The organism is Mesorhizobium sp. M0898, from assembly GCF_040319695.1.
Classification (GTDB): Bacteria; Pseudomonadota; Alphaproteobacteria; order Rhizobiales; family Rhizobiaceae; genus Mesorhizobium.
In genome coordinates this window covers 56,476-158,134 of sequence record NZ_JAMYOE010000010.1, presented here as the reverse complement: position 1 = coordinate 158,134, position 101,659 = coordinate 56,476, and the positions used below count along the sequence as shown (strand labels likewise).

At 62.5% G+C, this 101,659-nt stretch carries 92 protein-coding genes and 2 pseudogenes (1 of these 94 cut by a window edge); 70 read left to right on the top strand and 24 right to left on the bottom strand.

Annotated elements, in window-relative coordinates; translation table 11 throughout:
• Window positions 1-205: 205 nt before the first annotated feature.
• Window positions 206-1,321, bottom strand: a complete 1,116-nt coding sequence (locus tag NKH90_RS14400) for a hypothetical protein (RefSeq protein ID WP_352819893.1) — start codon at window positions 1,319-1,321, stop codon at window positions 206-208.
• Window positions 1,322-1,830: 509 nt separating this feature from the next.
• On the opposite strand from NKH90_RS14400, the gene NKH90_RS14395 reads away from it, so the two are divergent.
• From NKH90_RS14395 to NKH90_RS14335, 13 genes are all read left to right on the top strand, one after another.
• Window positions 1,831-2,958 (top strand): transporter substrate-binding protein, encoded by a 1,128-nt coding sequence (locus NKH90_RS14395; RefSeq protein ID WP_352819892.1) that lies wholly within the window; start codon window positions 1,831-1,833, stop codon window positions 2,956-2,958.
• Window positions 2,955-3,557 (top strand): ANTAR domain-containing response regulator, encoded by a 603-nt coding sequence (locus tag NKH90_RS14390; protein WP_352819891.1) that lies wholly within the window; start codon window positions 2,955-2,957, stop codon window positions 3,555-3,557. The genes NKH90_RS14395 and NKH90_RS14390 overlap by 4 nt, the downstream gene beginning before the upstream one ends.
• A gap of 19 nt (window positions 3,558-3,576) precedes the next feature.
• Window positions 3,577-4,443 carry an ABC transporter permease gene (locus tag NKH90_RS14385; RefSeq protein ID WP_198023515.1) on the top strand — a complete coding sequence of 289 codons (867 nt, stop codon included), beginning with the start codon at window positions 3,577-3,579 and terminating at the stop codon, window positions 4,441-4,443.
• On the top strand, window positions 4,440-5,360 hold the full coding sequence (locus tag NKH90_RS14380) for an ABC transporter permease (RefSeq protein WP_352502518.1): 921 nt from the start codon (window positions 4,440-4,442) through the stop codon (window positions 5,358-5,360). The genes NKH90_RS14385 and NKH90_RS14380 overlap by 4 nt, the downstream gene beginning before the upstream one ends.
• A gap of 33 nt (window positions 5,361-5,393) precedes the next feature.
• Window positions 5,394-7,037, top strand: a complete 1,644-nt coding sequence (locus NKH90_RS14375) for an ABC transporter substrate-binding protein (RefSeq protein WP_352819890.1) — start codon at window positions 5,394-5,396, stop codon at window positions 7,035-7,037.
• Entirely contained in the window at window positions 7,027-7,971 is a 945-nt protein-coding gene (locus tag NKH90_RS14370; protein ID WP_352819889.1) for an acetamidase/formamidase family protein, read from the top strand. Before NKH90_RS14375 ends, NKH90_RS14370 begins: the two co-directional genes overlap by 11 nt.
• Before the next feature lie 11 nt (window positions 7,972-7,982).
• Window positions 7,983-9,764, top strand: a complete 1,782-nt coding sequence (locus NKH90_RS14365; RefSeq protein ID WP_502898841.1) for an ABC transporter ATP-binding protein — start codon at window positions 7,983-7,985, stop codon at window positions 9,762-9,764.
• A 204-nt stretch (window positions 9,765-9,968) separates the two neighbouring features.
• Entirely contained in the window at window positions 9,969-10,853 is an 885-nt protein-coding gene (locus tag NKH90_RS14360; protein WP_352819887.1) for a dihydrodipicolinate synthase family protein, read from the top strand.
• A 39-nt stretch (window positions 10,854-10,892) separates the two neighbouring features.
• Window positions 10,893-11,552 (top strand): GntR family transcriptional regulator, encoded by a 660-nt coding sequence (locus NKH90_RS14355; RefSeq protein WP_023674176.1) that lies wholly within the window; start codon window positions 10,893-10,895, stop codon window positions 11,550-11,552.
• Between the two features lie 61 nt (window positions 11,553-11,613).
• Window positions 11,614-12,951, top strand: coding sequence for an extracellular solute-binding protein (locus tag NKH90_RS14350; protein WP_023674177.1), 1,338 nt, complete (start codon window positions 11,614-11,616; stop codon window positions 12,949-12,951).
• Window positions 12,952-12,986: 35 nt separating this feature from the next.
• Window positions 12,987-13,889 (top strand): carbohydrate ABC transporter permease, encoded by a 903-nt coding sequence (locus NKH90_RS14345; RefSeq protein ID WP_245274609.1) that lies wholly within the window; start codon window positions 12,987-12,989, stop codon window positions 13,887-13,889.
• The gene (locus tag NKH90_RS14340; RefSeq protein ID WP_023674179.1) at window positions 13,890-14,711 is read left to right on the top strand and encodes a carbohydrate ABC transporter permease; all 822 of its coding nucleotides are present in this window, start codon (window positions 13,890-13,892) and stop codon (window positions 14,709-14,711) included. It abuts the gene before it with no gap.
• 39 nt (window positions 14,712-14,750) lie between these two features.
• Window positions 14,751-15,809, top strand: a complete 1,059-nt coding sequence (locus NKH90_RS14335; RefSeq protein ID WP_352819886.1) for an ABC transporter ATP-binding protein — start codon at window positions 14,751-14,753, stop codon at window positions 15,807-15,809.
• Window positions 15,810-15,858: 49 nt separating this feature from the next.
• Here the strand turns inward: NKH90_RS14335 and NKH90_RS14330 are convergent, their stop codons facing one another.
• Window positions 15,859-16,215 carry a hypothetical protein gene (locus tag NKH90_RS14330; RefSeq protein ID WP_352771653.1) on the bottom strand — a complete coding sequence of 119 codons (357 nt, stop codon included), beginning with the start codon at window positions 16,213-16,215 and terminating at the stop codon, window positions 15,859-15,861.
• A 418-nt stretch (window positions 16,216-16,633) separates the two neighbouring features.
• Here NKH90_RS14330 and NKH90_RS14325 point away from each other — a divergent pair, with 418 nt between their 5' ends.
• The 10 genes and pseudogenes from NKH90_RS14325 to NKH90_RS14280 all read left to right on the top strand — a co-directional run bounded on the left by NKH90_RS14325 (window position 16,634) and on the right by NKH90_RS14280 (window position 30,567).
• Complete coding sequence (locus tag NKH90_RS14325) at window positions 16,634-17,728, top strand: HlyD family secretion protein (RefSeq protein WP_352819885.1); 1,095 nt, start codon at window positions 16,634-16,636, stop codon at window positions 17,726-17,728.
• A 74-nt stretch (window positions 17,729-17,802) separates the two neighbouring features.
• A complete protein-coding gene (locus tag NKH90_RS14320; protein WP_352819884.1) occupies window positions 17,803-19,305 on the top strand; it encodes an MFS transporter in 1,503 nt (500 codons plus the stop codon).
• Between the two features lie 403 nt (window positions 19,306-19,708).
• Window positions 19,709-22,837: a PAS domain-containing protein gene (locus NKH90_RS14315; protein WP_352819883.1), complete on the top strand. Its 3,129-nt coding sequence runs from the start codon at window positions 19,709-19,711 to the stop codon at window positions 22,835-22,837.
• A 346-nt stretch (window positions 22,838-23,183) separates the two neighbouring features.
• Window positions 23,184-26,048: a sensor histidine kinase gene (locus NKH90_RS14310; RefSeq protein WP_502898840.1), complete on the top strand. Its 2,865-nt coding sequence runs from the start codon at window positions 23,184-23,186 to the stop codon at window positions 26,046-26,048.
• Window positions 26,045-26,686 carry a response regulator transcription factor gene (locus NKH90_RS14305; RefSeq protein ID WP_352470618.1) on the top strand — a complete coding sequence of 214 codons (642 nt, stop codon included), beginning with the start codon at window positions 26,045-26,047 and terminating at the stop codon, window positions 26,684-26,686. Before NKH90_RS14310 ends, NKH90_RS14305 begins: the two co-directional genes overlap by 4 nt.
• Before the next feature lie 2 nt (window positions 26,687-26,688).
• Window positions 26,689-27,078, top strand: a complete 390-nt coding sequence (locus tag NKH90_RS14300) for a response regulator (protein WP_352470617.1) — start codon at window positions 26,689-26,691, stop codon at window positions 27,076-27,078.
• A complete protein-coding gene (locus tag NKH90_RS14295) occupies window positions 27,068-27,751 on the top strand; it encodes a response regulator transcription factor (protein ID WP_031211078.1) in 684 nt (227 codons plus the stop codon). Before NKH90_RS14300 ends, NKH90_RS14295 begins: the two co-directional genes overlap by 11 nt.
• 557 nt (window positions 27,752-28,308) lie before the next feature.
• Entirely contained in the window at window positions 28,309-29,292 is a 984-nt protein-coding gene (locus tag NKH90_RS14290; protein WP_502898839.1) for an alpha/beta fold hydrolase, read from the top strand.
• 49 nt (window positions 29,293-29,341) lie between these two features.
• Window positions 29,342-29,680 carry a hypothetical protein gene (locus tag NKH90_RS14285; protein ID WP_352819881.1) on the top strand — a complete coding sequence of 113 codons (339 nt, stop codon included), beginning with the start codon at window positions 29,342-29,344 and terminating at the stop codon, window positions 29,678-29,680.
• Window positions 29,681-29,818: 138 nt separating this feature from the next.
• Window positions 29,819-30,567 (top strand): annotated as a pseudogene (locus NKH90_RS14280) (SDR family NAD(P)-dependent oxidoreductase).
• 266 nt (window positions 30,568-30,833) lie between these two features.
• Here the strand turns inward: NKH90_RS14280 and NKH90_RS14275 are convergent.
• Window positions 30,834-31,061: a DUF680 domain-containing protein gene (locus tag NKH90_RS14275; RefSeq protein WP_352612459.1), complete on the bottom strand. Its 228-nt coding sequence runs from the start codon at window positions 31,059-31,061 to the stop codon at window positions 30,834-30,836.
• Window positions 31,062-31,432: 371 nt separating this feature from the next.
• On the opposite strand from NKH90_RS14275, the gene NKH90_RS14270 reads away from it, so the two are divergent.
• From NKH90_RS14270 to NKH90_RS14230, 9 genes are all read left to right on the top strand, one after another.
• Window positions 31,433-32,224 (top strand): alpha/beta fold hydrolase, encoded by a 792-nt coding sequence (locus tag NKH90_RS14270; protein WP_352819880.1) that lies wholly within the window; start codon window positions 31,433-31,435, stop codon window positions 32,222-32,224.
• A gap of 66 nt (window positions 32,225-32,290) precedes the next feature.
• Window positions 32,291-33,049, top strand: a complete 759-nt coding sequence (locus NKH90_RS14265) for an SDR family oxidoreductase (protein ID WP_352768650.1) — start codon at window positions 32,291-32,293, stop codon at window positions 33,047-33,049.
• Window positions 33,050-33,095: 46 nt separating this feature from the next.
• The gene (locus NKH90_RS14260; protein WP_352449836.1) at window positions 33,096-33,497 is read left to right on the top strand and encodes a cupin domain-containing protein; all 402 of its coding nucleotides are present in this window, start codon (window positions 33,096-33,098) and stop codon (window positions 33,495-33,497) included.
• Between the two features lie 252 nt (window positions 33,498-33,749).
• On the top strand, window positions 33,750-34,196 hold the full coding sequence (locus NKH90_RS14255; protein WP_352612463.1) for a hypothetical protein: 447 nt from the start codon (window positions 33,750-33,752) through the stop codon (window positions 34,194-34,196).
• A gap of 266 nt (window positions 34,197-34,462) precedes the next feature.
• Window positions 34,463-34,984, top strand: a complete 522-nt coding sequence (locus tag NKH90_RS14250) for a carboxymuconolactone decarboxylase family protein (protein WP_352449835.1) — start codon at window positions 34,463-34,465, stop codon at window positions 34,982-34,984.
• 137 nt (window positions 34,985-35,121) lie between these two features.
• Window positions 35,122-35,559: a CBS domain-containing protein gene (locus tag NKH90_RS14245; RefSeq protein WP_352455793.1), complete on the top strand. Its 438-nt coding sequence runs from the start codon at window positions 35,122-35,124 to the stop codon at window positions 35,557-35,559.
• Window positions 35,560-35,787: 228 nt separating this feature from the next.
• Complete coding sequence (locus tag NKH90_RS14240; protein ID WP_352819879.1) at window positions 35,788-36,186, top strand: sensor histidine kinase; 399 nt, start codon at window positions 35,788-35,790, stop codon at window positions 36,184-36,186.
• Between the two features lie 53 nt (window positions 36,187-36,239).
• Window positions 36,240-36,521, top strand: coding sequence for a GNAT family N-acetyltransferase (locus tag NKH90_RS14235; protein WP_352819878.1), 282 nt, complete (start codon window positions 36,240-36,242; stop codon window positions 36,519-36,521).
• Window positions 36,522-36,563: 42 nt separating this feature from the next.
• On the top strand, window positions 36,564-36,995 hold the full coding sequence (locus NKH90_RS14230; RefSeq protein ID WP_352592508.1) for a DUF1810 domain-containing protein: 432 nt from the start codon (window positions 36,564-36,566) through the stop codon (window positions 36,993-36,995).
• Between the two features lie 67 nt (window positions 36,996-37,062).
• Here the strand turns inward: NKH90_RS14230 and NKH90_RS14225 are convergent.
• The 4 genes and pseudogenes from NKH90_RS14225 to petA form a co-directional block, all read right to left on the bottom strand.
• Window positions 37,063-37,789: pseudogene (locus NKH90_RS14225) on the bottom strand (pirin family protein).
• A 26-nt stretch (window positions 37,790-37,815) separates the two neighbouring features.
• A complete protein-coding gene (locus tag NKH90_RS14220) occupies window positions 37,816-39,333 on the bottom strand; it encodes a mechanosensitive ion channel family protein (protein WP_352819877.1) in 1,518 nt (505 codons plus the stop codon).
• Window positions 39,334-39,356: 23 nt separating this feature from the next.
• Window positions 39,357-40,652 carry a cytochrome b gene (locus tag NKH90_RS14215; protein WP_352819876.1) on the bottom strand — a complete coding sequence of 432 codons (1,296 nt, stop codon included), beginning with the start codon at window positions 40,650-40,652 and terminating at the stop codon, window positions 39,357-39,359.
• A gap of 16 nt (window positions 40,653-40,668) precedes the next feature.
• Window positions 40,669-41,178 carry a ubiquinol-cytochrome c reductase iron-sulfur subunit gene (petA, locus tag NKH90_RS14210; RefSeq protein ID WP_023674218.1) on the bottom strand — a complete coding sequence of 170 codons (510 nt, stop codon included), beginning with the start codon at window positions 41,176-41,178 and terminating at the stop codon, window positions 40,669-40,671.
• Window positions 41,179-41,608: 430 nt separating this feature from the next.
• Here petA and NKH90_RS14205 point away from each other — a divergent pair, with 430 nt between their 5' ends.
• Both NKH90_RS14205 and NKH90_RS14200 read left to right on the top strand, forming a co-directional pair.
• Window positions 41,609-42,193: a glutathione binding-like protein gene (locus NKH90_RS14205; protein ID WP_352502539.1), complete on the top strand. Its 585-nt coding sequence runs from the start codon at window positions 41,609-41,611 to the stop codon at window positions 42,191-42,193.
• A gap of 347 nt (window positions 42,194-42,540) precedes the next feature.
• Window positions 42,541-43,596 (top strand): alpha/beta fold hydrolase, encoded by a 1,056-nt coding sequence (locus tag NKH90_RS14200; RefSeq protein WP_352819875.1) that lies wholly within the window; start codon window positions 42,541-42,543, stop codon window positions 43,594-43,596.
• Window positions 43,597-43,632: 36 nt separating this feature from the next.
• Here the strand turns inward: NKH90_RS14200 and guaD are convergent, their stop codons facing one another.
• The 8 genes from guaD to add form a co-directional block, all read right to left on the bottom strand.
• Entirely contained in the window at window positions 43,633-45,000 is a 1,368-nt protein-coding gene (gene guaD / locus NKH90_RS14195; RefSeq protein WP_352819874.1) for a guanine deaminase, read from the bottom strand.
• A gap of 100 nt (window positions 45,001-45,100) precedes the next feature.
• On the bottom strand, window positions 45,101-45,964 hold the full coding sequence (locus tag NKH90_RS14190; protein WP_352470599.1) for an aromatic ring-hydroxylating dioxygenase subunit alpha: 864 nt from the start codon (window positions 45,962-45,964) through the stop codon (window positions 45,101-45,103).
• 23 nt (window positions 45,965-45,987) lie between these two features.
• The gene (locus tag NKH90_RS14185) at window positions 45,988-47,388 is read right to left on the bottom strand and encodes an 8-oxoguanine deaminase (RefSeq protein ID WP_352819873.1); all 1,401 of its coding nucleotides are present in this window, start codon (window positions 47,386-47,388) and stop codon (window positions 45,988-45,990) included.
• A gap of 7 nt (window positions 47,389-47,395) precedes the next feature.
• Window positions 47,396-48,331, bottom strand: coding sequence for an ABC transporter permease (locus NKH90_RS14180; RefSeq protein WP_023674225.1), 936 nt, complete (start codon window positions 48,329-48,331; stop codon window positions 47,396-47,398).
• A gap of 10 nt (window positions 48,332-48,341) precedes the next feature.
• Window positions 48,342-49,394, bottom strand: coding sequence for an ABC transporter permease (locus tag NKH90_RS14175; RefSeq protein ID WP_502896425.1), 1,053 nt, complete (start codon window positions 49,392-49,394; stop codon window positions 48,342-48,344).
• 2 nt (window positions 49,395-49,396) lie between these two features.
• Window positions 49,397-51,001: an ABC transporter ATP-binding protein gene (locus NKH90_RS14170; protein ID WP_352819896.1), complete on the bottom strand. Its 1,605-nt coding sequence runs from the start codon at window positions 50,999-51,001 to the stop codon at window positions 49,397-49,399.
• Between the two features lie 115 nt (window positions 51,002-51,116).
• Window positions 51,117-52,238, bottom strand: a complete 1,122-nt coding sequence (locus NKH90_RS14165; RefSeq protein WP_352540084.1) for a BMP family ABC transporter substrate-binding protein — start codon at window positions 52,236-52,238, stop codon at window positions 51,117-51,119.
• 27 nt (window positions 52,239-52,265) lie between these two features.
• Window positions 52,266-53,306, bottom strand: a complete 1,041-nt coding sequence (gene add / locus NKH90_RS14160; protein ID WP_352684648.1) for an adenosine deaminase — start codon at window positions 53,304-53,306, stop codon at window positions 52,266-52,268.
• 224 nt (window positions 53,307-53,530) lie between these two features.
• Between add and NKH90_RS14155 the strand changes: the two genes are divergently transcribed.
• From NKH90_RS14155 to NKH90_RS14055, 21 genes are all read left to right on the top strand, one after another.
• A complete protein-coding gene (locus NKH90_RS14155; RefSeq protein WP_352819872.1) occupies window positions 53,531-53,833 on the top strand; it encodes a hypothetical protein in 303 nt (100 codons plus the stop codon).
• A gap of 23 nt (window positions 53,834-53,856) precedes the next feature.
• Window positions 53,857-54,552 carry a Rieske 2Fe-2S domain-containing protein gene (locus NKH90_RS14150; protein ID WP_352819871.1) on the top strand — a complete coding sequence of 232 codons (696 nt, stop codon included), beginning with the start codon at window positions 53,857-53,859 and terminating at the stop codon, window positions 54,550-54,552.
• Window positions 54,549-55,184, top strand: coding sequence for a glutathione S-transferase family protein (locus NKH90_RS14145; RefSeq protein WP_352819870.1), 636 nt, complete (start codon window positions 54,549-54,551; stop codon window positions 55,182-55,184). The genes NKH90_RS14150 and NKH90_RS14145 overlap by 4 nt, the downstream gene beginning before the upstream one ends.
• Window positions 55,185-55,215: 31 nt before the next feature.
• Window positions 55,216-57,018 (top strand): adenine deaminase, encoded by a 1,803-nt coding sequence (locus NKH90_RS14140; RefSeq protein WP_352819869.1) that lies wholly within the window; start codon window positions 55,216-55,218, stop codon window positions 57,016-57,018.
• The gene (locus NKH90_RS14135) at window positions 57,019-57,939 is read left to right on the top strand and encodes a LysR family transcriptional regulator (RefSeq protein ID WP_352768626.1); all 921 of its coding nucleotides are present in this window, start codon (window positions 57,019-57,021) and stop codon (window positions 57,937-57,939) included.
• A gap of 90 nt (window positions 57,940-58,029) precedes the next feature.
• A complete protein-coding gene (locus tag NKH90_RS14130; protein WP_352470589.1) occupies window positions 58,030-58,530 on the top strand; it encodes a thiamine pyrophosphate-binding protein in 501 nt (166 codons plus the stop codon).
• The gene (locus NKH90_RS14125) at window positions 58,527-59,135 is read left to right on the top strand and encodes a thiamine pyrophosphate-dependent enzyme (protein ID WP_352768624.1); all 609 of its coding nucleotides are present in this window, start codon (window positions 58,527-58,529) and stop codon (window positions 59,133-59,135) included. Before NKH90_RS14130 ends, NKH90_RS14125 begins: the two co-directional genes overlap by 4 nt.
• A 7-nt stretch (window positions 59,136-59,142) precedes the next feature.
• Window positions 59,143-60,711 (top strand): GMC family oxidoreductase, encoded by a 1,569-nt coding sequence (locus NKH90_RS14120; protein WP_352819868.1) that lies wholly within the window; start codon window positions 59,143-59,145, stop codon window positions 60,709-60,711.
• Window positions 60,712-60,750: 39 nt separating this feature from the next.
• Window positions 60,751-62,124: an amidohydrolase family protein gene (locus tag NKH90_RS14115; RefSeq protein ID WP_352819867.1), complete on the top strand. Its 1,374-nt coding sequence runs from the start codon at window positions 60,751-60,753 to the stop codon at window positions 62,122-62,124.
• A gap of 14 nt (window positions 62,125-62,138) precedes the next feature.
• Complete coding sequence (locus tag NKH90_RS14110) at window positions 62,139-63,005, top strand: aromatic ring-hydroxylating dioxygenase subunit alpha (protein WP_352819895.1); 867 nt, start codon at window positions 62,139-62,141, stop codon at window positions 63,003-63,005.
• Window positions 63,002-66,151, top strand: coding sequence for a molybdopterin cofactor-binding domain-containing protein (locus tag NKH90_RS14105; RefSeq protein WP_352819866.1), 3,150 nt, complete (start codon window positions 63,002-63,004; stop codon window positions 66,149-66,151). Before NKH90_RS14110 ends, NKH90_RS14105 begins: the two co-directional genes overlap by 4 nt.
• Window positions 66,148-66,636, top strand: coding sequence for a (2Fe-2S)-binding protein (locus tag NKH90_RS14100; RefSeq protein ID WP_352612510.1), 489 nt, complete (start codon window positions 66,148-66,150; stop codon window positions 66,634-66,636). Before NKH90_RS14105 ends, NKH90_RS14100 begins: the two co-directional genes overlap by 4 nt.
• Window positions 66,633-68,138 carry an aldehyde dehydrogenase family protein gene (locus tag NKH90_RS14095; RefSeq protein ID WP_352768616.1) on the top strand — a complete coding sequence of 502 codons (1,506 nt, stop codon included), beginning with the start codon at window positions 66,633-66,635 and terminating at the stop codon, window positions 68,136-68,138. Before NKH90_RS14100 ends, NKH90_RS14095 begins: the two co-directional genes overlap by 4 nt.
• A gap of 103 nt (window positions 68,139-68,241) precedes the next feature.
• Window positions 68,242-69,519, top strand: coding sequence for a galactonate dehydratase (gene dgoD, locus NKH90_RS14090; RefSeq protein ID WP_352819865.1), 1,278 nt, complete (start codon window positions 68,242-68,244; stop codon window positions 69,517-69,519).
• Between the two features lie 5 nt (window positions 69,520-69,524).
• The gene (locus tag NKH90_RS14085; RefSeq protein WP_352819863.1) at window positions 69,525-70,301 is read left to right on the top strand and encodes an SDR family oxidoreductase; all 777 of its coding nucleotides are present in this window, start codon (window positions 69,525-69,527) and stop codon (window positions 70,299-70,301) included.
• 30 nt (window positions 70,302-70,331) lie between these two features.
• Window positions 70,332-71,315, top strand: coding sequence for a substrate-binding domain-containing protein (locus NKH90_RS14080; protein ID WP_352470579.1), 984 nt, complete (start codon window positions 70,332-70,334; stop codon window positions 71,313-71,315).
• Between the two features lie 96 nt (window positions 71,316-71,411).
• Window positions 71,412-72,932 (top strand): sugar ABC transporter ATP-binding protein, encoded by a 1,521-nt coding sequence (locus tag NKH90_RS14075; protein ID WP_352819860.1) that lies wholly within the window; start codon window positions 71,412-71,414, stop codon window positions 72,930-72,932.
• A 53-nt stretch (window positions 72,933-72,985) separates the two neighbouring features.
• Window positions 72,986-73,930 (top strand): ABC transporter permease, encoded by a 945-nt coding sequence (locus tag NKH90_RS14070; RefSeq protein WP_352540082.1) that lies wholly within the window; start codon window positions 72,986-72,988, stop codon window positions 73,928-73,930.
• 2 nt (window positions 73,931-73,932) lie between these two features.
• Window positions 73,933-74,733, top strand: coding sequence for a FadR/GntR family transcriptional regulator (locus NKH90_RS14065; protein WP_352470576.1), 801 nt, complete (start codon window positions 73,933-73,935; stop codon window positions 74,731-74,733).
• A 5-nt stretch (window positions 74,734-74,738) separates the two neighbouring features.
• Entirely contained in the window at window positions 74,739-75,614 is an 876-nt protein-coding gene (locus NKH90_RS14060) for an aldose 1-epimerase (RefSeq protein WP_352819858.1), read from the top strand.
• A 203-nt stretch (window positions 75,615-75,817) separates the two neighbouring features.
• Window positions 75,818-76,282 (top strand): cupin domain-containing protein, encoded by a 465-nt coding sequence (locus NKH90_RS14055; RefSeq protein WP_352819856.1) that lies wholly within the window; start codon window positions 75,818-75,820, stop codon window positions 76,280-76,282.
• A gap of 65 nt (window positions 76,283-76,347) precedes the next feature.
• Here NKH90_RS14055 and NKH90_RS14050 read toward each other — a convergent pair whose 3' ends face one another.
• The 6 genes from NKH90_RS14050 to NKH90_RS14025 all read right to left on the bottom strand — a co-directional run bounded on the left by NKH90_RS14050 (window position 76,348) and on the right by NKH90_RS14025 (window position 83,770).
• Window positions 76,348-76,851, bottom strand: a complete 504-nt coding sequence (locus NKH90_RS14050) for a sarcosine oxidase subunit gamma (protein WP_352819854.1) — start codon at window positions 76,849-76,851, stop codon at window positions 76,348-76,350.
• Complete coding sequence (locus NKH90_RS14045) at window positions 76,844-79,798, bottom strand: sarcosine oxidase subunit alpha family protein (RefSeq protein ID WP_352819852.1); 2,955 nt, start codon at window positions 79,796-79,798, stop codon at window positions 76,844-76,846. The genes NKH90_RS14050 and NKH90_RS14045 overlap by 8 nt, the downstream gene beginning before the upstream one ends.
• Window positions 79,795-80,076 (bottom strand): sarcosine oxidase subunit delta, encoded by a 282-nt coding sequence (locus NKH90_RS14040; RefSeq protein ID WP_352819850.1) that lies wholly within the window; start codon window positions 80,074-80,076, stop codon window positions 79,795-79,797. The genes NKH90_RS14045 and NKH90_RS14040 overlap by 4 nt, the downstream gene beginning before the upstream one ends.
• Before the next feature lie 13 nt (window positions 80,077-80,089).
• On the bottom strand, window positions 80,090-81,346 hold the full coding sequence (locus NKH90_RS14035; protein WP_352819848.1) for a sarcosine oxidase subunit beta family protein: 1,257 nt from the start codon (window positions 81,344-81,346) through the stop codon (window positions 80,090-80,092).
• 10 nt (window positions 81,347-81,356) lie between these two features.
• The gene (locus NKH90_RS14030; protein WP_352819846.1) at window positions 81,357-82,505 is read right to left on the bottom strand and encodes a M24 family metallopeptidase; all 1,149 of its coding nucleotides are present in this window, start codon (window positions 82,503-82,505) and stop codon (window positions 81,357-81,359) included.
• 74 nt (window positions 82,506-82,579) lie between these two features.
• The gene (locus NKH90_RS14025) at window positions 82,580-83,770 is read right to left on the bottom strand and encodes a M24 family metallopeptidase (RefSeq protein ID WP_352819844.1); all 1,191 of its coding nucleotides are present in this window, start codon (window positions 83,768-83,770) and stop codon (window positions 82,580-82,582) included.
• A 242-nt stretch (window positions 83,771-84,012) separates the two neighbouring features.
• Here NKH90_RS14025 and ehuB point away from each other — a divergent pair, with 242 nt between their 5' ends.
• The 5 genes from ehuB to NKH90_RS14000 are packed head-to-tail and all read left to right on the top strand — an operon-like array spanning window position 84,013 to window position 87,825.
• Entirely contained in the window at window positions 84,013-84,882 is an 870-nt protein-coding gene (ehuB, locus tag NKH90_RS14020) for an ectoine/hydroxyectoine ABC transporter substrate-binding protein EhuB (protein WP_352470567.1), read from the top strand.
• A 54-nt stretch (window positions 84,883-84,936) separates the two neighbouring features.
• Window positions 84,937-85,665: an ectoine/hydroxyectoine ABC transporter permease subunit EhuC gene (ehuC, locus tag NKH90_RS14015; protein ID WP_352819842.1), complete on the top strand. Its 729-nt coding sequence runs from the start codon at window positions 84,937-84,939 to the stop codon at window positions 85,663-85,665.
• On the top strand, window positions 85,662-86,321 hold the full coding sequence (gene ehuD / locus NKH90_RS14010) for an ectoine/hydroxyectoine ABC transporter permease subunit EhuD (protein ID WP_023674259.1): 660 nt from the start codon (window positions 85,662-85,664) through the stop codon (window positions 86,319-86,321). The genes ehuC and ehuD overlap by 4 nt, the downstream gene beginning before the upstream one ends.
• Complete coding sequence (gene ehuA, locus NKH90_RS14005; protein WP_023717024.1) at window positions 86,318-87,097, top strand: ectoine/hydroxyectoine ABC transporter ATP-binding protein EhuA; 780 nt, start codon at window positions 86,318-86,320, stop codon at window positions 87,095-87,097. The genes ehuD and ehuA overlap by 4 nt, the downstream gene beginning before the upstream one ends.
• Window positions 87,094-87,825 (top strand): GntR family transcriptional regulator, encoded by a 732-nt coding sequence (locus NKH90_RS14000; protein ID WP_352819840.1) that lies wholly within the window; start codon window positions 87,094-87,096, stop codon window positions 87,823-87,825. Before ehuA ends, NKH90_RS14000 begins: the two co-directional genes overlap by 4 nt.
• 147 nt (window positions 87,826-87,972) lie before the next feature.
• Here the strand turns inward: NKH90_RS14000 and NKH90_RS13995 are convergent, their stop codons facing one another.
• Window positions 87,973-88,404, bottom strand: a complete 432-nt coding sequence (locus tag NKH90_RS13995; RefSeq protein WP_352470564.1) for a VOC family protein — start codon at window positions 88,402-88,404, stop codon at window positions 87,973-87,975.
• Window positions 88,405-89,549: 1,145 nt separating this feature from the next.
• On the opposite strand from NKH90_RS13995, the gene NKH90_RS13990 reads away from it, so the two are divergent.
• Both NKH90_RS13990 and NKH90_RS13985 read left to right on the top strand, forming a co-directional pair.
• The gene (locus NKH90_RS13990) at window positions 89,550-89,915 is read left to right on the top strand and encodes a VOC family protein (RefSeq protein WP_352470699.1); all 366 of its coding nucleotides are present in this window, start codon (window positions 89,550-89,552) and stop codon (window positions 89,913-89,915) included.
• Window positions 89,912-90,277 carry a DoxX family protein gene (locus tag NKH90_RS13985; protein WP_352819838.1) on the top strand — a complete coding sequence of 122 codons (366 nt, stop codon included), beginning with the start codon at window positions 89,912-89,914 and terminating at the stop codon, window positions 90,275-90,277. Before NKH90_RS13990 ends, NKH90_RS13985 begins: the two co-directional genes overlap by 4 nt.
• A 379-nt stretch (window positions 90,278-90,656) precedes the next feature.
• Here NKH90_RS13985 and NKH90_RS13980 read toward each other — a convergent pair whose 3' ends face one another.
• Both NKH90_RS13980 and NKH90_RS13975 read right to left on the bottom strand, forming a co-directional pair.
• The gene (locus NKH90_RS13980; protein ID WP_352684671.1) at window positions 90,657-91,049 is read right to left on the bottom strand and encodes a GFA family protein; all 393 of its coding nucleotides are present in this window, start codon (window positions 91,047-91,049) and stop codon (window positions 90,657-90,659) included.
• Window positions 91,050-91,216: 167 nt separating this feature from the next.
• Window positions 91,217-92,065, bottom strand: a complete 849-nt coding sequence (locus tag NKH90_RS13975) for a beta-keto acid cleavage family enzyme (RefSeq protein WP_352819836.1) — start codon at window positions 92,063-92,065, stop codon at window positions 91,217-91,219.
• Window positions 92,066-92,161: 96 nt separating this feature from the next.
• Between NKH90_RS13975 and NKH90_RS13970 the strand changes: the two genes are divergently transcribed.
• The 8 genes from NKH90_RS13970 to NKH90_RS13935 form a co-directional block, all read left to right on the top strand.
• On the top strand, window positions 92,162-93,067 hold the full coding sequence (locus NKH90_RS13970; RefSeq protein WP_352819834.1) for a MurR/RpiR family transcriptional regulator: 906 nt from the start codon (window positions 92,162-92,164) through the stop codon (window positions 93,065-93,067).
• The gene (locus NKH90_RS13965) at window positions 93,064-94,395 is read left to right on the top strand and encodes an aspartate aminotransferase family protein (protein WP_352819832.1); all 1,332 of its coding nucleotides are present in this window, start codon (window positions 93,064-93,066) and stop codon (window positions 94,393-94,395) included. Before NKH90_RS13970 ends, NKH90_RS13965 begins: the two co-directional genes overlap by 4 nt.
• Window positions 94,396-94,489: 94 nt before the next feature.
• Window positions 94,490-95,443, top strand: coding sequence for a TAXI family TRAP transporter solute-binding subunit (locus NKH90_RS13960; protein WP_352819894.1), 954 nt, complete (start codon window positions 94,490-94,492; stop codon window positions 95,441-95,443).
• A gap of 56 nt (window positions 95,444-95,499) precedes the next feature.
• Window positions 95,500-98,100, top strand: coding sequence for a TRAP transporter permease (locus tag NKH90_RS13955; protein ID WP_352819830.1), 2,601 nt, complete (start codon window positions 95,500-95,502; stop codon window positions 98,098-98,100).
• A gap of 88 nt (window positions 98,101-98,188) precedes the next feature.
• Window positions 98,189-99,094, top strand: a complete 906-nt coding sequence (locus tag NKH90_RS13950) for a DMT family transporter (protein WP_352819828.1) — start codon at window positions 98,189-98,191, stop codon at window positions 99,092-99,094.
• Window positions 99,095-99,241: 147 nt separating this feature from the next.
• Window positions 99,242-99,961 (top strand): FadR/GntR family transcriptional regulator, encoded by a 720-nt coding sequence (locus NKH90_RS13945; RefSeq protein WP_352819826.1) that lies wholly within the window; start codon window positions 99,242-99,244, stop codon window positions 99,959-99,961.
• 51 nt (window positions 99,962-100,012) lie between these two features.
• Window positions 100,013-100,987 carry a sialic acid TRAP transporter substrate-binding protein SiaP gene (locus tag NKH90_RS13940; protein ID WP_502893778.1) on the top strand — a complete coding sequence of 325 codons (975 nt, stop codon included), beginning with the start codon at window positions 100,013-100,015 and terminating at the stop codon, window positions 100,985-100,987.
• Between the two features lie 144 nt (window positions 100,988-101,131).
• Window positions 101,132-101,659 carry the 5' portion of a TRAP transporter small permease gene (locus tag NKH90_RS13935; protein ID WP_352455843.1) on the top strand. Its footprint extends 45 nt past the window's final position, so the window shows 528 of its 573 coding nt (coding positions 1-528); the start codon lies at window positions 101,132-101,134; its stop codon lies beyond the right edge, outside the window.

Below are 101,659 nucleotides of genomic sequence, written 5' to 3'. Positions count from 1 at the left end.
GCAAGCTCGAAAGCGCTTGACCTCAACATGCCGAATAGAGAAGTGCTTCAGGACTGCTGCAACCCGGACTTTTTCAACACTATCGGTCGAACTCGGTCGTTCAGAGTGATTGGGTTTTGACCCAAGCATTCTGCAGCCAAGTGGAAACGCGCCTAAAATAAATAGTTAGAGCGGGATGCCCGCTTCAACTTGAACGCATCCCGCTCTAGCTGAAGCGGCTCCCGATAAGCCGGCTCCACTGCTCGCCCGCAAGGCCGTTCAGGAAGACTTGCGAGTTCTTCATCGCGTCCAAAAGCTCTGGATCGCGTGAATGTACCACCGTTGAGGCAACGGTCAGGAAAGCAATGCGTCGTCCAAGCATCGCCTCCAGAAGTGCAGGTTGAATACGTCCGCGCAGGCCGCTGACGCCGCGCGCGGCGGCGTGATCGATCAGGCAGTCAATCACCGGGCCCGCCTGGCCGGGGAGGGCGAAGATCTGCAGCACGCGACCAATTTCATACTTCCGTGCGTAGTAGGCGAAAGCGCCGACATTGGTGCCGACTGGCGACGTCACACAAACGTAGACAAGCTCCCCCAGATCCGGCTTTTGTGCCGCATCGGTCAGGATGTGGTCGAGTTGATCTTCCGTCCAGTCAGGCCGCAGGGCGAATTGAGCGGTAAACGGTTCGATGAGCCTGGCAAATGCATGGCTGTCGATTTCGGATGTACGAAATGCTCCGTGGCCTGCCCCGTCCACCGCCACACCCGACCAACGTCGTTCGCTGGACGTCATCCTTCTGCAGTAAAATCGGTCGACTGCACGCGCCAGCGGATTGAGCATTCCCGCAAGCGCCATGCGATTGGCGGAAAGGCTGAGCATGAAGGCCGCGGGGCGCATCACACGGACCCAGTCAAGGCTGTATTGCGGCAGGACCACGCCGCGCAGCCGGGTCCACAATTTCACGGAAATATCGTTGGCCGTCTCGCTGAAGGAGATGTCCTGCGGACCATCCAGGTAAGCTTTCAGCAAGCGGGCGCCGGCCAGCGGGTCGTGCTCATGGTCCTCGACCATGAGCGAGCTACAGATGGCCGCGCGTAGTTGCCGGCCGTTGAACGTCATCGGCAGGACGTGGACGCCGACAAATCCGGAGACGCGACCGGCGTCGTTGACATGGACAAGCGACCGGAGGTTGTCTGCGCAACCGGGCGCATCCAGATAAAACCGCTGCATGTATTCCACGAGAGAGGCCGGCGCTTCGGTCCTCTCCTTCAACAGCACGCGCTGAAACATGTTCGCAACTGCCGGGAGGTCGGCGCCTTGCAAGGCGCGAATGACGCTCAAGCCCGGCTCCCGCCACCAAAGTCCCATCCACCGAGCTTCCGGGCCAAGGCGACGCGAGGCACGAGAACATCGGGCGCGCGTTCCAACTCGACGCCCTTCAAGCCGTGCAACCTCGGCCAGTTGGCATCGCCCCGGTGACCGAACGGAGTGCTGAATTGCTGCGGCAAGGTGGAACCCTTTGCTTGACCGACGAAAAACCGGCGTCATTGCTGCTAGCAGATTCAGGTAAACCGATATTAAAGTCGTTGCTTTGAATGGTAGCGAACCGGGTTTGTCCGGCCCCATACCTGGACATCAGCAATTTTGGTTCCTGGCGGACTCTACACGACCAGCGGCATGAGTTGCGTGCTGCGCGCCGAACCAAAGTTTCGCGTGGCGGCTCTTGACTGGGAGCGCGGGCGTAATACGGTGAGGACAAATACCGGCTCCGACCGCCGGGCGGCAAGAATGCCTCGTATGCCTCGCCCTGCGGCGGTGGCTGCGGGGCATTGTCATTTTTGAGGCATTGCTTGAAACGACATATCGACATCGGCATTCTCTATTCGCGGTCCGGCAACTACCGGCTGGTGTCCGAATCCTGCCGTGCGGGTGCGATGAACGCCATCGCCGACGTCAACGCCGATCTCGCTATCCCATTCGAATTCATCCCGATCGAGCGCGACCCGCAGGGCAACATCGATCGCTATGCAAGCGGCTGCGCGGACATTCTCGCCAACAGCGGCGCGCGTCACATCATCGGCTGCGTCACCTCGTGGAGCCGCAAGGAGGTCATTCCAATCCTGGAAAGGGCAGGCGGCACGCTGTGGTACGCCTGCCCGTACGAGGGCTTCGAAGCCAACGAGCATGTCGTCTACACACACGCCTGCCCCAATCAGCATCTCGTACCGCTGCTCGCCTATGTCGTGCCTCGTTTCGGCGCCGATGGCTTCCTGCTCGGTTCCAACTACATCTGGGGCTGGGAGACCAACCGCGTGGCGCGCGACCTGATTGCGGACGCTGGCGGCAAGGTGCTGGGCGAACGCTATCTGCCGCTCGGCGAGGTCGATGTTGCGCGGCTGATCGCGGAGATACAGGCGACGAGACCTGATTTCATTCTGAACAATCTCATCGGCCCTTCTTCTTATGCCTTCATCGCTGCCTATGCGGAGCTTGGCCGGCGCGACCCGCATTTCAGGCCGGAGCGTTGCCCGATCCTGTCCTGCAATCTCACGGAATGCGAATTGCCGGCGCTCAACGGGGCAGGCGATGGCCACCTTTCCGTTGGGCCCTATTTTCACGACATCTCGGGGGCGGATCGCGGTGCGGTTCCAGTGCCTTCCGTCATGCCGGCCTCATCCTTCGAGGCGGCGGCTTATGCCTCGGTGCGCATGCTCGCCGAGATCCTCACCCTTAACCCCGGTGCACAATGGACGGACCTTCCCAAGGTCTTTTTCGAAACATCATTTCGAACGCCGCTGGGCGACATCGCCATCGACCAGCAAACCCAGCATGCTACCTTGCCGGTGCTAATCGGACGTATCGATGGAACATCGTTCAAAACGGTCACACTGACGAAGGGCGTGGCACCCGATCCCTACCTTTCCCGCTATGACCGGACGGAGACGTTCGGGCGGCCACGCCTGCGGGTGGTGTCGTGAGCAAGATGGCGCGTATCCCGAACCTTGGAGGCGCCAGGGCTTTTGTCCTGCATCGTCCACATCCGACCGTGCAGGCGATCACAAGGCAATTGTCGGCCATCGGCCTTGAGGCGATTGGCTTCTGGCCGGAACTGCCGGCCGAAGCCTTGGCGGCGGACTTCGTCTTCTTCGACGTCGATCTCGGCTTTGACGAGCAATTTCCGTGGAAGCCGGGCGAGGCGCCGATGCCGCTGATAGCACTGATCGGCTCCGAGGCGCCGGGGCGCGTCGAATGGGCATTGTCGCACAAGGCCGATGCGCAGTTGCTGAAACCGGTCGGCAATGCCGGCGTCTATAGCGCACTTTTAATCGCAAGGCAGAGTTTCGAGGCGCGCAAGCTTCTGGCCAGCGAGATTGCCTCGCTTCTTCAGCGGGTCGCGGAGCGCCAGACCATCGTACGCGCGGTAGAGGTCTTGTCGAAGGGCGCCGAGGACGGCCGTGCCTATGCGCAGCTGCGCTCGCTGGCGATGAGCTGGCAAATCAGTGTCGAGGAAGCCGCGCGCAGGATCGTGGCGATGACACAAGAAGAAGGCGACGATGACCAATCCGATCGCGCCTGAGCTTTCGGCCGCCGGGCGTATGCCAGCCAAGCCTCGCGCCGGCGTCTGGCGACGTCTGCTAAAACGGCCTCTCGCTTTGCTCGGCCTCGGGATTATTGCCGTTGTCTTGGCCGGCGCCATTCTTGCACCGTGGCTGACAGGCTACGATCCAAACGAGCAGATGTTCGACGGGCTCACGCTTGAAGGCGCGCCACTGCCGCCGGGAGCCCAGTTCTGGCTGGGCACCGACCTGCTTGGCCGCGACCTGCTGACCCGTCTCCTATTCGGCGCGCGCACGTCGCTGATCATCGGCATCGTCGCCAATGGCGTGGCGCTTCTGATCGGCACGCTGGTCGGCATCACCGCCGGCTATTTCCGCGGCTGGATCGGCAGCGCGCTTATGCGCTTCACCGATTTGATGATGGCTTTCCCGGCGCTGCTGCTCGCCATCTGCCTGGCGGCGGTGCTCCAGCCGAGCCTGTGGATCGTAGCCATGGTGATCGCATTGGTGAACTGGGTGCAGACCGCCCGCGTCATCTACACCGAGACGAGTTCGCTCTCCGAGCGCGAGTTCATCGATGCCGAGCGCACCATCGGCGCAAGCGCTCCACGTATCCTGTTCCGCCATATCCTGCCACATCTTTTGCCGACGATCATCGTCTGGGGCACGCTCGGTATTTCGACCACGGTGCTGCTCGAAGCGACGCTCAGCTATCTCGGCATCGGCGTGCAACCGCCGACCGCGTCCTGGGGCAACATCATCTTCGAGAACCAGACCTATTTCCAGGCCGCGCCCTGGCTGGTCTTCTTTCCCGGTGCGGCGATCCTGGCACTGGCGCTGGCCTTCAACCTGGTCGGTGACGCACTGCGCGACATCCTCGATCCGACGCAAAGGGGGCGGGCATGATCGCGTATCTCGGCCGCCGCGTTGTCCAGTCGGTGCTCATCTTGCTCGGCGTCTCCCTGATCACCTTTGCGCTACTCTACCTGCTGCCCGCCGATCCCGTCCGCCAGATCGCCGGCCGCAGCGCCACGCCCGAGACGGTCGAAAACATCCGCCGGCAGCTCGGCCTCGACCAGCCCTTCGTCGTCCAGTATTGGCACTATCTGACCAGCCTTCTCAGCGGCGATCTGGGGCGCTCCTACATTCAGCGCTCGGAGGTCACGGAGCTTATCGTCTCGCGGCTGCCGGCAAGCCTGCTGCTGATGGTCGGCGCCATTGCCTGCGAAGTCGTGATCGGGCTGACGATGGGCCTCATCGCCGCCGTCAAGCGTGGCACCGCCACCGACCAGTCGCTGATGGTCGCCTCCTTCGTTGGCGTCTCGGCGCCGCAATTCGTCGTCGGCCTGCTGCTGCTTTATGTGTTCGCGGTGCGGCTCGGCTGGTTCCCGATCGGCGGTTACGGCACCTGGCGTCATCTGGTGCTGCCGTCGCTGACCATGGGAATTCTCGGCGCCGGCTGGTACGCCCGCATGATGCGCTCGTCGATGATCGACGTGCTGCGCCAGGACTACGTGCGTACCGCGCGTGCCAAGGGTCTTGCACGCAGCGCCATTATCCTCCGGCACGCGCTGCCCAACGCCATCCTGCCGGTCATCGCCATGATCGGCATCGATATCGGCATCTTCATGGGCGGCATCGTGGTTGTCGAAAGCGTGTTCGGCTGGCCAGGCATCGGCCAGCTAGCCTGGCAGGCCATTCAGCGCATCGATATTCCGATCATCATGGGGGTCACCCTGGTTTCGGCATTTGCCATCGTGCTCGGCAATCTCCTGGCCGACACTGTCGCACCGTTCATCGATCCACGCATCAAGCTCAGATGAAAAACCAAGAAAACCAGAGAAAGGGAACATGACATGAGAAAATATCTGATATCGACCGTGGCGGCATCGGCGCTTGCGCTGGTGCTTGGGATGACAAGCGTACGCGCCGAAGACGCCGTCGATCCGAATGCCAAGCAGGGCGGCGCGATCACCATCACCTACAAGGACGACGTCGCCACGCTCGATCCGGCCATCGGCTATGACTGGCAGAACTGGTCGATGATCAAGAGCCTGTTCGACGGGCTGATGGACTACGAGCCGGGCACCACCAACCTGCGGCCCGACCTTGCCGAGAGCTACGAGATTGCGCCCGACGGCAAGACCTTCACCTTCAAGCTGCGTCACGGAGTGAAGTTCCACAATGGCCGCGAGATGACCGCCGACGACGTGAAATATTCGCTCGACCGGGTCACCAATCCAAAGACACAGAGCCCGGGTGCCGGCTTCTTCGGCTCGATCAAAGGCTATGACAACGTCGCTGCCGGCAAGGCGGAGAGCCTGGCGGGCATAACCGTCGTCGATCCCTACACGATCAAGTTCGAGCTGACCCGGCCCGACGCCACCTTCCTGCATGTCATGGCGATCAACTTCTCGCATGTGGTGCCGAAGGAAGAAGTCGAAAAATACGGCGCAGACTTCGGCAAACATCCGGTCGGAACCGGCGCCTTCAAGCTCGCCGAATGGACGCTCGGCCAGCGCGTCGTCTTCGAGCGCAACCCGGATTACTGGCACGAGGGTCTGCCGCATCTCGACAAGATCACCTTTGAGATCGGCCAGGAGCCGATCGTGGCGCTGCTGCGGCTCCAGAAAGGCGAGATCGACGTTCCCGGCGACGGCATTCCGCCGGCGAAATTCCAGGAGGTGATGGCCGATCCCGAGCAGAAGGCCCGTGTCGTCGAGGGCGGCCAGTTGCACACCGGCTATATCACCATGAATACCACCATGGCGCCCTTCGACAACGTGAAGGTGCGGCAGGCGGTCAACATGGCGATCAACAAGGACCGCATCGTCCAGCTGATCAACAACCGTGCGGTGCCGGCCAATCAGCCGTTGCCGCCGTCGATGCCTGGCTATGACCAGGAATTCAAGGGCTATCCCTATGACGTGGCCAAGGCCAAGGCCTTGCTTGCCGAGGCCGGGCATCCCGACGGATTTGACACGCAGCTGTTTGCCATGAACACCGATCCCAACCCGCGCATCGCGCAGGCCATTCAGCAGGATCTGGCGGCGGTCGGCATCAAGGCCAGCATCCAGTCGCTCGCGCAGGCCAACGTCATCGCCGCCGGCGGCGACAAGGCCGGTGCGCCGATGATCTGGTCCGGCGGCATGGCCTGGATCGCCGACTTCCCCGATCCGTCGAACTTCTACGGCCCGATCCTCGGCTGCGCTGGTGCCGTCCCGGGCGGCTGGAACTGGTCGTGGTATTGCAACAAGGAGCTCGACGCCAAGGCGGCCGAAGCCGACTCCATCGTCGACCCGGCCAGGGCTGGCGAACGCGCCAAGATGTGGAGCGAGATCTACGGCAAGATCATGGAAGACGCGCCCTGGGCACCGGTCTTCAACGAGCAGCGTTTCACCATGAAATCAACCCGCATGGGTGGCGCCGACAACCTCTACGTCGACCCGGTCCACATCCCGATCAACTACGACAATGTGTATGTGACCGATGTGCAATAACTGCGACTACACCATCCACGGGCGCCACCATCATTTCGGCTGGGACAATTCCTTTGTCCCGGCCGAACGGGTGGCGCCAGGGGCGACGATCGAGTTCCAGTGCCTGGACTCGTCCGGCGGGCAGCTGACGATGGAGAGCACCGTCGACGACGTTGCTTTGCTCGACTTTGCCAAGGTGAACCCGGTCACTGGGCCAATCTATGTCGACGGGGCAGAACCGGGCGATGCCCTGAAAATCACGATCGAGGCGTTCAAGCCGTCAGGCTTCGGTTGGACGGCGAACATCCCGGGATTCGGTCTGCTAGCGGATGACTTCTCCCAACCGGCACTGAATATCTGGAAGTACGACGCCGCCTCGCTCGAACCGGCGCTGTTCGGCAGGAGCGGCCGGGTGCCGCTCAAGCCCTTCGCCGGCACGATCGGCAACGCCCCGGCTGAGCCGGGTCTGCATTCGGTGGTTCCGCCGCGGCGCGTGGGCGGCAATCTGGACATCCGCGATCTCGCCCCCGGCACGGTGCTCTACCTGCCCGTAGAGGTCGCGGGCGCGTTGTTCTCGGTCGGCGACACGCACGCCGCGCAAGGCGATGGCGAGGTCTGCGGCACGGCGATCGAGAGCCCCATGAACGCCGTGCTGACGCTCGATCTGGTCAAGGATGCCCGGCTTCGGACGCCGCGTTTCACAACACCCGGTCCGGTGTCGCGGCATCTCGACGCCAAGGGCTACGAGGTGACAACCGGTATCGGGCCGGATCTGATGGACGGCGCCAGGAGCGCCGTTTCCCAGATGATCGACCTGCTCTCCGGCCGCTACGGCATGGATCCGGTAGATGCCTATATGCTCGTCTCGGTTTGCGGTGACCTGCGCATCAGCGAGATCGTCGACATGCCCAACTGGGTGGTTTCGTTCTACTTCCCCCGCTGCGTCTTTGAATGAAGGTGGAGGACATCAAACGATCCGGGCAGGCCGCCGCGGAGAGTGGCTCTGTCAGGCCGGTACTCAGCGTCTCAGGCCTGAGCGTCGCCGTGCGCGGCGAGGAGGGCGAGCGCGAGGTCGTCTCCGACCTGACATTCGGACTGATGCGCGGCGAAACGCTTTGCATCGCCGGCGAGTCCGGTTCCGGCAAGTCGATGACGGCGTTAGCCATTATGGGCTTGCTGCCACAGCCGGCGGCACGCATCGGGTCAGGCTCCATCCGGCTCGGCGATCAGGATCTCGCGGCTCTCAGCGAGAGCGGCATGCGCCGCATCCGCGGCGACCGTATTGCCATGATCTTTCAGGAACCGATGACATCGCTCAATCCGGTGCTGTCCATCGGCCGTCAGCTCACGGAGGCGATCGAGGCACACACCTCGATGTCGCGCTCCAACTCGCGGCTGAGGGCGCTCGAGGCGCTGAAGGCAGTCCGAATTCCGGATGCCGAACGGCGGCTCGAGCACTATCCTCACGAACTCTCAGGCGGCATGCGCCAGCGCGTGATGATTGCCATGGCTCTGGCCCTGAACCCGGACGTGCTGATCGCCGATGAGCCGACGACCGCCCTCGATGTCACGGTTCAGGGTGAGGTGCTGGAACTGCTGCGCGACCTGCAGCGCGAGCACGGCACCAGTGTTATCCTGATCACGCACGACATGGGCGTCGTCGCCGAGATGGCGGACCGCGTCATCATCATGCGCGACGGCCGGATGGTCGAGCAGGGCAGGGCGGCTGACATCTTCAATCGCCCGCAGGCCGACTACACACGCGAACTTCTGGCCGCTGTGCCGCGTATCGGCGGCGGACGGACGGCCGAAGACCGACAAGATGCCGCCAACATGCCGGCCGAGCTTGTATCTGTCAGCGATCTTCACGTCCGCTTCGACCTGCACGGCGGCTTCTTCGGCCGCGTTGACCGCAGGGTGCACGCGGTCGAAGGCGTGAGTTTCTCGATCGCGCCGCACGAAACCCTGTCGCTTGTCGGCGAATCGGGCTGCGGCAAGTCGACGACGGCCAAGGCGATCGCCGGGCTGGTGCCCTTCACCGGCAGCATTTCAATCGGTGGCCACGACCTGTCGGCGCTCAGCCGCAAGGAGCGCAAGGCTGTCCGCCGCAATGTGCAGATGATCTTTCAGGATCCCTTCGCGTCCCTCGACCCGCGCATGCGGGTCGGCGATCTCGTCGCCGAGCCTCTGCTGATCCACGGCCTCGGCGACGGAGAGCAACGGCATGCCCAGATCGCCGCCCTGTTCGAACGCGTCGGCCTCTCCGCTGACCAGATGGAGCGCTATCCCCACGAATTCTCCGGCGGGCAGCGCCAGCGAATCTGCATTGCACGGGCGCTGGCGCTGCGACCAAAGCTGATCATTGCCGACGAGAGCGTCTCTGCTCTCGACGTGTCGGTGCAGGCGCGCGTGTTAAGATTGCTGAAGGAGCTGCAGCGTGAATTCGGCGTCGCATATCTCTTCATCTCGCACGACATGGCGGTGGTCGAGAACATCTCCGATCGCGTGGCGGTAATGTATCTGGGGCAGATCGTCGAGATGGGCACCCGCGACCAGATCTTCTCCAACCCGCGCCATCCTTACACAAAGCGGCTGATCGAAGCCGTTCCGGTTCCCGATCCAGGCCGGCGTCGCGCCCGGTTCGCCCGTTTGGACAGCGAAATTCCAAGCGCTGTGCGGCGCATCGGTGACGAGCCCCGGAAACTCAAGCTCGAAGATGTTGGCGACGGCCACCTCGTCGCCACTTGATCGAGCTTAGGCTGCCTCGTCCAGCCAATCCCGCAGAGGCTCGGGGACAGCTGCATATGTGATGTTCGAGCGGCGGAAAATGATCGGCGATGGCGCTGCCGCGGCAGCGCCGTTCGGCGATGCCGAGTTGACAAGATCACCCGTTTACATCTGACATGTTAGCGTGCTAACGCTACGTCCACATTGATTACAACGGAGATCGCATTGGCTTCCCGCTTTGGTCTTTCGGTTGCCCTGACCACACCCTTCGACCCGTCGGGGCAGATAGCGCTCGCGCCGATGATCGCGCATGCCCGAGCCTGCCTTGGCGCCGGCTGCAGCAGCGCGACGCTGTTCGGCACCACCGGCGAAGGAGCCTCGGTCGGCACCGACGAGCGACGGATCGTCACCGAGGCCATGCTGGCGGCCGGTATTCCGCCACATCAGCTCGTCGCCGGAGTGCTGGTCGATGCAGCCGAAGATGCCGCCGATCAGGCCCGGCACGCTTTGCAGCGCGGCGTTCGCAACATTCTGCTCGCTCCGCCGAGCTACTTCAAGAATGTCGGCGAGGACGGGCTGTTCGGATGGTTTTCCGCCGTCTTCGCCGCACTCGGTCCGCTGGCGCGCGACGTGCTGCTCTATAACATCCCCTCAGTCACCATGGTGCCGCTCCCGCTTGGGCTGATCGGCCGGCTGCGCGCCGCCTTTCCCGCTGTGGTGGCCGGGGTGAAGGATTCCGGCGGGGACTGGAGCTACAGTGAGGCGCTGCTTGAGGCGCACGGCGATCTGGTGATCCTTATCGGCGACGAACGGCATCTGGCGAGAAGCGTGCGCCGCGGCGGACAGGGCGCGATTTCCGGCATGGCTAATTTTGTTACCGGCGAAATCCGGGCAATGGTCGAAAACGGGGGCGACGACCCACGCGTCGAAGACTTCGTGCTCGAATTGCTCAAATACCCGGTCACGCCGGCGGTGAAGGTCATGGTCGCGCACAAGACCGGCGACGAGCGCTGGCTGGCGGTCCGCCCGCCCCTGGAGGCGATCGATCCGCAGGGACAGCGGCAGCTTGCCGCTGCCTACGACAGGCTGTTTGCGACAGAGGCAGCCTGACCGACAAGGCCGGGCTGACCGACAAGGAAGCGAGCTGAAGTGGAAGACGGCAGCGAACCGATCACTCTCCGGGAGAAGGCCTATGCCAGCTTCACGCGGCATTTGCTGGCCCGCGATCTGCGGCCGGGGCAGTTCGTGTCACAGCGCGAACTGGTCGCTTTCACCGGGCTGCCGCTGGGTGCCATTCGCGAGATCGTCCCGCGTCTCGAGGCCGAGGGACTGCTGACCACCATCCCGCAGCGCGGCATGCAGATCGCGCATATCGATATCAATCTGATCCGCGAGGCGTTCCAGTTTCGGTTGTTCATGGAACGCGAGGCAGTGGCGCTATTCACGACCAGCGCTTCTGATGCCGAACTTGCCCGCATGCGGCGCGAACATGAAGAGATGCTGGCTCAAGCTCTCGGGCAGGCGCCGACGCCGGAAATGGAAGCCAAGGCCCAGAATATCGACTGGGCGATGCACGACACCTTCATCAATGCACTCGGCAACGAGATTATCGCCAAGGCCTATCTGGTCAACTCGGTGAAAATCCGGCTGATCCACCAGGAGCGTTTCCGCATCGACGGTCGTGTGGTGCCGGTGATGCGCGAACATTTGGCGGTCATCGAAGCCATGGAGAGCCGCAATCCGCAAAAAGCGGTTGAAGCGATCAGTCTGCATATCGACAATGCGCGCCGGCTGGCGCTCCAGATCTGAGGAAATATAGCCGCGCCGCGGTTCGCGGCGCATCCACAACGACAGCAACCGGGAGGAAGAAATGTCGTCCAATCTGTTCAACCCAACCAGGAGGCAACTCCTTGCCGGAACCGCGGCGCTAACCGCTGCCGGCCTTGTGGGGCTTCGCCCCGGCTTTGCCGCAGGCGTTGACTGGAAACGCTTTGCCGGGACGACGCTTGACGTCAATCTGGTGAAAAGCCCACGCAGCGACACCATCCTGAAATATCTCGCCGAGTTCGAGGAACTGACCGGCATCAAGGTCAATGCCGAGGCAACGCCCGAGCAGCAGCAGCGCCAGAAGACGGTGATCGAGTTGAGCTCGGGCAAGCCGAGCTTCGACGTCGTGCATCTGAGCTACCACGTGCAGAAGCGCCAGTTCGAGAAGGGTGGCTGGCTGGCCGACATCGCCGGCTATCTCGCCGATCCGTCGCTCACCGACCCGGCGCTGGTCGAAAGCGACTTCGCCGAAGCCGGCATGCTGTTTGCCAAGGACGGCCAGGGCGTGCTGCGCTCGCTACCGTTCTCGGTGGACTACTGGATCCTGTATTGGAACAAGGAGCTGTTCGAGGCCAAGGGCCTCAAATACCCAGAGACCTTCGAGCAACTGGTGGCAGCCGCCGAAGCGCTGACCGACCCCTCGACCAACACATACGGCTTCGTCGCCCGCGGGCTCAAGAACGCAAACACGCCGGTGTGGACGTCGCTGATGCTCGGCTACGACATGACGCCGCTAGATGACAAGGGCAAGCTGCGCACCGAGGCTCCCGAGGCGATCGAGGCGGCCGCGCTCTATCAAAGATTGATGACCAAGTCCGCCCCTCCGGGCGTTACCGGGTTCAACTGGGCCGAAGCACAGTCGGCCTTCCTGCAGGGCAAGATCGGCATGTGGCTCGACGGCGTGGGTTTTGCCCCGCCGATGGAAAATCCGGAAAAATCGAGGGTGGTCGGCAAGGTCGGTTACGGCGTGATGCCCAAGGGTCCCAAGGCGCATGCCTCGGGCACCTTCGGCGACGGGATTGGCGTTACCGCCGCCAGCGAGAAGAAGGAGGCTGCCTATCTGTTCTGCCAGTGGGCGGTATCGCCAACCATGGGTGCACGGCTGTTGCAGGCCGGCGCCGGCGTTCCGTTCCGCAAATCCGTGCTGGAGGATCCCAAGGTGCGCGAAGGCGTCACCATGCCGGCAAGCTGGCTTGATGCCGTGGTCGGCTCGGGCAATATCAGTCGGCTGGCACTGCCGGTCATCATCCCGGTCACGGAATTCCGCGACATTTATGGTGTGGCGTTGACCAACATGATTGCCGGCGCCGATCCAGCCGCGGAGCTGAAGAAGGCCACCGAACAGTTCCAGCCGGTTCTCGACAGGAGCGAGCAGGGCTGATGTCGGCCACCACCCCAGAACAGACCGGGGTGACGATGCCGGTTATCGACGGGAGCCAGACGATCCGGCTGGCTCCCAACTACTGGCCTTTCGTTGTCCCCGCACTCGTCGTCGTCGGCGCCGTCATCGTTTTCCCCTGGGCTTTCACCCTGTGGATGAGCGTCAATCGCTGGACGCTCGGCCAGTCGCGGAGCTTTGCCGGGATGGAAAACTATCTCCGCCTGGCCAGCGACCCACGTTTCTGGGAATCCCTTGTTCATACGTTGACCTACACCTTCCTCTCGGTTGCAGCGCCGATGCTGCTGGGCACTCTGGCCGCCCTGATCTTCGATGCCAGGTTTCCGCTGCGCGGCTTGCTGCGCGGCGTCTTCGTCATGCCGATGATGGCGACACCCGTTGCCGTCGCACTGGTTTGGACAATGATGTTCCATCCTCAGCTTGGCGTGCTCAACTACCTGCTGTCGCTGGTCGGCATCCCGGCCCAGGAATGGATATTCAACGCCAACACGGTCATCCCGTCGCTGGTTGCGGTCGAGACCTGGCAGTGGACGCCGCTGGTCATGCTGATCGTGCTTGGCGGGCTGGCCTCGGTGCCGCGCGAGCCCTTCGAAAGCGCCGAGATCGACGGCGCCAATGCCTGGCAGCAATTCCGCTATCTCACTCTGCCGATGATCGCGCCGTTCCTGATGATCGCGGTCATCATCCGCACCATCGATGCGCTGAAGAGCTTCGACATCATCTACGCGATGACCCAGGGCGGGCCGGGAACGGCGTCGGAGACCATCAACATCTATCTCTACAACACCGCCTTCTCCTACTACGATATCGGCTACGGCTCGGCCATGGCCGTGGTGTTCTTCATTGTCATCGTGGCCCTGTCGTTTGTCCTGCTGATGCTGCGCCAACGCTCGCAGTGGATCGATACGGAGGGCAAATAGATGAGTTCACGGCTGCTCAACCAGATCGGTCTGTTTTTCGCTGCCCTGGTTTTCGTCTCCCCGGCGATCCTGTTCTTCCTCTGGATGATCTCGCTGTCGCTGAAATTCGAGATCGACAACGGTGCCTATCCGCCGATCCTGATCCCCGAACGCTTCGCCTGGTCGAACTATGTAAAGGTGTTCGAGGAGAACAATTTCCTGCTCTATCTCTGGAATTCGGTGCTGGTGACCGGCACGGCGACCTTGCTGGCGCTGCTGATCGGCGTACCGGCCGGCTATGGCATCGCACGGCTCAAGGCTGAACGATCGGCGGTCGTCATCATGATCGCCCGAATGACACCTGGGCTATCCTATCTCATCCCGCTGTTTCTGCTGTTCCAATGGATCGGGATACTCGGCACGCTGTGGCCGCAGATCATCATCCATCTGGTGGTGACGGTGCCGATCGTGGTGTGGGTGATGATCGGTTATTTCGAGACCACGCCGATGGAACTAGAAGAGGCGGCCAACATCGACGGCGCCAGCTCCTGGCAGGTTTTCCGGCTGGTTGCCCTGCCCATCGCCAAGCCGGGCATCGTCGTCGCCTTCATCCTGTCCGTGATCTTCTCGTGGAACAATTTCGTCTTCGGCGTCGTGCTCGCCAGCCGTGAGACGCGCACACTACCGGTCGCCGTCTACAACATGCTGTCCTACGAGCAGGTCAGCTGGGGGCCGCTCGCCGCGGCGGCGCTGGTGGTGACGTTGCCAGTGCTGATCCTGACCATGTTCGCGCAAAGGCAGATCGTCGCGGGGCTGACCGCCGGCGCCGTCAAGGGCGGCTGAGGGCGCGTCCTGACATCACTCTTTTCCAGGAAAGATCCAATGGCATCGGTAACAATCAGCAACGTGCAGAAGGCCTTCGGGGCCACCAAGATCATTCACGACGTCAGCGTCGACATCGCCGACGGCGAATTCGTCATCCTGGTCGGCCCGTCGGGATGCGGAAAATCGACGCTGCTGCGCATGATCGCGGGCCTTGAAACGATCTCCGGCGGAAAGATCGCCATCGGCGAACGTATGGTCAACAATCTGCGCGCGCGGGACCGGAACATCGCCATGGTGTTCCAGAATTATGCGCTCTATCCGCATATGACCGTTGCCGACAATATGGGCTTTGCCCTCAAGATAAAGAAAGCCGACCCGACAGATACCGCTGGCCGGGTCAGGAAGGCAGCCGGCATCCTCGGCCTGGAAAAGCTGCTTGACCGCTATCCGCGCCAGCTTTCGGGCGGCCAGCGCCAGCGCGTCGCCATGGGCCGCGCGATCGTACGTGACCCGCAGGTCTTTCTGTTCGACGAGCCGCTCTCCAACCTCGACGCCAAGTTGCGCGTCCAGATGCGCGGCGAGATCAAGGCCCTGCACCAGCGGCTGGGTACCACGACGATCTATGTCACGCACGACCAGATCGAGGCCATGACGATGGCCGACAAGATCGTCGTGCTGCATGACGGCCTGGTCGAGCAGATCGGCGCGCCGCTGGACCTCTACGACCATCCGGCCAACCTCTTCGTTGCCGGTTTCATCGGCTCGCCCGCCATGAACTTCATTGCCGGCCGCATCGAGGAGGGCGTGTTCCGCAGCGCCGGCGGGTTGGTCCTGCCGTTGCCGGAAGGCGCCCAGCCCGCGGATGCCGCAGGACGCGAACTCGTCTACGGCATTCGCCCGGAACATATCCGGGCGACGGGGCAAGGCGTGCCGGGCACGATCACGCTTCTCGAGGCGACAGGCTCGGAAATCTTCGCCAGGGTCGACTGCTCCGGTGAAGAAATTTCCTGCCTTTTCCGAGAAAGGCTTGCGCTCAGGCAGGGCGAAGGGGTGCGGATCGAGATCGACCGCGCATGTGCGCATCTGTTCGACGCAGCAACCGGTCGGCGTATCTGACCCAATGGTCTGGTGAATGCGTGGTCGGCCTTAGGTCGGCAACGCGAATTCACCGGCGACTTCGATGGCGCGGCCTTCGCGGGCCGATCTCTGGGCGGGCGAGACCCATGACGACGGCCCACCAGCCGTCTTGCAAGGTCACTTCCACTTTGCCTTGTTCGCGCACCGCAGCGGTGAAGCGGGCATGCTCGAAATAGGTCGAACCGTTATGGTCGCCTGCCTCGAGCAGCCGGGGGTCGACGAGAATCTCCAGCAGTCGTGGTCCAGGCGGATTGCGCGGGCTGACGATCAACTGGGGCACTGGCGCAGGGCCGAAACGGCCTGGTCCGGGAACCAGACATTCGAACTTTCCGTCGCCGCCGACAGCGCAGAGTTGCTCCTGGTAGCGGCTGCCCTCGGCAAACATGCAGAGTTTCCAGCATGGCGCGCGCGCCGCGAGGGCGCTCTCTGCGATCATTGCTGCCACAGGATGATCCGGAAACGCTTCAAAGTGAATTTTCTCGTGGGCGGTCTTCGGCACTACGGAGATCCGCGCCGGATGTTCGCGCGCCTGAATCCGGCTGACCGACAATACGACCTGTGCTGAGGTTCAGTACGAACTACCGATCAGGGCAGATGGGATGTTCGTCCGCGTGATAGCGGCGAGGCGTGAAATCCGCGATCGTTCTGCAGTTCTGCTTTGCTGCAGAGCCGCAGCCCGACGGAGACGTTCTCGTGAACCTGTACTGCGCACCGTGCGTTTGCAGCCTTGCCGAACATCTCGCTCTTCGGGAGGCGGATACCTCCTTCGATAGCGAGCGCATCGACCGGGTGTCGAGGCAATCATGAGCCGAGCCCGCAAGATCGCAATCGCCATCGTCGCCCTTATGGTGATTCCAATGGCAGCTATTTGGAGCTGGCAATGGTTCACGCGGGGCCGGTTCGAGGAAACGACCGATAACGCCTATCTCCGCGGAGACATTACCAGCATCGCGCCGAAGCTCGCCGGTTACGTCGTCGAAGTCGACATAGACGACAATGCCAGTGTGTCAAAGGGTGCTGTCCTGTTTCGCATCGACGACAGCGACTACAAGGCCAAGGCAGAGCAGGCGAAAGCCAACGTCGCCGCCCGGCAGGCGGAAATCGCCAACATCAAGGCGATCCGTGAACTGCAGGACGCATTGATCGCGCAGGCTGAGGCGCAGAAGCAATCTGCCGCAGCCGACCTGCAATTCGCCCGCGCCAACCTGAACCGCTACGTCACGCTGCAGAAGAACGGGACCGCAAGCGATCAGAAGCTGCAGGATGCGCAGGCCGGCCATGACAAGGCAAAGGCATCGCTGGACGGTGCAGAGGCCAATCTGCTGGCTCAAAAATTGAAGCTCGGTGTCCTGGATGCACAGTTGTCCGGTGCGCAGGCAGCCCTGTCCCAGGCACAGGCAGCGCTCGACCTGGCAATGCTCGACCTGGCCAACACCGTCGTGAGGGCCCCGGTCGGCGGCATCGTCGGTAATCGCCAGATCCGTGTCGGCCGCTATGTCACCCCAGGGACAGCAGCCTTGGACATCGTTCCGGTTAACGATGTCTGGATCGTCGCCAACTTCAAGGAAACACAGCTGAAGCAGGTTGAGATCGGCCAACGGGTCCGCGTCATGGTTGATGAATATCCAGATCTGCAAATCGACGGCCTTGTCGACAGCTTCGCTCCCGGTAGCGGCGCGGCATTCAGCCTGCTGCCGCCGGACAACGCCACCGGAAACTTCATCCGCGTCGTCCAACGTGTGCCGGTCAAGATCAGGATGACGCGCAATCCGTTGCCCGGCCGCCTGGTTCCGGGACTCTCGGCTCGTGTTGCCATCACCGTCGGCACCAGGGATGCTCCGGCTGTAGCGCAGGAAATGCAGACAGGCGGGATTGCGGACGGGCGCTCAGCACAATGATGCACCTCGCCGAAACGGCGGCTGTGCAGCGCCATCCCGGTACATTGCGCGCTTGCTTGATAGCAACCGGCGTCGTGCTGGCCGCCTTCATGGACGCGGTCGCATCCACTGCACTGTCCATCGGCCGGATCGACATGCTCGGCGACACCTACGCAACGTTGGACGAACTGGCGATGATCGACGTTGTTTTCATCGCCGCCAAGCTGACGGCGTTCCTTGTCGCTCCGCTACTTGTGACGGCAGCCAGGCCGACCGCCTGCCTGCGCGCGGCGGTTGTCACCCTTCTGCTGGCATCCGCGGCCTTGACGTTGTCGGTGGACCTCACCTGGATTTGCATCTGCCGCCTTGTCCAAGGGCTGGCTGGCGGCACAGTTCTCGTCGCCGGCCAGACACTGCTGTTCTTTCGGTTCCCGCACCGGCATCAGCCGGTCGTTCAGGCGGTTTTTGCCGTAGGCGCCGTCATGGCTCCGACGACCGTCACGCCGGCCCTGCAGGGCTGGCTTGTCGACCATCTGACCTGGGAGTGGATATTCCTGAGCATCATTCCGCTCGGCATCGTCTCCCTTGTCCTGTTGGCGGCGGACGGCGATCGGACCTTTTGGCGGAAAACCAGGTTTCCTGCCGTCAGGATATTGTTGCTCGGCATCAGCGCCGCGCTTTTGACCTACGTCCTGCTGCAAGGCAGCAGGTTCAACTGGTTCGACGACACCGACATCACCTTCCTTGCCGCAACCGGTATGACGGCTGCCGGCCTCCTGGCCGTCTGGGAGACCCGCTTTCGTTCAGAAGGCTCACTGCTGGCCATCTCGCCCCTTGGCAATCCGGACTTTCGCTTTGGCCTTCTCGTCAGCTTCGTCGCCGGCTCTGCCCTTTCAGGCAGCGCCTATCTTATTCCGGCTTTTGCCCTCAACGTGCTCGATTTTACCGCGACGGGCGCAGGAGTGCTTCTGCTGCCCAGCGGAGCCATGCTCGCGCTTGGACTTCTGTTGTCCGGCTTCGTCATCCAAAGGACCGGGATGCGCCCGATCACGCTTGCGCCATTTGGCATTCTGCTCTTCGCAGGTGCCATGTGGCTGCTGTCCGCTTCGACGAGCGGTAGCGGATCACCGGACCTGACCCTTGCTCTGCTGCTGCGAGGATTCGGCCTCGGCCTTCTGTTCGTGGCACTGACGCTGGTTACGCTGCAGGGCCTTGCCGCCAATGCGTTGTCGTTTGGCATCGGGCTGTTCAACTTCGGCAAGCAGGTGGGCGGTCTGACCGGCACAGCCCTCTTGCAAACGTACATTGATCACCAGAATGTCCACAACCGGACGATACTGGCGTCCCACCTCGTCAATGGCGATCCAGCCGTAGACCAGCGCTTGAAAGCAACTGCGAACGCTCTGGCGAACAGTGTCGACAGCACTGCGGCGACAAAAGCCGCCCTGCCGCTGCTGCAGCGCGCGCTTGAGAAGCAGGTCGCCACGATCTCGTTCGACGAAGCTTTCTTCGCGCTCGTCCTGCTGTTCGCGGTCGCTGCGCCCTGTCTCATTGTCGCCAAACAATTGCTCGGCCGCCAAGCCGCTCCGCAGAACTAAAACCGCGTCCACGCCCTGTACTTTGGAACAGATGTATTGGTCGGGAGAGGCGTCCAGATTATCTCATGAGCCGTGTTAACCGGACGAGACAGGGATGACGAATGCAGAGGTTTTTCCGGTTTCACTCTGCAGCCGACGAAGAGGCAGCCGAGCGTCTTACCTGTCCGGCTCGTATTCCCAGTGGTAGGTGTTGATGCATCGATCCGCGTCGCTCCTCGCGCGAGGCCATCGTTAGGGCCCCCGCAGCGCGATAACTCCGCGCAATGCATGGATTTCCATGAGATGCAGCCGAGGCATGGCGGAACTAGATTTAGGCGGTGAGTTCGCCTGTCCAGATATTGAAAACAAGTGCTATATCAAGCGCTGACCGTCCCAAGGCTTTTTTGTCCGACAGGAGAAGCCAATGACAGCAGCGTCCAACTCACTTGACGAAATCGAGCCCGAAGCAACGCTAGCGCTGCAAATCATCGAGAGCATGCCCGGCCACGCGTGGGCAGCCGATGCCGCCGGAAGATTCACCTATGTCAGCCCAAACACGCTGGCGTTCCTCGGCAACATGCATGAGGATCTCAACACTTCCGAAGACGACGATGATTTCGGCTGGCGTCGAGCCGTCCATCCCGACGATTATGATCCCGTAGCCGCCAGATGGCGGCATTGCCTCGAAACCGGCGATCCCTATGATACCGAGCATCGCCTGCGGCGCGCCGATGGCGTCTATCGCTGGTTTCGAAGCTCAGGACGACCATTTCGCGATAGTCAGGGGCGCATCGTTCAATGGTACGGCACGACAATAGACATTGAGGACCAGAAACGGGCCGAGTCAGCATTGCGTGACCGGGAGCGGGAACTTTCGCAGCTCGTGGACATGGTCCCGAGTCACATCTGGCGGCTCGATCCCGACGGCGAGCCGATCTTCTTCAATGGGCGCATGGTCGACTTTCTCGGCCTCGATGTGGCGGATCTGGACCGACCGGGGATGAGCCGGCTGGCGGCGATGATACAGGCCGCCGTTCATCCGGACGACGCGGCAGCATTCGGCGATGCACTTCGTGGCTGCTTCGCTACCGGTGCGAGCTTCGCCATGCGCTATCGCCTGCGCCGTGCCGATGGCGTCTATCGCTGGATGTCGAGCCGGGCGGAGCCGATGCGCGATGGCGCTGGCCGCATCGTCCAGTGGTACGGCCTCTGTCACGACATAGACGATCAGATGCACGCCGAAGCGGCGTTGCGGCAGAGCGAGCAGCAACTTCAGCACATGATCGACGCCGTGCCGGTCCGCATCTGGAGTGTGATGCCGACCGGCTCGCCGGTCTACTTCAACAAGCGATACCAGGACCATTTCCGCTCCGTTATCGCGAACTTTGACGCGCTCGGCGAGCCGGGAATCGAAACGTTGCTGCACGAGGTGATTCATCCCGAAGATGCGCCCGAGGTGCAGCGCACGTTGCTGAGGTGTTTCGAAACTGGCGGCGGCTCCGCGATGCGGTTTCGCTGGCGCGAAAAAGACGGCACCTATCGCTGGGCTGAGTGCAGGATCGAGCCGCGACGCGATGACGACGGAACGGTCGTGCAGTGGTACGGGGTTTCTCTCGACATCGACGATGAGGTGCGCGCGCAGGCGGCGTTGCGCAAAAGTGAGCGGCGCCTTCAGCAGCTGATCGACACCGTGCCCGCTTTGATCTGGAGTACGACACGGGAAGGGACGCCTTCCTACGTCAACAAACGGTTCACCGATGTAACCGGGGCCACGCTCCACGACATCACCGCCCCGGACGGCTCGCCGTCGCTGAGCGTGATCCATCCAGACGATATCGACACCGCACGGCAGGCGATCCGCCATTCATTCGCAACGGGCGTGCCTTACGTTCAGAGATATCGCCAGAGGCGGGCCGACGGCCGCTATCGCTGGACCGAGACTCGCGCCGAGCCGCTGCGCGACGAAGATGGCAGCATTCTCCAATGGTACGGCGTGAGCGTCGACATCCATGACCTGGTGACCACGCAAGCCGCGTTGCACGACCGGGAACGAGAGCTCTCGCAACTCGTCAACATGGTTCCGAGCTACCTCTGGCGGCTGTCTCCCAACGGTGAGCCGAGCTTCTTCAACAAGCGCCTGATAGATTTTCTCGGCCTGGACATAGCGGACGCGGAAAAGCCGAACACGAGCCGGCTGGCGGCCTTCATTGCCACCGTCGTCCATCCCGACGATGCAGCCAGCCTGAGGGAAGCACTCGACAGCTGCTTTGCCACCGGCGAGCGATTCTTCATGAAGTATCGCCTGCGCCGTGCCGATGGCGTTTATCGTTGGATGGAGGGCCGCGCGGAGCCGCTGCGGGACCAGGGTGGACGCATCGTCCAATGGTACGGCCTTACGCACGACATCGACGATCAGCTGCGCGTCGAAGAGGCGCTGCGCGAGAGAGAACGGGCTCTCTGGCAGCTCGTTGAAACGCTGCCGGCAATGATCGATTGCGCCGCGCCGGATGGCGAACCGATATATCGCAGCCAGCAGCTCCGCGAATTCCTCGGATACAATCTTGAGGAATTGGACGAAGCGGGAAAGTCCCGGCTGGCTGGCACACTCGACGCCGGTGTTCATCCCGACGACCTGACAGGTGTCAAAGAGAGATATGCCCATTGTCTGTCCACAGGCGAGCCGTATGCGCGACGGCACCGTCTGCGGCGCTTCGATGGTGAATATCGCTGGGTCGAGACGCGCGCCGCGCCGATGCGCAACGCTGAAGGCGCCATAGTGCAGTGGAACGTTATCTGCCTCGACATCGAAAATGAGGTGCAGACACAAGAGGAGCTTCGGCTGGCACAAGAGAGACTTGCGCGTGCGAGCCAGGCGGCGAGCCTTGCCGAACTCTCCGCATCCATCGCTCATGAGGTGAACCAGCCGCTGGCCGCCATCGTCGCCAACTCCAACGCATGCCACCGTTGGCTGTCCGCCGAGCCCCCGAACGTCGAGCGCGCGAAGATCACGGCCGAGCGTATCATCCGCGATGCCAACTCGGCGGCGGATGTCGTCAGCCGCATCCGTGCCTTGTTCAGACCTTCGCTTGAAATGAGAACCAGCACGCCGATCCCCAGCGTCGTTGCCGAAGCACGTGACCTTATGGCCGAGGAAGCCATGCGGCGTCGCGTTCGCATGGACATCGACGTCGAAAGCAACCTTCCGCTGGTTGCGTTCGATCGCGTCCAGATCCAGCAGGTCCTGGTCAACCTCATTCGCAACGGCATGGAGGCGATGGACACCACGGCGGGCGACAAGGTTCTTGCAATGCGCGTGCGCCGGATAGAGGACACGATCCAGACCGAGGTTCGCGACCGAGGCCCGGGTATCGAACGTCCCAACAAGATATTCGAGCCGTTCTTTACAACGAAAGGGAACGGAATGGGCATGGGGCTCGCGATCTCCCGTTCGATCATCGAGTCTCACGGCGGACGCCTTTGGGCGGAGAATAGCGTGCCGCGTGGGGCGATATTCATCTTCACCCTCCCGGTTGAAGCGAAAGCTGCGCAATAACTGGCGGCGCTCAGTAAGCGCTTGGTTTTTCGGCTCTCGGTGAAGGGGCGCCGCCGCCCCGTGCAATGCATGGATTTCCATGAGGTGCGGTTGGGGCGTGGCGGGATTAGGGTGGCGACGTGAGTCCGTCAGCCCAGTCCAGCTATCAAGAGCAAGTGCTACACGAAGCGCCGACAATCTCCAGAGTTTGTTTGTCCGTTAGGGGCACCCGATGACGATAGCGCCCAACTCACTTGGCGAGACCGATTCCAGCGCAACGCTCGCGTTAGCGCATGACTTGAACCGATCCGGACCGGGAAGTGGCCGACCTTTCGCGACGAATGAACCGGGCCTGATTCGCGGCAACATGATCAGCGATCTTGGAAGAGGCAGGTTGTCGCGCGTCTGGTCGCACCGTCCCCAATTCCTGCATCTGGGGCTTTTTATTACGGCCTATGTCCTGGGCTGCGGCTTCGCCCAGTCGCTCGCAATCATACCTGGAACAGGGATTTCCATTTGGCCTCCGAGCGGGCTTTTCATCGCTACTCTTGTCTTCGCCTCCAGGTATAGCTGGCCGTGGTGGGTGCTGGGGGCCTGTGTGGCAGAACTGTTCAGCAACTTCTTGTGGTTCCACACTCCGCTGCCCGCGGCCTTCCTGATCTTTGCCGGCAACGCTCTTGAAGCGGTGGCCGGCGCATGGCTTGTGAACCAGACCTGCCAGCGCCCAGTTCGGCTGGAAACGTTGCGGGACGTTCTCGCATTCGTCGTACTGGCCGCTGGAATTGCGCCAGTTGCAAGCGCAACGGTGGGAAGTGCGGCGCTTGCTTGGTTTGGCATACAATCGCAAACCTTTGTGACGGCTTGGCCGCTGTGGTGGATCGGAGACGCGACGGGAGTCCTGATCGTAGCGCCACTGGCGCTGGTCGTGTTCCAGAACTGGCGCGGAAAAGCGCAGCTCTCGGCGGCGCGATGGATGGAAGCTTGCGTCCTGGGGCTGATCTTTCTTGGTATCGCCGCCCTTTCCTTGAGCGGCTATCTGCCCTTCGCCTACATCATCATGCCGCCTCTTCTTTGGGCCGCGGTGCGTTTTGAGTTCAGAGGCGCCGCCGTAGCATTGACCGTCCTCGCTCTGATCACGGCGGTATTCACGATATCCGGCGCCAGCCAATTTGCCGGCGATCCTGAGTCCCAGAAGCACAACCAGATCATGCTGCAGCTTTTTCTGGCCATCTCTGCATTTTCGGCGCTCGTCGTGGCCGCCATTTCCAGGCAGCATCAGGCGGCGGTGCTCACTTTGCGCCAAAGCGTGGAGACCTTGCGGGAGCGGGAGCGAGAACTCTCGTTGCTGGTCGAAATGATCCCCGCTCACATCGCCCGTATGGCGCCCAACGGCGAACCGACCTTCTTCAGCAAGCGCACGACAGACTATATCGGCCTCAACGACATCGCGGACTGGGACGAGCCGGGCACGAGCCGCCTGGCGACCGTGGTCGCGGCAGCCGTCCATCCCGACGATGGACCCAGGATGAGAGAATGGCTCAGCCGCTCGCTCGCCACCGGCGAACCCTATCCCATAAGGTATCGCCTGCGTCGCGCGGACGGCGTGTACCGCTGGAGGGAGGGCCGCGCCGAGCCGCTGCGGAACCAGAGTGGGGCGATCGTGCAATGGTACACGGCCAGCATCGACATCGACGATGAGGTGCGTGCGCAGGAGGCATTGCGCGACCGGGAGCGGGAACTCTCGCAGCTTGTCGACATGGTTCCGAGCCACGTTTGGCGCCTGACGCCGGACGGCGAGCCGACCTTTTTCAACAAGCGAATGGTCGACTTTCTCGGCCTTGACGTAACGGATTTGGACAAACAGGGCATCAGCCGGCTGGCGGCGATGATAGCGGCCATCGTCCATCCGGACGACGCAGCAGCATTCGGCGATACGCTCAGTCACTGCCTCGCCACCGGTGAGCGCTTCTCCATGAGGTATCGCTTGCGCCGCGCCGATGGCATCTATCACTGGATGTCGAGCCGGGCGGAGCCGATGCGCGATCACGCTGGCCTGATCGCGCAGTGGTACGGCCTCTGTCACGACATAGACGATCAGATGCAAGCCGAAGAGGCCCTGCGGCGGAGCGAATTGCAGCTTCAGCAGATGATCGACGCTGTGCCGGTCCGCATTTGGAGCGCGGTGCCGACCGGCGGGCCGGTCTATTTCAACAAGCGATACCAGGACCATTTCCGCGCCGTCATCGCCAATTTCGAAACACTCGGAGAGCCGCGCATCGAGGAATTGCTGCAAGAACTGGTTCATCCCGAAGATGCTCCCGAGGTGCTGCGCACGTTGCTGAGCTGTTTCGAAACAGGCGGCGGTTCCGCGATGCGGTTTCGCTGGCGCGAAACAGATGGCTATCGCTGGGCGGAGTGCAGGGTGGAGCCGCGGCGTGATGAAGACGGGGCGGTTGTGCAATGGTACGGGGTTTCCCTCGACATCGACGAAGAGGTGCGCGCCCAGGAAGCGCTGCGACAAGCCTCCGACAAACTCGCGCAAGCCACTCAGGCTGCAAGTCTCGCCGAGCTTTCCGCTTCGATCGCGCACGAGGTGAATCAGCCGCTGGCCGCGATCGTCGCCAATTCCCATGCATGCCACCGTTGGCTGTCCGCCGCCCCTCCGAACGTCGAACGCGCGAAGATTACGGCCGAGCGCATAATCCGGGACGCCAATTCGGCGGCGGACGTCGTCAGCCGCATCCGCGCGCTGTTCAAGCAATCCACCGAGACGAGGACCAATGCGACGCTCAGCAGTGTCATCGCAGAGGCACGCGACCTCGTGGCCGAGGAAGCGATGCGGCGGGGCGTTCGCACCAGCGTTGATGTCGGAAGCGACAGTCCGCTAGTCGCGTTCGATCGCGTCCAAATCCAGCAGGTTCTGGTCAATCTCATCCGCAACGGCATGGAGGCGATGGACTCTGGTGCGGATGACGGAGTTATCAGCATCCGCGTGCGCCATATCGGGGATGTTGTCCAGACCGAAGTCAGAGATCGCGGCCGGGGCGTCGAGTTTCCCGACCGGATATTCGAACCGTTCTTTACCACGAAAGAGCAAGGGATGGGCATGGGACTGGCGATCTGCCGTTCGATCATCGAGTCGCACAGCGGGCGTTTATGGGTCGAGAAGAACGAACCACGTGGAGCGACGTTTATCTTCACGTTGCCGATTGAAGCGAAAGCGGCGTCATGACGACGGACGGCCAAATTGTCTTCATCGTAGATGACGATGAACGCATCCGGGAGGCGCTCAGTGAGCTGCTGGCTGCACACGGCATGTGTGCCGTAGCGTTCGGATCGGCGGGCGATTATATCCGCGCTGACAAGCCGGACGTCCCTGCCTGCCTCATCCTCGATATCGAGTTGCCGGATATTAACGGCCTCGATCTGCAGCGGCAGATTGCCGAGGGCGATCATCCGCCGATCGTTTTCCTGACGGGACATGGCGATATCCCGTCCTCGGTGCGTGCGATCAAGCACGGCGCCGTGGATTTCCTGACTAAGCCCTTCAGCGATGCAGACCTCATGGCCGCAATCCATGCGGCGATTGCCCAGGATCGGGTACAGCGATCGGAGCGCGCCGAGCTGGGCGTGTTGAAGCAACGTTATCTCGAGCTGACGCCGCGCGAACGTGAGGTGCTGCCGCTGGTGGTCAGCGGCCTGCTCAACAAGCAGGCCGCCGCTGAACTGGGGATCAGCGAAGTTACGCTGGAAATTCATAGAAGGAACGTCATGCAGAAGATGGTCGCGGCGTCGCTCGCCGACCTCGTTCGCATCGCCGAGCGATTGGGAATACCGATCACGCACTCGCGCCGGGCAGGGGGGAACTGAGGGTGAGCAAGCGGAGGCCTGTCGTGGCGATTGTCGACGATGACCCAAGACTGCTCGAGTCGCTGGAGGACCTTCTGGAGTCCGCCGGCTATGTGGCCCGCAGCTTCTCGTCGGCAGGGTCGTTGCTGGTCAGCGGCCTGTCTGGATTGGACATGCTTATCACCGACATCGGGATGCCCGGCATGGACGGCTTTGAACTTCGCGACTTGGTCAAGAAGGCGCGTCCGGATCTGCCTGTGTTCCTGATCACAGGCCGCCACGAGATAGTGGATCAGCACCGCGCCAAGGGCATTGGCAGGCTTTTCCGCAAGCCGTTCGATGGCCAGGCACTGCTTGCGGCGATCGGCGACGCTTTGCGCAACCCAGAAACGGAGGCTAAACATGAGAGTTGACCAATTGCCCTTACCGAGATCGACGCCGTCATCACAGCAGCGAAGGGCTGAAGCCGAGCAGCCGCTGGTCATTATTGTCGATGATGATGCCTCTGTTCGGGAGGCGCTGTCTGAATTGATCCTGTCGGCGGGTTTCCTGCCGGTGTGCTTTACCTCAACCCGTGAATTGCTTGACGCCGACGTGTTGGAGAGCCCCGGCTGCTTGATCCTCGACGTGCGCATGCCAGGGACGAGCGGTCTCGATCTGCAGCACCATCTTGCGAAAAACGGCAACCCCAAACCCATCATCTTCCTGACCGGGCATGGCGACATCCCGATGACTGTCCAGGCGATGAAGGCCGGCGCCGTGGACTTTCTCACCAAACCGGTGCGGGATCAGACGCTGCTTGACGCTGTGATCGCCGGCATTGCGGTGGATGCCAAGCGGCGGGCGGATGCCGTGATCGTCAAGCGCAACATCGAGCGCGTCGAGACGCTGACGCCGCGCGAGCGCGAGGTCCTGCGTGAAGTGGCGCGCGGGCGCCTCAACAAGCAGATCGCCTTCGACCTCGGCATCAGTGAAGTGACGGTCAAGCTTCACCGCGGCAATGTCATGCGCAAGATGGAAGCCGCTTCCATCGGTGAGCTGATCCGGGCGTGGGAAACGCTGCCCGCGCCGATGCGCGAGGTCTAGAATTTGGCACAAGCCGATCCATGCCCCATCCAATAGGATCGCCCGGCGCGCCGGGCCATTTCAGGTGCTTTCTCAGCGCGCCCAGGCCTTCCTGCCTGTTGATACGCTCGTGCTGCTGCGGGTGATCCTGATGTACATCGGTGGTCCTGTTTGGTGTTTCGCGGCAAGGCCCGCGCCAAACATCGGTTACTACTGAGCGGCGCTCTTTGGCAGCGCCAGCCTGACCGAAAAACTCGCAACATTTCATGCAACAGCAACTGACGCCGGCCATGCCGCGTCGGTCCCCGCGCCGCTACCCAAGCCTAATTGACGTGTGTCTATAAGAGCTTGCCTTAGCCCGGCCCTATCTTCGGCGTGCCTGCCCTGCACCTTGGCATCGTATGACAGATGCCTCCGTAGAGTAGGTTCGCGGCCCGGATCGGTGCATCCTGTTCCTCGCAAGTCATCACGACCGTCGCGTTTCTACCGCTCCTCGCTCGCTCCTCCCCGAACGCGACCGCTCAGGCCGACTCGACGGTCGTGATGGTGAGCAGGATGTTCAAAGCACATGGATGGACATGATGAACAAAGACGGACTTTTCTCCGTCGGCGGATCTCGCCGCGATGTCATGTTGGCAGACCTGATCTCTACGGCAGCCGCCGGACTGCCCCGCGCTGCTTCGGCAACGAGCCGAAAACAAAACCTTCCCTCTTCCCCCTCAATCAAAGGAACCAAGACGATGAGCACCATCACGACCAAGGATGGCACCGAAATCTACTACAAGGATTGGGGCAAGGGTCCTGTCGTCACGTTTTCGCATGGCTGGCCGCTGAATTCCGACGCCTGGGACGGCCAGATGCTCTTTCTTGCCCATAACGGCTTTCGCGTCGTTGCGCATGACCGGCGCGGCCATGGCCGATCGAGCCAGGCCACGTCCGGCAACGACATGAACGGCTATGCGGATGATCTTGCAGCCGTGATTGAGGCGCTGGATCTCCGGAACGCCACGCTGGTCGGCCATTCGACCGGAGGAGGCGAGGTTGCTCGCTATATCGGACGGCACGGGACGAAGCGGGTGGCCAAGGCTGTTCTTATCGCCGCTGTTCCGCCGATCATGGTGAAGACGCCGGCCAATCCGGAAGGCCTGCCGATCGAGGTATTCGACGGCATAAGGGCTGGCCTCGTCAAGGATCGGTCACAGTACTACCGGGACCTCGCACCGTTGTTTTATGGCGCGAACAGGCCAGGCGCCAAGGTTTCCCAGGGGACTCTGGATCAGTTCTGGCTCTGGAGTATGCAGGCGGGTCTCGTGAACGCGTACGAAAGCGTCAAGGCGTTCTCCGAGACCGATTTTACCGAGGACCTCAAGAAGTTCGACGTGCCAACCCTCGTCCTGCATGGCGAAGACGACCAGATCGTCCCCGTCAAGGACTCGGCAGTCAAGTCGGCCCGATTGATCAAAGGCGCAAAGGATATCTATTACCCCGGCGCGCCCCACGGGATCACGGCCACGCACCAAGATCAGGTCAATGCTGACCTGCTCGCCTTCATCAAAGGATAGCACACCCTCAGTCACGACCGCATGTTCTCCGCAATCCTTGGAGCCGCCGATGACCACCTTTGGCAATATTTCGCGCGCCCTTAACCGCATTTCGGGTGGCGCGCCAGGTCAAACCTTGTGCGCTCGCATAGGCGAGCGGTGGCCTGAATGCCGGTTCTGTCGGCTCATGTCCCGGATTGTGGAACCGAACCACTGCGCCATCGAGTTAGAGCGCTGGCAAAGGCGCGAAACATATGCTGCGATAGGGCTGCCATTCGAGCAACTTCGCCTGTGCAGCGCGGAGGCGATCGCCGGCGTTCGACACTACGTCGCGCTGTCGGGGGTCGCCGCCGCGCGCTTGTTCTGCCTTGAAGGCCAAAGCGCTCCTCCAAAACGTCAAACTGGCTAAGCGCCGGGAGTTTATCAATCGGTAGCCGTTTGCGATTGCCGCTCATTTTGGCGGTCTCAATTCGGCGTGAAATTTTCTTGGCCAGCAGTTGCGACTATCGCAGCAGCACCGGCACTATTTTTCGAAGACAGGAACGAAATGGGCGCACTATCAGGCAAGATCGCGGTGGTCACCGGCGGAAACAGCGGGATCGGACTATCGGCTGCAAAAATCTTTGCGGCCGAGGGCGCGCAAGTCGTCATTACCGGCCGCCGGCGGCAGGCGGTCGAGGAAGCGGTCGCACAGATCGGGGCAGGCGCGCTGGGCATTCAGGGAAATGTGGCCGACGTGTCGCACCATGACGAGGTAGCGCAACAGATCCGCCAGAGGTTCGGGGCGCTCGACATCTATATGGCGAACGCCGGCATAAACACCATCACGCACTCGACCGACGTCTCCGAGGCAGAATATGATGCGCAATTTGCCGTCAATACGCGAGGCGTCTTCTTCGGCGTCCAGAAACTGATTCTGTCATGCGGAATGGCGGCGCAATCATCCTCACAGGCTCGCTGGCCAGCGAGAAGGTGCTGGACGGTCATGCTGTTTACGCGGGCTCGAAGGCGGCCATAAATGCCTTTGCGCGCGGTTGGGCGATCGAACTGAAGTCTCGCGGCATCCGGGTCAACGTGCTCAGCCCAGGTCCGGTGGATACGGCTATTCTCGATAAGCTAGGCGTACCGTTTGAGCAGCGCGGGCTGTTTGAAAAGGCGATGGCGGAGGCAATACCCTTGGGCCGGATGGGGCAGCCGGAAGAGCTGGCAAAAGCCGCCCTGTTCCTTGCCTCGGACGCGAGCAGTTTCGTAACGGGCATCAATCTGCGGGTCGACGGCGGGATGGCAGTGCTCTGAGCCACGACCGCGATGTCGTCGCGCCAATAGACTTCCGAATAAATGGCTGAGCAATCGGTCTTCCTCACGACGATTTTCCGGGAAGCTGCCGCGCGAATCCCGCCAAATAGGTCGGAGGCGAGACGTTTTGTCGACGTGGCGCAAATTGAGCCACGTAAGCAGCAAGTCGCATTGCAGGGATCGACGCGCAAGAGAGAAGTCGGCTCGCCGATACGGCGGAAGGACCGAGGTCTCGCCCCGGTCCTTCAATTTTCTGTAGGTCGGGATCAGTGACCCCAGATGCCCTGGCCATATTCATCGTTGGGAACAGTCGGCTTGCGTACGGTTTTCGGCACCCCGATATCATTGTTCATTTTTTTGATCGAGGATGTATACATGTTGTAAGACGCAGTCGCAGGCTGCTGGGATCCGTTTGATCCATAGTGGTCGCTTCCGGCAGTGGCGCTTCCTGCTGTAATAACAAGCACGGCGACAGCAAGGACTGTCATTTTCATTTCAGTAACTCCATTGATGGCTTGGATGGTATTCACCCATACAAATATAAATGTCGTGACGCAGCGACACGATCAGACGGTCCGGCTGTTTGATCCATACGAAGGCATTGGGCGATTCAGGCCGAAGGCCAGGGACTATGTCGTTGACGAGAGGAGGCTTTGCGGCGCGCCCTCAGTGTCTGTTCCGGCGACCGCCGACAATGCACACCCGGCATAGATACCTCAATTATGCTGCAGGGCACCTGATCTCCCCGGTGACCTACCCTGCACCTTGGCATTGTATGACAGACCCTTCCGCACAATAGGTTGGCGGGCTGCGTCGGCGCATTCTCCTGAGCATTGGTCACCACAGGCCACACGGGAGAAAGCAAATGCGAAACATAACTCGAGTCCTGGCCCTCACCGCAGCGCTTGCCGCGTCGGGCGGCGGGATGGCGCAGGCCGCGAATTCTCAGCCCAAGCCGACGATCGTACTGGTGCACGGCGCCTTCGCGGAATCGTCGAGCTGGGATGCAGTCATCACCAAGCTCAGCAAAGACGGTTATGTGGCGATAGCCGCAGCTAATCCGCTCCGCGGCGTTGCCAGCGATGCGAAAGCAGTCTCAGCCATCGTCCGGTCGGTTTCGGGGCCGGTCGTGCTGGTGGGGCATTCCTATGGCGGGCCCGTCATCACCGAGGCCGCCAATGGCAATCCCAATGTGAAGGCGTTGGTCTACGTGGCGGGTTTCGCGCCCGATACGGGCGAATCGAGCCTTACGTTGTCCAGCATGTTTCCCGGTAGCACCTTGGGGAGCGCGCTTGCTCCAGTCGCGTTGCCGGACGGCGGACAAGACCTCTTCATCGAGCCGGCCAAGTTCCGCGCGCAGTTCGCCGCCGACGTTTCGCAAGAGCAGACTTTGCTGATGGCTGCCACTCAACGCCCTGTTGCGCAGGCGGCTCTGGCTGAAGCCTCGGGCGTCGCCTCATGGAAGACGCTGCCGTCCTACGTGATCTATGGCTCGGATGACCGCAACATCCCGGCAGCCGTCATGAGCTTCATGGCCGAGCGTGCGCACGCGGTAAAGACCGTCGTCATCGAGGGTGCGTCCCACGCGCTCATGGTTTCGCATCCCGACGAGGTCACGTCACTCATCGAGGATGCTGCTGCATCGGTCAGTCAGTAGCAGGCCGGAAACGCCCAGCATACGATCGAGCAACGAAAATAGACACGCAACACCAGGAGACTAGACATGAAGATCGTCGTGATCGGCGGAACCGGGCTGATCGGTTCAAAGACCGTGGAGAGACTGCGAAACAAAGGCCACGACGTACTTGCGGCGTCGCCGAATTCGGGCGTCAACACCGTTACGGGAGAGGGTCTGGCGGCCGCGCTTGCCGGTGCGCAGGTCGTCGTCGACCTCGCGAACTCGCCGTCGTTCGAGGAAAAGGCTGCCCTGGAGTTCTTCTCGGCATCCGGGCGTAATCTTTTTGCCGCCGAAACGGCCGCCGGCGTCCGTCATCACGTGGCGCTGTCGGTCGTCGGTACCGACCGGCTGCAGGGCATGGGCTATTTCCGCGGCAAGTTGCTTCAGGAAAAGCTGATCAGGGAGTCCGGAATTCCCTACACCATCGTTCACGCCACTCAATTCTTCGAATTCACCGCCGCCATCGCAAACACGGGCGCCGTCGGGGATACCATTCATATGTCGCCGGCCTACTTCCAACCCATGGCGGCTGATAATGTTGCCGATGCGATGGCGGACGTCGCGCTTGCCGCGCCGTTGAACGGCATGATCGAAATTGCCGGCCCGGAGCGTGTTCGCATGAGCGAACTTGTCGAGCGCTTCCTGAAGGCCACCAACGACCCGCGTAAAGTCGTCCCGGATTCCGGCGCGCTCTACTACGGCCAAGTGGCAATCGACGATCGAACGCTGGTGCCCGGCGAGAACGCGCGCATCGGCGCCGTGCGTTTCGATGATTGGCTCAGCCGATACACACCACCGAAGTAAGTAGTCATCGGATAGGCCCGCCATTCGCACAACAAGGAGACCAGACATGATCAAAACACTTCTCTGCGCCGCGCTCACCTCCGCTTCCGTCACCGCAGCAATGGCCAATGACGCCGCCAGCGTGAAGCTTGTCTACGACCAGGCTCTGCCAAACGTGCCCGGCAAGAGCATGAAAGCCGTGCTCGTCGAGTACGCGCCTGGGGGTACGTCGCCGGCTCATACCCATCCCAAATCCGCGTTCATCTATGCCACGGTCCTGGAGGGGGCGATCCGAAGCCAGGTCAACGACGGGCCGGTGAAGACTTATCGCGCCGGCGAGAGTTTCTCGGAATTCCCTGGCGACCGTCATGCCGTCAGCGAAAACGCCAGCAAGACGGAAGGCGCTCGTCTGCTTGCTATTTTCGTCGTCGACACCAGCGAGACGGAACTGACGACGAACGCGAAATGAAATCGTAGCCCCCAGGACCATCGGGGCGTACGCGAAGGGACGGTCAGTGACATGAATTCGATCGCCATCCGCACACTTGCGGGGATTTTGGTCCCCGATACTCCGCTTGTTGGCCGAGCGATCGAACATGCCCGCGCTCGATGTGAACCCTACCTGTTCAACCACGTGGTCCGATCCTGGCTTTTCGCGGCCCGGATCGGACAGATTCAGAATATCCAGCACGACGCGGAGGTTGTTGCGGTTGCAACCCTGTTGCATGACGTCACGCTCAATGAGGACTTCGCCGGGCCGCGCCGTTTCGAAGTGGAAGGCGCCGATCTCGCCCGCGCCTTCGTTCGGGAGGGCGGCTTCGACGAGCGGCGCGCCCAATTGATCTGGGACAGCGTCGCCCTCAACTCGACGCCGTCGATCGGCCTCTACAAGGAGGCTGAGGTGGCGCTGTGCACAGCCGGCATCTGCCTCGATGTCGTCGGCTTGCAATACAGCCTCGTTTCGTCAGCCGAGATTGCAAAGATCGTTGGCGAATTTCCGCGCCTCGGGATGAAGCGGCGGATGACGCGATGCTTTTGCCATATCGCCGAGATCAGGCCCGAAACCACCTACGACAACTTTGCCCGGGACTTCGGCGAGCGCTTTGTTTCAGGCTACAAGGCGACTTCGGCAGTTGATCTTGTGATGAACGCTCCCTTTGAAGAGTGAGGGCAGTTTCGATCCAGGTTCTATCGACACCGGTCGGTTCAGCCTTGCCCTTCAAGTGACCCAAACGCTGTGCGTCTGTCGGATGCATGCGGCAAAGCGAATTGCCGAGGGCAGCGGTCAGGTGCCAATTTCCACCTCCTATACTTCGGTTTAGGCGCCCCAACCCAATCGAGTGGCAATACATATCATCGGCACGATAGCAACAGTTCGTCTCACCGGTCATCCTTACGGTGCAATGGATTGCAAACACCTCAAGGAGATAAGTAATGAATATTGCAGCGCCACCGGTCGCTCCGAAAGGAAAAGCCGTCGCCCAACGCGCGAGTTATGCGGAGCAGTCGCCGGAACTTCTGAAGAAATTTATTGAATTTCTTGGTGCGACGCGAGAGGGGTCGATCGAAGAGCCAATCCGCGACCTTGTTGCAGTCCGAGCCGCGCAGCTGAACGGGTGCACCTTCTGCCTCGATATGCACGTCAAACAGGCGAAGATCCATGGCGAGCGCGAACTGCGCCTTTACCACCTGGCAGCCTGGCGGGATTCGACCTTGTTCGTTCCTCGCGAGCGCGCAGCCTTGGCATGGACGGAAGTCTTGACCAAGCTGCCCGAGCAGGGTGTCCCCGACGAGATCTACGATCGGGTCAGGTCGCAGCTTTCCGAGAAGGAAATCTCCGATCTGACCTTCGTTGTCATGGCGGTCAACTCTTGGAACCGTCTGAACATCGGCTTCAAACCCGTCCCGGGCTCGGGCGATGCGAAGTTTGGCCTGAGCAAAGCAGCACTGAGCTAATCTTTGGAATGGGTCAGAATGGCGCTTGTTTGCGCGCCATTCTGACTGGCCGGACGAAGGCGCCGAGCTCGGCGACCAACACTGGAACCGATCCCAGCCCCGCGGCCGCGGCCGCGAGGCGCTCTCAGGAGGGCGTCATGCGAATTGACAGTCTGCATCCAGTAATATCGGCCCGTCTCATGGTGGTCGATGTCGACGCTCCACTCCGCAGTGCGGCACTCTCACTTTCCAGGCCCGCAATAGGCCTGGTCGTGGTGTGCCACGGCAGTGGGGAGGCGGCAGGCGTGCTGAGCAAGTCCGACCTTGTCCGCCATCTGGCGAATTCAGGGCCAACAGAAGCGCCGATTGCGGCATTGATGAGCCGGTCCATCGTGTCCTGTGGTCCCGATGATGATCTTCATTCAGTCTGGCAGACCATGGCCGCGCAAGGCCTGCAGAATGTGCCGGTGCTCGGGGCCGACTCGAAACCGCTAGGCGTCCTCGATATCCGTGATGCGATGAAGGCGCTCTTCAAACAAGAGGAACTGCAGGAACGGCTGCTTGCCAACTACATCAGCGGGATCGGCTATCAATAGAGCATCGTCTCGCGATTGAATATACGGAAGTATGTATCGGCCCGCGATCCGAGCATCCAAGCGGCTCCGGCGCTCGGGCCTGTAATAGCCGGCGCCAAGACGGCTTTGGAGCGGGCTGGTGGCCTTGTCCGGCAAACCATCAGCCTGGCCCGAGAGAGCCACGCGGAAATCGAATACACAAACGTAGGTGCTTGCCTGGCTGAGATCGAAACCCTCGTACGGAGCGCCTTGGATGCCAATTTCGGTCTTGAGCTTCGGGTTGGATCCGACCTGCCTTTGGTGAGATGCGATCGCTTTGGATTGCAAAATGCGGTTCTGAATCTTCTGTTCAACGCGCGCGATGCAATGCCTGACGGCGGTTTCATCTCGATCGATGCCGGCTTGGCCTCTGAAAACTCTGCCGCCGGTCAGGTAGACATCCGCGTCGCGGACAACGGTATCGGGATGACCAGCGAGACGATGGTCTGCGCCTTCGATCCGTTCTTCACCACCAAAAGCGAAGGCCTCGGCGGCGTCGGTTTGCCGATGGTGAAGCACTTTGCCGAGCAATCAGGCGGAAGCATCGACATTCAGAGCACACTTGGGGCAGGCACGACCGTCACTCTGCGGTTGCCTGCGATGCGATAGCGGCCCGCCAATCTGCCTCCGTGACAAATCTGACATACAATCGAGAGATAAAGATGGATGCACAAGTCGTCGAAAACGTCCAACAGCACCGTTTCGAGCTGCCGATCGCCGGCGATATGTTTGCGGCGGCCTATTATTGGCTCGAGGGCGGGAAGGTTGCGCTGATACACACCGAAGTCCCGTCGGAATTTTCCGGACAAGGGATCGCGTCGCAATTGGCCCAAGGAACCTTCGAACTGCTCCGCAAGACCGGCCGTAAAGCGATCTTGAAATGTCCCTTCATGAGCCGCTTTTTCGCCAAGCACCCGGACTATGCAGATGTCGTCGGCGGCTAGTCATGGGCACGAATGTTGAGGGTTTCCCAAGGATCTATCCAAATGCCTGACGAGTATGATTTGCAGAGATTCGTCAGCGCACAGGATCCGGTCTACGACGACGCGCTGGCCATTCTACGTCGAGGGATGATGTGCACTCCCTACATGGAGTTCATCTTCCCAAGGTTGGCCACAAGGCGAAGTGGTACAGCGCCTGAGCCATATGCAATCACATCGCTTGACGAAGCCAGCGCCTATCTCTCGTTTCCGATCCTCGGAGGCCGTTATCGGGAATGCGTTGGCACCCTGCAGCGGCTCTCCGGCCTAAGCGCTCGCGCTGTCTTCGGTGACGTTGATGCGAAGAAGTTGCACGCGTCCCTCACGCTGTTTTCCGAAGCAAGCAACGACGAGTTCCTGCTCGAGACAATCTTCGACGTCTGGTTCGACGGTTTGCTCGATGAGGAAACGATGAACGATCTCTACCTGATGTCGTAGTGGTCTGCCTGCGCCACCCGGCGTAAAGCTGTCGCGGCGCTGAGGTCACCATCCGCTGCCTTATCCCTCACACGCTGCCATCTGGCAGAGGCATGAGCTCGTGCTCGCCCGGCACGCCGGGGAAGCGGCGTTCGCGCCAATCCGCCTTTGCCTGCTCGATCCGTTCGGCTGAAGGGGAGACGAAGTTCCAAAAGATATGACGTGGCTCGGCCAGGGGCTCACCTCCTATCAGCATCAGTCTCGCCGCATGGAAGGCAGGCGCCTGGAGCACAATCTCAGCGCCGGGCGCCAGAGCTACTAATTCGGCCTCATGAAACGTACCGAACTGGCCGACAATTCCAACCTCACCGGCGACGATGTAGATCGCACGCTCACGGTGTTCGGGTTTCACCTGGTAGCGCGCACCGCTCGTGAGCACAATTTCGGCATAGCCCATGTCGGAGAACGTCCGGTGGCGTGCGCTCGGAATGGACGATGCCCGACCCGGCCGTCATCCAGTTGGCCTCGCCAGGCCGGATGGTCTGCACTTTACCCAAATTGTCGCGATGGACGATCTCGCCATCGATCAGGTAGGTCACGGCCGCAACGCTGATATGCGGATGCGGTTCCATATCGAAACCGCGACCTGCGTCGAATATAGCGGGGCCGAAATGGTCGAACAGGATGAAGGGCCCGATCATCAGGCGATCCGAGGACGGCAATACGCGCCTTATCTTCAGTCCGTCCGCAAAATCACGGATAGCTGGCTGGATGAGTGTATCGATGCCTGTGATACCGCTTTGGCGGATGGTCATGGATCTCTGTCCTTCTGCATGCCTTGTCAGCCAGGTGCTCGAACGCGCTTGAACGGAACGGCTCGAAAGACTGTCTGAATGGCTTTGAGGAGCGCGAATTTGGAGCTCGCGTGGTGCTGTCCCGCGATGCCGCTTTCATTAAAAGCCGACACCCTCATCGACAGGATCGCGGCAAGATCTTCGGCCATTTCGGGCCTGTCGTGCAGCAGCGGCGCAAAGCTTTCCTGGTCTATGTCGTAAACCGTGACAGGGGTCATTGCCCGCAAACTCGACATCTCGCCAATACCGGCGAGCAAGCCGGTCTCGCCGAAGAAATCGCCAGGTGCAAGCCGGGAGATCTCCTGCAGTTGATCATCGTCCTCGCCAATTTGCCGGACGATGACGCCCGTCCGAACGATCATGAGCGACGGCAGCATCTCTCCCTGTCGTGCGATGATTTCGCCCTTATGGTAGGTGCGAACCGAGGCCGCTTTGGCGAGCGAACCCTGCTCGGTATCCGTCAGCGCCGAGAATACCGGTATGGAATTGATGAGTTCGATCGGGGTGAAGCCTTGGGAGGCCGCCGTCTCGTGGCCCGGCCGGTTGGTCATGGCAATCGAGCCCGAAAATGGCTCCGCCAGCAGCATGCCGGTCGACTTTGAATGGCGATAAATGAGATCGAAGATTTCGTTCCGAGCGGCACTTCGTTGGTCGATACTTGCGACGCGAAAAAACAACTCGATCTCGATAGCTGCGGCATCCAGGCTTCTGATGGTGACCGAAGGCGAAGGGTCCTGGAGGATCGAATTGCAGCTCAGCAAGACAGTGCGCATGAGGTCTACGATGATCGCCGGCGTCTTCGTTGGCGCCACCTTGACGGTTGCGGCAAGTCCATGGCTCTCGTCCGGACCGCTTAGATTTGTTACCCCGATCTTGGCGAGAAGGCTGTTTGGCAGCGCCACGACATTGTGTGTCGGGGTCAGAAGTTGGGTTGACCGCCAATTGGTCTCGACAACGCGGCCTTCGGTTCCGTCGCCCAGAATGATCCAGTTTCCAAGCACGTAAGGGCGGCCGAGGTTAAGCGCGATCGCCGAAAATACGTCACCAAGCGTATTCTGGAGCGCCAGTCCCAGGATGACGGCAAACACGCCCGACGTGGCAATGAGCGTTCCGACCGGCACTGCAAAGACAAACGCCAGGATCGACAGGAACATTCCAGCGTAGACGACACCGACCACGACGTCCTGCAGGAGACGTGCCTCGCGCGGCTGTCGCTCGAAGACGAGATAGATACGGACAAATCCGATCAGCGCCCAGGCAAGGTGAACCCACCAGAGCAGCTTGACCGAGCCGATGAGGATCGCTCCTCCGGTTGTCTCATTGTCCCCTGCGGCCTCGTACGGCACGACGCGCAGGTGGAGAACCATGGCCGACATCGCGACGAAAAAGCCGAGTTGGACGACCAGCTTCGCATTGGCGAAGCGTCTGGGGATGAGAGACCAAACGACGATCCCGGCGAGGCCGAGCAATACGATGTAGACCAGAGGAGAGTTCCACCAGTTCATGAACGATCACCGCGATGCCCGGTTCAACGTTTGGTCTCCGGCCCGGCGATCGGGCCTCTGGCGCTGGCCTTGTCTTTTTCGAGAACTGCTTCGGTGATCGAATTCGGCAGCCGTCGCGGCTTTTCGATCAGCCCGAGCACCGGCATGGCGATGATGAAGAACGCAAAATAGTAAAGCGTCGCCAGTTGGGACATGACGACGTATGCGCCTTCCGCCGGCCGGGAGCCGAGCCAGCCGAGAAAGAGGGCATTGGCAACGAACAGCCAGAAGAGCACCCTGTACCAGGGCCGATAGACCGCCGAGCGCACCTTCGAGGTGTCGAGCCACGGCACCAGGAACAGCACGGCGATCGAGCCGAACATCGCGAGCACGCCGCCGAGCTTGGAATCGATAGGCCCGATATTGAAGGTGATGGCCCGCAGGATCGCATAAAACGGCAGGAAGTACCATTCCGGCACGATGTGAGCCGGCGTCTTCAGCGGATTGGCGATGCTGTTGTTGTCGGGATGGCCGAGATAGTTCGGCAGGTAGAAGACGAAATAGGCGAAGAAGAACAGGAACACGAGGATGCCGAAGGCATCTTTGACGGTGGCATAGGGCGTGAAGTTCACGACATCGGTTTTCGATTTGACCTCGATGCCGGTCGGATTGTTCTGGCCGACGACGTGAAGCGCCCAGATATGCAAGGTCACCACGCCCGCAAGCACGAATGGCAGCAGGTAATGCAGCGCAAAGAAGCGGTTCAGCGTCGGATTGTCGACCGCGAAGCCGCCGAGCAAAAGCTGCTGGAGCCAGTCGCCGATCAGTGGGACGGCGGTGAAGAAGCTGGTGATGACAGTAGCGCCCCAGAACGACATCTGTCCCCAAGGCAGCACGTAGCCCATGAAGGCCGTCGCCATCATCAGCAGGAGGTTGGTGCAACCGAGCACCCACAGCAGCTCACGCGGCGCCTTGTAGGAGCCGTAGTAAAGCCCGCGGCAGATGTGGATGTAGACGGCAATGAAGAAGAACGACGCGCCGTTGGAATGGAGATAGCGCAGCAGCCAGCCCGAATTCACGTCGCGCATGATCTGCTCGACCGAGTTGAAGGCCAGCCCCGTATCAGGGGCGTAATGCATCGCAAGCACGATGCCGGTCAGGATCTGTGAAACCAGCATGATCGTGAGAATACCGCCGAACGTATAGGCATAGTTCAGGTTGCGCGGGACGGGATAGACGATGAAGCTGTCATAGACCAGCCGCGGCAGCGGCAGGCGGGCGTCGAACCAACGTTCGATTCTGGTTTTGGGCGTATAGGTCGAGTGTTTGCCGCCGCTCATCGAAATGCCCCCTGCCTCAGCCGATACGGATCTTGGTGTCGGAAACGAATTGGAACACCGGTACCGCCATGTTCTCGGGTGCCGGCCCCTTCCGGACGCGGCCGGCAGTGTCGTATTGCGAACCATGGCAGGGGCAGAACCAGCCGTCGAAATCGCCTTCCTGACCATGCGGGATGCAGCCAAGATGGGTGCAGACCTGGATCATCACCACCCAGGCTTCCTTGCCCGGCATAGTTCGATTGGCGTCGGTTGCCGGCGCATCGGCCGGCAGGTTGGCGTTGCGGGCAATTGGATCCTTGAGCTCGGCGAGACTGACTGCCTGGCCGTCCTTCCTCTCTTTTTCGGTGCGGTTGCGCACGACAACCGGCTTGCCGTGCCAGTCGACGATCAGCGACGTTCCCGGCGTCAGCGAGGAGACGTCGACCTCGATCGCGGCGGGCGCCTCGACGCGCAACGTGTGCTCGGCTGTGGAGGTTTCGGAAAGGTCGGCCATGATGGCGACTCCTATTGTCGGAAGCTGCGTCATTGCGTTGGTGGCAATCGAGCAAAAGCAGACCACGGCTTTCGCGTTTCCAGTCTGCTCGTGCCGCGCGGAGTATGCCGGCCGTGGCCAGGTGTGAGCCATCGTGCCAACGGCACGTGCGTCCAATACTTTCGTTTAGGATTTCCTGAGCGAAGGACTGGCCGGGCTGGCGATGATGCCATCATGGAAGGTTCTGGATTCCTCCAGATAACCGTTGGCCGCTGAGCTGGCATACGTCCCGGCATTGCGCACGGCGATCCGAACTTCAGTCCGACCATACCTCGGCATAGGCACGTCTAGCTATCGGTGTCGTAGTCGTCGTCTCCGCCAAGTGCGAGTTTCTGGAGCGGTTGTCTCGCGTGGCGCGGGGCAGGTTTTCCGCTCGGCGACGACCAATTGCGGGATTCAATCGGGTTCAGAAAAGGGAAAAGCGGTGAAACTCTACTACAGCCCTCTCGCCTGCAGCCTGGCGGACCACATCGCTCTGGAAGAGGCCGGTGTTTCCTTCGAGCGCGAAAGTGTGAACCTCAAGACCAAACGGACAGGCTCCGGGGATGATTTCACTACCGTCACGCGCAAGGGCTATGTTCCAGCCCTCGTGCTGGATAGCGGCGAAACGCTGACGGAAAATATTGCCGTCCTCGACTGGATTGCGTCGCAATACCCGCCACTGGCAGTGGCGGGGCCGTTGGGCCGTACCCGCCTTCTCGAAGCGCTGACCTACGTCTCAACTGAAATACACCGAAGCTTCAAGCCGATGTGGCACCAAAGCAGCGATGCCGAAAAGGCCAGGGCGAGCGCGACGATTACGAGCCAACTCGAGTTCTTCGCTGACGGGCTCGAGACCGACTATCTGTTCGGCGACAAACCCAGCGTCGCGGATTTTTATCTTTTCGTGATGCTGCTTTGGGCGGCCCGCTTCCACGTCCCTGTTCCCGCGCCTTTGCAAGCCCTTCGCGTCCGAATGGCTGCCCGACCGGCCGTGCGCATCGCAATGGATCGTGAGGGCCTCGTCTGAAGCCGAGGGCGACTTCGAGCATAAGACCAGATGCAACATGTCCTCTCGCCCAAACAGAAGATCAGGAGTCATTCTCATGCTGCCGTTCCTGCGGATGCTACATCTACATCCAGCCGCTTCCAAGCGCGGGGACGGCCTAAGTCTCGAATTTCTGAGGAGGGAAATCGAGGAAACGCTGGACCTTACCGACATTCAGTCAGAGCTCGCCCCACTGCCTCCTGGCCGAGTGGTTACAGTGGTTGGTCCGCCGCCCGCAGTCACCATCGAAATAGGCAACATTTCCTGTCGGCCGATGAGGCGGGCGGGTCCGGTCGTTCCTGCTTGTTGGTCATTACAGAGGCTTCATCATGAATGCGAGTAAGGCTCCCGACACGGTCGATCATCGCCGCCGGCGCATTGTTGGTGCTGCAGCAATGACGTTCGCCGCCACCGAACTCGGCTTGAGCGAGCCGGCGGCCACTTGGACGGTCGAGGCGAGGGCATCTGCTACGCAAGCCACGCAGAAATCATTCAGCTCGCTCGGGCAGGTCAATGCCGGAAATCTGAGCGTCGGATATGCGGAGCTGGGGCCCGCCGAAGGTGCCCCAGTGATCCTGCTTCATGGCTGGCCTTATGACATTCACACCTACGCCGATGTCGCTCCCCTGCTTGCCGCAAAGGGGTACCGCGTGATTGTGCCCTACCTGCGCGGCTACGGCACTACGCGCTTCCTGTCGGACGAGACGATGCGCAACGGCCAGCAGTCGGCGCTCGCCGCGGATACGATGGCCCTGATGGATGCGCTGGGGATCGAAAAGGCCACGATCGCCGGCTGCGACTGGGGCGCTCGAACGGCCAATGTCGTTGCCGCGCTCTGGCCTGAGCGTTGCAAGGCGATCGTCTCGGTGAGCGGCTATCTCATCGGAAATCAGCAGGTCGGCATGGTGCCGCTGGCACCGGAGGCGGAGCTTCAATGGTGGTATCAGTATTACTTCGCCACGGATCGCGGCCGCGCCGGCTACGAGAAATACACGCGCGATTTCGCCAAACTCATCTGGCAACTCGCTTCGCCGCGGTGGAATTTCGACGATGACATCTTCCAGCGCAGCGCCGCAGCCCTGGACAACCCGGATCACGTCAGCATCGTCATTCACAATTACCGCTGGAGGCTCGGCCTGGCACAGGGCGAGCCGGAATATGACGTTCTGGAAAACCGGCTGGCCGAAGCTCCCGTGATCACAGTGCCGACCATAACTCTTGAGGGTGATGCCAATGGCGCACCCCATCCCGACAGCAGGTCCTACGCGAAGAAATTCTCGGGCAGATACACGCACCGGATCATCACCGGCGGTATCGGCCACAACTTGCCTCAAGAAGCCCCGCAAGCCTTTGCCCAGGCTGTCATCGACGTCGGCGAATACTGATATCCATTCTGGTTCTCGGCACAGCTTCCCGTCCGCTTAGGCGAGAACAGCTCTCCCGCCGACCCAGACCGACGCGATGTTGGCCTTGGAAGCGGAGTAGACGATCTTCTGAAGGATGCCGTCGCCATCGTCGAGTTCGTCCCACAGGTGAATTGTGCCTCTGGGCGCGGCGATGTCGACCAGGATCGCATCGAAATGGTAGCCAGGCGAGAATCGCCCCACAGGCAAGCCGAGTGCCGCGCCACCGCCTGCCGTCGCCAGGTGGAAGGACTCGCGAAAGTCGACGCGTGCTGTTCCGGCCGTGCCGCGCGTCTCGGCCGCTAGCGCCGGGTCGGTGCCGGTTTCCAGCATGCGCGACGACATGACCGTCGCGCGCATCGCATCGAACATCGAGGCGCTCGGTCCCCCGGAAATGTCGGTGCCGAGCCCGACCTTGACACCCTTCTCGAGGGCCGCCCTCAACGGGAACACGGCGCCTGCGAAGTAGGCGTTGGAGACGGCGCAGTGCGCCACGGCCGCCTTGCGCACGCGGATCGTCTCCATGTCGGCAAGCGTAATGAAATTGGCGTGCGCGAGCACGCTGCCGGCGCGCAGCAGGCCAAAGCGATCAAGGCTAGACGTGTCGCTGATCCCGTGGCGCTGCAGCACGTAGCCATGCGCCCAGTTGCTCTCCGAGCAATGCGTCTGCACATGGCAGCCGCATTCCTGCGCAAGCGTGCCGAGCCCTTTGAGGGCGGCGTCGGTACAGGAGGGGATGAAGCGCGGCGTAATGACCGGCTTTACCCGTCCCGTGGCATTGTCCGGATGCCCATGCACGTAGTCGATCAGAGCGCGCGTGCCATCGATGGCCGCGTCCGCCGAGGTATCGCGATAGTAGGCCGGGCACTCGTCGGGATTGTCCATCGCCACTTTGCCGACCAGCGCACGTTGCCCCCGTTCGAGGCAAATGTCGACGAGCAGCCTTGTCGCGTCCTGGTGGATGGTTGCGAAGTAGAGCGCTGTGGTCGTGCCATTAGCGATCAGGTCGTCGACCAGCAGGCCGTAGCTGCGCCGCGCGAAGGCGAGATCGGCGTAGCGCGCCTCCAGGGGAAACGTGTGTTTGTGGAGCCAGGCCTCGAGCGGCACGTCCAGCGCCCTGCCGAGCTGCGGATATTGCGGCGCGTGCACGTGAAGATCGACGAAGCCGGGCAGCAGATAACTCTGCGCCGGCAAGGTCGCCAGCGAACCGGTCCGGCGCGCGGCCTCCAGCGCCTCGTCATAGCCGGCATCATGCGGATGCAGCACCGAGGCGATGATGCCTGATTGATCGACTGCGATCAGGGCATGGCGCAACTCTTCCACGAGCCCGCGCTCCGGCGCGTGAAAGCCGCTGGCCAGAAGCGTCTTGCCGCTCAGGTCGCTCACCTGTCCTCCGCCGAAGAACCGCTACGCACTGCCGTCGCGAAGCGCCAGAGCGCGATTGCCCGTCCGTCGATGCCGATGACAATATCGGAAGGGCTGCCGCTCATGCGGCTTGCGCCGTCGTGCCGTAGGTGATGCCCTTCTCCTTCAGCCAGCGGCGATAGGCGATCGACGAGCCGTCGGCCCGCGTCGGGATTTCCGCGCGCGGCTCGAGCGGCAACAGAAGTGGCCGCTGGTTCTCCAGGATGATGCGGTCCTGCAGGAAGATGAGCTGCTGGAACTGCACAAGTTCGGTCGTGGTCGATACGTCGTCGATCAGGAACATGACGGGGTGCGCGCGGCAGCGGTCCGGATCGAGGGGCTGCACGAACAGACAGATCACGTCCCACCGGGTGGCCGAGTTGGGGCAGGTCTTGTAGAGCATCACCGCGAAAGGATTGGCGACCCGGTACATGTATTGGGTCATGATGCCGCCGGTCGCCGAGAGTGCTGCCTGCGGCTGGAAGAATTCGCAGTTGGTCGCCCACACCTCATCCACGTCGCGGCGGATTTCGGTTGTGTAATGCCGCACTTCCGTGTGCGGCTCGGCGCCCAATATGTCGGTATGGACGAAGGGGAAATGCGCCATGTCGAGGAAATTCTCGACGATGCGCAGGCCGGACGCCTTTACCGCGATCGCTCCGCAAACGACAGGCCGGCGGTCGTCCTCATAGGCCTCCGGGATCGACAGCACATCGCCGGCCGGCATGCCGAGCGTGATCCATAGATAGCCGTAGCGTTCCTTGGCCGGGACTTGGCTGCCGTCGCCGGCACGCGACACATTGACCGGGCCTGCCGTATCGCGGGCTACCAACAGATCGACGCCCAGAAGCCGGTTCGGCATCGTGCCGACCGGAATCTCGTTCAGCGCGTCAATGCAATACCATTGGTCGAGGGCCGCCTGCTCCGCAGCTCGCTTAATGGTCATTGTTGCGTCCTTCCTGTGCTATCTCACTGCCGATAGATGCGGTCCATCACGGCCCGGTGATCGGCCATCGCCGCCTCGACATCGAAAGAGGCGAAGTCGCCTCTCGCGATAATCTGCCGGCCGTTGATGTAGGAATAGTCGACCTTGAAGGGTCCGCAAAGCACCAGCGCGGCGAGCGGGTCGCGCTCGGTGCCGGAAAGGCCGAGTTGGCTGCGTTTGACCGCGATGAAGTCGGCGCACATGCCGGGCGCGAGATGGCCGATGTCATTGCGGCCGAGCAGGGCAGCGCCGCCGCGCGTCGCCATTTCGAGGGCCTCGCGCGCGGACAGCGCCGTCGGCGTGCCGCCGAAACCGCCGCGGCCGCCGGGCTTTTCGGAGAGGTAGTGGTGCGGCGCGACACGCTGAAGCATCAGCGCCAGCCGCGCTTCCATGAACAGGTTCGACGTGTCGTTCGAGGCCGAGCCGTCGACGCCAAGGCCGACCTTCACGCCCTTGTCGAGCATCTCTCGGATCTTCGCGATGCCCTGGCCGCAGCGCATGTTAGCCGACGGGCAATGGGCGACCCCGGTGCCGGTTTCGGCGAAGCGGTCGATCTCGTCGCTGGTCATGAAAATCGAGTGGGCGAACCAGACGTCGTCACCGAGCCAGCCGACGGATTCGGCGAACTCGACCGGCCGTTTGCCATAGATTTCGAGGCAGTACTTCTCCTCGAAAAGCTCTTCGGCAAGGTGCGAATGCAGGTTCACGCCCTTGTGGCTGCGCGCCAGCGATGCCGCATCGCGCATCAACTCCGGAGTCACCGAGAACGGCGAGCAAGGAGCCAGGATGATTCGGCTCATCGAATGCCGCGACGCGTCGTGATAGCCGCCGATCAGCCGTTCGGCATCCTTCAGGATATCCTCTTCCTTTTCGACGCAGCGATCCGGCGGCAACCCGCCCTGGCTTTCGCCGCGCGACATGGCTCCACGCGCAGCGTGGAAACGCAGACCGATATCGCGGGCCGCACCGATCGTCGCGTCGAGCGTGCAGTTGTTGGGCAAGATGTAGAGGTGATCGGAGCTGGTCGTGCAGCCCGAATGGATGAGCTCGGCCATCGCTACGCGCGCCGAGACGCCTATCGCATCGTCGTCGAGCTCGGCCCAGATCGGATAGAGCGTCTTCAGCCAGACAAGCAGCTCGTCGTTCTGAGCCATCACGCGGGTGAGGTTCTGGTACATATGATGATGCGTGTTCACCATGCCCGGCATGACGACATGGCCCGATAGGTCGAGCACCTCGTCGGCACTGGAGGCACTGAGTTCCGCGGTGGTGCCGACCGCTTCGATGACGTTGCCCTCGATCAACAAGGCGCCGTCGGAAATCTCGCGGCGCGTACCATCGAAGGTGGCGAGCAGATCGATGTTCTTGACAAGCAGGCGGGGCATGATGGTCTCAACGCATGTCGCGGAAATAGGGTTCGCCGAGAGCAGCCGGCGCGGCCATTACCCGGCGCATGCGCTGCCAGGCAAGCACCGGCACGATGATCAGGGCGATCGTGCCGAGATAGGGCAGCATCGACAGGATCGGCGCCGCGATCGGCCAGTTGCGTGCTTGGCCGACGAAGCCGAGCGAGGTGATGAGACCGAACAGCAGAGCGGCCAGCACGGCGTTGAGGGGCCGGTAGCCTGCGAAGATGACGAGAGAGACGGCAATCCAGCCGCGGCCGGCCACGACGCCTTCCGACCAGGAGGGAACGAAGGCAAGCGTGAGGTAAGCGCCGGCGCCGGCCGCCAGCGCCGAGCCCGCGGCGACATACCAGAAGCGGATGCTTTGCACCGAAATACCGGCGGCGTCGGCTGCCGCGGGGTTTTCGCCCACCGCGCGCATGTTCAGCCCGTGGCGCGTGCGGAACATGATGTAGTGCAGCACAACCGGCAGGACGATGTAGATCAGGTAGACAAGGATGTTCTGCGTGAAGATCGCGCGACCGAGCAGCGGGATGTCGCTAAGATAGGGAATAGCGATCGGCGCGAAGGTCGCCGGCGCCGGCATGCCGGAATAGGCGCGACCGATCGTTGCGGCCATGCCGGTGCCCATCAGCGTCAGCGCCAGGCCGCACAACACCTGGTTCGCTTTAACGACGACGGTGCCAAGAGCGAAGACGCAGCCAACGAGGAAACCGACGGCAAGCGCAAGGACGAAGCCGAGCATAGGGTGCGGCGTGGCGACGACGACCGCGATGCCAGTGATTGCACCGAGCGCCATAAGCCCTTCGACCCCGAGATTGACGACGCCGGCGCGCTCGGAGAGCGTCTCGCCCAGCGCCGCCAGCGCCAGCACGCCGCCGGCGAGAATGGAGGTCTGTATCAGTCCAGCGATCATGTCCATGGGTGTTTCCTCAGCTCGCGACCGGTTCGGTCCGCGTGATGCGGTAGTGAGCGAGTTCGTTGCCGATCGCCGTGAAGAACAGGATCAGTCCGGTGATGGCGAGCACGGCCGATACGGTGATGCCTTGCGTTTGCAGGATGATGCCCGAATTCAGGATGACGCCCATCAAAGCCGCGCCTGCGAGCACGCCAAGTGAGGAACCGCGCGCCAGCACCGCGACCATGATGCCGAGATAGCCGAAATTGTTGGAGATGCCGCCCTGCAGGCGATGCACCGTGCCAGCTACTTCCAGCATACCGGCGATGCCGGCGATCGCTCCCGACATCAGCAGGACGACGATCAGGCGGCGGCGGAACGGCATGCCCGCATAAAGCGCCGCGCTTGGATTCGACCCAGCGATCCTTACCTCGTAGCCCCAGCGCGTGTAGTTGAGCAGTCCTGCGATGACAAAGGTGAGCAGGATCGCCAGCGGGAAACCGTAGTGTACGATACCCCAGAATTCAGGCACGTCATGCGGCAGACGTGCGGTGGTCGCGAGCGCATGGCCGCTCGGGTCGAGCCATGGGCCGGTGGCGACGTAATAAACCATCAGCGTCGCCACAAAATTCAGAAGCAGGGTGGTGATGAGTTCGCTGACATCGGCGTAGGCGCGCGCCAGCGTCGGCACCAGTATCCAGAGCAGCCCGCCGAGCGCGCCAGCGGTGAACATAACAGGCAGGATCAGCCAGGTCGGGCCGGGAATGAACAGCGCGACCGCCGTGGCGCTGAAGGCGCCGGCATAGAATTGGCCCTCCGCGCCGATGTTCCAGGCGCCGATTCTCAGCGCTACCCAGACCGACAGGCCGGTCAGGATCAGGGGAGTGACCAGAAGTCCGACGTCTTCCAGCCCGAAGCTCGAGCCAAAAGTCGAGCTGAGCACCTCCCAGGCGAGTTCGACGGGAGCATTGCCGCGAGCGGCCAGAACCAGGCCGGCGACCCCCAGCGCCAGCACGATCGCCAGGGCACGTGCCGCAAAGGCAACGGAGGGCTGCGCGGATGGAACGCGCTGGAGCTTGATCGCCAAGGTCAGTGCTTCCCGGCAGCGGCCTGGGCGCCAGCACTGGACCGCATCTGCCCGCCCATCATCAAGCCGATTTCCTCGATGTCGGTGGAGGCAGTCTCCACCGCGCCCATGATCCTGCCATGGAACATTACGGCGATGCGATCCGACAGGTTGAACAGCTCTTCCAGCTCCTCGGAAATGAAGAGCACACCGACGCCGGCATCGCGCAATTCGACGAGATAGTGCATCATCGTGTTGATCGCGCCGACATCGAGGCCACGGCTCGGATAGGCGGCGATAAGAACCTTGCTTGCGATGCGCATCTCGCGGCGTGCGACGAGGCGCTGCTGATTACCGCCGGAAAGGTTGCGCATGGGCATGCCGAAATTGGGCACCGCAACGGATGCCGCTTCGGCGATCGTGCGCGCAAGAGCAGCCGCTAGGCGCGGTCGGAACGCGAAGCCCTTTGAAACAGGCGCCGACGCATATTCGCGGATTATGGCGTTGTCGGTGATTGAAAGCGCCGGCGCCAGGCCACTGTGCAGCCGGTCTTCGGGAATGTGGCCGACGCCGAACTTCGCGTAATCGACCGCGCCGGCGGTCGTGACGCCCTTTCCGCCGAGCAGTATCTGGCCCGAGTGGATCGGCCGCAAGCCGGTGACGACCTGGGTCAGCTCCTTCTGGCCGTTGCCGGCCACACCGGCGATGCCGAGAATCTCGCCGGCATGGATGTCGAGCGAAACCTCGTCGAGAAGGATGCCGCCCACGTCGTCACGCGCGACGACGGATTTGAGGCTGAGTACCGGCTCGGCGGAGATGCCGGCCGCGCCTGGCTGCCTGGCACGCAGATTGCTGAGCACGATCTCACGGCCAACCATCAGGCGCGCCAGCATCTTCTCGCTGCAGTCCGCGGTATTTTCGGTGGCCACCTTGCGGCCGCCGCGTAGCACGGTGATGCGGTCTGATATTTCCAGGACCTCGTCGAGCTTGTGGCTGATGAAGATCACCGCATTGCCCCGGGACACGAACTGCTTGAGCGCCTTGAAGAGCTCGCGCGCTTCCGCCGGAGTAAGCACTGCAGTCGGCTCGTCGAGGATCAGAACACGGGCATTGCGCGCGAGCACGCGTAGGATTTCCACGCGCTGCTGCTCGCCGGTCGAAAGATCGGCGACGCGCGCGGATGGCCGTACCGCGAGGTTCAGCTTCTCGGCCAGTGCGGCAGTCCGCGCCTCGAGCACCGACGAGCCAATACGCTTGGGCGTTTCGGACCAGCCGAGATGAATATTCTCGGCGACCGTGAAGGCGGTCACCAGCTTGAAATGCTGGTGGACCATGCCAATACCGGCGGAGATCGCATCGACTGGAGATGCGAAACGCTTGGCATAGCCGTCGACGACGATCTCGCCGGCATCCGGCTGATAGATGCCGGTGAGGATGTTCATCAAGGTCGATTTGCCGGCGCCATTCTCGCCGAGCAAGGCGTGGATCTCCCCCGGCATCACGTCCAGGTCGACGTCCTGGTTGGCAACGACGCCGGGGAAATATTTGCTGATGCCCTTGAGCAGCACGAGCGGCGGCGCGCCGGAGCCAGGCTCGTAACGTCCCGGGGAGGTGGACGGCACCTCCATGCCGCCGTAGCGGTGCTCGCTCGAAGCATGGTGAACTGGAACAAAATCATTCATCCCGCTTAGCTCTTTAGCTTCTGCCGCATAGTCTATCCGAAAACTCTGCAATCTTTCAGGATTACGCTTGGAGGCCGCTGACGCCTTCGATCGACCAATCCCAGTTGTAGAGTTCCTCTTCGGTCATGCGATGGCCGGCAGCCACCTTGACGTTGCCCTTGGTGTCCTTGATCTCGCCCTCGAACGGGCTCCAGCCGCCGAGAATCTTGTCGCGCACGGCATCGGCCTGCTTTGCGACCTCGGTGGGCACCGTCTCGCCCCAGGCATCGCGGTCGATACCGCCGCCCATCGGCAGGATGGTCTGCGATGGCGTCCACTTGCCTTCGAGGCGCAGGCGCACCTGGTCGACATAGAATTTCTTGAAGTCGATGGCGATCGAGGAGACGTAGGCCTTCGGCCCGTAGCGGCGGATGTCGGTATTCCACATCACGGCCTTCGCGCCGCGCTGCTCGGCCACCTGCAGATAGCCTGCTTCGTCCATGATGCCGAACAGAAGGTCGGCGCCGTTGTCGATGAGCGCGGTGCCGGCCTGGGTGGCAGCCTGCGGATCGAACCACGAGTTGATGACGATGGTCTGCATCGTGGCGTTGGGATTGACCGAACGGGCGCCCATCAGGAAGGCATTGGTGCCGGAAAAGACCGACGGAACAGGGAAGGAGGCGACGTAGCCGAGCTTGCCGCTCTTGCTCATCAGGCCCGCGGCGACACCGGTGACGTAGGTCGGGTACCAGTGGGCGAGATAGTAGGTCGAGAGATTTTCGAGCGGGTTGCGGCCATCGCATTCATAGAAGGCGACGTCCGGCGAACGCTTGGCCACGTCGTAGAGGAAGTCGCCATAGTTGGAGGTGGCAAACACCATGTTGGCACCTTCCGAGACGAACTGGCGGAAGGTGCGGGTCGCGTCGGCCGAATAGGGGATGCTTTCGACGAACAGCGTCTTCAGCTTCGGGAACGCTTCCTGCACGGCCTTCATGCCCTGGTCGTGGCTCCAGGTCCAGCCTTCATCGGTCACCGGACCGGTGTGGCCGAAGGCGATGACCGCGTTTTCCTCGGCGACGGCGGCGAGCGGCGTCTGTGCATTGGCGGGCGTGATAAGGCCGGATTTCGGCAGGAGCAGCGAGGCGCCGGCCGCGGCGCCCATGTTGAGGAAGCCTCGGCGGGAGAGATTGCGCAGGTCGATCATGCTTCGGTCCTTTGTTCCGTGTCGTGTTCAGTTCGGGAGAGACAGTTCGGTTTCCATGAGGCGGTCGATTTCTGCCGACCAGTCGGCCGACCATGCCTGCTTGATGTCGTCATCGAGCCATGCTGCGGACAGGCCAGCCAGCGCGATCCGCTTCAGTGCCGATGGCCCGAGCGCAAAATTTTCGGCGATCAGCGCGTATTCGCGGTCGAGCGTCGTGGCGAACATGGGCGGATCGTCGGAGTGGATCGTCACGGTAAGCCCGGCCTCGATCATGCGGCGGATCGCGTGGTCGGGCGCGGCGAGGTCACGCCAGACGGTGGTGGCCAGCGTCGTGCTCGGACAGCAGGTGAAGACGATGCCCATCTCCTTGCACTGCTCCATCAGCGCCGGATCGTCGACGACATGGTAGCCGTGGTCGACCCGTCTCAGGCCGAGGACGTCGACGGTATCGCGGACATAGTCCGCCGGGCCATCCTCGCCCGCATGGTTGGTGACATTGAGCCCGGCAGCCCGCGCTCGCTCGACGATGCGCGCAAACATCGGCGGCGGGTTCGGGCGTTCGTCGTAATCGAAGCCGATGCCGATCACCTCAGCCGGGCGCTCGGCCAGAACCATGTCCAGGAAGCGCTCGCCACCTGCCGCGCCGAGCGGCTTCGCATGCGCCGGTATCAGCTTTGCCATAAGCCCATAGCGCTCCTTTGCGCGGTGAAAGCCGTCGAGGATGCCTTCGAGCATAGTCGAATAGGCCACGCCATGAGCCAGATGCGCATGCGGGCTGAAGAACAGTTCGACGTAGCGCGCACCGGCTTTAGCGCAGCGCTCCAGTGCCTCGAAGGTGATGCGAGAGAAATCGTCCGCAGTCCTGATCGAGGCGCAAACCAGATCGTAAATCTTCAGGAAATCCAGCAGGTTGCCGTAGCTGTAGAGCTCCGATGTCAGTCTGCCGTCCGGCAGCGGCACCGCGTTCAGCGCCGCCAGCTCGGCGAATGTCTCCGCGGATACGGCGCCCTCGAGGTGCAAGTGCAACTCGACCTTCGGCATGAGCTGAATGAAACTTGACAACGACATCGACGCTCACTCGCCCGGATCGGCAACCCCAAAGCCGTACCTGGTTTTCTTGGGCGACGGACGGCTGCCGAGTTGTTCGATAATCGCGGCTTTTTCCAACTGTCCGATCACCTGATACGCAACAGATGTCAGGGAAACGGGGCTTGCACAAGCCAAAAAATGATGCCTAACTAGACACATTCTAAAACTGCTTAAAAAATGTGCAGGCCGGGAGAAATATAGGCATGAAGCACCTACGGGAAGCGCAGAACCCTGCGCCTCCGCCTCAAACAACGCGCCTGCGCTTCATCGGCCAACTGGTGTCGTCGAGCTTTGGCGAGTTCGCCGACAGGCGTGCCGCTCGGCTCAATCTCGATCTGCTGGTGCACGAAGCCGCGGACGATTTTTTTGTCGTCCAGGTTTCGGGCCAGCCCGATCTCATCGATGCCTTCGAGATGGCATGTAGCTTGGGGCCAATCGACTGTCTGGTGATGGACTGCGAACGGGCCGAAATTTGGGAATATTCCAGAGGGAAAGACGCAGAATGACGATACAGGCTGGATGGCACCCAGTGGCGCTGTCGGGATCGATCGAGCCGGGCAGTTTGGCCGGAATCCGCCTTGGCGGAAACGAGCTGGTGGTGTGGCGCGACAACAGTGGCGCAGCGCATGTGTGGGAGGATCGCTGCCCGCATCGCGGTATGAAGCTGAGCTTCGGTTTTGTCCGCGGCGATCATATTGCCTGTCTTTATCACGGCTGGCAGTACGATGCGGCCGGCCAGTGCCGATACATTCCGGCCCACCCCGATCTCAGGGTGCCGGCGTCCATTACCGTGTCTGCCCACAGATCGGCCGAGGCGGCTGGGATAGTCTGGACGGCACTGGATCCGGCAGCAGCATTGCCCGAACTGCCTGCCTTGCCAGAGGAGGTGGTGCCGGTCCGCAGCCTGTATCTCGACAGTCCCGCCGCAATGGTGATCGATGTCGTGAAAACCATTCCGCCTACGCCCTCCTCCGGCGGATCCGGGGTGGCTGATCTGAAGGCGCTGAGCGGGACGCTGTTCAGCCTGACGGTCGGCGAAGACACGCTGCTTCTTGGCCTGCAGGAACTGACCGACAAACGATCGGCCCTGCACGTCGTGATTGACGGACCGGCAGCCAAGTATGCCGGCAAGGGGCAGAAGCATTTCTTCGCTTGGACGAGCGAGCTGCGTCATCATCTCGAGACCGGGCGTACCGGCGCGACCTCGACGACGCGGGCTGCATGATGGCGAGGATCACGCTCTACAACTACGAGCTGGACGAAAACTGCTACAAGGTGCGGCTGGCGCTTTCCATGCTCGGCCTGGAATGGCAGACCGTTGCAGTCGATGCATTTCCAGGGTTGGAGCAGAAGACGCCGCCATTCCTGGCCATGAACCCGGCGGGCAGCCTGCCCATTCTCCGCGACGACGAGGTGACGATGTTCGGCGCCGAGTCCACCGTTGTCCATCTGGCGCGCAGCCACGATTCAACGGGTGCGTGGCTACCGGCGGATGGTGCGGATTTCGCCAAGGTGATGCAGTGGCTTTTCTTTGCTGCCGGCGATCTCGGCGTTGCCGGCGCCGCGCGCCGCCATGCCATGTTCGGTGCCGCCGGCGACGAGGCTGCGCTGCGTGCCGGTGCCGCGCAAGCGCTCCGCGCCATGGACGACCATATGACCGCGCGGGGTTTCGAGAAGAAAGAATGGTTCGCTGCGGACCGCCCGACCATCGCCGACATCGTGCTTTTTCCGGCGTTTGCGCTGAGCCGCGATTTCGGCGTCGACCATGACGAGTATCCGGCGCTGCGCCGCTGGGTGCGTCGCTTCCGCGCGGTTCCCGGCTTCATGACCATGCCGGGCATCCCCGATTACCATTGACGCCAACATTCGAGAACGAGGTAGCAACAGAATGACCTCTCTCACGCGCTTTTCCGTCCAGCCGCTCTCGTCCATGACCCGGCGACTGGCCGGTGTCGCTTCCGGGCGAGCCGATCCCGATCTGGTCATTGCCGGCGCACGCGTGTTGTCGACCTATTCGGAGCGCATTCTTCCAGGCCGCGAGATCTGGCTGTCGGGAGGACGGATCGCCGCCGTGAAGCCGGCCGGCACCTACAAGGGCGGCAGCGCCCGGATATATGACGCCAGGGGCGGCATCGTCGCGCCCGGCCTGGTCGATCCGCACATTCACATCGAATCCTCGATGGTGACGGCCTGCGCCTATGCCGAGGCGGCGCTGCTCAACGGCACCACGACCCTCTTCTGCGACAGCCACGAGATCGGCAACGTCATGGACGTTGCTGGCATCGAGGCGATGCTGGAGGACGCGCGCCTGGCGCCGTTGTCCATTTTCCTGACGGTTCCGAGCACCGTCCCGGCAACTTCGCCGTTGCTGGAAACGGCCGGTGGCGACCTGACAGCCGAGAAGATCGGCGCATTGTTCGACAAATGGCCGGAAGCCGTGGCGCTAGGCGAGAAGATGGATTTCGTGCCAGTGGCTATGGGCGACGAACGCAGCCATGCCATCCTCGCTGCGGCGCTGAGACGCGGCCGCCCGGTGTCGGGACACGTCTATGGACGCGAATTCGTGTCGGCGTATGCGGCCTCCGGCGTCACCGATACCCATGAGGCGATCGACCGCGAGATCGCCGACGACATGCTCGAGGCCGGCATCTGGCTGTTCCTGCGTGGCGGCCCGCCGACGACACCGTGGCACAGCCTGCCTGCAGCGATCAAGACGATTACGGAACTCGGAGCCTCGCATAAGCGCATCGCGGTCTGCACCGACGACCGCGATGCTGACGACCTGATGCTCTTCGGCCTGGACTGGGTGACGCGCGAGGCGATGAAGGCCGGCATGACGCCGGAGCAGGCCTGGTCTATGGGCTCACTGCATGGCGCGACGCGCTTCGGCATGGAAGGCGAAATCGGAGGCCTCGGTGGCGGCCGCCGTGCCGACCTGGTGCTGCTCGACGACGGCTTCGATCCCGTCAGCACGTGGTATGGTGGCGAGCTCGTCGTCGATGATGGCAAGATCACGCCGCTGCTCGACCAGGCCCTCTCGACCCGCTACCGCTATCCGGACGCGGCCTACTGCACAGTGAAGCTGCCGAAGCAGATCAAGCTGACGCCGGACCTGCCAACCGGCAAGGTGGTGGCGCATACCATCCGCACCGAATTGCCGGGGATCACGCTCGGCCACCAGAAGATCACGCTCGATCCGGCCAACGACTGGCAGAACCATTTCGACCGCCACGGCCTGTGCTTCGTCACCGTGGTCGAGCGCCATGGCAAGTCGGACGGCAACGTCGCCTACGGGCTGCTCAGCAATTTCACGCTGAAACGCGGCGCCGTCGCATCGTCTGTCGGCCACGACAGCCACAACATCATCATCGCCGGCCTCAACGAGGCCGACATGCAGGTGGCGCTGCGGGCGATCGAGGAAACGCAAGGCGGCGTCTGTGTCGTCGTCGACGGCAAAGTAACCGCCATGGTCGAACTGCCGATCGCCGGCCTGCTGTCCGACAAGCGCGTCACCGAGGTCGCGGAGGAGGTGAAGGTCCTCAAGCGGGAATGGCAGGCGGCCGGCTGCTGCATCCCCTATATGGGCTTCAACCTCATCCCGCTCTCGGTCATCCCCGAAATCCGCATCACCGACAAAGGTCTCGTGCTGGTGCCGGAAATGGAGATCGTCCCCGCCTTCGAGGCCGCCTGAGTGGATCCCTTCCGGCTTGGCCTGGTCTCACCGCGCATCCATTATTTCCAAATGGTCGCGCGGCTGGGCTCGGTGCGCCAGACCGCGCAGGCGCTCAACGTGGCGCCATCCTCCATCAGCCGCGTCATCAAGAGCCTGGAGGACGAACTGGGCACACCGCTCTTCGAACGCGTGCGCCAGCGACTGAAACTGACCAGCGCAGGCGAGCTTCTGCTCTACCACGCGCGTCAGAGCATCACCGAGTTGGCCCGCGCCTCGTCCGAGATCAACGATCTCAGTGGCCTCAACCGCGGCTCGTTGTCCGTGGCAGTCGTGGAGAGCGCGGCGCGCGGGCTGGTGCCGAACGCGCTGAAGGAATTCTGGAAGCGCCATCCGCGGATATCGGTCGATGTGCATGTCGCCGGGTCGCAGCGCGCCTGCGATGCGGTTGCCGACGGCGAATGCGATCTGGCGCTTGCTTTCGACGTGCGCGTGCCGCGCAACGTGCGCAAGATCGCGAGCACGCCTCTGCCGCTGGGCGTCGTCGCTCATCCGGACAGCCGCCTTGCCGGCCGCAAGCAAGTGAAGCTGTTCGATCTTGCCGGCGAACAGGTCATCGTCTCGGACAACAGCCTTGCTTTGGGCATTTCGATCGACGATGCGATCGGGCGCTCCATGATCGACATCACGCGACGGTCACGGACCAACTCGATCGGACTGATGACCGAGATGGTGCGCCTCAACCTCGGCGTGGTGCTTCGCACCAAGCTCGGCATCGAACCGGAAGTGGCTGACGGATCGCTCGTTTTCGTGCCGTTGCGCGATTCGCGCATGAACCCGCACCGGCTGATGCTGCTCGCCCGGCTGGAACGCGAAATGTCGGATGCGGCCTCCGCATTCGCCGCGCTGCTGGCCCGCATGGTCGAGGCGTTGCATGATTAGTTGTTGCATTTTGCGCATCGATAAAGAGAGTAATTTGTCCCTATCTCGAACAACTGAGCTTTGCGAGACTTCCCGGCCGAAGGGGATGTCATGAAGCAGAGTGCGGTCGACGCGGTCATTCGGGGGCTTAAGCGGGCGGGAGTGAGCATCGTCTGCTACCTGCCCGATTCGCTGTTCAAGGAGCTCTACCCGGCCCTTGATGCCGATCCGGATATTCGCACGATCCGCGTCACCAACGAGGGTGAGGGCGCGGCGATCTGTGGCGGGGTCTTCCTGTCGGGCAAGCGCGCGGCGCTGGTCATGGAAAATTCCGGCTTGCGCGCCTCGGTCGAGCCGCTGGCCCGCATGGGCCTTGGAGCCGGCATCCCGGTCATGATGCTGATGAGCTATCGCGGCGAGCTCGGCGAGAACAACTGGTGGGCAGTCCCGCATGGCATCACCATGGAGCCGGTGCTGAACGCGCTGCGCGTGCCGTACCGGATCGTCACGGAGGAGGCGAAGATCGAGCGCGCCATCCTTGACGCCTATTCCTGGTCCTATGCGTCCTATTACCATTCGGCTGTGGCGCTCGGCGGCGAGGTGGTGCGGTGAGACGCTTCGACTGCATGAAGGCGCTCGCCGCGCGGCTGAAGGATGAGCTGGTGATCCTTTCGCTCGGCGGCAGCGTCGACGAGTGGTACAACGCCGCGCCGCATATGCGCGAGGCGAGCCTGTTCCAGCAGCAACTCGGCTGCGTCACGCCGCAGGCCTTCGGGCTCGCCGCCGGCCTGCCGCACCGCCGCGTCATTTCGCTCGATACGGATGGCGGCCTGCTCTTCAACCTGGGCATTCTGGCCACGCTCGGAAACGAGCAGCCGAAGAACCTCTTCGTCGTGGTCTGGGACAATGAGTGCTACCAGTCGATCGGCGGCCCGCCGACCCATACGGCGCTGGGCCGCGTCGACCTTGCCGCGATCGCGCGCGGCGCCGGCGTCGAGAACGCCTATACGGCGCGCACGGTGGAGGAGTTCGACGCACATTGTGCAAGGGGGCTCGCCATGGAGGCACCCTATGTGGTGGTCGCCAAGGTCTCGGGAACGGTCCAGCCGGACATCAAGCGCAAACACAGCGACGGCCGCGAGGACAAGTATATCTTCGTCCGCCATGTCGAGGCGAGCGAAGGCATCGTCATCATGGGCCCGAGCGAGCACAACTGACGAGATCATGGGCACCCTCGGACCTGTCGTCCCCCGACGCGCACTGAAACGCAGCTACGATTACGTGGTGGTCGGCTCGGGTTCCGGTGGCTGTGCGGTGACGCGGCGACTGGTCGATGCCGGCGCCGACGTCCTCCTGATCGAGGCCGGCCCGACGGGTCTTGGGTTCGAAGAGATCGAGGACCCCGGCAAGTGGGTGCCGCTTGGCCGCAGCACCTATGACTGGGGCTATGATTATGCTCCGACACTGAGGGTGAATGGGCGTACCATCGGCATCCCGCGCGGGCGCCTGCTTGGCGGCTCAAGCGCCATCAACGCGATGATGTGGTATCGCGGCCATCCGCAAGATTACGATGCCTGGGAGGCTGGCGGCGCCAAGGGCTGGAGCTTCGCCGACGTGCTGCCCTATTTCCGGCGCTGCGAGGACTGGCGCGACGGTGCAAGCGAGTTTCGCGGAGCGGGCGGTCCGCTCCATATCGAGCGGCCGGCGGCGCTGCACCCGGTCGCGCAGGCGCTGATCGATGGCGCGGCCGAAATCGGCATCCCCGTAATCGACGATCCGAACGGCCCCAGCAACGAGGGGGCGGCGGCCGCGAATTTCAACATCTGCGACGGCAAGCGCTGGAGTTCGGCGACGGGCTATCTCGTGCCGATCCTGGATCACCCGATGCTGACGGTGCTGACCGGATCCGCGGCCATCGGCCTGACGGTCGAAGGCAGCCGATGCGTCGCGGTCAAGCACCTCGTCGGCGGCGAAATCTGCGAAACGCGCGCGCAAGAGAGCATCGTGCTCGCGGCCGGGGCCATCGACACGCCGCGCCTGCTGATGCTGTCGGGCATCGGCGATCCGATCGAACTGCAGCGCCTTGGCATTGCGCTCGTTCGCGCCCTGCCGGGTGTCGGCAGGAATCTTCAGGACCATCCGCTGGCGCAGGCCTGCGTCTTCCGCGCGAAACGACCGATCGGACCGATAGTGGGCAATGGCGGTGGCTCGATGGTCAACTGGAAGTCGCGGCCGGACCTGCCGCGGCCCGACCTGCATGCCTTCCCCGTCCAGGGCAACAGCGCCGAACCGGCGATCCGCGCGCGCTACGATCTATCCGGCGATGTCTTTTCCTTCGGTGCGGGCCTGATGCGCTCGAAGAGCGTCGGGCACTTGAAGTTGCTCGACGGCAAGCCCGGCGGACCGCTCGAAATCCAACCGAACTTTCTGGCGGAACCGGAAGATCTCGACGCCATGGTCACTGCGGTCGAGATGGTGATGGAGATGGCGGCTGCAAAGGCGAACGCCGGTCTCTTCAGCAACTTTGCCGCACCTGACCGCCGACTGACCCGCACCGAGACCATCGCCTTCGTCCGCGAGGCGTGCACGACGTTCTTCCACACCTGCGGAACAGCCAAGATGGGCGAGGGCGCGATGGCCGTCGTCGACAGCCGTCTCGCCGTGCACGGGCTGGACGGCCTGCATGTTGCCGATGCTTCGGTGATCCCAACGATCCCGACCTGCAACACCCACGCGCCCGCCACGATGATCGGCGAGCGCGCCGCCGATTTCCTGCTCGCGGCGGCTGCTTGAGGATGTCATGACCGATGGACCGCACACGGAGTACCCGCGATGACCCAGGGCCTCATCCTCGCTGCCGACACGCTGCTCACCATGGATGAAGATAACCACGTGTTGCCTGATGGCGCCGTGCTGGTCGAGGATGGTCGTATCGCCGCGGTCAGCGCACTCGCAGCATTGCGCGCCTGGTATCCGGCCGCGGCCGTGAAGAAGCTCGACAATGCGGTGCTTTTGCCCGGGCTGGTCAATGCGCATGCGCATTCCGGTTTTCTGCGCGGCACGGCGGAGCACCTGCCGGTTTGGGACTGGCTGACGCACCATATCAATCCGATGCATCGCGTGCTGCAGCCGCACGAGGCCGAGGCGGCATCGTGGCTCTGCTACGCGGAATCCGCGCTCGGCGGCACGACCACCGTCGTCGACATGTGGCGGTTCATGGAAGGCAGCGCCAGGGCGGCCGAGGCGATCGGCAACCGCCTGGTCGCCGTGCCTTACGTCGGCGAGCATCCCGACTACAACTACTTCGACACGCTCGACATGAACGAGGCGATGATCGAGGGCTGGCATCGCAAGGCGGGCGGCCGTATCAATGTGTGGGTCGGGCTGGAGCATCTGTTTTACGCCGACGAAACCGGCCAACGCCGGGCGATCGAACTCGCAAGGAAACACGACACCGGCTTCCACACGCATTGCAGCGAGGCCGAGATCGAGATCGCGGAATTTAAGCGGCGCTACGGCAAACGCCCGATGTTCGCTCTGGACGACCTTGGCTTCTTCGAAACGCCGCGCGCCATGATCGCCCACGCCGTCTGGCTCGATCGAGAAGAGATCGAGCTTATTTCCAAGCGCCGCGTTTCGGTGGCCCACAATCCTGTTTCCAACATGAAGCTGGCAAGCGGCATCGCGTTGGTGGCCGAGATGCTGAAGGCCGGCGTGCCCGTCGGGATCGGCACCGACGGCGAGAAGGAGAACAACAATTTCGATATGTTCGAAGAGATGAAGGTGACTTCGCTGCTGGGCAAGCTGAAGGACTTCGACGCCGCCGCCATGGATAGCTGGCAGGTGCTGCGCATGGCCACCATTCTCGGCGCCAGGGCGATCGGCCTCGACCACGAGATCGGCTCGATTGAAGTCGGCAAGCGCGCCGACATCATCGCGGTCCGCACCGATACGCCGCGCATGACGCCGGTCTTCCGCGACGGACCTTATTTCAACTTCCATCACAATCTTGTCCATGCCGTGCGCGGCAGCGACGTGTCTTTGACGATGGTCGATGGCGAGATCCTGGCCGAGGACGGCGCGCTGCGCACCGGCGACCTGCGCGAGATCATCGCCGAAATCCATCGCGTCGCGCCTGGCCTGTTCGCCCGGCGCGCCGCTTTCCTTGCCCAGAATTCCGGCGGCAGCCTGCAATGGACTCAATAGGACGGGCCTCGGTGATGAAGACGACGGACAGGGCGGCACTGGACGATTGGTACGCGGTGGAGACGGTCGCCGACCTGGATGGCGCGCCGAGCCATACGCGGCTGCTCGGCCAGGACATCGAACTTGTCCGTGACATCACGGGCGAAATCACGGTTCGGGAGGTCCTGGACGACGGCAACCGCGGCCCCGCGCTGCCCGTCCGGCAGCGCTATGGCTGCGTCTGGACGACGCTGGGCCTGCCCGGGAAGGAAATCTTCGAGATCGCCGAGGCATCGGAACCCGACCGCCGCTACGTGCCCTGCGGCTGGGTGACGATGCGGGCGTCGGGTTTGCGTGTCGTAGAGAACTTCCTCGACATGGCGCATTTCCCCTTCGTGCATACCGACATTCTCGGCTCGGAGCCGCACACGGAAGTACCGGCCTATCTGAGCGAGATACGTCGCGAAGTAGACGAGGTCTGGGCGACCAACTGCACGTTCTTCCAGCCGCGCATTGCCGCAACGGAAAGCTCCGGCGCGTTTGTGCATCTGACCTATCGTGTGCCGAGCCCATTCGTTGTCATGCTGTACCGTATATGTCCCGGAGCGCCCGGTCGGCTCGATGCGATCGCCCTGTTCATCCATCCCATCGAGGAAGACCTCTGCCGCGCCCAGCCGGTCATGTATCTCGTCGACTCGGCTTCGACGCAGACGGCGTTGCTCAACTTCGAACAGGTCATCTTCCTGCAAGACCGGATCATCGTGGAGAACCAGCGGCCGCTGCGCCTTCCACTCGAGCCGCGGATGGAAATCCCGACCCGCGCCGACGGGTCCTCCATCGCCTACCGCCGCTGGCTGAAGGAAAAAGGCATCCGTTTCGGCACGACCGCGAGAGCCACATGACCGAGTCGGGTCTCCAGGTGCTTCGCCCGACCTCCGTTGCCGAGGCGCTGTCATTGGCAGGCGAGGGCGCGTCGCAACTGGTCGCCGGGGGCACGGCGCTGCAGCTCGGCTGGGCGAAGGGCCTGCCAAAGCCGCGGCGCCTCATCGACATCAGCTGTATCGCTGGCCTGAAGGGGATCCAACTGGCCGGCGACGGGTTTCGGATCGGCGCACTGACGACCCTGGGTGCCTTGGAGCGTGACCGGGCGATAGGCGAGACTTTGCCTCTGCTCGCACCCGCAGTCCGCGCCACGGCGGGACCCGCCGTCCGCAATCTCGCAACGCTGGGCGGCAACGTCGCGGGGGGCACGGGTTGCCTTCTGCCGGCCCTGCTCGCGATCGATGCGAAGCTGGAGATCGTCTCACCGGCTGGGCGCGCCGTCGTGCCGCTCGCGCAATGGTTGGCCGACGCACCGTCAGCGGGCCTCATTGAGACGGTCATCGTTCCACCGCAGCCAACTGCCGCTCGCTGGACCCATCGCAAAGTCGGCCTGCGCGCCGCCTTCACCCCAAGCGTGGCCGGTGTCGCCGGGTTGATCGAAACGGCGGACGATCGTGTCACGATCGCGCGGCTCGCGGCCAGCGGCGGCGGGGAAGCAGCCCGTCTCGGTCACGCCGAAGCGCTGCTCATCGGCCGGCGCCTCCAAGAGATCGATTGGGCCGAGCTGCACGCCGCAATTCTCGAAGAGGCGCCGGCGATCGATGATGCATGGCGGTCCGACCGCTATCGGCGCAGTGTCGTGGCGAATGCGCTGGTCTTCGGGCTCGGCGGAAAGTTGTCCCAAGGAGCACATTCGCCGCGCCGGCGGACCGTGCCGTCCGGAAATCCACCTGCCGAAATTCTCGTGTCGCGATCGGAGATCGGCGCACGCTGGCACCAGCGGCCGGACGTTGCGCCGAAAATCGCAGGCAGGCTCGAATACCTGACCGACCGTCGCGAGCCCGCCATGCTGGTCGGGCGCATTCGGCGTGCCGGCATTCCCCATGCAAGGATCGTTTCCATCGATACGAGCGCGGCCGAGGCGCTGCCAGGAGTCGCGGCGGTTGTAACGCACCGCGACATTGCCGGCAGCAATGCCTTCGGCATTGTCGTGCAGGATCAGCCTGCACTGTGCTTCGACAAGGTCCGCTATTTCGGCGACGCTGTTGCTGCCGTTGCCGCTGTTGACACACGGACGGCCGAACGCGCGCTTGCTCTCGTCAGCGTCGAATACGAGCCGCTGCCAATTGTGAGCGATCCCCAACAGGCACTCGCCGCTGGGGCCGAGCCGGTCCACGCCTCAGGCAATCTGCAGTGCAGCTTCGAGTTCACGCGTGGCGATGCCGCCGCGACTTTTGCCAACGCAGCTCATATCGTCGAGGCTGTCTACGAAACGCCGAGCCAGATGCACGGCTTTATGGAGACGGAGGGCGGCTACGCTTTCGTCGGCACGGATGGTACCCTGAACGTCTTTGCCGGTGGGCAGCATGGCCGCCGCGACCGCATGCAGCTCTCGCGCATCCTCGGTATGCCGCAAGAGCGGATACGGGTGGTCACCAGCCCGACTGGCGGCGCTTTCGGCGGCAAGGACGAGCTGACCGTGCAGCCGGCCCTGGCCCTGCTGGCGCTGAAGACCGGACGCGCCGTGCGGCTGCATCTCGACCGGGCGGAATCCGTCATCGCGGGTACCAAGCGCAATGCAATGCACATCCATATGCGCACCGCCTGCGACGCCGAGGGTCGTCTGCTCGCCCAACAGGTGGATGTGATCACGGATGCCGGCGCCTACGCGTCGCTCGGTCCGGGCGTGCTTGAGACGGCGCTCGAACACGCCTGCGGGCCATATGTCGTTCCCAACGTCCTCAGCTCGGGCAGGCTCGCCTACACCAATAACGGCGTCTGCGGCGCGTTTCGTGGCTTCGGTGCCAACCAGATGGCCTTCGCGGTAGAGTGCCAGCTGGACCGGCTGGCCGAAGCCGCCGGCATCGACATTATCGAGATACGGCGCCGCAATTTGCGCGAGCCTGGCACGCGAGGCCATCTCGGCCAGCAGGTCGCGCCGTCCGAACGTTTGGCCGAGATGCTGCAAGCCGCCGCTGCTGACCCAATCTGGGCCAAGCCGCGTGGTCCGTCGTTCGACGGCTCTGAGACGATCGGTGTCGGGATGGCGATGAACTATCAAGGCAACGGACTAGGCACGCTGCCGCCGGACCCGGCCGGAGGCGCGTTGCGCCTGGCTCCGGATGGCATGATCGAAGCGCTCTATGGCCTGGACGAGATGGGACAAGGCCTGCTCACCTCGGTGAAGGCCGCGGTCGCCGGAGCGCTCGGCTGCGGCCGCGACGATGTCCGGCCGGTCACCGGTGATACGGCGGCGACGCCCGAATCCGGCTCCTCCACCGCCTCGCGCGGCACTCACGTGGTTTGGCGGGTCGCAGCAGTCGCCGCACCACCTTTTACGCGCGACCTGCTGGCAGCAGCGGGCCAGCTGCTTTGCCGCGAAGCCAGGACGCTGGCGCTGGCACCCGGCGGTATCGTCGAGCGACATTCCAACAGCGGCTCACTGCTCATGAGTTTCGCCGAGCTTGCCGAGGCGTTGCCTTCCGACCGGCTGCCAGCTGCTGCCGTCAACTTCGAGTTTCCGAAATCGGACTATCTGGAAGGCAATGCACGCCTGATCTTCGCCTTCGGCGCGACACTGGCGCGCGTTGCCGTGAGCCGCATCACTGGGCAGGTACGCGTGCTCGACCTCCATCAGCACACCGCGGCCGGACCGATGCTCGATGCTGCCGCCTATCTTGGCCAGATCGAAGGCGGCGGCGTCCAGGGGCTGGGCTTCACCCTCGCTGAGGACGCGGCTATGCGGGATGGCCGGTATCTTGCCGGCAACCTCGATTTCTACATGCTGCCAGGCATTGCCGACACGCCGGAAAGCTTCGCGACGTTCGCGTTGGAGGATCTGGACGAGGACGACCCGTTCGGCCCGCGCGGAGTTGGTGAGCTTGGCATTGGCGCCGTGACGCCAGCCGTCGTCAACGCGATTGCGGACGCCACAGGGGCTTGGCCCGAGCGCCTCCCGGTCGATCCTGAATGGGTACTCGACGCCCTGCAGAGGAGTGCAGCGTGAGTGCCGAGATCGCGATTACCTTTAACCTAAACGGCTGCCGCCAGGCGCTGGCCGTGCCCGCCGAGTTGCGCCTGATCGACCTGCTGCGCGATCATTTCGGCATGACTGCCGCCAAGATGGCTTGCGGCATCGGCCGCTGCGGCGCTTGTTCCGTGCTGATGGACGATCGCGCGGTCAATGGCTGTCTGCTCATGTCGTGGCAACTCGACGGGGCCACCATCATCACGCCGGAGGGTTTCGACGACCTTCCCGAAGCCATTGTCCTGCGCCAGGCTCTGGCGGCCGAAAACGCCTTCCAGTGCGGCTACTGCGCACCCGGCATCACTGTTGCGCTGACCGCTCTGCTGCTGGAGAATCCGGCTCCAGACGAGTCTCAGATCCGCACTGCGCTCGAAGGCAATATCTGCCGCTGTACCGGCTATCATTCCATCATCCGCGGTGCCCTCGCGGCGGTCGAGGCGTTCGCTTGCGGGGTACGGACATGACGGTCATCATTCGAAACGGTGCAGCCAGGCACGCAGGCGTCGAGGCGTTCCTGGCCAAACCCAGAATGCGGCACCTGATCGGCGGCGGCTGGTGCGACGCCAGCGATGGCGCAACCTTGCCCGCGACCGATCCTGCGAATGGCGACACGCTCGCGCTGCTGGCGCAAGGCACAGCCGATGACGCCGGGCGCGCCGTTGCTGCGGCGCGTGCTGCTTTCGAAGGCGAGAGCTGGCGCGACATGACACCGTCGGCACGCGGCAAGCTGCTATGGCGCATCGCCGACCTGATTGAACGCCATGCCGATGAGCTTGCAGAACTCGAGACGCTTGACCAAGGAAAGTCGCTGAAGACCTCGCGCTTCGCCGAGATTCCCGCCTCGGCCGAGCAGTTCCGCTATTTTGCCGGTTTTGCCACGAAAATCCTCGGCACGACCATCCCCACCTCCATCAGCTACCAACCGGTGGGCAGCAAGATTTTCGCCTACACGGTGCGAGAGCCGATCGGTGTCGTGGCTGCCATAACGCCATGGAATTCGCCGCTGCTTATGGCCTCGATGAAGCTCGCCCCGGCGCTTGCCGCCGGCTGTACGATCGTGCTCAAGCCAGCTGAGGAAACGTCGCTCACCGCGCTCAGGCTCGGCGAACTGATGATCGAAGCCGGCTTGCCGGACGGCGTCGTCAATATCGTGACCGGTCTCGGTGAAACCGTGGGCGCAGCATTGGCTGCAGATCCCGATGTCGATAAGGTCGCCTTCACCGGCTCGACGGAAGTCGGAAAGATGATCGTCTCCGCAGCGCGCGGCAATCTGAAGAAGCTGACGCTCGAGCTGGGCGGCAAGTCGCCGGCCATCATCATGCCCGATGCGGACATGGGGCTCGCAATCCCCGGAGTGGCTCGGGGGATCTTCGCCAATGCCGGCCAGGTCTGCGTCGCCGGCTCGCGTGTCTATGCGCATCGCTCGATCTACGACCGTCTGGCGGAGGGGCTGGCGGAAGAGGCGCGAAAGCTGCGTCTCGGACACGGGCTTGACCCGGATACCGACCTTGGTCCGCTGGTCAACGGAACCCAGGCTGCGCGCGTCGCCTTCTACGTCGGCGATGGTGCTTCCAGCGGCGCCGAGATCATCGCCGGCGGCCGGCGCTTCGACAACTTCTTCGAGCCGACCGTGGTTACCGGCGTGCGCCCGGACATGCGCATGATGCGCGAGGAAATCTTCGGCCCGGTCGTTGCCGTGACACCGTTCGACGATGTCGCGGAGGCGATAAGCCTTGCGAACGACTCGCCCTACGGCCTCGCCGCAAGCGTCTGGACCCGCGACCTATCCACTGCGCATCGCCTTGCCGCACGTATCCGGTCGGGCACCGTCTGGATCAATTGCCATTCCTACTTCTCGCCGGAACTGCCGAAGGGCGGCCACAAGCAATCCGGTTGGGGCTATGAGAACGGCGCACCGGGCCTGGAGAACTATCTCGAGACGAAAACGGTCTGCGCGGTGATTTAGCCGCGCCTTTTCCGCGATGTTCGCGGATCGGAGGCTGACAGCCCTTCCATCGGCGGACAAGGATTGATCGAAAATTGCTCGGATCCTCCTGAGGACCAGTTCCTTGGCGGCGCTGGTCCACATCGACGTTGCACTTGACTCGTCCATATTATCCGTAATAAATCATACATATTGCCATCGAAAAAAGGCGGCAGGTCTGGGAGGACCGATGAAAATCACGGCCATCAAGGCGCGCGTCTGCAATGCGGAAATGCGCAACTGGGTCTTCGTCCGGGTCGAAACAGACGAGCCCGGGCTGTTTGGCTGGGGTGAGGCAACGCTGGAATGGAAGACCCGAGCCGTCGTTGGGGCGCTTCAGGACCTTGAGGCCCTGCTCATCGGGCAGGATCCGCGCAACGTGGAGCAGTGCTACCAGATACTTACGCGCCACGGATTTTGGCGTCTTGGCGTCGAGGGAATGTCTGCCGTCAGCGGCATTGAGATCGCGCTCTGGGACATCCTGGGCAAGTCATTGGGAGTCCCCGTCTGGCGCCTTCTGGGCGGACAGGTTCGCGACTATCTGCGCACCTACACGCATCTCGGCCTCGGAGACATGAAGGCGGTCTATGAGACCGGATCCGCGGACGCGATCGTGGAACGCGGACGCATCGTGACGCAGGCAGGCTACGACGCTGTCAAGATCGTCTGCATTCCCTACACCCACTACCTATCGCCTGCGAAAGCCGTTGATTCTGTCGCCAACATGGTTGGCTCACTTCGCGAGGCCATAGGTCCGGACATCGACATCATGGTCGATTTCCATGGACGCCCTGCATCCGTTAACGCGGCGATGGATTACCTCAGAGCAATCGAGCCGGCCCGCATCATGTTCGCAGAAGAGCCCGTTCCACCCGAAGATGTTGCCGGACTGGCGCATATCACGGCGCGATCGGCCGTGCCGATCGCTTCCGGCGAGCGGCTGATCGGGCGTCGCGAATTCACGCACTCGATCGCAGCCCGTGCCTTCAACATTGCCCAGCCTGATATTTGCCACACTGGCGGTCTGCTCGAGACAAAGAAGATCGCGGCCATGGCGGAAACGGCAGGCATCGGCCTTGCGCCGCACAACCCGCTCGGTCCGATCGCTGGCGTCGCTGCTCTTCACTTCGGCATATCGACGCCAAACGTCGTCATTCAGGAGGAGATGTCCGGTGCCGTCGCCTGGTACGACGACGTCGTTACCTGGCCAATTCGGCGTAAACCAGGCCGCTGGGACCTGCCCGATCTGCCGGGCCTTGGCGTCACCGTCAATGAGGACGTCATCGCGCGTCACCCCTTCAAGCAGGAAGTGCTGCATGCCCGCAATGCCGTCATGCCGGACGGCACCGTGGTTGACTGGTGAATGCAATGGCAGGCCGGCTGCAAGGAAAGATCGCAATCGTCACGGGCGCCGGCCAAGGCATAGGTGCCGCCATCGCCCGCGCCTTTGCAACACATAGGGCAAAGACCGTCATTGCCGAACTGAATGCGGCAAGCGGCCAAGCGGTCGCCGACGAATTGCGTGCCCAGGGCGCGGACGCCCTGTTCATCGAGACGGACGTCACCGACGCATCGGCGGTCGCGGACATGGTCGCCCGCACGATCACGGCCTATGGCGGCGTCGACATTCTGGTCAACAATGCCGGTGCCAACGTCTTCTACGAACCATTGATGATGCCGGATGAGGAATGGGAGCGCTGCCTCAAGCTCGACCTCCAGGCCGCGTGGTTCTGCGCCAAGGCGGTTTTGCCGACGATGCTGGCGAAGGGCTCGGGGTCCATCGTCAACATAGCGAGCTGTCACGCCTTCCAGATCATTCCCCATACGTTCCCGTATCCGGTCGCCAAGCATGCACTTTTGGGCCTGACCCGTTCGCTGGCCATCGAATATGCCGCACGCGGTATCCGGGTGAACGCGATAGCACCCGGCTATATCGAGACGCCGATCGCGGAAGCCTACTGGAACACATTCCCGAACCCCGCCGAGGAGAAGCGGCGAGCCTACGACCTCCATCCGCCCAAGCGAATTGGCCGGCCGGACGAGGTTGCAATGACGGCGGTTTTCCTCGCTTCGGACGAAGCGCCGTTCATAAATGCCGAGACGATCACCATCGATGGTGGGCGCTCGGTTCTCTACCACGACTAGCAACCACCATTGAGCTCAGGGAGGATCTTCATGAAAACCACAACAAAGGCTTTGGCGACATTTGCGGTACTGGCTGCCGGACTGATGAGTGGCGCAGCAAGCGCAGACGACATCAAGATCGGCTACATCAACAAGATGGGAGACCACCCATGGTTCGTCGCCGAAGTCGGCGGCGCCAAGAAAGCGGCTGAGGCGGCAGGGGCCGCGTTCGTGTCGCAGGACGTTCAGTTCGACGCCAATTTGACGATCACGACCTTCGATACGATGGTCGGCGATGGCGTGAAAGGCATCGCCATCGTTGTCCCCGACAAGGCACTGGGACCGGTCATCGCGGAGAAAGCAAAGGCCGCAAAAATTCCCTTGGTGGCGGTGGACGACGATATCTACTACCAGGATGGCACCCAGGTCCCCTATGTCGGCATGAATGCTTACAATATCGGTGCGCGGGTGGGCGAAGAGCTTGCCAAGCTCTACAAGGCTGAAGGCTGGGCGGGCAAAGAGGTGCGCATCGCCTCGATCGAGGACCGCAAGGCCGATACCTGCATGCAGCGCAACAAGGGCGCGGAAGAAGCGTTCCTGAAGGCGGTGCCCGATTTCAAGCCGGGCAACATCGTTCGCGTCCCCTACGACAACACGATGGTCAACGCCATCGACGTGATGACCACCACACTGACGGCCAATCCCAGCGTCACGAACTGGATATTCTATTCATGCAACGATGACGGCGTGCTGGGTGGTGCGCGAGCACTGGAGAATGCCGGCTATTCCGCAGACCAGGGCATGGGGATCGGCATCGACGGTAGCCGCGCCTGCGATGCCTTCGGATCCGGAAAGCCCTCGGCGTTCCGTGGTACGATGTGGCTCAATTCGGAAAATCATGGCGCGCTGGCGGTGAAGATTCTCTTAGCCTCCATCAAGGACGGAACGAAGCTTCCCGTTCAATCCTTCACTGACCCGGAATACATCACCGCCGACAATTTTGCGTCGGACTACAAAGCCAAGCTCTGCCACTGAACCAGATATGCGTCATGCGCCGCAGTGCGCATGACGCTCTTTGGGCGGGCAGTTCGTCGACGGGCACACGGATCGGTCCTCGGGAGTGAGCTTTTGATGCAATCGGATTTCTTCTCGCTCGACAGGATATCGAAGCGCTTCGGCGTCGTGCAGGCGCTCGACAATGTCTCGATTGCCTTTCGGCCAGGAGAGGTGCTTGCCCTGGTTGGCGAGAATGGCGCCGGCAAGTCGACAATGATGCGAATTCTCGAGGGCGTGTTCGCACCGGACACCGGCACCGTGCTGCATGGCTCCACGCCGATCGTTTTCAGCGAACCGCGCGACAGCCACAGAGCCGGAATACGCGTCATCCATCAGGAGCCGGAGATCGTTCCGAACCTGACCGTGGCCGAGAACATTTTCGTCGGCGAACTGCCGCGGCTGGCAGGCGTCCTGCTCGATTGGCACAGGCTCGAGGAGCAGACCGATAAGGTGCTTGCGACCTTCGGCATGCAGCAGGATATGCTGCCGCGTCAACTCTGCAGCACGCTCGGTCCGGCACAGCGCCAGATGATCGAAATCATGCGCGCCATACGTGCCGGCGGCCGGCTGATCGCATTCGATGAGCCGACCTCGTCACTGACCGACGACGAAGCGCGCCGTCTTTTTTCAGTAATTCGCCGGCTGCGCGGCGAGGGCACTTCGATCGTCTACATCTCTCACAGGCTGAACGAGGTCATCGACCTTGCGGATCGCATTGTCGTCTTGCGGGACGGCCGGCTGGTCGATGATTCCCCCGCTGCCGGTGCCAGCGAGCAGACCATAGCCAAGCTCATGGTCGGCCGCGACATAGCCGATCTGTTTACGCGCGAGACGTGGCAATCGGGGCAACCGTTGCTGGAGGTGACGGGCCTGACCACCGACCACGTCACCGATGTGAGCCTCAAGGTCCGCCGTGGCGAGGTGCTCGGCATTGCCGGCCTTATGGGTGCGGGTCGATCCGAACTGGCAAAGGCGATTGTCGGCTATGATCGGCGCCTCGACGGAACCATAACGATGAATGGTGTGCCCGTTGGCCCTAACAGTCCGCATGCAGCGATCGTGGCGGGCATCGGCTTTGCCCCGGAAGACCGCAAGCACGAGGCGCTGCTGTTGTTCCGAAGCATTCTTGATAACGCCTCGCTTTGCGTGCCCGACAGAACGTCGACCTTCGGCTTCTTCAACCGGCGCAAGGCACTGGAGATCGTCTCACCGCTTGCAGCAAAGATGTCGATCAAGGCGCCTAACCTCGACGAACAGGTTTCGAAATTATCGGGTGGCAACCAACAGAAGGTCGTTCTCGCGCGCTGGCTTGCGCGGCAGCCGATGCTTCTCATCCTCGACGAGCCGACCCGCGGCATCGACATCGGCGCCAAGGCGGAAATCTATCGCCTGATCGACGAACTCGCCGCCAGCGGCATCGGCATAATCCTGATTTCCTCGGAAATGCCGGAACTGATCGGGCTGGCCGACAGGGTGCTTGTTATGGCTGGAGGCCGGATCACGGCCGAACTTTCCCGCCCTGACATCGACGAGGCCACGATCCTGAGACATGCCATGCCTCAATCTGCAGCATCGCTTGGAGGACAAATTCAGTGAACAGCCTTGAGCTCAGGACAGCAACAACGCAAACCGGCAAAAGGCGCGCTTCCTTGCGCATCGCAGAGCGCATCGGCATTCACAACATAAGCCTTCTTGTTGCTCTCGCCATTCTCGTGCTCATTTTCGGCACCCTGAGAGGCGACGTGTTCTTCTCCAGCCGAAACCTGCTGAACATCGGTCTAGGCATTACCATCCTGGGCGTTCTGGCGATGAGCCAGACCGTGGTTATTGTCGCCGGAGGGCTCGATATTGCCGTCGGCGCAATTGTCGGTCTGACCACAGTATCGACGGCAATGGCCATCCAGGCCACCGGATCACCCGCCGCGGGCATTCTTGCCGGCCTGGTCCTGGGCGGTCTTGCCGGCCTCGTGAACGGCATCATCATCACCTATGGGCGGGTCAACGCTGTCATCGCGACTCTCGGTACGATGGCGATCTTCCGCGGCATCGCGTTCATCATGTCCGACGGGCAATCGATCGCGATTTTCAGCGAGACTTTCCGCTTCATCGGGATCGGACGAATCCTCGGCCTGCCTCTGCTGATCTGGATTCTCTTGCTGACCGCGATCGTGTTCCATCTCTTCCTTGCCCGCTCGATCGTTGGCCGCAACATCTATGCCCTGGGCGGCAATCCCGTTGTCGCACGCTTCTCCGGCATCGACATCAACCGCTACCGCGTCGGCATCTACATCATGAGTGGAGTGGCGGCCGGATTGGCCGGGATTCTGTTGGCTGCCCGTACCGGCTCCGGGCAGCCCGTATCCGGATCCCAAGGCCTGGAACTCGAGGCCATCACAGCGGCCGTTCTTGGTGGCTGCGCCTTGCAGGGCGGCAAGGGCACGATCGTCGGCGCACTGCTGGGCGTCGCCATCATTGGCGTCCTCAACAACGGAATGATACTGACGTCCGTGCCAACCTTCTATCAGTTGCTTGCCAAGGGCTCGCTGCTGATACTTGCTGTGGTAATTGCCGAGTACCACTTGAACAGGACATGACGATGGACGCGGCGATCGCTTCGACTGGCCAAGGCAAGCAGGACATTCCTGCCGCAGATGGCACCACGTCATCGCTCAAGGATCGCATCGCACGCGATCTCGGACAGCGCATCCTCGCCGGTTCCTACGCCCAGCACTCCGTCCTGCCGACGGAAGCCGAGCTTTGCGTTATCTACGGGGCGAGCCGCACCGCGCTTCGCGATGCTCTTCTGACGCTTTCGGCGAAAGGATTGATCGAGGCGCGCAAGCGGGCCGGGACGCGTGTGCGCGTGTCGAGCGAATGGAACAGGCTGGATGCACAGGTTCTGGAATGGATGCGCGATATCGAGCCCGATCTCGATTTCGTCCGAGGATTGATCGAGGCGCGGCTGGTCATTGAACCCGCTGCCGCCCAACTTGCGGCCAAGATGGCGACGTCAGGCGATCTCGCGGTCATCGAAGCGGCCTATGAAGCCATGCGCATTGCTCCGCAGGATGATCTCGCTGCGTGTCTCGATGCCGACGTCAGGTTTCATACGGCCATCCTGCGTGCCAGCCGCAACCCGGTGTTCGCCAATCTCGGCAATATGCTTGCGGCCGCCCTCAGCTTCTCCTTCCGCTTGACCACATCGGCCACCGCTAATTACCAGCAGACGCTGAGCGCGCATGGCGACGTGCTGGAGGCAATCAGGATGCGGAGGGCCGACGATGCACACGATCAGATGAAGGCGCTCATCGGGATCGCGTCGAACGACCTTCTTGCAGTGGCTCGCAAAGGCCGCCATCAACAGCCGATCGCCGCTGCCAAGGCCAATACCGTCTGAAGCGGATGGTCGGGACGATCAAGATCAGAAGCGGAGACCTGTCTGCTGAAATCGTCCCATCGCTTGGGGCAGGTCTTGCGAGACTGGACCATGGACGCGTGCCGCTCTTCAGGCCTTGGCCGAACGGCGGGAGCAGCAACCCGTTCGACCTTGCCTGCAACCTGCTTTTGCCATGGTCAAATCGCATCTCGGGCGGCGGGTTCACATTCGACTGCAAATTCCACGAACTGCCTGCCAATGTTGCACGCGAGCCCTTTCCCATTCACGGCAATGGATTTTCGAGCGAGTGGGACGTCGACAGCGTAACGCAGGACAACGCAAAGCTGTCGCTCATCAGCAACGGGCCCGGCCCATACCGATATCGCGCCGAGGTGAGCTACGCGCTGGCCGGACAGGGGCTCGAGCTGAAACTTCGCATCGTCAATCGGGCATCGATCAGATTGCCGTTCGGGCTTGGCATCCATCCATGGTTCCCGAGAACAGCGTTGACCACGCTTCACGCCGCGGCATCACAGGTTTGCCTCGAACGGCCCAACCATCTCCCTGAACGATGTGTGGATGTCAAAACCCGTCCCGATTGGAATTTCGGCGCCCCGGCCGCCTTGCCGAGCGGATGGATAAACAATGTGTTCGCTGGCTGGGATGGTGTCGCCTCCATATCTTGGCCAGAGCACAGTTGCAGCCTGCGGATTGAAGCTTCATCGCCCTTGAATTTGTACCTGGTCTATTCGCCATCGGACGAGAGCGACTTCTTCTGTTTTGAACCGGTCAGTCATGTTGTCGATGCTCATAATCGGGGTTCGATCGACAAATGGAATGGACTGTCGGTGCTTGGGCCCGGCGAGAGCCTGGCAGCCCGTTGCAGCTTTGCCGTCAGTTAGGCGGACCTCTGCGGCGCCCTCGAATTGGCGGATGTCGGCCTGCATGTCCGGTGACAACGAAGCCGTCTTTTCGTCCAAACGGAGCTTGAGAAGAGGGAACTCCGGCGACCGGGAACCCGCGAGCCAGTTCGACGTTTGCCGGATGTCGCTGCGCAGCTCGTCTGCTTGACGGCCCACCAAATGTGCCTGGCAGGATTGGATCAATGACGGATGTTGAACCAAAAGAATTCGTGCTCGCGGGCATCGTCATGAAGCGACTGGTCTCCGGCGAACAGACGGGAGGCTTGTTGAGTCTCTTCGAAAACAGAAGCGACGGGCACACCAAAACGCCAATCCATGTTCATGCGAATGACGACGAGACGGTCTACGTCATCGAAGGGCACCTGACCGCAATTGTGGACGGTGTGGTCCGAACGCTCTCGCCCGGCGAGAGCATGTTTTTGAAGCGGGGCATCCCGCACCAGCTTATGAATCCCGGCAATCAGCTCGTTCGCTATATCCTGATAGACACGCCAAGTGTGTTCGAGCAGTTTCTCGCCGAAGGTGGCCATGAACGCAGCAAGGGAGAGGTGGTCGGGCCGCCGACGCCTGCCGATATCGAGCGGCTCAAATTAGCCGCGCCGAAGTTTGGGATTACGCTCCTGCAGGACTGGCCGGCAAGAGAGTAGATGGCTTCGTGATGGCGGCTTGGACCGCCGCTAAAGCCGGCCCTTGCCCGAGGAACCGGTATTGGCTAGCCGTCGGCAATCCAATCCGAGAGGCTTCGCGAAAAACTTCGCGGCACGATGAGTTCGCACGCGGTCTCGCCGGTGCGCAGGAAGAGCACGGGCACGTGATGGAAGGATGTTTGCACGGCGCGGCCCGGAGCGGCGGTCGGCGCGTGCCAGTTGACGGCAATGCAGCCGGACAGAAGCCTTGCGATACCAGGGCCGGCCATTTTCAAACGAACACGACCTTCCCCAAGGGGCACGGAACAGCCGAGATCGGGGTCGACGACAAGGGCTGGCGCTTCTGCGCCTTCGTCGAGAGCCAGCCAAAGGCGGCGAGGTGCAACGCGGATGGTCAAAAGGCCCTTGTGGCGAACCGTCTCTCCCACCGAAGCGGGAAGTTTCGTGTTGAGCGACGCCGAGACGCTCTTTTCGAATTGTCTCAGTGTCGCGTCCCAGCCCTCGATCTGGATAAGCGGACAATCCGCCACGGACAGACTGAAATCCCGAGAAGAGGTCAAGCTAGCCATGCAGCCGTTCTCCCTGCGGATCGATGAATACCGGCGAGACAACGCGGGCGCGAACCGTTTCGGCCTTCATCGGATAGACCGCCACGACCTCGCTTCCTTCTGCCGCGACATCACCGGCAAGCAGGGCCAATCCGACATAGCGGTCGAGTTCTGGGCTAAAGGTGATCGAGGTCACCCGGCCGCGGCCATGGCCCTCGATCTTGTCGTCCGGCAGGAACAGGATCGCCCCGCCGCGGAGGCGCTTGCCGTCTTCGGCGCATTCCAGTCCGACCAGCCGCTGGCGCTCAGGCGCCTGATACGCCTGGCGGCGGCGCAGTACATCGCCGACGAAGCCGCTGCGCTTGCCGGCCATGCGGCCGAGGCCGAGATCGTCGAGCGTCGTGCGCCCATCGATCTCCGGTCCGGCGACATGGCCCTTTTCGACCCGCAGCGCGCCGAGCGCCTCGACACCGTAAGGCTTCAGGTCGAAGGGTCTGCCGGCTTCGAGCAAGCGGCTCCAGAGCTGTTCACCGGCAGTGGCGCCGACATAGACTTCGTAAGCGCGCTCGCCGGAATAACTGAGGCGCAGGATGCGGAGCCCACGGACCTGCCACTCGCTTTCGAGTAGCCCCATATGCGGAAGCGCCGCGTCGGAAACGTCGAGACCAGGAAAAGCAACACCGAGGATTGCGCGGCTGTTGGGCCCGGCAACCGACATCGCCGCCCATTCATCGCTGACCGAGGTAACGGCCACGCGCAAATCCGGCCAGGCCGTGTCGAGCAGGAATTCGAGACGCGACAGCACATCGGCGGCCTTGGCGGTCGAAGTGGTCATGAAGAACCGGTTTTCCGCTAGCCGCGTCGTGGTGCCGTCGTCGAAGACGATGCCGTCGTCGCGCAGCATGACGCCGTAGCGGGCGCGGCCTATCGCCAGTTTGGCAAAGCCGTTGGCATAGACGCGGTCGAGGAAGATTGCCGCATCCGGGCCCTGGACATCGATCTTGCCGAGCGTGGAGATGTCCATCAGCCCCGCGGCCTGACGCACGGTACGCATTTCGGCAACATAGGCCTCGTTCACGTCGCGGCCCGACTGCCGGTAGAAATAGGGCCGCATCCAGAGCCCGACCTCGAGCATCTCGGCGCCATTCGCCATGTGCCAGTCGTGCATCGGCGTGCGGCGGATCGGCTTGAAATGATGGCCGACGGCGCGTCCGGCAAGCGCGCCGATCGCCACCGGCGTATAGGGCGGGCGGAAGGTCGTGGTGCCGGTCTCGGGAATCGTTGCGCCGCGCAGCGCTGCCATGGCGGCAAGTGCGGGAAAATTGCTGGTCTTGCCCTGATCGGTGCCCATGCCGAGCGTGGTGTAGCGCTTCAGATGCTCGACCGATTCATAGCCCTCACGATGGGCGAGCTCGATATCCCCGGTCGTCACGTCCATCTGGAAATCGACGAAGGCCTTTCCGCGTCCAGCGGGCAGGGCTTCACGAAGCACGGTCGAGGCGGTCTCACCGAGATCGAGTTTCGATGGAGCGGGCACCGGCGCCGACTTGCCGCAGGAGGCTGCCGCTTCGATGCCGGCGCGATGGCCGTGCTCGACGGCAGCGGCGGTCGCATAAGCTCCTATCATTGCGCCGGCGCCGAACTGGCTGGCTGAAAAGACGCCCGGCACGAAGCCGTCAATGTCGTCGCGATAGACAGGTTTGACACCGAGGTGGGAGGTGAGATGCACGGTTGGCGACCAGCCGCCGGAGATGCAGACCACGTCACAGGCGGCCGAGGATTGTCCCTCCGGTCCATTGAGCGTTACGCGCCTGACGGTATGGCCGCCGTGCAGGTCGACGATGCGCGTTGCGGCCCGCACCACCACGCCGAGCCGTGCGGCTTCAGCGGCAAGTGCTGCGGGCGGGACGGCGCGCAGATCGGCAACCGTCACCTCCGCGCCGGCTGCGGCGTAATCGAAGGCGGTGCGCCAGGCACCGTCATTGCTGGTGGCGACGATGATTTTCCTGCCCGGCAGGACGGCGAAACGGTTGAGGTAGGTCCGCGCGGCCGAGGCGAGCATGACGCCGGGCCGGTCGTTGTTCGAGAACACCATTGGTCGCTCGATGGCGCCGGTGGCGAAAACGATGGCGCGGGCGCGCAGCATGGTGACCGTTTGGCGTGTCTCGCCATTCGGCTGCGGATCGGTTGGATCGCGCTGTTCGACCAGTCCAAGCACATTGCCGTCATAGTTGCCGAAAGCGGTCGTCCGCTTCATCAGCGCGACGGTTTCGAAGCCCTCCAACTCGGCCTCGGCCTGCCTCAGCCATGCGGCCGCTGCGCTGTCGGACGGTTCCGCCAGAAGCTGGCCGCCAAGCAGGAAATCCTGCTCGATCAGCGCGACCCGCGCGCCGGCCGCGGCGGCCGCCCGCGCCGCCGACAATCCCGCCGGGCCGCCGCCGACGATGGCGACATCGGCGAAGGCATGATGAACCTCGTAGCGGTCGGGATCGGGGCCGGTGCCGGCTCTGCCCAGGCCGGCCGCCTTGCGGATGAAATGTTCGTAGAACATCCAGGCGCGGCGCGTCGGGCCCATGAAGGTCTTGTAGTAGAAGCCGGCGGACAGAAACGGCGCGAAAAGGCCGTTGACGCTTTGCACGTCGAAGGCAAGCGACGGCCAGCGGTTCTGACTCTCCACGACCATGCCGTCGGCGAGTTCCAGCGTCGTCGCCGGCAGGTTCGGCTCGCGCCTGCCGGCGCTCCCGAGCGTAACCAGCGCATTCGGCTCTTCGGGCCCGGCGGAAAAAATGCCGCGCGGGCGATGATATTTGAAGCTGCGCCCGACCAGGGTGACGCCATTGGCGAGCAGCGCGGAGGCGAGCGTGTCGCCGCGATACCCAATCAGCTTGCGGCCATCGAAGGTGAAGTCTACCGGCACCTCGCGACTGATGCGGCCACCCGCTGGCAGGCGTTTGCGGTTCGAACTCATGCCGGTTGTTTCCTGACAGTCGATTTCCTGGCGAAGTCGACGGATGCGATCGCGTGGTTGCGGGTGTCGCGTTCGACCACCAGCCATTGCCGGCAGCCGGTCACGTGCTGCCAGAATTCACGGTGCGGGCCGGCCAGGTTTGTCCTGATATAGACGTAGCGGTACCAGGCCTCCGGATCGGCATCGTCATGGGTTGGACGCGTGACCGAGGCATCGCCGCCATAGCGGAACTCGTCATGGTCGCGCGGGCCGCAGCAGGGGCATTCGATGCGCAGCATTTTGTCCCGCCTCCTATTGCAGCCAGGCGGAAGGGCCGACGCCGGCCTCATCGAGCGTGTGGCCGGTGCGGAAACGATCGAGCCCGTAGGCCGCGATCAAGGGATGCGGCTTGCCGGTGGCGATCGTGTGGGCGAAGCACCAGCCGGAAGCCGGCGTCGCCTTGAAGCCGCCATAGCACCAGCCGCCATTGAGATAGAGGCCGTCGATCGGCGTCGGGCAGATGATCGGGCTGGCATCGGGAGTCATGTCCATGACGCCGCCCCAGTGGCGCAGCAGACGGACGCGCGAAATGCACGGCATCAAAGCAATCGCCGCCTCCGCCACCTCGCGCACGACGCCGAGATTGCCGCGCTGGGCGTATGAATTGTAGCCGTCGAGATTGCCGCCGAAGACCAGTCCGCCCTTGTCGGACTGGCTGACGTAGAAATGATCGGCGCCGTAAGCGACGACGTGATCTACCAACGGCTTCAGCGGTTCGGTGACAAAAGCTTGCAGCACATGGCTTTCGATCGGCAGTTCAAGGCCGGCCTTGGCACCGAGCACGGACGTGTGGCCAGCGACCGCGAGGCCGACCTTGCCGGCGCCGATCCGGCCTTTCGTCGTTTCGACGCCGAGGATCCTGTCGCCGTCGCGGAGGAAGCCTGTCATTTCGCAGTTCTGGATGATGTCGACGCCATGGCCGTCGGCGGCGCGCGCATAGCCCCAGGCGACGGCGTCGTGGCGCGCCGTGCCCGCCCGGCCCTGGAAGATGGCACCATGGATCGGAAAGCGGGCGGTGTCGGAAAAATCGAGATAGGGCACGAGACGGCGCACCTCGTCGCGGTCGAGGATATCGGCATCAATGCCATTCAGCCGCATGACATTGGCGCGGTGGCTGAAGCCGTCGAGCTGATCGGCCGAATGCGCTGTGACGAGCTGGCCGCGCTGCGAGAACATGACGTTGAAGTTCAGCGCCCGCGACATGCCCTCCCAGAGCTTCATCGAGAATTCGTAGAACTGGGTGTTGCCGTCGAGCAGGTAGTTGGAGCGGATGACGGTGGTGTTGCGGCCGACATTGCCGCCGCCGACATAGCCCTTTTCGAGTACGGCGACGTTACGGATGCCGTGGTTCTCGGCGAGGTAGAAGGCGGTGGCGAGGCCGTGTCCGCCGCCGCCGATGACGATCACATCATAAGACGGTTTTGGCTCCGCCGCACGCCAGGCGCGCTGCCAATTCTTCTGGCGGGCGAGCGCGTTGCGGAAAATCGAGAGTGCCGAGTAGCGCGCCATGCGTGCGGGCCTATCGAACGATCGGGCCGGCCGGCGTGCGGGTGAGCACTTCGGCGCCCGCGTCGGTCAAAAGCACCGTGTTGGAGACGAAGTCATTGCCGCGACCCGTTCCCATCAGCCATGACAGGATGTGGAAGCTCATCCCCGTTTCGATCTCGAGGTCGGAATCGTGTCGCAAGCCGGTCACCGAATTGCCGCCGGTCCATGACGGCGGCTGGCCGGCGCCGACAAGGTAGCCGCAGTGATGGCGGCGATAGTGGGAAAGGCCGGCCTCGTCGGCGACGGCCTGCCAGGCGGCGTAGACATCGCGCGCCTTGGCGCCCGGCCGCAGCGCCTCGACGACCGCGTTGAAGGCCTTGGCGGTCACCTCCGCCATTGCGGCGTCTTCATCGCTGATGTGGCCGATGCGAACGAGCCGGCCGAGCGGGGCGTGGTAGCGCGAGATGCACCCGGACAGTTCGACAAAGACCGGCTCGCCCTTGCGGTAGATTCCGTCGCCCCAGGTCGTGTGCTCTTCACCCAGGCGCGCGGCCGGGCGGATGAACGGTCCGAAGCCCGGCGCATGACCGCCGGCGCGGATCATTGCCGAAACACATTGGGCGGCGACCTCGTGTTCGGAAGCGCCATCGGAGATCGCGGCGATCGCGGCACCGGCGGCGGCGTCCGTCACCTTTGCGGCACGCCGCATCAGCGCCTGTTCTTCGGCGCTCTTCACCCGCCGCATCTCGTCGATCAGACCGGAGACATCGCTCCACGTTGCATCGGCTTGCGTCTGGAGCGCCACGGCAAGTCCATGGCTAAGGCCGGCCGTCCAGTATTCGAGGCCGATCCGCTTGCCCGACAGGCCGAGCTCCGCAAGCACCCGCGCGGCAAGGTCGGCCGCCGTTTCGCTGTCGGAGTGGCCGCGGAATTCCGCTGCCTTCACCTGCTTCTCGATCGTCACCTTCTCCATCGAGCGGGTGACCAGGACGGGGTTTCCCTGGAGTGGAACGATCAGCAGGTGAGGGGCAAAATACCCCCAGTGATCAAGCCCGGTGAGATAGAAGACGTTCTCCGGCGAGGCAAACACCGCCGCGTCGAGCTCCCGCTCGATCAGTGCAGTACGGACCTTTGCCAGGCGGCCGGCGATTTCGGCTTCGGAAAACGGATTGCGGTCCATCGGGCGTCCTCGTGCTTGTTGCCGGCTTGCTGGCGGGCATGGTCTTTTCGGCAGCCGGTTTCCTGGCCGCCATGTCAGTCGATGACGATGAGTTCGCGCGCCACGTCGCAGAGGCGTTCGCCGCCGCGTTCCGTGACGACGAACGACTCCGAGATGGCGATGCCGAAATCGTCGAGCCAGACGCCGGCCATGAAATGGAAGCACATCCCGGACTGCATCTCGGTAGTATCGCCGGGACGAAGGCTTGCAGTGCGTTCACCCCAATCGGGCGGGTAGGCGAGCCCGACCGGATAGCCGACCCGGCTTTCCTTCTTCAGCCCGTTCCGTCGCAGGACTGCCTGCCAGGCGGCTTCCACCTGTTCGGCGGTGTAGCCGGGGCGCGCCTTCTCGAGGCCGGCGTCGACACCCTCGACGATTGCCTTGGCCATGTCGAGGATGGCTAGCGGCGGCTTGCCGAAATGTATGGTCCGCGTCAGCGCCGCGTGATAGCGGCGCCTCACGCCGGCAATCTCCAGAATGGCGGGGCCGCTGTCCGGCAGCGGCGCGTCGGACCACGTCAGATGCGGCGTGCTGGTGCCCTCGCCAACGGGCATCAGCGGACAGATCGCGGCATAGTCGCCGCCCGCTCCGGGCACCCCCGTGATCTGCGCGTGATAGATTTCCGCAATGACATGGTTCTGAGGCACACCGGGCCGCATTTTCCCGATGGCGCGGTTCATGGCATGCGTGCAGATCGCACCCGCCTCGCGGATCAGCACCAGCTCGGCTTCGGATTTGACCAGCCGCGCCCAGTTAACGAGATCGTGGTTGTTGGCGAAATGCGCGTCGGGCAGCCCCTCGACAAGATGGGCGTGGCAGCGCGCAGTGTAATAATGCGCGTCCATCTCGACGCCGATACGGGCCTTTCCCCAGCCGCGCGACCGGATCAGTTGGGCGAGTTCGTCATAAGGGTGTTCGACGGGCTGCTGCACCAGCCGTTCCGAGAACGGCACGATGTTTGTCTCGGGCAGGCCGGTGGTCAGGCGTGCGCTCTTGGCATCCTGCGCTCTGCCGAACCAGATCGGCCGGTCCTCCTCCAGATGGACGAGCACGCACTGCGGAACGTAGAACGACCATCCGTCATAGCCGGTCAGCCAGCACATGTTGGCTGGATCCTGACAGACGATGAGATCGAAGCCGGCTTGTTGCATGCGTGTCTTCACGCCGGCGAGGCGCTGCCCATACTCCGCTTGCGTGAATGTCCCGAAGCCCTTCGCGGTCGCCACCGAAATCCTGCCTTCCAGTACGCCGCTTGCCCTTTGATAAAATATGGGCAAGCAGGCCCAAATTGTGCACAACTCGACGTCAATTTGTTGGCTAACTACGAATTATCGCCGAATTTACATGGTTTCTATATCTCTGCTTGCGAAATGTCTAGGGCAGTTGTATACGTCTGATCAAGCAGGCGCCGACCTCGAAGAAGGCCGCGCCCTGGGAACCATCCACAGTTGTCCAATGGGAGAAAAGCATGTTCAATTCATCGATATCGCGCCGCATGGTCGTGAAAGCGGCTGCCTGCATCGCGCTCGCCGCGACGTCATTGACCTCGCTGTCCGCTCACGCGGAAACCACCCTCGAACGGGCCAAGAAGGACGGCTACATCCGCGTCGGTTTCGCCAACGAGGCGCCGTTCGGTTACGCCACGCCAGACGGCAAGCTGACCGGCGAGGCGCCGGAAGTCGCCAAGGCGGTGCTCGCCAAGATGGGCATACCGCAGGTCGACGGTGTTTTGACCGAATTCGGCTCGCTCATTCCAGGTCTCAAGGCCGGCCGCTTCGATATCATCGCCGCCGGCATGTTCATCACCCCGAAGCGCTGCGCCGAGATCAACTACTCCGAGCCGTCCTACGGCATCGGCGAGGCTATGCTGGTGGCAAAAGGCAATCCGAAAGGCATCAAGGATTTTTCCAGCATCAAGGATAATCCGGATCTCAAGCTTGCCGTGATGGCCGGCGCCGTCGAAGGCGGCTTCGCCAAAGAAGCGGGCGTTGCCGATGGGCAGATCGTCTCCTTGCCCGACCAGTCCAGCCTGGTCGCCGCCGTCCAGTCGGGCCGCGCCGATGCTGCCGCGCTTACCGCCCTTTCGATCGCCGACATGGCCAAGAAGGCCGACGGTGTCGAATCGACCAAGCCCTTCGGCGAGGTCGCCGGCAAGTCGGTGAAAGGCCATGGCGGCTTCGGCTTCCGCAAGGAAGACACCGACCTGCAGCAGGCTTTCAACGCCGAGCTGAAGAAGTTCATCGGTTCGCCGGAGCATATCGCGCTGGTCGAGCCACTCGGCTTCGGCAAGGATTATCTGCCCAACAAGACCACCGCAGAGCTCTGCGCTGGCAAATAGGTTCCCAACTGCTGGCGGCGCGAAAGCGCCGCCCTTTTTTCCCGGGGGAATCGCATGGGAATCCGTACGCTCATTGCCATGCTGGTCATCGCGCTAGTCGTGATCGGCGCGTTGGCAACGCAGGACAGCTATAGAGTGTTCATGCCGGGCCTGCTGCAAGGCGCGGTCCTGACGGTCGAGATCGCCGTCCTCGGCAGCCTGCTGGCAATTATCATGGGCGTGCTTGCAGCACTTGCAAGGATGTACGGCCCGACGCCGCTCAGATGGCTGGCCACGGTTTACGTCGAGATCTTCCGCGGAACGTCGGCACTGGTGCAATTGTTCTGGCTGTTTTTCGTGCTCCCGCAATTCGGCGTCACGATCAACGCATTCGTTGTGGCAGTGCTGGCGCTCGGCCTGAATGTCGGCGCCTACGGATCGGAGTGCGTGCGCGGCGCAATCCTGTCCGTCGCCCGCGGGCAGTGGGAAGCGTGTACGGCATTGAACATGAGCCGCCCACAGATGTTGCGCCGGATCATCCTGCCGCAGGCCTTTGTCGCGATGATCCCGCCCTGGGGCAATCTGTTCATCGAGCTTCTGAAATCGACGGCGCTGGTCTCGCTGATCACGCTTTCGGATCTCGCCTTCAAGGCGCAGCAAATGAACCAGAACACGTTCAAGACCATTCCGATCTTCACCCTCGTTCTTTTGATGTACCTGGCAATGTCGCTGGTTGTGACCATCGGCATGCGGCTTCTCGAAAGGCGGGCGTCGCTCGGACTGGCGCGGGGGAAGGCGGCATGATCTGGGATTGGGGATTTGCCCTGGAAATCCTGCCGGTGCTTGCTCGCGCCGCTGTCATTTCCATCGAAGCGACGCTGATCGGCTTTGCGCTTGCCGCCTCGCTCGGCCTGGTGCTAGCCGTTGTCCGCATCGCCGTGCCATGGACCAGCTGGACGATTTCGGTGCTGGTTGAGCTGATCCGCTCGACCCCGCTGCTCATCCAGATATTCTTTCTCTATTTCGTCTTTCCGAAATTCGGTGTCGTGCTCGACGCTTTCACCGCCGGGGTGCTGGCCATCGGCATTCACTACGCCGCCTATTGCTCCGAGGTCTATCGCGCCGGTTTCGACAACATCCATCGCGGCCAGTGGGAAGCTTCGATCGCGCTCAATCTCTCGTCCTGGACGACGTTCCGCGACATCATCATTCCGCAGGCGATCCCGCCGATCGTTCCGGCGCTCGGCAATTATCTGGTGGCCTTGTTCAAGGAAACGCCGTTGCTTTCCGCAATCGCCGTGATGGAACTGATGCAGACCGCCAAGATCATCGGCTCCGAAACGTTCCGCTACACCGAGCCGATCACGCTGGTCGGCCTGTTTTTCCTTGCCATGAGCCTGGTTTCGGCGGCGCTCATCCGCTCCCTCGAAGGGCTGCTCAACAGGAGGACCACGCGATGACTGAACAACCGATGGTCCGCTTCGACAATGTATCGAAACGCTACGGCACGTTAACCGTTCTCGACGGGCTCAATCTCGAAATAGCGCGCGGCGAAAAAGTCTCCGTCATCGGTCCGTCGGGTTCGGGCAAGACGACGGTGCTGCGCATGCTGATGACGCTGGAGACGATCAATGACGGCGTCATCTGGGTCGAAGGCGAGCCGCTGACCCATATGGAGAGGAACGGCAAGCTTGTTCCCGCCGATCTCGCCCACATCCGCAAGATCCGCGCCAAGATCGGCATGGTGTTCCAGTCGTTCAACCTGTTTCCGCATATGACGGCGATGCAGAACTGCATCGAGGCGCCGATAACGGTGCTCGGCATGAAGCGGGCGGACGCCGAGGCACGAGCGGCCGAGCTGCTGGAGCTGGTCGGTCTGGCCCAGAAGAAGGACCACTATCCGTCACAGCTTTCCGGCGGCCAGCAGCAGCGCGTCGCCATCGCCAGGGCGCTGGCAATGCGGCCCAAGATCATGCTGTTCGACGAGGTGACGTCGGCGCTCGACCCGGAGCTTGTCGGCGAAGTGCTGCAGGTGATAAGGCAAATCGGGCGCGAGCATGATCTCACCATGCTGATGGTCACCCATCAGATGGGCTTCGCCAAGGAGTTTTCCGACCGCGTTTGTTTCTTCTATCAAGGCAAGATCTGCGAGCAGGGACCACCAAGCGAACTGTTTGGTGCTCCCAAGAACGAGCGGACACGGCAATTCCTGCACGCTGTCCTGGAGGCTGGGTGACGATCGAGACAGAGGCCAAGCCGCCCACGACGGTGACCGCCGCGCCGCCGCGCCCGCTCTCCGCGCGGGAGCGGTTCGAGCGCATCTACCGGATATTGCGCGACCGCATCTGCCTGCTCGATTATGCGCCGGGAAGCCACCTGTCCGAGGAAGAACTTGCCCAGGAATTCGAGATCAGCCGCACGCCGGTCCGGCGCGTCCTGGCGCGCCTTGAATCCGAGGGTCTGGTTCAATCCGTCCACGGCGTCGGCACGATCGTCACCGACGTCGACATCGAGGAATTGCAGCAGGTCTATCATCTGCGCCTGGAACTGGCGCTCCTCGTCGGCAAGCTTTCGCCGATTCCGCGCACGGCGGACGATCTTGACCGGATACGGGCGCTCATCGCGCGCTGCGATGCCGATATACTCAATCCCGACCAGCGCGCTTTCCTGCGCCTCAACATGGATTTTTTCTACGAGCTCACGGCGATGACCGGCAACCAGCCACTGCGCGAGATCAGCGAGCGCCTGTATTTTCAGGTCGCGCGCGTCGTCCTGAAGCTGATGCCGCAATTGGGCCTCGTCGAGGAATTCACCGCATTCCGCCGCGAAATGGAAGAGGTCCTTGCCGCCGCCGAGATCGGCGACTGGGAGTCCATCGGCCATATAAGGCGGGCGCATATCTCAATGAGCTTCCGCCGCATGATGCGCCATGCAGGCGAGGCGAATCTGGATAGAGCTACATAATCAGCCCCCGTAAGATTATGCTGGTGGACTGCCGTCGAACTGGCTTCGTTTGCCAGGGAAAGCAGGCCGCCCGCCCCGATCCCGATAGAATTTTGCCAGCACCGGGAATGACCGGAACGGCCCGATCCTACAGGGCCATACCTGCCCTCAGAGAGCGTCCTCATTCGGTATGTTGGCGGGGTTCCAGACGACCTCCCACAGGTGTCCGTTCGGATCGCGGAAGTATCCGGCATATCCGCCAAAGAACGTGTCCCGGGCAGGCTTGATGATCTCGGCTCCGGCGCGAGCGGCCTCATCCATCACTTGATCGACTTCTTCGCGGCGCACAACGTTGTGTCCGACTGTGAACGAGGTCGAGCTGATCGGCGCCTTGGGCAGGCCAGTGTCGTAGGCGAGGTCGTCCTGCGCCCAGATCGCGAGCTTCAACCCGCCGGACAGCGTGAAGAACGCGACGGCGCCATGCTCGAACTCGCGGCCGATGATCCCTTCCGTCGGCAAGCCGAGACCGTCGCGGTAGAACGCCAGAGAACTCTCGAGGTTGGCGACAGCGATAGTCAAAACCGAAATGCGCGGTTTCATGGCGATCTCCTCTGGTTGTCGGAGACACCAGGATAAAGTCGGGCGACAGTGACGAATTGAACAAAACGGCCAATGAAGAGCGCGACGTGGTTTCACCCGTTCTGCAGCAGGTGATGAATCTGTCGCGGGGTGCTTCCCGTCAGGCGTCGGCTCTCGCGGACAAGATGCGCCTGATCGGAATAGCCCGCCTCGGCTGCCAGGATGGCCGTGGCGCTGTTTGATTGGCTCGAAAGCCGCAGAAAGCGCTGGTAGCGGAGGATACGCAAGCGTCTTGGGGCCATAGCCGAAGCTCTCGTCGAAGCGCCGGCGCAACGTCCTTTCGCTCATCTCGAGTGCGCGCATCAACCAAGGGACGAGCGGCGCGTCGGGTGGCGGCCCGCGCTCGATCAGGCGATATGCCGCCTGCATGGGAACGTCTGGCGCGCGGGAGGCCGCCTCCTCGGCGACGACCTGTTCGAGCGAACAGGCCAGATCCTCGAGATTGTCGCCTGCGCGCACGCGGCTGGCGAGGCGCCGGGCTCGCGCGCCCCATAAATCGTCGAGCAACAGCCTCTGGCCGACAAGCTCGATTTGTGGCACGCCGAGCCATGCCGCCGCCGTGGCAGGATGAAAGCGCAAGCCGATCACGATCTCGCCTGCCGCCAGGACCTCGGTCTGCGGCTCCTTGTCGGGGCCGGCAATTCGGAAGCTGCCTCCGATCCATTGCAGGTCGATCGTTGCATCGGGCATGACGACGATTGGCGGTGCGCCCGCCGGGTCCATTCGATGCGCCCACACCGAAGCAAAGCTCCCGTGAAGCCGCGCCGACGCTGGACGTTGCTGAAATGAACCCGTTGCCTGCGCTGGGACGGGATCGCTCATCTCGCTCCTCTTCGGATTACCGGCGGTGAACCTACGACGCAGTGGCTGCGCCCGCCGTCGCTCGAGACAACAATCTGCACGACCGACAACGTCTGCCAATCGAAAACGGTTGCAAGAATCGGTTGTTTCTTCCGGCCGGAAGGAAGAGGGCAGGTGAATAATCATGTCAGATGCATCGCCTCGGCGGCGGCGTGTGAAGCCATACGTCGATGGCCGTTTTGTTCAATCCGGCAGGCGAGATGCGTGCTTATCTTTCGCCGTCGTACATCACACGAGAGGTATGCATCATGAGCAACAACAACGATCAACGGATCGACTACGTCGAATTCAACGTGAAAGACATTCAGCGGTCACGCGACTTCTACGGAAAGGCCTTCGGCTGGACCTTCACTGACTACGGCACGCAATATTGCGAGTTCAACGACGGGCGCTTGTCAGGTGGCTTCGCCGCTGGCCCAGCGAGGTCCGGAGGAGGCCCGCTCGTCATTCTCTATGCCGATGATTTGCCGGCAACGGTCAAGCGGGTCGAGGAAGCGGGAGGCACGATCGTCAGGCCGATTTATGGGTTCCCCGGCGGCCGGCGCTTTCATTTCGCGGATCCGGATGGTTACGAGCTAGCGGTTTACACCGAGGACGGCAGCAAGGAATGATCGCGTTCCTCCACCACCTTGGATTGGTTTTGCTCGGCGGCATCTTTATCTGGACGGGCGCCGAGCATTTCCTCAGGTTCCGGGCAGTTACAGCGTCCCTGGCCGAGCGGGGCTTTCCTGCTCCCAGGCCTCTTCTCGCGGCCGGATCGGTGCTGGAGATCGCAGGCGGCTTTTGCCTAGCAGCGGGCCTTGGTGGACCCTTTCCCGCCGCGACCTTGGCCGTATTCACCATTGCGGCGTCGTTCATGGCGCTCAACTTCTGGCGCTACAGCGGCGATGAACACGAAGCGCTTCGTACCGGCTTCACCATCAATGTCGCCGTCTTGGGCGGGTTGATTGTCGCCGCGACCACTAGCCTGTGATCATCGTTTCGAGGCGGCGGGCCACTGGACCACGACAGAGCCATTCCACGACGCTGCGCTGCTTGGGCATTTCGTTGATGGCTTCCGCAAGGCCGATCTTCCGGCGTGACCTCCTAAACGGCCAGCTTTGAACGCGGCGCTCTGTACAAAGCCTGCGTCAGGATCGCGACGATGAATCCCATCCCCTGCGATCCTCCTCTAAGGTCCGGCGCCTTGGCTGTCACGGGTCGCCTTAGGCGCTCACGAATGCCCATGGGGCAATGTGGATGAAGGCAGCGCACCTTGTAAGCATGCAAGTTCACATTTTAGCGGCGTGAGCAGGCGGCCTGTGAAAATCCATGTTCTGATGTCGTTGCCTCCTCGGCACCGTTCGTGCGACCTATTCCTCAAAGCGACCCGTGGCGTCACGATCGCGCTCGTATCGTCTGGTGAGTGGAAACGGCGGCAACCAGGACTCGCGTCGGATGATCCAGCTTTCGTAGGTTGGCATCAGCTGGTCAGGCGCATCCAGCGACCCCAGGTTTACTTCGATTTCGTCTGCGGTGCGTCCGAAAACGGAGGAGCCGCAGCGGGGACAGAAAAACCGTCCGGCGTAGTCGCGTGTTTCGCCGTCGATCGTCACCGCATCCTCAGGAAAAATCGCGGAAGCGTGAAAAAGGGCGCCATGATGCTTGCGGCAGTCAAGACAGTGACAAAGGCCGACCCGGTATGGGCGCCCCGACGCGATAATTCGAACGTTGCCGCACAGGCAACCGCCGGTGAATCGGTCCATGCTGCGTCTCCTCCAATATCAAGCGGCCGGAATGGTTACAACGACCGGCACTGTTGTTGCAATCGCCGCGCCGCGGGCGGGGACGCGTCGTTCTTCCGTGGCGATGACATTGCAGCCGCCTCTCTATGCCTTGCGCGAGCTTGCCGCCGAAAATAGGCTTTGGTTTGTCATACGGAACGAAACGGCGCGTTCCATTGAGCCGCCAACTCGGCGGCCGAGGCGATCTTGACGCCGCAGTCGGCGAGTATGCGTGCGACGGTCGCTACCAGTTCGGCGTTGGACGAGGCTATGCTGCCGTCCGGAAGGAAAAGATTGTTTTCGAAGCCGACCCGGACATGGCCGCCAAGCAACGCGGCGGCGGTCACGCACGCCGCTTCGTTGCGGCCGAAGGCGCAGACGCTCCAATGGTCGAAGCGCGGCATGTTCGCCGCAAGAAATGGCAAGAGATCGGCAGGAACGGACGCCTGTCCCGGCGTGTAGCGGCCCAGCACGTAGAGAACCGGTATGCTTGCCCAGGGGATCAGTCCGCGCTGCTGCATGTCCGAAAGCCTGACGGCCTCCTCGGGCGAATAGAGGATGATCTGCGGCGCAACCTCCTCGGTGTGCAGCCAGGCCATGAAGCGCACACAGGCGAGTTCCGATCCGGCATCAGGAACGATTTCGCGAAGCGCCAGCGAGACAGCTTGCGGCTTCACATCTTGTACGACGGCCATCTGTTGGGCCGGCGAATAGATACCGAGCGCTTCGGAGGTGATCTGAATTATCAAGCGGTCGCCGGCAGCACCGCGGATGGCGGCGATCGTCTGGCGGTAGGCGTCGGGGTCGAGCAGATGATTGCCGCTTCTGTCGCGGACATGGACGTGGATCATAGCCGCACCGGCATCGGCGCATTCCGCGGCCGTCCTCGCAAGTTCGGCTGGTGTCAGCGGAATCGCCGGATGGTCGGCCTTGCTGCGACGTCCCCCGTTCGGGGCGACGGCTATGGCGATGCGGTCGAGACCATGGGCCGGCTTCATGGGGACGTTCTGTGAGCGACAAGATTCATATGAATCAATCTTTGATCACACTGAAACAGACGTTGCAATCGCTGGGCTGGCGAGCTAGCAATATCCATGGACCAGGGAGAGCTTGCTGGACAGATCGTCACTGCCTTCGACGGCATGTCGGCGCAGCTTCGGTCCGCTGCGCGCTATGTCCTTGACAAGCCGTATGATGTCGCGCTGTTGTCCATGCGCGAGCAGGCCCGGCACGCAGGAGTGCAGCCGGCGACGATGACGCGGCTGGCCCAGCATCTCGGCCTTGATGGCTACGAGGCGGTACGCGATATCTACGCCGCCGCGATCCGGGACGGCGAAATCGGTTTCGCTGGCAAGGCGGGCCTTCAGGTGGCCAGCCAAAAGCTCAAGGGCGACCACGCGCTGGCGGCCGATATTCTGGATTCGATTTCCAGCCAGCTTGCCCATCTGGCCGAAAGCAGGTCGATCGACCGTCTGGTCGACACGGCCAGGGCGCTGAGTGCGGCAAGGCGCGTCTATTGCCTCGGCCTGCGCTCGAGCCATGCGGTGGCCTGGCATCTGCATTACATCCTGTCGCTGATCGGCGAGAAGTCGGTGCTGTTGCACGGCATCGGCGGAACCGATGGTGACGCTCTGGCCCATGCGACCAAGGACGACGTGCTGATCGCCGCCAGCGTCCTGCCCTACACGCGCTTCACAATCGAGCTTGTCGAGTACGCTGCCGGCCGCGGCGTACCGGTCATTGCGATCACCGACAGCGGGGTAGCGCCCTTGGCGCTGCTTGCCGATCACCTAGTCGTCGTGCCGACCGGCAGCCCGTCCTTTTTCCACACCATGACGCCAGCTTTCATCGTTGCTGAGATCCTCGGTGCTCTTGTCGCAGGACAGGCAGGCGAGGGCGCCGTCGAATCGCTGCGACGCTTCGATGAGCAGGGCGCCGCCCTCAAGACCCACCTGAACCAGCGTGCGCCGAAGAAAATGCCCCTGAGGGACCGTCGATGACACACATTCTTCATCGAACCATCCACTCGACGCTGCCGGTCGCCGCTCGCGGCCAAGGCATCGAACTGTTCGATGCCAAGGGCAAGTCCTATATCGATGCGTCGGGCGGCGCCGCGGTGTCCTGTCTCGGCCACGGTCATCCCGACGTGATTGCCGCGCTGCACACCCAGCTTGACCGCATCGCCTACGCCCACACCAGCTTCTTCACCACCGAGGTGGCGGAGCGCTTGGCGGATCGGCTGGTCGAGGACGCGCCGAAAGGGTTGGACCACGTCTATCTGGTCAGCGGCGGCTCGGAGGCGGTCGAGGCCGCACTCAAGATGGCCAGGCAATATTTTGTCGAGAAAGGCGAGCCGCAACGGCGCCATCTCATCGCACGCCGGCAGAGCTATCACGGCAATACGCTCGGCGCTCTCGCCACCGGCGGCAACGAATGGCGGCGCGCCCAGTTCAGGCCGTTGCTGATCGAGACCCACCATATCGACCCCTGTTACGCCTATCGCTATCAAAGGCATGGCGAAAGCGACGAAGCCTATGCGGCGCGCGCCGCCCAGCAGCTCGAAGACAAGATCCTCGAACTCGGCCCGGACGAGGTCATCGCCTTTGTCGCCGAGCCGGTGGTGGGTGCGACGCTCGGCGCAGTGCCGCCGGTCGCGGATTACTTCAAGCACATTCGCGCGATTTGCGACCGCTACGGCGTGCTGCTCATTCTCGACGAGGTGATGTGCGGCATGGGCCGTACCGGCACGCTGCATGCGTGCGAACAGGACGGCATCGCCCCCGACCTGCTGACCATCGCCAAGGGACTCGGCGGTGGCTACCAGCCGATTGGCGCGGTGCTGCTCGGCCGGCATATCTTCGATGCCTTTGCCCAAGGCTCGGGCTTCTTCCAGCATGGGCATACCTATATGGGCCATCCAATGGCAGCGGCGGCCGGCCTTGCTGTGCAGGAGGTCATCCGACGTGACGGTCTACTCGACAACGTCAGCGCAATGGGCGCGCAGCTGGACGAACGCCTGCACCAACGCTTCGATAACCACCATCACGTCGGCGACATTCGCGGGCGGGGTCTGTTCAGGGGAATCGAGCTGGTGGTTGATCGCGCCAGCAAGGAGCCGTTCGATCAGAGGCTTGAACTCAACGCCCGCATCAAGCGCGAAGCAATGGCCCGCGGCCTGATGATTTATCCGATGGCCGGGACGATTGACGGTGTGCGGGGCGTTCATGTGCTTGTGGCGCCGCCTTTCATCATTTCCAAACAGGATATCGATCGGATCGTCGAACGGCTCGGTGAGGCAATCGACGCTGCGATTGCTTCAGCGGCCTGACCCGCACGACGCGGACCGCCTCAAACCAGTTCCAACGCGTCATCGGCGATGGGCCGGGACACCCACCAGAGAGGTAGCAACCATGTACAGTTCGATGAAAACCCTGATCGGCGCGGCGGCCTGCATGCTGCTGGCGCTGCCATCCGTCGCTGCCGAGCAGCGCTTCGTCACGGTCGGCACCGGCGGGGTCACCGGCGTCTACTATGCCGTCGGCGGCGCCATTTGCCGACTGATGAACAAGGACCGGCAGAAAACCGGCATCCGATGCTCGACGGAGTCGACCGGCGGTTCGGTCTTCAACGTCAACTCCATCCAGACCGGCGACCTCGATTTCGGCTTGACCCAATCGGACGTCCAGTACCAGGCCTATGAGGGGACCGGAAATTTCGACGGCAAGCCGTTCAAGGATCTGCGGGCCGTGTTCTCTGTCCATCCCGAGCCGTTTACCGTGCTGGCGCGGCCAGACGCCGGCGTCACCAAATTCGAGGACTTCAAAGGCAAACGCTTCAACGTCGGCAATCCCGGGTCAGGCACCCGCTCGTCCATGGAGGAGTTGCTCAAGCAGATGGGCTGGACGCTCGGCGATTTCTCGCTTGCCGCGGAGCTGAAGGCGGACGAGCAGGGCAGCGCGCTGTGCGACAACAAGATCGACGGTTTCTTCTACGGCGTTGGCCATCCTTCCGCCGCGATCCAGGATCCGACCACGGCCTGTGGCGCCAAACTCATCCCGCTGACCGGTCCGGCAGTGGACGCGCTGTTGGCAGCTCATCCGTACTATTCAGTCGCCACCATCAAGGGCGGCATGTACGCCAACAATCCGGACGACGTGACGACATTCGGCGTCCGCGCGACAGTGGTGACGAATGCCAGCACGCCCGATGAGGTGGTCTACGAACTGGTGAAGTCGGTCTTCGAAAATTTCGACGACTTCAAGAAACTGCATCCGGCTTTCGCCAATCTCGATCCCAAGGAGATGATCAAGACCGGTCTGTCGGCGCCAATGCATCCGGGCGCGGAGCGCTATTACAAGGAGAAGGGCTGGCTCTGAGGCCTTCAATGCGAGGCGCCACAGGCGCCTCGCATCGCAAATAATTGTGGGGAACGATGACAGATCAAAGCCAGCGGGCGGCAGGGCCTGACCAACCCATTATCGACATTGACAAGCTTAGCGAGATCGTCGCCGAGGCCGACACCGGTGGGCGCAAGCCGACCGGCCGCACCGCGAAGCTGATCCTCGGCGTATCGCTGGCATGGTCGCTGTTCCAGCTCTGGTATGCCTCGCCCCTTCCGTTCATGCTCAATTTTGGTGTCATCAGCGATGGCATCGCCCGCTCCATCCATCTGGCCTTCGCCCTGTTTCTGGCGATGCTGACGTTTCCGGCCTTCAAGACCTCGTCGCGCAGCCGGGTGCCGCTGCCCGACTGGGTGCTAGGCATCGCCGGGGCGGCGTCCGCCCTCTATCTGTTGGTCTTTTACAGCGATATCGCCCATCGGCCGGGCCTTCCTACTACGGCTGACCTGGTCGTCTCGATCGCCGGCGTCCTCATCCTGCTCGAGGCCGCCCGTCGCGCCGTCGGGCCTGCCATCACCGTCATCGCGGCGATCATGCTGATCTATATCTTCGCCGGGCCTCACCTACCTGGCCTGCTCGGCCACAAAGGCGCGACGTTATCGCGCGCAGCCTCGCAGATGTGGCTGACGTCGGAGGGGGTCTTCGGTGTTGCCCTTGGTGTGTCCACCAACGTCGTCTTCATGTTCGTTCTGTTCGGAACATTGCTGGAGCGCGCCGGCGCCGGCGGCTTTTTCATCCAGCTTGCCTTCTCGCTGCTCGGCAAATACCGCGGCGGTCCGGCCAAGGCCGGTGTTGTGGCTTCCGGCCTGACCGGCATGATTTCCGGGTCGTCGATCGCTAATGTCGTGACCACCGGAACCTTCACCATCCCGCTGATGCGCCGGGTCGGATATTCTGCGGTGAAGGCGGGCGCCATCGAATGCGCGGCCGGCGTCAATGGTCAGCTGATGCCTCCGGTGATGGGCGCCGCCGCGTTCTTGATCGCGGAATATGTCGGCATTTCCTATGCCGAGGTGGTCAAGCACGCCTTCTATCCGGCGCTGCTGACCTACGGCTCGTTGTTCTACATCGTCGATATCGAGGCGATGAAGACGGGGATGAAGGGCCTGCCGTCACGCAGCACGCACTCCGCATTTCAGGGCGCGCTGCGCGGGCTGATTGGCATATGCGGTTTCATCATCCTCGCAGGGCTTGTCTATTACGGCATTGGCTGGACGAAGATCGTTTTCGGCGCGGCCGCGACCTGGATGATCACTGCCGCGCTGATCGCCGTTTACATCGGCCTTGTCGCCTACCGGGCGCGTTATCCCGACCTGCCGCTGGAGGATCTGGAGGGCGAGATCGTCAGGATTCCCCACTTCGGCGAGACGGCACGCACCGGCCTGCATTTTCTGCTGCCTGTGATCCTGTTGATCTGGTGCCTGATGGTGGAGGAGTTGTCGCCCGGCCTGTCGGCATTCTGGGGCGCTGTCGCCCTTATGGCGCTGATCGTCACGCAGCGGCCGCTCACCGCCTTTTTCCGCAAGGACCGCGCGCTGGCGCAGCATTGGCTTCACGGTTTCGACGATCTGGTCGGTGGGCTGTCCGCCGCCGCACGCAACATGACGACGGTCGGCATTGCCACTGCGACGGCCGGCATCATCGTCGGCACGGTTCTGCTCACGGGCATCGGGCTGGTAATGACCGAGCTGGTCGAATTCATCTCGGGCGGCAGCTTCATCGTCATGCTTTTGTTCACCGCGGTGATCTGCATCATTCTCGGCATGGGCATGCCGACCACTGCAAGCTATGTCGTCGTCGCCACCTTGATGGCGCCGGTCATCGTCGATTTGGCGGCGCAGAACGATCTTGCCGTGCCGCTGGTCGCCGTCCACATGTTCGTTTTCTATTTCGGGCTGATGGCGGATGTGACGCCGCCAGTGGGTCTGGCAGCTTATGCTGCTGCGGCAATTTCCGGCGCCGATCCGGTGAAGACCGGCATTCAGGGCTTCAAGTACGAGATCCGTACCGGCCTGCTGCCGTTCATCTTCATCTTCAACACCGGACTGCTGATGATCGATCTCGAAGGTCCGTTCGATTCCGTCGCGATGGTGGTGACATCGACGCTGGCCATGGTCTCGTTTGTAGCAGCGACGCAGAATTGGATGCTCGTGCGCAACCGCTGGTACGAGACGATTGCGTTGCTTGTGGCCTGTTTCATCTTGTTCAGGCCGGGATTGTTGCTCGATCAGGTGAGTGAACCGTATCGGGCAGTACCCGCCACCGAACTCAGCCGTATCGTCGACGAGACGGCCGAGGGAGGCGCGGTTCGCTTGCGCCTGACGACACTGAACCTCAACGGCGATGAGATATCGAAGCTGGTTCGGCTGCAGCTCGGGCCTGCAAATTCATCGGCCGAACGCCTCAAGGCTGCGGGCCTGGACGTCAGTGCGCTTGGCGATAGCGTGACGGTCGGCGTCGTGCGACTGGGCAGCCAGGCGGCCAAATTCGGCCTGCAGCCCGGCGACGAAATCAACCGGGTGCTAGTCCCTGCGGAACGGCCATCGCGCTATTGGTTTACCATCCCGGCCCTGTTGTTGGTCGGTCTCGTCTTCTGGGTTCAGAAGCGGCGAAGGAGGACAATCGGTCCGTAAGCGTCTTGTGAGCGGAAGAGTCTTGGCCAGCATGTCAGTAACAAGAGAACCAAACGGCGCCGCGGAACCGACTAATGCGGAAATGCGCATGACGACGCGCGACCGCCCCTTCGAACCCGTCGACTACGGGCTTTACGCGCTGACGGTCATTGCCTGGAGCGCATCGTGGTTCGCGATCGAACTTCAGGTCGGCAGCGGCGTGTCGAACGAGGTCAATCTGGTCTGGCGCTTCGCCATCGCCACGCTGCTGATGTTTGCCTGGGCGGGCTTTTCCGGTCGGCGGCTCCGCTTTCCGATCACCGATCATTTGCGCTTTGCTGTGCTCGGCATCCTCATCTTCTCGTCGAACTTCCTGTTTTTCTATTATGGCGCCGGCTATCTCGTCAGCGGCTTGCTCTCAGTCGTCTTCTCGCTCGCTTCGGTCATCAACATGCTGCTCGCTGCCTTGGTCATCGGCGAGCGCCCGGCGCCGCGCATTCTCGCCGGCGGCATCATCGGCTTCGCCGGAATAGCGCTGATGTTCTTTCCCGAAATCGCCGCCAACGGGCTTTCCGGCGGCACGTTGGTGGGCCTTCTTCTGTGCCTCTGCGGCACGCTGAGCTTCTGCGCCGGCAATCTCGTCTCCGTCGCCAACCAGCGCCGCGGACTGCCGCTCGTTTCAACGAGCGCCTGGGGCATGCTTTATGGCACTTTGTGGTCGGCGTTGTTGGCCTTCCTGCTTGGTGAGCCGTTCGTGTTCGCGACGACCGCCTCTTATATCGGCTCGCTGGTCTTCCTCGCCGTCATATCGACCGTCGTGGCTTTCGCCGCCTACCTGACGCTGCTCGGACGCATTGGCGGCGCCCGCGCCGGCTATGCGACCGTCATATTTCCCGTCTTTGCGCTTTTGATCTCCACGGCGCTGGAAGGCTATGCCTGGACTGCGTACGCGATCATCGGGCTCGTCCTCGTCGCCGCCGGGAACGTCCTGGTCATTCGCGGGGGACGGCGCTGACGCATGGAATGCTTGCGCAATGCCGCCGCGTTCCGGTTGTGCGGGTCGCGGTTCTATCGAGCTTGACTCTCCGCATCCTCTGTCTAAGCTGCGGTCAATGGGTCAGACCAATGTACCAGGGTTGGCCCGGGAGGGAACTAGACGCGCATGCCGATCCAGGCCGTTGAACCACGCCGGCTTTACCGACAGGTAGCCGATCAGCTCAGGCAGCTGATCGATGCCGGCGAGTTTTCCGTCGGCGACCGCCTGCCGACCGAGCGGGATCTGGCCGACCAGCTCGGAATTTCCCGCCCGACAGTCCGTGAAGCGCTGATAGCGCTGGAGGTTGAAGGCCGCATACGCATCCGCGTCGGCTCGGGTATCTACGTCACCGATCCGCCGAGCGCCGCCGCCTCCGAACCCGAAGTCGAGGAAGGCCCGTTCGAGCTGTTGCGCGCGCGCGAATTCGTCGAAGGCGCGATCGCCGCCGAAGCGGCCCTCCATGTCCGGCCTGCAGATATCGAACGGCTCGACGACGTGCTGCGCCGGATGGAGGCCATGCGTCACCCCAACAAGATGACCATTGCGCTCGACCGGGAATTCCACACCGCTGTCGCCGGCATTCTCGAGAACGCGGTGCTGGTGCGCTTCATCGGCGAGCTTTTCGACCAGCGCATGAACCCGTACTTCGAACGCCTGTCAATCTATTTCGAGACCAGCGATTCCTGGCAGGTCGCGGCAAAGGAACATCTTGCCGTGCGTGATGCAATTGCCGCGCGCGACCCCGAGCGGGCCAAGGCCGCCATGCAGCAGCATCTGCGCCAGTCGCAAATCAGATTCTCACGCAATTTCGATGAGAGAGCCGCAGCCAAGGAGGTTGCGGAATAGCAGTTGGCCGGGGGGAGATCCGGCCGTCAAGTTCAACCAGGGAGGAATTAGATGCTGAGAAAATACGCAGTTCTGCTCGGTGCGATCGCCGCAATTGCCATACCCATGGCGTCGGCCTCGGCGGAAACGGTCCTGAAATGGGCGCATGTCTACGAGACGACGGAGCCCTTCCACACCGAATCCGTGTGGGCGGCCGACGAAATCAAGAAGCGCACCCAGGGCCGCTACGCCATCGACGTCTATCCGGCCTCGCAGCTTGGCAAGGAAGCAGACATCAACCAGGGCCTGATGCTCGGTACCGTCGATATCATCATTTCCGGATCGAGCTTCGCGGCGCGCGAATATCCACCGATCGGCGTCACCTATTTCCCATACACTTTCCGCGATGCCGACCATTTGCTGAAATACACCAAGAGCGACGTCTACAAGGCCCTGACCAAGGGCTATGAGGACAAGACCGGCAATCACATCGCCGCCACCACCTATTACGGGACGCGGCAGACCACCTCGAACCGTCCGATCGCCAAGTGCTCCGACATGCAGGGCCTGAAGATGCGGGTTCCCGACGTGCCGGCCTATCTGGCCATGCCGCGTGCCTGCGGCGCCAACACCGCGCCGATTGCCTTCGCCGAGGTGTATCTGGCCCTGCAGAACGGCACGGTCGAGGCCCAGGAGAATCCGCTGACCACCATCGAGGCGAAGAAATTCTACGAGGTGCAGAAGAACATCGTGCTCACTGGCCATATCGTCGATCATCTCAACACCATCATATCGGCGTCGCGCTGGGCCTCGCTTTCCGACGAGGACAAGAAGATCTTCACCGAGGTGATGCAGGAGGCTGCCGCCCGCGCCACGGCAAAGATCGTCGCCCGCGAAAAGGAACTGGTGCAGGTATTCAAGGACCGCGGCATCAGCGTAACCGATGTCGACCGTGCCGACTTCGAGAAGAATGTGCTGGAGAAGGTCACCTTCGAGGAGTTCGGCTACAACAAGTCCGATTGGGAAGCGATCCGCGCCATCAAGTAGGGCACCGGGAAATCAGATGCTTGATCAAGAAGACAGAGCGGCAATCGGATTTGCTGCTTTAACCTGCCCTTCCGTCCGGCTCCAAATTGCGCCGGACGGCCTTTTCAATCCTTGACGACCCACCAGCTTCGGGAGCCCGCGCCGATGGCCGAGGAACACCACACCGAGATCACCGTCGAAGAGATCGCGCACGCCTTCGAGGAGGTGCCGGTACACGTCGACCTGTCGGACCACGGCATCGAGGACTGGATTACGCTTGCCGTTTTCTGGGGCATGGTCGTGTGTGTCTTCCTGCAGTTCTTCACCCGCTATGCGCTGAACAACAGCCTTGCGTGGACCGAAGAGATCGCCATCAACGCGCTCGTCGTCGTCGTTTTTCTCGGCGCCGCCATGTGCGTGCGCCTTTCGCGCCATATCCATGTCGACGTGCTTTACCACTATCTGCCGGAGCGCGTCGGCCGCTGGCTGGCGCTCGCCGTCGATGTTATCCGCATCGCATTCTTCGCCTACGGATCCTGGCTGATGTGGCGCTACGTCACGATCGTGGCGCATGAGCGCATGGTCACCGTCAACCTGCCGCGGCGCTGGTTTTTCTACGCCGTACTGGCCGGGTTCGTGCTGATGCTACTGCGCTCGATCCAGGTCTTCATCGGCAATTACAGGCGCGGCTAT

What these genes read in the sequence shown, in the direction of transcription:
- NKH90_RS14385 (WP_198023515.1), top strand. Translation starts at nt 3,577, where the DNA reads ATGCCAGCCAAGCCTCGCGCCGGCGTCTGGCGACGTCTGCTAAAACGG.
- NKH90_RS14380 (WP_352502518.1), top strand. Translation starts at nt 4,440, where the DNA reads ATGATCGCGTATCTCGGCCGCCGCGTTGTCCAGTCGGTGCTCATCTTG.
- NKH90_RS14375 (WP_352819890.1), top strand. Translation starts at nt 5,394, where the DNA reads ATGAGAAAATATCTGATATCGACCGTGGCGGCATCGGCGCTTGCGCTG.
- NKH90_RS14370 (WP_352819889.1), top strand. Translation starts at nt 7,027, where the DNA reads ATGTGCAATAACTGCGACTACACCATCCACGGGCGCCACCATCATTTC.
- NKH90_RS14350 (WP_023674177.1), top strand. Translation starts at nt 11,614, where the DNA reads ATGTCGTCCAATCTGTTCAACCCAACCAGGAGGCAACTCCTTGCCGGA.
- NKH90_RS14345 (WP_245274609.1), top strand. Translation starts at nt 12,987, where the DNA reads ATGCCGGTTATCGACGGGAGCCAGACGATCCGGCTGGCTCCCAACTAC.
- NKH90_RS14340 (WP_023674179.1), top strand. Translation starts at nt 13,890, where the DNA reads ATGAGTTCACGGCTGCTCAACCAGATCGGTCTGTTTTTCGCTGCCCTG.
- NKH90_RS14335 (WP_352819886.1), top strand. Translation starts at nt 14,751, where the DNA reads ATGGCATCGGTAACAATCAGCAACGTGCAGAAGGCCTTCGGGGCCACC.
- NKH90_RS14330 (WP_352771653.1), bottom strand. Translation starts at nt 16,215, where the DNA reads ATGTTTGCCGAGGGCAGCCGCTACCAGGAGCAACTCTGCGCTGTCGGC.
- NKH90_RS14325 (WP_352819885.1), top strand. Translation starts at nt 16,634, where the DNA reads ATGAGCCGAGCCCGCAAGATCGCAATCGCCATCGTCGCCCTTATGGTG.
- NKH90_RS14315 (WP_352819883.1), top strand. Translation starts at nt 19,709, where the DNA reads ATGACAGCAGCGTCCAACTCACTTGACGAAATCGAGCCCGAAGCAACG.
- NKH90_RS14310 (WP_502898840.1), top strand. Translation starts at nt 23,184, where the DNA reads ATGATCAGCGATCTTGGAAGAGGCAGGTTGTCGCGCGTCTGGTCGCAC.
- NKH90_RS14305 (WP_352470618.1), top strand. Translation starts at nt 26,045, where the DNA reads ATGACGACGGACGGCCAAATTGTCTTCATCGTAGATGACGATGAACGC.
- NKH90_RS14295 (WP_031211078.1), top strand. Translation starts at nt 27,068, where the DNA reads ATGAGAGTTGACCAATTGCCCTTACCGAGATCGACGCCGTCATCACAG.
- NKH90_RS14290 (WP_502898839.1), top strand. Translation starts at nt 28,309, where the DNA reads ATGATGAACAAAGACGGACTTTTCTCCGTCGGCGGATCTCGCCGCGAT.
- NKH90_RS14285 (WP_352819881.1), top strand. Translation starts at nt 29,342, where the DNA reads ATGACCACCTTTGGCAATATTTCGCGCGCCCTTAACCGCATTTCGGGT.
- NKH90_RS14275 (WP_352612459.1), bottom strand. Translation starts at nt 31,061, where the DNA reads ATGAAAATGACAGTCCTTGCTGTCGCCGTGCTTGTTATTACAGCAGGA.
- NKH90_RS14270 (WP_352819880.1), top strand. Translation starts at nt 31,433, where the DNA reads ATGCGAAACATAACTCGAGTCCTGGCCCTCACCGCAGCGCTTGCCGCG.
- NKH90_RS14265 (WP_352768650.1), top strand. Translation starts at nt 32,291, where the DNA reads ATGAAGATCGTCGTGATCGGCGGAACCGGGCTGATCGGTTCAAAGACC.
- NKH90_RS14260 (WP_352449836.1), top strand. Translation starts at nt 33,096, where the DNA reads ATGATCAAAACACTTCTCTGCGCCGCGCTCACCTCCGCTTCCGTCACC.
- NKH90_RS14250 (WP_352449835.1), top strand. Translation starts at nt 34,463, where the DNA reads ATGAATATTGCAGCGCCACCGGTCGCTCCGAAAGGAAAAGCCGTCGCC.
- NKH90_RS14245 (WP_352455793.1), top strand. Translation starts at nt 35,122, where the DNA reads ATGCGAATTGACAGTCTGCATCCAGTAATATCGGCCCGTCTCATGGTG.
- NKH90_RS14235 (WP_352819878.1), top strand. Translation starts at nt 36,240, where the DNA reads ATGGATGCACAAGTCGTCGAAAACGTCCAACAGCACCGTTTCGAGCTG.
- NKH90_RS14230 (WP_352592508.1), top strand. Translation starts at nt 36,564, where the DNA reads ATGCCTGACGAGTATGATTTGCAGAGATTCGTCAGCGCACAGGATCCG.
- NKH90_RS14220 (WP_352819877.1), bottom strand. Translation starts at nt 39,333, where the DNA reads ATGAACTGGTGGAACTCTCCTCTGGTCTACATCGTATTGCTCGGCCTC.
- NKH90_RS14215 (WP_352819876.1), bottom strand. Translation starts at nt 40,652, where the DNA reads ATGAGCGGCGGCAAACACTCGACCTATACGCCCAAAACCAGAATCGAA.
- petA (WP_023674218.1), bottom strand. Translation starts at nt 41,178, where the DNA reads ATGACGCAGCTTCCGACAATAGGAGTCGCCATCATGGCCGACCTTTCC.
- NKH90_RS14200 (WP_352819875.1), top strand. Translation starts at nt 42,541, where the DNA reads ATGAATGCGAGTAAGGCTCCCGACACGGTCGATCATCGCCGCCGGCGC.
- NKH90_RS14190 (WP_352470599.1), bottom strand. Translation starts at nt 45,964, where the DNA reads ATGACCATTAAGCGAGCTGCGGAGCAGGCGGCCCTCGACCAATGGTAT.
- NKH90_RS14185 (WP_352819873.1), bottom strand. Translation starts at nt 47,388, where the DNA reads ATGCCCCGCCTGCTTGTCAAGAACATCGATCTGCTCGCCACCTTCGAT.
- NKH90_RS14180 (WP_023674225.1), bottom strand. Translation starts at nt 48,331, where the DNA reads ATGGACATGATCGCTGGACTGATACAGACCTCCATTCTCGCCGGCGGC.
- NKH90_RS14170 (WP_352819896.1), bottom strand. Translation starts at nt 51,001, where the DNA reads ATGGAGGTGCCGTCCACCTCCCCGGGACGTTACGAGCCTGGCTCCGGC.
- NKH90_RS14165 (WP_352540084.1), bottom strand. Translation starts at nt 52,238, where the DNA reads ATGATCGACCTGCGCAATCTCTCCCGCCGAGGCTTCCTCAACATGGGC.
- add (WP_352684648.1), bottom strand. Translation starts at nt 53,306, where the DNA reads ATGTCGTTGTCAAGTTTCATTCAGCTCATGCCGAAGGTCGAGTTGCAC.
- NKH90_RS14155 (WP_352819872.1), top strand. Translation starts at nt 53,531, where the DNA reads ATGAAGCACCTACGGGAAGCGCAGAACCCTGCGCCTCCGCCTCAAACA.
- NKH90_RS14145 (WP_352819870.1), top strand. Translation starts at nt 54,549, where the DNA reads ATGATGGCGAGGATCACGCTCTACAACTACGAGCTGGACGAAAACTGC.
- NKH90_RS14140 (WP_352819869.1), top strand. Translation starts at nt 55,216, where the DNA reads ATGACCTCTCTCACGCGCTTTTCCGTCCAGCCGCTCTCGTCCATGACC.
- NKH90_RS14130 (WP_352470589.1), top strand. Translation starts at nt 58,030, where the DNA reads ATGAAGCAGAGTGCGGTCGACGCGGTCATTCGGGGGCTTAAGCGGGCG.
- NKH90_RS14120 (WP_352819868.1), top strand. Translation starts at nt 59,143, where the DNA reads ATGGGCACCCTCGGACCTGTCGTCCCCCGACGCGCACTGAAACGCAGC.
- NKH90_RS14115 (WP_352819867.1), top strand. Translation starts at nt 60,751, where the DNA reads ATGACCCAGGGCCTCATCCTCGCTGCCGACACGCTGCTCACCATGGAT.
- NKH90_RS14110 (WP_352819895.1), top strand. Translation starts at nt 62,139, where the DNA reads ATGAAGACGACGGACAGGGCGGCACTGGACGATTGGTACGCGGTGGAG.
- NKH90_RS14105 (WP_352819866.1), top strand. Translation starts at nt 63,002, where the DNA reads ATGACCGAGTCGGGTCTCCAGGTGCTTCGCCCGACCTCCGTTGCCGAG.
- NKH90_RS14095 (WP_352768616.1), top strand. Translation starts at nt 66,633, where the DNA reads ATGACGGTCATCATTCGAAACGGTGCAGCCAGGCACGCAGGCGTCGAG.
- NKH90_RS14085 (WP_352819863.1), top strand. Translation starts at nt 69,525, where the DNA reads ATGGCAGGCCGGCTGCAAGGAAAGATCGCAATCGTCACGGGCGCCGGC.
- NKH90_RS14080 (WP_352470579.1), top strand. Translation starts at nt 70,332, where the DNA reads ATGAAAACCACAACAAAGGCTTTGGCGACATTTGCGGTACTGGCTGCC.
- NKH90_RS14075 (WP_352819860.1), top strand. Translation starts at nt 71,412, where the DNA reads ATGCAATCGGATTTCTTCTCGCTCGACAGGATATCGAAGCGCTTCGGC.
- NKH90_RS14065 (WP_352470576.1), top strand. Translation starts at nt 73,933, where the DNA reads ATGGACGCGGCGATCGCTTCGACTGGCCAAGGCAAGCAGGACATTCCT.
- NKH90_RS14060 (WP_352819858.1), top strand. Translation starts at nt 74,739, where the DNA reads ATGGTCGGGACGATCAAGATCAGAAGCGGAGACCTGTCTGCTGAAATC.
- NKH90_RS14055 (WP_352819856.1), top strand. Translation starts at nt 75,818, where the DNA reads ATGACGGATGTTGAACCAAAAGAATTCGTGCTCGCGGGCATCGTCATG.
- NKH90_RS14050 (WP_352819854.1), bottom strand. Translation starts at nt 76,851, where the DNA reads ATGGCTAGCTTGACCTCTTCTCGGGATTTCAGTCTGTCCGTGGCGGAT.
- NKH90_RS14045 (WP_352819852.1), bottom strand. Translation starts at nt 79,798, where the DNA reads ATGAGTTCGAACCGCAAACGCCTGCCAGCGGGTGGCCGCATCAGTCGC.
- NKH90_RS14040 (WP_352819850.1), bottom strand. Translation starts at nt 80,076, where the DNA reads ATGCTGCGCATCGAATGCCCCTGCTGCGGCCCGCGCGACCATGACGAG.
- NKH90_RS14035 (WP_352819848.1), bottom strand. Translation starts at nt 81,346, where the DNA reads ATGGCGCGCTACTCGGCACTCTCGATTTTCCGCAACGCGCTCGCCCGC.
- NKH90_RS14030 (WP_352819846.1), bottom strand. Translation starts at nt 82,505, where the DNA reads ATGGACCGCAATCCGTTTTCCGAAGCCGAAATCGCCGGCCGCCTGGCA.
- ehuB (WP_352470567.1), top strand. Translation starts at nt 84,013, where the DNA reads ATGTTCAATTCATCGATATCGCGCCGCATGGTCGTGAAAGCGGCTGCC.
- ehuC (WP_352819842.1), top strand. Translation starts at nt 84,937, where the DNA reads ATGGGAATCCGTACGCTCATTGCCATGCTGGTCATCGCGCTAGTCGTG.
- ehuD (WP_023674259.1), top strand. Translation starts at nt 85,662, where the DNA reads ATGATCTGGGATTGGGGATTTGCCCTGGAAATCCTGCCGGTGCTTGCT.
- ehuA (WP_023717024.1), top strand. Translation starts at nt 86,318, where the DNA reads ATGACTGAACAACCGATGGTCCGCTTCGACAATGTATCGAAACGCTAC.
- NKH90_RS13995 (WP_352470564.1), bottom strand. Translation starts at nt 88,404, where the DNA reads ATGAAACCGCGCATTTCGGTTTTGACTATCGCTGTCGCCAACCTCGAG.
- NKH90_RS13985 (WP_352819838.1), top strand. Translation starts at nt 89,912, where the DNA reads ATGATCGCGTTCCTCCACCACCTTGGATTGGTTTTGCTCGGCGGCATC.
- NKH90_RS13980 (WP_352684671.1), bottom strand. Translation starts at nt 91,049, where the DNA reads ATGGACCGATTCACCGGCGGTTGCCTGTGCGGCAACGTTCGAATTATC.
- NKH90_RS13975 (WP_352819836.1), bottom strand. Translation starts at nt 92,065, where the DNA reads ATGAAGCCGGCCCATGGTCTCGACCGCATCGCCATAGCCGTCGCCCCG.
- NKH90_RS13970 (WP_352819834.1), top strand. Translation starts at nt 92,162, where the DNA reads ATGGACCAGGGAGAGCTTGCTGGACAGATCGTCACTGCCTTCGACGGC.
- NKH90_RS13965 (WP_352819832.1), top strand. Translation starts at nt 93,064, where the DNA reads ATGACACACATTCTTCATCGAACCATCCACTCGACGCTGCCGGTCGCC.
- NKH90_RS13960 (WP_352819894.1), top strand. Translation starts at nt 94,490, where the DNA reads ATGAAAACCCTGATCGGCGCGGCGGCCTGCATGCTGCTGGCGCTGCCA.
- NKH90_RS13955 (WP_352819830.1), top strand. Translation starts at nt 95,500, where the DNA reads ATGACAGATCAAAGCCAGCGGGCGGCAGGGCCTGACCAACCCATTATC.
- NKH90_RS13950 (WP_352819828.1), top strand. Translation starts at nt 98,189, where the DNA reads ATGACGACGCGCGACCGCCCCTTCGAACCCGTCGACTACGGGCTTTAC.
- NKH90_RS13945 (WP_352819826.1), top strand. Translation starts at nt 99,242, where the DNA reads ATGCCGATCCAGGCCGTTGAACCACGCCGGCTTTACCGACAGGTAGCC.
- NKH90_RS13940 (WP_502893778.1), top strand. Translation starts at nt 100,013, where the DNA reads ATGCTGAGAAAATACGCAGTTCTGCTCGGTGCGATCGCCGCAATTGCC.